The sequence below is a fragment of the Nocardia tengchongensis genome, assembly GCF_054781395.1.
Genome location: NZ_BAAGUM010000005.1, coordinates 113,596 through 228,938, shown reverse-complemented (window position 1 = coordinate 228,938; position 115,343 = coordinate 113,596). Strand labels below are relative to the sequence as shown.

80 protein-coding genes, 1 tRNA gene and 1 pseudogene (2 of these 82 only partly in view) are annotated in these 115,343 nt (G+C 69.5%); 19 read left to right on the top strand and 63 right to left on the bottom strand.

The window, feature by feature from the left end; translation table 11 throughout:
* A protein-coding gene (dtd, locus tag ACYVKL_RS09735) for a D-aminoacyl-tRNA deacylase (RefSeq protein WP_379168498.1) crosses the window boundary here: on the top strand, positions 1-90 show its 3' portion. The gene continues 354 nt to the left of window position 1, outside the view; only the last 90 of its 444 coding nucleotides appear in the window; its start codon lies off the left edge, out of view; its stop codon occupies positions 88-90.
* 6 nt (positions 91-96) lie between these two features.
* On the opposite strand, the gene ACYVKL_RS09730 is transcribed toward dtd, so the two are convergent.
* The 12 genes from ACYVKL_RS09730 to ACYVKL_RS09675 form a co-directional block, all read right to left on the bottom strand.
* Positions 97-915, bottom strand: a complete 819-nt coding sequence (locus ACYVKL_RS09730) for an SDR family NAD(P)-dependent oxidoreductase (protein WP_379168496.1) — start codon at positions 913-915, stop codon at positions 97-99.
* Positions 916-1,130: 215 nt separating this feature from the next.
* On the bottom strand, positions 1,131-1,931 hold the full coding sequence (gene map, locus ACYVKL_RS09725) for a type I methionyl aminopeptidase (protein ID WP_379168495.1): 801 nt from the start codon (positions 1,929-1,931) through the stop codon (positions 1,131-1,133).
* The gene (locus tag ACYVKL_RS09720; RefSeq protein ID WP_379168493.1) at positions 1,932-2,477 is read right to left on the bottom strand and encodes an adenylate kinase; all 546 of its coding nucleotides are present in this window, start codon (positions 2,475-2,477) and stop codon (positions 1,932-1,934) included.
* Positions 2,474-3,793, bottom strand: coding sequence for a preprotein translocase subunit SecY (gene secY / locus ACYVKL_RS09715; RefSeq protein WP_379168491.1), 1,320 nt, complete (start codon positions 3,791-3,793; stop codon positions 2,474-2,476). The genes ACYVKL_RS09720 and secY overlap by 4 nt, the downstream gene beginning before the upstream one ends.
* 154 nt (positions 3,794-3,947) lie before the next feature.
* Positions 3,948-4,391: a 50S ribosomal protein L15 gene (rplO, locus tag ACYVKL_RS09710; protein WP_213558030.1), complete on the bottom strand. Its 444-nt coding sequence runs from the start codon at positions 4,389-4,391 to the stop codon at positions 3,948-3,950.
* A 2-nt stretch (positions 4,392-4,393) separates the two neighbouring features.
* A complete protein-coding gene (rpmD, locus tag ACYVKL_RS09705) occupies positions 4,394-4,573 on the bottom strand; it encodes a 50S ribosomal protein L30 (RefSeq protein ID WP_213558031.1) in 180 nt (59 codons plus the stop codon).
* Between the two features lies 1 nt (position 4,574).
* A complete protein-coding gene (gene rpsE / locus ACYVKL_RS09700) occupies positions 4,575-5,222 on the bottom strand; it encodes a 30S ribosomal protein S5 (RefSeq protein ID WP_213558032.1) in 648 nt (215 codons plus the stop codon).
* 31 nt (positions 5,223-5,253) lie between these two features.
* Positions 5,254-5,661, bottom strand: coding sequence for a 50S ribosomal protein L18 (gene rplR, locus ACYVKL_RS09695; protein ID WP_213558033.1), 408 nt, complete (start codon positions 5,659-5,661; stop codon positions 5,254-5,256).
* 3 nt (positions 5,662-5,664) lie between these two features.
* Positions 5,665-6,204 carry a 50S ribosomal protein L6 gene (rplF, locus tag ACYVKL_RS09690; RefSeq protein WP_213558034.1) on the bottom strand — a complete coding sequence of 180 codons (540 nt, stop codon included), beginning with the start codon at positions 6,202-6,204 and terminating at the stop codon, positions 5,665-5,667.
* Positions 6,205-6,218: 14 nt separating this feature from the next.
* Positions 6,219-6,617, bottom strand: a complete 399-nt coding sequence (gene rpsH, locus ACYVKL_RS09685; protein ID WP_213558035.1) for a 30S ribosomal protein S8 — start codon at positions 6,615-6,617, stop codon at positions 6,219-6,221.
* 239 nt (positions 6,618-6,856) lie between these two features.
* Positions 6,857-7,636, bottom strand: a complete 780-nt coding sequence (locus tag ACYVKL_RS09680; protein ID WP_460771654.1) for an LppU/SCO3897 family protein — start codon at positions 7,634-7,636, stop codon at positions 6,857-6,859.
* 90 nt (positions 7,637-7,726) lie between these two features.
* Positions 7,727-8,479 carry a helix-turn-helix transcriptional regulator gene (locus ACYVKL_RS09675; RefSeq protein ID WP_379168485.1) on the bottom strand — a complete coding sequence of 251 codons (753 nt, stop codon included), beginning with the start codon at positions 8,477-8,479 and terminating at the stop codon, positions 7,727-7,729.
* A gap of 403 nt (positions 8,480-8,882) precedes the next feature.
* On the opposite strand from ACYVKL_RS09675, the gene ACYVKL_RS09670 reads away from it, so the two are divergent.
* Positions 8,883-9,389, top strand: a complete 507-nt coding sequence (locus ACYVKL_RS09670) for a hypothetical protein (protein ID WP_379168483.1) — start codon at positions 8,883-8,885, stop codon at positions 9,387-9,389.
* 269 nt (positions 9,390-9,658) lie between these two features.
* Here ACYVKL_RS09670 and ACYVKL_RS09665 read toward each other — a convergent pair whose 3' ends face one another.
* Complete coding sequence (locus ACYVKL_RS09665; RefSeq protein WP_379168481.1) at positions 9,659-11,065, bottom strand: alpha/beta fold hydrolase; 1,407 nt, start codon at positions 11,063-11,065, stop codon at positions 9,659-9,661.
* Positions 11,066-11,681: 616 nt separating this feature from the next.
* On the opposite strand from ACYVKL_RS09665, the gene ACYVKL_RS09660 reads away from it, so the two are divergent.
* Positions 11,682-12,290, top strand: coding sequence for a DUF8020 domain-containing protein (locus tag ACYVKL_RS09660; RefSeq protein ID WP_379168480.1), 609 nt, complete (start codon positions 11,682-11,684; stop codon positions 12,288-12,290).
* Positions 12,291-12,460: 170 nt separating this feature from the next.
* Here the strand turns inward: ACYVKL_RS09660 and ACYVKL_RS09655 are convergent, their stop codons facing one another.
* From ACYVKL_RS09655 to rplN, 4 genes are read right to left on the bottom strand one after another with little or no spacing between them, the layout of a single operon-like run.
* Complete coding sequence (locus ACYVKL_RS09655; protein ID WP_029923637.1) at positions 12,461-12,646, bottom strand: type Z 30S ribosomal protein S14; 186 nt, start codon at positions 12,644-12,646, stop codon at positions 12,461-12,463.
* A 3-nt stretch (positions 12,647-12,649) separates the two neighbouring features.
* Positions 12,650-13,216, bottom strand: a complete 567-nt coding sequence (gene rplE, locus ACYVKL_RS09650) for a 50S ribosomal protein L5 (protein ID WP_040855261.1) — start codon at positions 13,214-13,216, stop codon at positions 12,650-12,652.
* Between the two features lies 1 nt (position 13,217).
* Positions 13,218-13,532 (bottom strand): 50S ribosomal protein L24, encoded by a 315-nt coding sequence (rplX, locus tag ACYVKL_RS09645; protein WP_213558043.1) that lies wholly within the window; start codon positions 13,530-13,532, stop codon positions 13,218-13,220.
* A gap of 2 nt (positions 13,533-13,534) precedes the next feature.
* Complete coding sequence (gene rplN / locus ACYVKL_RS09640) at positions 13,535-13,903, bottom strand: 50S ribosomal protein L14 (RefSeq protein ID WP_213558044.1); 369 nt, start codon at positions 13,901-13,903, stop codon at positions 13,535-13,537.
* 338 nt (positions 13,904-14,241) lie between these two features.
* On the opposite strand from rplN, the gene ACYVKL_RS09635 reads away from it, so the two are divergent.
* Together ACYVKL_RS09635 and ACYVKL_RS09630 are read left to right on the top strand one after the other, a co-directional pair.
* Entirely contained in the window at positions 14,242-16,290 is a 2,049-nt protein-coding gene (locus ACYVKL_RS09635) for a M13 family metallopeptidase (protein WP_379168477.1), read from the top strand.
* Positions 16,291-16,411: 121 nt separating this feature from the next.
* Positions 16,412-18,424, top strand: a complete 2,013-nt coding sequence (locus ACYVKL_RS09630; protein ID WP_460771648.1) for a M13 family metallopeptidase — start codon at positions 16,412-16,414, stop codon at positions 18,422-18,424.
* A 28-nt stretch (positions 18,425-18,452) separates the two neighbouring features.
* On the opposite strand, the gene ACYVKL_RS09625 is transcribed toward ACYVKL_RS09630, so the two are convergent.
* The 3 genes from ACYVKL_RS09625 to ACYVKL_RS09615 are packed head-to-tail and all read right to left on the bottom strand — an operon-like array spanning position 18,453 to position 21,143.
* The gene (locus ACYVKL_RS09625; protein WP_379168473.1) at positions 18,453-18,788 is read right to left on the bottom strand and encodes an MmcQ/YjbR family DNA-binding protein; all 336 of its coding nucleotides are present in this window, start codon (positions 18,786-18,788) and stop codon (positions 18,453-18,455) included.
* 34 nt (positions 18,789-18,822) lie between these two features.
* A complete protein-coding gene (locus ACYVKL_RS09620; RefSeq protein WP_379168471.1) occupies positions 18,823-20,175 on the bottom strand; it encodes a SagB family peptide dehydrogenase in 1,353 nt (450 codons plus the stop codon).
* Positions 20,172-21,143, bottom strand: a complete 972-nt coding sequence (locus ACYVKL_RS09615; RefSeq protein WP_379168468.1) for an ABC transporter substrate-binding protein — start codon at positions 21,141-21,143, stop codon at positions 20,172-20,174. Before ACYVKL_RS09615 ends, ACYVKL_RS09620 begins: the two co-directional genes overlap by 4 nt.
* A gap of 188 nt (positions 21,144-21,331) precedes the next feature.
* Here ACYVKL_RS09615 and ACYVKL_RS09610 point away from each other — a divergent pair, with 188 nt between their 5' ends.
* Complete coding sequence (locus ACYVKL_RS09610) at positions 21,332-22,426, top strand: AMP-binding protein (RefSeq protein WP_379168466.1); 1,095 nt, start codon at positions 21,332-21,334, stop codon at positions 22,424-22,426.
* Between the two features lie 63 nt (positions 22,427-22,489).
* On the opposite strand, the gene ACYVKL_RS09605 is transcribed toward ACYVKL_RS09610, so the two are convergent.
* From ACYVKL_RS09605 to ACYVKL_RS09585, 5 genes are read right to left on the bottom strand one after another with little or no spacing between them, the layout of a single operon-like run.
* Positions 22,490-27,055 carry an amino acid adenylation domain-containing protein gene (locus ACYVKL_RS09605; protein WP_379168464.1) on the bottom strand — a complete coding sequence of 1,522 codons (4,566 nt, stop codon included), beginning with the start codon at positions 27,053-27,055 and terminating at the stop codon, positions 22,490-22,492.
* Positions 27,052-32,118, bottom strand: a complete 5,067-nt coding sequence (locus ACYVKL_RS09600; RefSeq protein ID WP_379168462.1) for an amino acid adenylation domain-containing protein — start codon at positions 32,116-32,118, stop codon at positions 27,052-27,054. Before ACYVKL_RS09600 ends, ACYVKL_RS09605 begins: the two co-directional genes overlap by 4 nt.
* 19 nt (positions 32,119-32,137) lie before the next feature.
* Positions 32,138-35,314, bottom strand: coding sequence for a nocobactin polyketide synthase NbtC (gene nbtC, locus ACYVKL_RS09595; RefSeq protein WP_379168461.1), 3,177 nt, complete (start codon positions 35,312-35,314; stop codon positions 32,138-32,140).
* The gene (locus ACYVKL_RS09590) at positions 35,307-36,623 is read right to left on the bottom strand and encodes a beta-ketoacyl [acyl carrier protein] synthase domain-containing protein (RefSeq protein ID WP_379168458.1); all 1,317 of its coding nucleotides are present in this window, start codon (positions 36,621-36,623) and stop codon (positions 35,307-35,309) included. Before ACYVKL_RS09590 ends, nbtC begins: the two co-directional genes overlap by 8 nt.
* Positions 36,620-37,375: a thioesterase II family protein gene (locus ACYVKL_RS09585; RefSeq protein WP_379168457.1), complete on the bottom strand. Its 756-nt coding sequence runs from the start codon at positions 37,373-37,375 to the stop codon at positions 36,620-36,622. Before ACYVKL_RS09585 ends, ACYVKL_RS09590 begins: the two co-directional genes overlap by 4 nt.
* Before the next feature lie 156 nt (positions 37,376-37,531).
* On the opposite strand from ACYVKL_RS09585, the gene ACYVKL_RS09580 reads away from it, so the two are divergent.
* Complete coding sequence (locus ACYVKL_RS09580; protein WP_379168454.1) at positions 37,532-38,188, top strand: GNAT family N-acetyltransferase; 657 nt, start codon at positions 37,532-37,534, stop codon at positions 38,186-38,188.
* Here the strand turns inward: ACYVKL_RS09580 and ACYVKL_RS09575 are convergent.
* The 4 genes from ACYVKL_RS09575 to ACYVKL_RS09560 all read right to left on the bottom strand — a co-directional run bounded on the left by ACYVKL_RS09575 (position 38,143) and on the right by ACYVKL_RS09560 (position 44,181).
* On the bottom strand, positions 38,143-39,438 hold the full coding sequence (locus tag ACYVKL_RS09575; RefSeq protein WP_379168452.1) for a SidA/IucD/PvdA family monooxygenase: 1,296 nt from the start codon (positions 39,436-39,438) through the stop codon (positions 38,143-38,145). The two genes, ACYVKL_RS09580 and ACYVKL_RS09575, sit on opposite strands and share 46 nt — an antisense overlap.
* A 195-nt stretch (positions 39,439-39,633) precedes the next feature.
* A complete protein-coding gene (locus ACYVKL_RS09570) occupies positions 39,634-41,370 on the bottom strand; it encodes an ABC transporter ATP-binding protein (protein ID WP_379168450.1) in 1,737 nt (578 codons plus the stop codon).
* Positions 41,367-43,250 (bottom strand): ABC transporter ATP-binding protein, encoded by a 1,884-nt coding sequence (locus ACYVKL_RS09565; protein ID WP_379168448.1) that lies wholly within the window; start codon positions 43,248-43,250, stop codon positions 41,367-41,369. The genes ACYVKL_RS09570 and ACYVKL_RS09565 overlap by 4 nt, the downstream gene beginning before the upstream one ends.
* Before the next feature lie 94 nt (positions 43,251-43,344).
* Entirely contained in the window at positions 43,345-44,181 is an 837-nt protein-coding gene (locus ACYVKL_RS09560) for a DUF4190 domain-containing protein (protein ID WP_379168445.1), read from the bottom strand.
* Positions 44,182-44,304: 123 nt separating this feature from the next.
* Between ACYVKL_RS09560 and ACYVKL_RS09555 the strand changes: the two genes are divergently transcribed.
* Positions 44,305-45,273: a pseudouridine synthase gene (locus ACYVKL_RS09555; protein WP_379168443.1), complete on the top strand. Its 969-nt coding sequence runs from the start codon at positions 44,305-44,307 to the stop codon at positions 45,271-45,273.
* Positions 45,274-45,319: 46 nt separating this feature from the next.
* A complete protein-coding gene (locus tag ACYVKL_RS09550; RefSeq protein ID WP_379168440.1) occupies positions 45,320-46,105 on the top strand; it encodes a CPBP family intramembrane glutamic endopeptidase in 786 nt (261 codons plus the stop codon).
* A gap of 277 nt (positions 46,106-46,382) precedes the next feature.
* On the opposite strand, the gene ACYVKL_RS09545 is transcribed toward ACYVKL_RS09550, so the two are convergent.
* The 3 genes from ACYVKL_RS09545 to ACYVKL_RS09535 form a co-directional block, all read right to left on the bottom strand.
* Positions 46,383-48,542 (bottom strand): MMPL family transporter, encoded by a 2,160-nt coding sequence (locus ACYVKL_RS09545; protein WP_379168438.1) that lies wholly within the window; start codon positions 48,540-48,542, stop codon positions 46,383-46,385.
* A gap of 37 nt (positions 48,543-48,579) precedes the next feature.
* On the bottom strand, positions 48,580-49,092 hold the full coding sequence (locus tag ACYVKL_RS09540; RefSeq protein ID WP_213558062.1) for an EXLDI protein: 513 nt from the start codon (positions 49,090-49,092) through the stop codon (positions 48,580-48,582).
* Between the two features lie 256 nt (positions 49,093-49,348).
* Positions 49,349-50,311: a LysR family transcriptional regulator gene (locus ACYVKL_RS09535; protein WP_379168435.1), complete on the bottom strand. Its 963-nt coding sequence runs from the start codon at positions 50,309-50,311 to the stop codon at positions 49,349-49,351.
* Positions 50,312-50,371: 60 nt separating this feature from the next.
* On the opposite strand from ACYVKL_RS09535, the gene ACYVKL_RS09530 reads away from it, so the two are divergent.
* Positions 50,372-50,794, top strand: a complete 423-nt coding sequence (locus ACYVKL_RS09530; RefSeq protein ID WP_379168433.1) for a DUF5997 family protein — start codon at positions 50,372-50,374, stop codon at positions 50,792-50,794.
* Positions 50,795-50,798: 4 nt separating this feature from the next.
* Here the strand turns inward: ACYVKL_RS09530 and ACYVKL_RS09525 are convergent, their stop codons facing one another.
* The 14 genes from ACYVKL_RS09525 to ACYVKL_RS09460 all read right to left on the bottom strand — a co-directional run bounded on the left by ACYVKL_RS09525 (position 50,799) and on the right by ACYVKL_RS09460 (position 61,367).
* Positions 50,799-54,167: an FAD/NAD(P)-binding protein gene (locus ACYVKL_RS09525; protein WP_379168431.1), complete on the bottom strand. Its 3,369-nt coding sequence runs from the start codon at positions 54,165-54,167 to the stop codon at positions 50,799-50,801.
* Positions 54,168-54,305: 138 nt separating this feature from the next.
* Positions 54,306-54,899, bottom strand: a complete 594-nt coding sequence (locus ACYVKL_RS09520) for a hypothetical protein (protein WP_357197973.1) — start codon at positions 54,897-54,899, stop codon at positions 54,306-54,308.
* A gap of 275 nt (positions 54,900-55,174) precedes the next feature.
* A complete protein-coding gene (gene rpsQ, locus ACYVKL_RS09515) occupies positions 55,175-55,471 on the bottom strand; it encodes a 30S ribosomal protein S17 (RefSeq protein ID WP_213558067.1) in 297 nt (98 codons plus the stop codon).
* Entirely contained in the window at positions 55,468-55,707 is a 240-nt protein-coding gene (gene rpmC / locus ACYVKL_RS09510) for a 50S ribosomal protein L29 (protein ID WP_040804215.1), read from the bottom strand. The genes rpsQ and rpmC overlap by 4 nt, the downstream gene beginning before the upstream one ends.
* Entirely contained in the window at positions 55,707-56,123 is a 417-nt protein-coding gene (gene rplP, locus ACYVKL_RS09505; protein WP_213558068.1) for a 50S ribosomal protein L16, read from the bottom strand. Before rplP ends, rpmC begins: the two co-directional genes overlap by 1 nt.
* Positions 56,124-56,126: 3 nt before the next feature.
* Entirely contained in the window at positions 56,127-56,933 is an 807-nt protein-coding gene (gene rpsC / locus ACYVKL_RS09500) for a 30S ribosomal protein S3 (protein ID WP_033091021.1), read from the bottom strand.
* Positions 56,934-57,335, bottom strand: a complete 402-nt coding sequence (gene rplV, locus ACYVKL_RS09495) for a 50S ribosomal protein L22 (RefSeq protein ID WP_213558069.1) — start codon at positions 57,333-57,335, stop codon at positions 56,934-56,936.
* Positions 57,332-57,613 (bottom strand): 30S ribosomal protein S19, encoded by a 282-nt coding sequence (gene rpsS, locus ACYVKL_RS09490; RefSeq protein WP_040804204.1) that lies wholly within the window; start codon positions 57,611-57,613, stop codon positions 57,332-57,334. Before rpsS ends, rplV begins: the two co-directional genes overlap by 4 nt.
* A gap of 14 nt (positions 57,614-57,627) precedes the next feature.
* Positions 57,628-58,458 (bottom strand): 50S ribosomal protein L2, encoded by an 831-nt coding sequence (gene rplB, locus ACYVKL_RS09485; protein WP_379168428.1) that lies wholly within the window; start codon positions 58,456-58,458, stop codon positions 57,628-57,630.
* A 32-nt stretch (positions 58,459-58,490) separates the two neighbouring features.
* Positions 58,491-58,796 carry a 50S ribosomal protein L23 gene (rplW, locus tag ACYVKL_RS09480; protein ID WP_067712168.1) on the bottom strand — a complete coding sequence of 102 codons (306 nt, stop codon included), beginning with the start codon at positions 58,794-58,796 and terminating at the stop codon, positions 58,491-58,493.
* Positions 58,793-59,464 (bottom strand): 50S ribosomal protein L4, encoded by a 672-nt coding sequence (gene rplD, locus ACYVKL_RS09475; RefSeq protein ID WP_357197977.1) that lies wholly within the window; start codon positions 59,462-59,464, stop codon positions 58,793-58,795. The genes rplW and rplD overlap by 4 nt, the downstream gene beginning before the upstream one ends.
* Entirely contained in the window at positions 59,461-60,126 is a 666-nt protein-coding gene (rplC, locus tag ACYVKL_RS09470; protein WP_213558072.1) for a 50S ribosomal protein L3, read from the bottom strand. Before rplC ends, rplD begins: the two co-directional genes overlap by 4 nt.
* 14 nt (positions 60,127-60,140) lie before the next feature.
* Entirely contained in the window at positions 60,141-60,446 is a 306-nt protein-coding gene (gene rpsJ, locus ACYVKL_RS09465) for a 30S ribosomal protein S10 (protein ID WP_040804197.1), read from the bottom strand.
* A gap of 495 nt (positions 60,447-60,941) precedes the next feature.
* Positions 60,942-61,367, bottom strand: coding sequence for a hypothetical protein (locus tag ACYVKL_RS09460; RefSeq protein ID WP_379168425.1), 426 nt, complete (start codon positions 61,365-61,367; stop codon positions 60,942-60,944).
* 188 nt (positions 61,368-61,555) lie between these two features.
* On the opposite strand from ACYVKL_RS09460, the gene ACYVKL_RS09455 reads away from it, so the two are divergent.
* The 3 genes from ACYVKL_RS09455 (at position 61,556) to ACYVKL_RS09445 (ending at position 63,608) form a co-directional block, all read left to right on the top strand.
* Positions 61,556-62,032 carry a hotdog fold domain-containing protein gene (locus ACYVKL_RS09455; RefSeq protein ID WP_379168423.1) on the top strand — a complete coding sequence of 159 codons (477 nt, stop codon included), beginning with the start codon at positions 61,556-61,558 and terminating at the stop codon, positions 62,030-62,032.
* Between the two features lie 73 nt (positions 62,033-62,105).
* On the top strand, positions 62,106-62,276 hold the full coding sequence (locus ACYVKL_RS09450) for a hypothetical protein (protein WP_379168420.1): 171 nt from the start codon (positions 62,106-62,108) through the stop codon (positions 62,274-62,276).
* A gap of 99 nt (positions 62,277-62,375) precedes the next feature.
* Positions 62,376-63,608, top strand: coding sequence for a lycopene cyclase family protein (locus ACYVKL_RS09445; protein ID WP_379168418.1), 1,233 nt, complete (start codon positions 62,376-62,378; stop codon positions 63,606-63,608).
* A gap of 3 nt (positions 63,609-63,611) precedes the next feature.
* Here the strand turns inward: ACYVKL_RS09445 and ACYVKL_RS09440 are convergent, their stop codons facing one another.
* From ACYVKL_RS09440 to ACYVKL_RS09425, 4 genes are all read right to left on the bottom strand, one after another.
* Positions 63,612-64,640, bottom strand: coding sequence for an SDR family oxidoreductase (locus ACYVKL_RS09440; protein WP_379168416.1), 1,029 nt, complete (start codon positions 64,638-64,640; stop codon positions 63,612-63,614).
* 94 nt (positions 64,641-64,734) lie between these two features.
* Positions 64,735-65,658, bottom strand: a complete 924-nt coding sequence (locus ACYVKL_RS09435; protein WP_379168413.1) for an ABC transporter permease — start codon at positions 65,656-65,658, stop codon at positions 64,735-64,737.
* A complete protein-coding gene (locus ACYVKL_RS09430; RefSeq protein ID WP_213558078.1) occupies positions 65,655-66,464 on the bottom strand; it encodes an ABC transporter permease in 810 nt (269 codons plus the stop codon). The genes ACYVKL_RS09435 and ACYVKL_RS09430 overlap by 4 nt, the downstream gene beginning before the upstream one ends.
* Positions 66,461-67,468 carry an ATP-binding cassette domain-containing protein gene (locus tag ACYVKL_RS09425; RefSeq protein WP_379168411.1) on the bottom strand — a complete coding sequence of 336 codons (1,008 nt, stop codon included), beginning with the start codon at positions 67,466-67,468 and terminating at the stop codon, positions 66,461-66,463. The genes ACYVKL_RS09430 and ACYVKL_RS09425 overlap by 4 nt, the downstream gene beginning before the upstream one ends.
* Before the next feature lie 333 nt (positions 67,469-67,801).
* Here ACYVKL_RS09425 and ACYVKL_RS09420 point away from each other — a divergent pair, with 333 nt between their 5' ends.
* The gene (locus tag ACYVKL_RS09420) at positions 67,802-69,283 is read left to right on the top strand and encodes an aldehyde dehydrogenase family protein (protein WP_379168408.1); all 1,482 of its coding nucleotides are present in this window, start codon (positions 67,802-67,804) and stop codon (positions 69,281-69,283) included.
* A 24-nt stretch (positions 69,284-69,307) separates the two neighbouring features.
* Here the strand turns inward: ACYVKL_RS09420 and ACYVKL_RS09415 are convergent, their stop codons facing one another.
* The gene (locus ACYVKL_RS09415) at positions 69,308-70,549 is read right to left on the bottom strand and encodes a TetR/AcrR family transcriptional regulator (RefSeq protein ID WP_379168406.1); all 1,242 of its coding nucleotides are present in this window, start codon (positions 70,547-70,549) and stop codon (positions 69,308-69,310) included.
* 130 nt (positions 70,550-70,679) lie between these two features.
* Here ACYVKL_RS09415 and ACYVKL_RS09410 point away from each other — a divergent pair, with 130 nt between their 5' ends.
* Entirely contained in the window at positions 70,680-71,468 is a 789-nt protein-coding gene (locus tag ACYVKL_RS09410) for an enoyl-CoA hydratase-related protein (protein WP_379168403.1), read from the top strand.
* Between the two features lie 9 nt (positions 71,469-71,477).
* On the opposite strand, the gene ACYVKL_RS09405 is transcribed toward ACYVKL_RS09410, so the two are convergent.
* The 7 genes and pseudogenes from ACYVKL_RS09405 to ACYVKL_RS09375 all read right to left on the bottom strand — a co-directional run bounded on the left by ACYVKL_RS09405 (position 71,478) and on the right by ACYVKL_RS09375 (position 105,415).
* A complete protein-coding gene (locus ACYVKL_RS09405; protein ID WP_379168401.1) occupies positions 71,478-72,731 on the bottom strand; it encodes an Nramp family divalent metal transporter in 1,254 nt (417 codons plus the stop codon).
* A 129-nt stretch (positions 72,732-72,860) separates the two neighbouring features.
* Positions 72,861-73,853 carry an alpha/beta hydrolase gene (locus ACYVKL_RS09400; protein ID WP_379168399.1) on the bottom strand — a complete coding sequence of 331 codons (993 nt, stop codon included), beginning with the start codon at positions 73,851-73,853 and terminating at the stop codon, positions 72,861-72,863.
* A gap of 287 nt (positions 73,854-74,140) precedes the next feature.
* Positions 74,141-88,162: pseudogene (locus ACYVKL_RS09395) on the bottom strand (amino acid adenylation domain-containing protein); the annotation flags it as partial.
* A 198-nt stretch (positions 88,163-88,360) separates the two neighbouring features.
* On the bottom strand, positions 88,361-95,668 hold the full coding sequence (locus ACYVKL_RS09390) for an amino acid adenylation domain-containing protein (protein ID WP_379168397.1): 7,308 nt from the start codon (positions 95,666-95,668) through the stop codon (positions 88,361-88,363).
* A 330-nt stretch (positions 95,669-95,998) separates the two neighbouring features.
* A complete protein-coding gene (locus tag ACYVKL_RS09385; protein ID WP_379168394.1) occupies positions 95,999-103,324 on the bottom strand; it encodes an amino acid adenylation domain-containing protein in 7,326 nt (2,441 codons plus the stop codon).
* A 211-nt stretch (positions 103,325-103,535) separates the two neighbouring features.
* Positions 103,536-104,516 carry a helix-turn-helix transcriptional regulator gene (locus tag ACYVKL_RS09380; protein ID WP_379168392.1) on the bottom strand — a complete coding sequence of 327 codons (981 nt, stop codon included), beginning with the start codon at positions 104,514-104,516 and terminating at the stop codon, positions 103,536-103,538.
* 59 nt (positions 104,517-104,575) lie between these two features.
* Positions 104,576-105,415 carry a M23 family metallopeptidase gene (locus ACYVKL_RS09375; RefSeq protein ID WP_213558089.1) on the bottom strand — a complete coding sequence of 280 codons (840 nt, stop codon included), beginning with the start codon at positions 105,413-105,415 and terminating at the stop codon, positions 104,576-104,578.
* A gap of 198 nt (positions 105,416-105,613) precedes the next feature.
* Between ACYVKL_RS09375 and ACYVKL_RS09370 the strand changes: the two genes are divergently transcribed.
* The gene (locus ACYVKL_RS09370; protein ID WP_379168390.1) at positions 105,614-106,657 is read left to right on the top strand and encodes a nitronate monooxygenase; all 1,044 of its coding nucleotides are present in this window, start codon (positions 105,614-105,616) and stop codon (positions 106,655-106,657) included.
* Positions 106,658-106,714: 57 nt separating this feature from the next.
* Positions 106,715-107,107 (top strand): SCO5389 family protein, encoded by a 393-nt coding sequence (locus tag ACYVKL_RS09365; RefSeq protein WP_213558091.1) that lies wholly within the window; start codon positions 106,715-106,717, stop codon positions 107,105-107,107.
* 67 nt (positions 107,108-107,174) lie between these two features.
* On the opposite strand, the gene ACYVKL_RS09360 is transcribed toward ACYVKL_RS09365, so the two are convergent.
* From ACYVKL_RS09360 to ACYVKL_RS09350, 3 genes are all read right to left on the bottom strand, one after another.
* Complete coding sequence (locus ACYVKL_RS09360) at positions 107,175-109,040, bottom strand: serine/threonine-protein kinase (RefSeq protein WP_379168388.1); 1,866 nt, start codon at positions 109,038-109,040, stop codon at positions 107,175-107,177.
* A gap of 57 nt (positions 109,041-109,097) precedes the next feature.
* Positions 109,098-110,717, bottom strand: coding sequence for an acyl-CoA synthetase (locus tag ACYVKL_RS09355; protein WP_379168386.1), 1,620 nt, complete (start codon positions 110,715-110,717; stop codon positions 109,098-109,100).
* 203 nt (positions 110,718-110,920) lie between these two features.
* A complete protein-coding gene (locus ACYVKL_RS09350) occupies positions 110,921-112,558 on the bottom strand; it encodes a long-chain fatty acid--CoA ligase (protein ID WP_379168384.1) in 1,638 nt (545 codons plus the stop codon).
* 503 nt (positions 112,559-113,061) lie between these two features.
* On the opposite strand from ACYVKL_RS09350, the gene ACYVKL_RS09345 reads away from it, so the two are divergent.
* A complete protein-coding gene (locus ACYVKL_RS09345) occupies positions 113,062-114,531 on the top strand; it encodes a flavin-containing monooxygenase (RefSeq protein WP_379168382.1) in 1,470 nt (489 codons plus the stop codon).
* A gap of 100 nt (positions 114,532-114,631) precedes the next feature.
* Positions 114,632-114,704, top strand: a tRNA-Arg gene (locus ACYVKL_RS09340).
* A gap of 360 nt (positions 114,705-115,064) precedes the next feature.
* Here ACYVKL_RS09340 and ACYVKL_RS09335 read toward each other — a convergent pair.
* Positions 115,065-115,217: a hypothetical protein gene (locus ACYVKL_RS09335; RefSeq protein ID WP_379168380.1), complete on the bottom strand. Its 153-nt coding sequence runs from the start codon at positions 115,215-115,217 to the stop codon at positions 115,065-115,067.
* A 122-nt stretch (positions 115,218-115,339) separates the two neighbouring features.
* Positions 115,340-115,343: the end of a MarR family transcriptional regulator gene (locus ACYVKL_RS09330; protein WP_379168378.1), read on the bottom strand. The gene runs 233 nt beyond the window's last position; only the last 4 of its 237 coding nucleotides appear in the window; its start codon lies beyond the right edge, outside the window; its stop codon occupies positions 115,340-115,342.

Sequence of the window (115,343 nt, the reverse complement as noted above, 5' to 3'; positions counted from 1 at the left end):
GGCGCGACCGTCGCCACCGGGCGGTTCGGCGCGCACATGCGGGTCGAACTCGTCAACGACGGGCCCGTCACCCTGCTACTCGAAAGCTGAACCGGGTCAGCGGACCCAGCGCGAGGTCAAGCCCGCCACGATCGAGCCGTCGAGATCCGAGAGACTGTCGGCAACGAAGGACCGGGCGAAATCCGAGGTCTGCCAACGGAAGACGACCGGGTAAGCGGTGAGCGCCTGCATGACCACCTCGGCGACCTGATCGGCGGTCTGCGCGGTGCTGTACGCCCCGCGGGTCCGATTGATGTATGCCTGCAGCGCGGGCGCGTACGGACCGGCAGCGTCGATGGCAGCCGGAATGTCCACACGGGCGTTGTTGACGAATTCCGTTGTCACCGCGCCGGGTTCGATGACACTGACACCGACGCCGACGGTCGCGGCCACCGGCTCCAGGCTCTGCATGAAACCTTCGACCGCGAATTTCGCCGCACAGTACGCCTCGTTGAAGGGCTGGCCGACCGCGCCGCCAACGCTCGTCACCGTCACCACGCGCCCCTTCGACGCGCGCAGGTGCGGCATGGCGGCCTTGGTCACCTCGACCACGCCGAAGAAGTTGACCTCCATGGATCGGCGGATGTCATCCATCGGCAGGTGCTCCACGGTCCCCAGCACCGAAATGCCGGCGTTGTTGACCACGGCGTCGAGGCGGCCGTAGTCGGCGACCACGCCGGCCAGGCAGTCGGTGATGGAGGCGGAATCCGTGACGTCCAGCTGCCGCACATCGGCCCCGGTCCCCCGGGCCGGACCGGCCTTGCCCGGATTACGCAGGGTCGCGACGGTTTTGTACCCCGCCCGCACCGCCGCCGCGGCGACCGCCAGCCCGATTCCGGTGGACGTTCCGGTGATGAGGACAACCTTGTCGGCCATGACCTCCATCGAACCAGCAGCGGGCGCGGACTCGCGGGAACCACGCCCGGCGGGTCAGCTTCCGCGCGCCGGGGTGACCGAGGCGGCGACCAGGCCGATACCGCCCAGCAGCAGGGTGAAGGCGGCCACCCGGGGTCGCGCCGGCCCGGACGCGCAAACGACCGCACCCGCCCCGGCGAGACCGGAGCGGGTGCGGAAGCTGTTGCGGCGGAGGGTTACTCCGGGCGGAGAGTCAGGATGCGGGGACCGTTCTCGGTGACCGCGACCGTGTGCTCCCAGTGGGCGGAGCGAGTGCCGTCATCGGTGACGACGGTCCAATCGTCGTCCAGCGTATGGGTTTCCGTGGTGCCGAGGGTGAGCATGGGCTCGATCGCCAGCACGGAACCGACACGGAGTTCGGGACCCTTGCCGGGAGCTCCCTCATTGGGCAGGAAGGGATCCATGTGCATCTCGCGGCCGATGGCGTGACCGCCGTACCCGGAGACGATGCCGTACTTGCGGCCGTGCTCCTTCTCGGCGGCGTAGGTGCCCTGCTCGATGGCGTACGAGACATCCGAGAGGCGGTTGCCGGGAAGCATGGCGGCGATGCCGGCCTCCATCGACAACTTGGTCGCCTCGCTGAGCAGACGGTCCGCCTCGATGATGGTGCCGACGCCGAAGGTCCACGCCGAGTCGCCGTGCCAGCCGTCGAGGATGGCGCCGCAGTCGATGGAGACCAGATCGCCCTCGGACAGGATGTCGTCCTTGGACGGGATGCCGTGCACCACGCGGTCGTTCACCGACGAGCAGATCGAACCCGGGAAACCGTGGTAGCCCTTGAACGACGGGATCGCGTTGGCCTCACGGATGACCTGCTCGGCCACCTCGTCCAGCTCCAGGGTCGAGACCCCGGGCTTCGCGGCAGCGCGCACCGCCACCAGGGCGCGGCCGACGATAGCGCCGGCCGCCGCCATGGCGTCAAGTTCACCGGCGGTGCGGAAGGGCACCACCTTCTTGCTCTTACGGCCGAAGACCATTCAGCGACCCAGGGCCTTGAGCGCGTTCGCGTTGACCTCTTCGATCTCGCCGACGCCCTCGACCGACACGACCTGGCCGTCGTAGTGCACCAGCAGCGGCTCGGTCTCCTCGCGGTAGACACGCATGCGGTTGCGGATGACCTCTTCGGTGTCGTCGCCACGGCCGCGGGCCAGCATGCGCTCGACCACCACGTCCTCGTCGACCACGAAGGACAGCACCGCGTCGAGCTCCTTGCCGGCGCCCTTCAGCATCTTCTCCAGCGCCTCGGCCTGATCCACGGTGCGCGGGTAGCCGTCCAGGATGAAGCCGTTGGCGGCGTCCGGCTCGGCGATGCGAGCCTCGACCATGCGGTTGGTCACGTCCGACGGGACCAGATCGCCGGCGCTGATGTAGCGCTGCGCTTCCTGGCCGAGCGCGGTCTGCTCATCGATGTTCGTGCGAAACAGGGCTCCGGTGGAGATGTGCGGAACACCGAGCTTTTCCGACAACAGTTCGGCCTGGGTGCCTTTGCCGGCGCCCGGCGGTCCGAGCAGTACGAGTCTCACTTCAGGAACCCTTCGTAGTTTCGGTTCATCAACTGGCTCTCGATTTGTTTCACGGTATCGAGGCCGACGCTCACAATGATCAGCACCGCGGTACCACCGAACGGCAGGTTGGTCACACCGCCCGAGGCCCCGATCCCGAGGAGCAAGTTCGGCAGAACAGCGACAGCACCGAGGTAGATCGAGCCGGGGAGGGTGATCCGGCTCAGGACGTAGTTCAGGTAATCGGCGGTCGGCTTGCCCGGGCGGTAGCCCGGGATGAAGCCGCCGAACTTCTTCATCTCGTCCGCGCGCTCCTCCGGATTGAAGGTGATCGCGACGTAGAAGTAGGTGAAGAACACGATCAGGGCGAAGTAGATGCCCACGTAGACCGGGTTGCTCGGGTTCACCAGATACTTCTGGATCAGCTCCTGCCACTTGGCCGGATTACCCGTGTTCTTCTGGGTCAACTGCGCCAGCAGGTTCGGCAGGTACAGCAGCGAGGACGCGAAGATGACCGGGATGACACCCGCCTGGTTCACCTTCAACGGAAGATAGGTCGAGGAACCGCCGTACATCTTGCGGCCGACCACGCGCTTGGCGTACTGCACCGGAATCCGGCGCTGGCCCTGCTCGACGAAGATGACGCCGACGATGACCACCAGGGCCGCCGCGCAGACCAGGGCGAAGATGCCCACGCCGCGCGAGTCCCAGATCATCTTGCCCTCGGAGGGGATGCGGGCGGCGATACCCGCGAAGATCAGCAGCGACATGCCGTTGCCGACACCGCGCTCGGTGATCTGCTCGCCGAACCACATGACCAGGGCCGCGCCCGCGGTCATGACCAGCACGATGATGATCATGCCGAAGATGGAGGTGTCGTCGAGAATGTCCTTGGGGCAGCCCCGCAGCAGCTGGCCACGGGAGGCGAGCGCGACCAGACCGGTCGACTGCAGGATCGCCAGGGCAACAGACAGATAGCGGGTGTACTGGGTCATCTTGTTCTGACCCGCTTGACCCTCTTTTCGCAGTTCCTCGAACCGCGGAATCACGACGGTCAACAGCTGGATGATGATGCTGGCCGTGATGTACGGCATGATGCCGATCGCAAACACGGACAGCTGCAACAGCGCGCCGCCGGAGAAGAGGTTGATCAGCTGGTAGATACCGGCGGAATCACCACCGTTGACCAGATTGACGCACTCTTGAACGTTCTTGTAACTGACGCCCGGCGAAGGCAGTGACGCACCTAGCCGGTAGAGCGCGATCAGTCCCAGCGTGAAGAGAATCTTCCGCCGTAAGTCCGGGGTCCGGAAAGCCGACACGAAGGCGGAAAGCACAGATCCTCCTGGCTAACGACATAGGTCAGGCCACGGATTCAGCGAAGAGAACGCCGAGAACCATGACGGTGTTGGCAGACAACAACTTGAACTTTAACAGCGACACCGGGCGAGCTCGCGACTCGCCCGGTGCCATTGCTACTTCAGGTTACCGTCAGGCCAGCTCGGTGGCAGTGCCACCCGCTGCGGCGATCTTCTCCTTGGCGGAGCCGGAGAACTTGTCGGCCGAAACCTGCACGGCCACACCGATTTCGCCCTCGCCGAGCACCTTCACGAGCTCGTTCTTGCGAACGAGGCCGTTGGCGACCAGCTCAGCCTTGCCGATGGTTCCGCCCTGAGGGAACACGCGGGCGATGTCACCGACGTTCACGACCTGGTACTCGGTACGGAACGGGTTGGTGAAGCCCTTGAGCTTGGGCAGACGCATGTGAATCGGCATCTGACCGCCCTCGAAGCGGACGGGGACATTCTTGCGAGCCTTCGTACCCTTGGTACCGCGGCCCGCGGTCTTACCCTTGGAACCCTCACCGCGACCCACACGGGTCTTCTCGGTCTTGGCACCCGGGGCAGGACGCAGGTGGTGCAACTTGATGGTCATGCTTAGACCTCCTCAACCTGAACGAGGTGGCGCACGACGTTGATCAGGCCACGGTTCTGCGGGTTGTCCTCGCGCACCACGGACTTGCGGATCCCGCGCAGCCCGAGGGTGCGCAGCGACTCGCGCTGATTAGCCTTGCCGCCGATGCTGGACTTGATCTGGGTCACTTTCAGCTGTGCCATGTCAGGCTCCCTGTCCCGCGCGCGCACGCAGCATGCCGGCCGGGGCGACGTCCTCGATCGGCAGACCGCGGCGAGCGGCAACCTCTTCGGGACGCTGCAGCATCTTGAGAGCCGCAACGGTGGCGTGCACGACGTTGATGGCGTTGTCGCTACCGAGCGACTTCGCCAGAACATCATGGATGCCCGCGCATTCGAGGACGGCACGGCACGCGCCACCGGCGATCACACCGGTACCGGGCGAAGCCGGACGCAGCATGACGACACCGGCAGCCGCCTCACCCTGAACCGGGTGGGTGACCGTGGAGCCGATCATCGGAACGCGGAAGAAGTTCTTGCGAGCTTCCTCGACACCCTTCTGAATGGCCGCAGGAACTTCCTTGGCCTTGCCGTAGCCGACGCCGACGAGACCGTTGCCGTCACCGACGATCACGAGGGCGGTGAAGCTGAAGCGACGACCACCCTTCACGACCTTGGAGACGCGGTTGATCGCGACGACGCGCTCGAGCTGGTTCTTCTCGGCGGCATTGTCCCGACGATTGTCGTCGCGACGGCCACGGCCGCCACCACGCTGATCGCGGTTGTCTCCAGTGCCACTGTTCTGTCCGGCGGGACCGTTGTTTCCGCCGTCACGCCGCTGACGTCCCGGCATCAGACGTTCCCTTCATTCGCAGTGTTGATCATCAGAACTTCAGCCCACCTTCACGGGCGGCGTCGGCGAGAGCCGCGATACGGCCGTGGTAGTCGTGACCACCACGGTCGAACACGACCGCCTCGACGCCGGCAGCCTTGGCGCGGGCGGCGATGAGCTCGCCGACCTTGGCGCCCTTGGCGGACTTGTCACCCTCGAACGCACGCACATCGGCCTCGATGGTCGACGCGGCGGCAATGGTCTTGCCGGCCGAATCGTCGATCAGCTGGGCGTGCAGGTGGCGCGCGGAGCGGTTGACCACCAGGCGCGGACGCTCGGTGGTGCCGACGACCTTCTTGCGCAGACGGAAGTGACGACGCGTCTTCGACAGGCGGCGCGAGGTCGAGGCGTCCTTGCCGATCGGCTTACGAGCGGCCTTCTGCTTTTCGGTTTGTGCCATGGCTTACTTACCCGTCTTTCCGACCTTGCGGCGAACGACCTCGCCGGCGTAGCGGATGCCCTTGCCCTTGTACGGATCGGGCTTACGCAGGCCGTGGATCACCGCGGCGATCTGGCCGACCTTCTGCTTGTCGATGCCGGACACCGAGAACTTGGTCGGGGACTCCACCGCGAAGGTGATGCCCTCGGGGGCGTCGACCGGAACCGGGTGGCTGTAGCCCAGGGCGAACTCGAGGTTCGAGCCCTTGGCCTGCACGCGGTAACCGACGCCGAAGATTTCCATCTTCTTCTCGTAACCCTTGGTCACGCCCTCGATCATGTTGTTGATCAGGGTGCGGGTCAGGCCGTGCAGCGAGCGGTTCTGACGCTCGTCGTTCGGACGAACGACCTCGAGCTCACCGGACTCCGCCTTGACGACGGTGATCGGCTCGGCGACAACGTGGGACAGGGTGCCCTTGGAACCCTTGACCGACACGTTCTGGCCGTCGATGGTCACCTCGACGCCGGCGGGAACCGGGATCGGCTTCTTACCGATACGCGACATTGTTCCTACCTCCCTTACCAGACGTAGGCGAGGACTTCGCCGCCCACGCCTTGCTGCTTGGCCTGACGGTCGGTGAGAAGACCCGAGGACGTGGAGATGATCGCCACGCCCAGGCCGCCGAGCACCTTGGGCAGGTTGGTGGACTTCGCGTAAACCCGGAGGCCCGGCTTCGACACGCGGCGCACACCCTGGAGGGAGCGCTCACGGCTCGGGCCGTACTTCAGGTCGACGATCAGGTTCTTGCCGACGGGCGCATCTTCGACGCGGAAGTCGGCGATGTAGCCCTCGCGCTTGAGGATCTCGGCGATGTTCACCTTGAGCTTCGAGTGCGGCGCCTTCACCTGATCGTGGTACGCCGAGTTGGCGTTGCGCAGACGGGTCAAGAAGTCTGCGATGGGATCAGTCATGGTCATGTGTTTGACCGGTACCTTCCTGCCGCGGTTCCCATTCAGCACCGTCTGAGATCGGCGGTCGTGGGCCTACGACAATTCGGGGCGGTCCAGCCGGGAAAGCCCGACCGGATGATTCGCTTGTGCTGCGGAGCAACGGCCACACGCGAGGACGCGTGCGGACACAGCTGTGCCCGAGCAACCGGTCTAGTGTAGACACCCCCTGATCAGCGACCAAATCGAGGTCCAGGTCACACCCGGATTCAGTGCGGCGAACCGAGGCAGTAGACCTTCGGCATGATCTCGCCGGCCTGCTGATAGGAGTAGCTGGCGATGGAACCCGCGACGCGGTCGCAGAGGGACTTGTCGAAGACGGAGCTCAGGATCTTGTACTTGGCGTCGGGGGCGGTGCAGCCGGTGATCTCGACGTCGTTGGCGCCGGTCTTCTTCAGGCAGTCGCCGACCTTCGCGTTGTCGATCGTGCGGGTCGCGTCGGAATCCTTTGCGATCAAACAGAATACGATGCCGGTGCCGAACGCGCCGATGCCCTTCTTGGCCTTGAGCAGGTAGCTGTAGGTGGTCTGGGTGCCCGCGACGTTCTTGCACGCCGAATCCGTCATGAACTCGGAACCGTCGGGGCGGGCCAGGACGCGGTAGACGGCGGTCGGGTCGGTGCACGGCGCCTTCTGCACGGCGCCGCCCTTGGTGTCGGTGAGGCAGTCACCCTTCTGAGCAGCGTTCGCCGCGCGCGCCGGGTCGGCGCCCTTGATACCGACACAGATCGAGCCGCTGCCCTTGTCCGTATATACGTACTCGGTACCCGGCACGTCCACGCACCGGTTGTGCGGCTTGTCGCTCCCCGCACGGTCGAGCACGACGAAACCGGCGTCCGACGAAGAGCACGACACCTTGTCGAAGCCTTCGTCGCCGCTCTTCTTCAGGCAGTCGCCCTGCGAGACATTGTTCGCGGAACCATCGATCAGCCCACAGCCGGTTGTGAACAGAGCCAACAACACCGCCGCCACGGCCATCACCCAGCGCATACGGAACCCACCCCCGATTAGAACCGTCATTTCCGACGAATCGTCACGCTAGCGTGCCGGTGCGCCAACGGCCAACCGCCGCGGCGTCTTTCAGCTTTCCTCGCCGCACGGGAAACACATGGCCAGCCAGCCCGAGGCGGCCGGGATCAGGGATTCGCGCCAGACCGTCATCGTGGCGTCCGCCGGTGTCCAGACCCGGCGATCGCTCTCGGGGCGGCGGACGTAGACGTCGCCGGTGGCCCAGAAGCGGCGGAAGTCCGGGTGGCGGGCCGCCAGCTCACGGACGATGCGCGCGGTGACCGCGGTGTCGTCGGTGGCTCCGACACTCGGTGCGGCGACGTAGTAATGACGCAGGATGCCCACCATGTACGCGGCCTCGGTCTGCCAGTCCGGCAGCGTCATTCGCGAACGCGGGTCCCCGAACAGCCAGTGGGCGATGCTCGGCGCCTCGGCGATACCGGGCATCAGTCGGCGATTACGGTCGTTCGCGGCGACCACGCCCCAATCCACCACCCACGCAGCGGGAATCGAGGTGAGCTGGTCGAGCAGCGCCGACATGTCGGCGGCCGAGGCGGCCCCGCCCAGCGCGAAACCGGGGCGACCGCCCAACGCCCGCAAATGCTCCCGCTCGTGCTCGTTGTCGCAGACGGCGTCGGCCAGCGCCGACAACGCGCGATCCCCCACACTGACCTTGTCGCCCTGCTCGAGCTTCTGCACGGTGCCGATACCGAGATGGGCGTGCTGCGCGAACTCGCGCTGGGTCCAGGCGCGACGCAGCCGCAGGCGCTTCACGAACGCCGCCAGCGTGGGCATTTCGACGTCTACCTCGGTGCCGAAGTGCATGTGTGAACCCTTTGCGGCCGTGCGTGATCGAGCTCCCCCACACCGGGGGTAGAGCGCTCGACGCTACCACCAGGTTGGGATAGCTCCTGATCTTGCTCCTGGGATCGGCCGATTGACAGGATTGACCCTCGGTGGCGCCCTGGCCGTCATTGGAGGGGAGGGTCAGGTCGTCCCCGAATCGTGCGGGTCAACGGGGACCTGAACGCCGGAGGCCCCCACCGAGACGAATCTCGATGGGGGCCTTACGGTCGAGTCTCGGGCGGATCGAAAGTAGCCGCACCGATGTCCGATTCGAATCGGCCGGGCAATCGGTCATCGCCGAGCCGGTGTCGGCCGGAATCGCTGCGCTCCCGCCCGGCACTGCTAGGCTCCCCGGTCTGACCATGGGGGGAAGGACCGGCTCATGCCCGGAAAGATGGGGACCACCACCGGACCGCGCAAGCGCTCACTGCGGGTGTCATATCTGCTACCGGCGACGGTGGCGGCCGCGTTGGTATCGAGTGGGTGCGTCGCCGCCCCCTCCGAGCGTGCGGCCCCGAGCACCTCCCTGCCGCCGACCGCCCTCACGACCCTGCGGCCGACGACCACCGCACCGCCCCCGACCACCACGGCCCCGACCACCACCTCCGCGGATACCGAACCGACCGATGTGGCGATCTGCGTGGATCCGGAAACCAACGTCCGGGTCGACGATGACCTGTGCGACACCGACGAGGACACGTATTCACGCTTCTGGCTGCATCATTCCTCGGCGCTGATCTACCCCGCCGTCGGCGCGGTCGTGGGCCTGACCCTGGGCAGCTTCATCCGGCCCACCGCCGGCCGCGTCCTCGACCGCGGCGTCCCCACGTCCGGCGGTCGGGTGTTGCGCGGCGGATTCGGCGGGCATCTCCCCAGCGGCGGCAGCTGAAGCGATCAATTCGACTGGTTCGCCTCGTCCGAGGAAGACGGCAAGACGCGGGTGACCTCGCTGTCGGTGTTCCAGTCCGTTGCGGATCGGGACGGTATGGCGGCCTCGGGGATGGCGGAATTCGCGCCGATCGGGATGGCGCAGCTGCAGGAGGTAGCCGCCGGCCTGTGACCGCCTGCGGCACAACGCCAATCGCACCGGTGGCAGGAGACCGGCCCCCATCGCCGCACTCGGACGCGAATCGTGCTGTATGGCCCGGATATACGTGCTTACTCGAGTGGTGTGGTGGGCGCGCAGGTGCGGTCTTCCGCCGGGAAGGTTCCATCGCCGAAGTAGCGGTTGGTGGTGTCGAGGATGCAGGTGCTCAGCCCCGGGCGCAGCACCATGTGGATCCTGGTGTCGGTCAAGGTGATCAAGCGTGACCCCGACATTTGCTGATGGAGTGCTACGGCATGGGGGTAGGGCGTCCGGTTGTCGCCGGTGGCCTGCAGGATCAGTGCGGGCACGGCGTTGTCGACCACGGTGGGCGGTTCCGGGGGCGGTGACCAGAATGCGCAGGGTTGAATATTGTTGGCCAGTGCGGCGAAGATCGGCTGGCTCGGACGTGCCGCCTGGATCGCGTTCCAATACCAGGCGGGGTCGGCGGGCATCGGTGCGTCCGCACACCAGATCTGCACCATAACCGAATCTTCACCTTGCTTCTCGGCCTCGATCTGCTGGTGCAGCTGTGGGGGCACCTGCGGCGTGCGTCCGTCGGCCGCGTCGGCGACGGCCCGTACCGATGACGCCAGAGCCTCGTTCAATCGCGCGTCCCGCAACATCGTCCACAGCAGGTTCGGCAGGAGATGAGCGTCGAAACCGAAGCCCTCGACCACGATCGGCGACAGCGACGCACGGTCGATCAGGTCCTCGACTCCACGACGTACCGCGGTCGCGGAGTCGCCGAGGTGGTACTGCTGGTCACGAGCGGCGGCCCAGTCGGCCCAGTCGTCGAAGGCCGCTTCCACCGCCGGCCCCCAGTCCTGCTGTAACCCCAGCCAGTAGCGCCGCGGATCGATGACACTGTCGAGCACCATGCGATCGGATCGATCGGGGAACAGCTGGGCGTAGACCGCACCCAGATAGGTCCCGTATGACACGCCGTAATAGCTGATGCGGTCCTCACTCAGTGCGGCACGGATCACGTCCATGTCGCGGGCGGTGTTGCGAGTGCTGAGCTGCCGCATCCAGTCCCGATCGCCCACCAGGCAATCGGCGGCCAGCTGTGCCTGCAGGACTGTTTCGGCGACGAATCCGGGAAACCCGACACCGGCCGAGCGGATCGAGCTGGCGACCGGCCATCCGCACCGCTGGTGCCGCCCGGAACGGGCGACTCCCCGCGGGTCGAATCCGATCAGGTCATAGCGGCTCAGCACATCCGGTTCGAGGACATCACCGACGAGATCGAACGCATCGAGCCCAGGCGTGCCCGGTCCGCCCGAGTTGGTCAGCAGCACACCGCGACGGTGTGCCACGTCGTGGGCCGGGATCCGCGAGACCGCAATGGTGATGCTCGTCCCGTCCGGCCTGCCGTAATCGAGTGGCACGGTGACATCCGTGCAGGCCGCGCCCTCCGCCGTCAGGGCCGCATCCTCGCATGTACGCCAGTCGAGATGCTGCTGATGAAAGCGCGCCAACGGATCTCCCGGTTCAGCGCCCGCAACGCCCGAAGCAGAGGCCACCGTGACCGCGAGTACGGCGACGATCACCGTCGCGACAACACCCCACACATCATTCAGCGAACTTCGGGGGCGACGCTCAGGGGACTTGATCGAGTACGGGTCTCCAACACCCACGAGGACAAGACCTTTCAGCAAGTCGAGATCGAATCGCACCGGGAGCCAACGCCAACCACCCAGCCGTGCAGAAATCAGTCCGGGTCAGCCGCAAATCCAGGCAATTCCGGGAAACCCCAGGAATTCTGCGGCTGCGGCCACGTATTTCGCGGTGGGTTGGCGAACCGAGTTTAGCGTCCGACCACGGGATGTCCGGCCAGGCGAAAAGTCGCGCCGAAAAAGGCACCACTCCCCAGCACATCCGAAACCCGACCCGTAACCACTCTTTTCGGATAAATCGTCACATTTGGTGCGCCACGCGCGGCAACGACCAAATCCGAGCAGTTCAGTATTTCCGGACACCGCCTGCGAGTAAGGTGCTCCACTGCGTGTGGCGTACCACACACCGGCGAATTCGACGCCTAAGGTCTGGTGCGGTCCGCCCCATCAGGGGCAGCTGAGTGGAGGGATTCGAAGAGTGCAGTTCGAGAAGATCACCGCTGTCGTTTTCATGGCCATCTCGGCCGTGGGAATTACTGCGGCAACCGCCCATGCAGAGCCGGCCGTCGCCGAGCAGCCGGCTGCGGCGGACATCATTTCCGGTCTGGATCATGAAATCGGCTACCAGATCACCATTTCGCCAGTCGACAAGGTCATTACGACCACCGTTCAGAATGGCAAGTTCGAGATGACGCGGAATGGCGCGGTGGTGCTCGAGTCCGGCAACGGAGCGGCGAGGACCGAAATGCCGCAACGGTTCGCCGTCGACGGGCGTTCGATTCCGCTCGTGCAGCACATCGGTGCGGACGGCCGCACCTTGACGCTGACACCGACCCCAACGGCGGAAGATACTGCGCAACTGAAGAACATCAGCTCCTACGACCGCCTGAAGGAACAGATCGACAAAAACCTGCCCGGCGTCGTCACCGGTGCCATTGTGGGCGGCCTCCTCGGGGCGTGCGTGTTCCTGTTGTGGGGGCTCAGCATTCCCGTGGGTGCGGTGATCGGTGCAACCATCGGCGGATACGTCACGGGCGGCCCGGAGTTCCTCGACGCCGTAACGGCGTGGGTCACCGCCCAGCCGTGATCACTGGCAGGTGAGTAAGGGGTCAACTGGTCGGGGAGCAGCTACGTTGCGCCGAACCTCCTGCCCCACAAGACAACTGTTCGCGGGACCAATAGCCGAAGGCCCCCACCGGGACGAATCACGGTGGGGGCCTTCGGGTGTGGAGTTGTCAGCTCACGAGGAGCTGCGGCTCACCAGGACGACTTGTGGACGCCCGGGAGCTCGCCGCGGTGGGCCATCTCGCGCAGGCACACGCGGCACAGGCCGAACTTGCGGTAGACAGCGTGCGGACGACCGCAGCGCTGGCAACGGGTGTAGGCGCGCACCGCGAACTTCGGCTTGGCGTTGGCCTTGTTGATCAGAGCCTTCTTAGCCATGGATCAGTTCTCCTTGAACGGGAAGCCGAGGGCCTTCAGCAGGGCGCGGCCTTCTTCGTTGTTGGTCGCGGTGGTCACCACGGTGATGTCCATACCACGGGGACGGTCGATCTTGTCGACGTCGATCTCGTGGAACATGGACTGCTCCGAGAGGCCGAAGGTGTAGTTGCCGTGGCCGTCGAACTGCTTGGGCGAGAGACCGCGGAAGTCGCGGATACGCGGCAGCGCGATCGAGATCAGACGGTCCAGGAACTCCCACATCCGGTCGCCGCGCAGGGTGACCTTCGCGCCGATCGGCATGCCCTCACGCAGCTTGAACTGCGCGATGGACTTGGTGGCCTTGCGGATCTCGGGCTTCTGGCCGGTGATCAGGGTGAGGTCGGCGACCGCACCGTTGATCAGCTTCGCGTCACGGGCGGCGTCGCCGACACCCATGTTCACGACGACCTTCACGACGCCCGGGATCTGCATCACGTTGGCGTAGTTGAACTCGTTGTTCAGAGCCGGCTTGATTTCCTCGCGGTAGCGGGTCTTCAGGCGGGGCTGAACCTTGTTCTCGGTAGAAGTCATCTCAGATGTCCTTCCCGTTGCGACGGGAGATGCGGACCCGCTTGCCGTTCTCATCGGTGCGGTAGCCCACGCGGGTCGGCTTGCCGTCGGAGTCGACGACCATCACGTTGGAGGCCTGGATCGGCGCTTCCTGAGTGACGATGCCGCCCGAGCTGGCGCCACGCTGGTTCGCGGAATCCGCGACGTGCTTCTTGATCCGGTTCACGCCCTCGACCAGGACCTTGCCGGTCGCCGGGAAGGCCTGGATGACCTTACCCTTGGCGCCCTTGTCCTTGCCCGAGACCACGATGACCGTGTCGCCCTTGTGCACCTTCATGGTTACAGCACCTCCGGGGCGAGCGAGACGATCTTCATGAAGCGCTTCTCACGCAGCTCACGGCCGACCGGGCCGAAGATGCGGGTGCCACGCGGATCGTTGTCCGCCTTGATCAGCACCGCAGCGTTCTCGTCGAAACGGATGTACGAGCCATCCGGACGGCGACGCTCCTTGGTGGTGCGAACGACGACGGCCTTGACGACCTCGCCCTTCTTCACGTTGCCACCGGGGATGGCGTCCTTGACAGTGGCGACGATGATGTCGCCGATGCCGGCATAGCGGCGCGACGAGCCACCGAGCACGCGGATGCAGAGGATTTCCTTCGCACCCGTGTTGTCGGCGACGCGCAGCCGCGACTCCTGCTGAATCACTTCAGCTCCTCCTAGACCTGGACGAAATGCACGCCGGATTGCCGACCCGACGGGCATGGTCAGTTGCCCTTCAAACGCACGCCTGCCAGCGGTTTTTCACCAGACTGGAGATCAACCACTGTGGGTTCGCGGCCGAAGCGCGGGGCAGAGCTCCCGCAGGCAACCGGTCAAGTGTAGCGAAGCCCCAGGTCCAGCCCAAATCAGGGTGGCCGGGCGCACACCGGCACGGATCCGGACACACAGCCGCGCGCGGATTCAGGGGATCCACAGGAGGTTCCACTAGCGTCGGCGCGAGCAAGGTTCGAGCAATTCCGATCGTCCCGTAGAGGAGATTCGCGTTGACCTCCGAGCGTCCTGCTCTCGACCGCCGGCACTTCCTGCTCGCGCTGGGTCTGGTGCCCGCCGCGGCCGTGCTGGCCTCCTGCAACAAGAACGACGCCAAGACGGGCAAGCCGACCCAGCTGATCGGACCGGACATGTCCGGCTCGGATCCGGCGATCCGCCCGCAGGACGACCTCTACCGATTCGTCAACGGGAAATGGCTGCGCGAATACCAGCTGCCACCGGACAAGGTGTCCTTCGGAACCTTCGACGAGGTGCAGGAACGGGTGGAACTGCAGCTCAAGGAGATCATCGAGGGCATCCACGACCCCCAGGGCGGATCCGACGCGCAGCGCGTCCGCGACCTCTACGACGCGCGCATCGACAAGGCCGCGATCGAGAAGCTCGGCATCACGCCGCTGCGGGACCTCTTCGACCAGATCGACAAGGCCGCGACCAAGCCCGAGCTGGCGAAGGTCATGGGCGGGCTGCCCGGGGTGGGATTGATCGGACTGGGGGTGGGGCCCGACCCCAAGGACTCCAACGCCTATCTGCCGTCGGTCAGCCAGTCGGGGCTCGGACTCGACGAGCAGTACTACCGCAAGCCCGAGAACGCCGACAAGCTCGCCAAGTACCGGACCTACATGCAGCGCATCGCCGCCGGGGCCGGCTTCCCGGACCCCACCGCCATGGCCGACCGGGTGGTGGACCTGGAGCAGCGGATCGCCGGATTCCATTGGGACAATGTGAAACTGCGCGACACCGATGCCACCTACAACCTGAAGACCTGGGCCGAACTGACCGCGCTGGGTCCGCAATTCGATTGGGATCCCTGGCTTTCCGGCAACACCGATCGCTCCAAGGAGCTGTTCGGCAAGGTCGACGTGGGCGAGCCGTCGTTCGTCACGGGGGCCGCGCAGCTGTGGGCCGACGTCGACATCGCGGCCTGGCGTGAGTATTTGAAGCTGGCGCTGGTGCGCGGCTTCGCCGCCTACCTGCCCGCTGCCATCGCCGACCCCAACTTCGACTTCTTCGGCAAGGAGATGGCGGGGTTGCAGCAGCGGCCGGAGCTGTGGAAGGCGGCGGTGTCCACGGTCAACGAGGTCGTCGGCGAGGCGCTCGGAAAACAGTACGTGGACAAGCACTTCCCGCCCGAGGCCAAGAAGCGGGCGCTCGAGATGGTGGACGATCTGCGGGCGGCCTACCGGGACAACTTCAAGAATTCGACGTGGATGTCGCCGCCCACCCGGGAGGCGGCCATCGCCAAGCTCGAGAAGATCAACGCGAAGATCGGCTACCCCGACAAGTGGGAGGACTACGGCAAGCTCACCATCACCCGCGGCAAGCTCGTCGAATCCCTGCGCGCCTCCCAGACTTTCGAGGCCAACCGGATGTTCGACCGGCTGGGGACGCCGGTGGACAAGTCGGAGTGGGGCATGCCGCCGCAGACGGTGAACGCCTACTACAACCCCAGCGGCAACGAGATCGTCTTCCCGGCCGCGTTCCTGCAGCCGCCGTTCTTCGACCCCGACGCCGCGCCCGCCGTGAACTACGGCGCGGGCGGCGCGGTCATCGGACACGAGATCGGGCACGGATTCGACGACCAGGGCTCGAAATACGACGGCGACGGCAATCTGAAGGACTGGTGGACGCCCGCGGACAAGGCGGCGTTCCAGGCCAAGACCGACCAGCTCATCAAGCAGTACAACGCGCTGGTACCGGAGGGCCTGCCCGCCGACCAGCATGTGAACGGCGAGCTCACGGTCGGCGAGAACCTGGCCGACCTGCGCGGACTGGAGATCTCGCTGGCCGCCTTCCGAATGGCACAGCAGCGCAACGGCACCGCGGCGCCGGACTACAAGCCGATGTTCGAATCCTGGGGCCGGACCTGGCGGACCAAGATGACCGACCAGCAACTCGAGCAGCTACTGGCCACCGATCCGCATTCCCCGGCCGAATTCCGCTGCAACCAGGTGGTGCGGAATCTGGGCGAGTTCTACAGCACCTACGACGTGAAGGAAGGCGACAAGGAATACCTGCCGCCGGATCAGCGCGTCACGCTCTGAACCCGCGCGTCACGCGCTGCGGCGGCGACGCCCCGCGCGAGGCTGCCATCCCCGGTAGCCTCGCGTCGGTATCGCAGCTTCACGAGAGGTAGTGCCTGTGACATCGTCGGGTTCGGCGCGCTTGGATCGCCGTGCATTCCTGATCGCCCTCGGGCTGGTGCCCGCCGCGGCCGCGCTCGCCGCCTGCGGTACTGATTCGACACCGAAAGCCCTGACCGGACCGGATCTCGCGGGAGTCGACGACGCGGTGCGCGTGCAGGACGATCTGTACCGGCACGTCAACGGCAAGTGGCTGAAGGAATACCAGCTGCCGCCGGACAAGCCGGCGTTCGGCGCGATCAGCGAGGCCAATGAGCGCACGCTGAACCAGCTGCGGGAGATCATCGACGGGATCAAGGACCCGAAGCCGGGTTCGGACGCGCAGAAGATCCGGGATCTGTACGACGCGCGCGTCGACTGGGACACCGTCGAGAAGCTCGGGATGACACCGCTGCAGGGGTTGTTCGATCAGATCGACAAGACCGCGACCAAGCCCGACCTCGCGAAGGTGATGGGCGCGTTGCCGATCGGCGGGCTGATCGGGATCGGTGTGAGCATCGATCGCAAGAACTCCAACGTCTACATCCCGGGGATCTCGCAGTCCGGTATCGGGCTGGAGGAGGACTACTACAGCAAGCCGCAGTACGCCGACAAGCTGGCGGCCTACCGGGTGTACCTGGAGTCGATCGCCAAGGGCGCGGGGTTCGCAGATCCGGCCGGGATGGCGCAGCGAATGCTCGACCTGGAGACTCGCATCGCGGCCGTGTTCTGGGACAAGGTCCGGCGGCGCGACGCCGACGCCTCCTACAACCGCATGACCTGGGCGCAATTGACCGAGCTCGGTAAGGGATTCGACTTCGAGCCGTGGCTGGCGGGCTGCACCGATCGACCCAAGGACCTGTTCGCGGAAGTGGTGGTCGCGCAACCGTCCTACATCACCGCGGCGGGGCAGATCTGGGCCGACACCGATATCGCGATCTGGCGGGACTACCTGAAGCTGTCGGTGGTCCGCGCCTACGCCCCCTACTTGCCGATCGCGATCAACGACGCCTACTTCCAATTCGCCGGGCGGGTCATGCGCGGCCAACAAGAGCGCCAGGAACGCTGGAAGTACGGGGTCAACCTGGTCAATTCCTCGCTTCCCGAATCCATGGGAAAGCTGTACGTGGACAAGCACTTCCCGGCCTCGTCCAAGGACGAGGTCAAGCGGATGGTGGACGATCTGCTGGCCGCCTACCGCGAGAATTTCCGCACCTCGAGCTGGATGACGCAGCCCACGCGGGACGCGGCCCTGGCCAAGCTGGACAAGATGCGGGTCAAGATCGGGTACCCCGACAAGTGGGACGACTACTCGAAGCTCACGATCACCCGCGGCCAACTCGTCCAATCCCTGCTCGCCATCAACGCTTTCAACAACAAGAAGGACTGGGATCGGCTCGGTGGGCCGGTCGACAAGTCCGAATGGGGCATGAGCCCGCAGACCGTCAACGCGTACTACTCGCCGCCGAACAATGAGATCGTCTTCCCCGCGGCGTATCTACAGCCGCCGTACTTCGACTCCGACGCGCAGCTCGCCGTGAACTTCGGTGCGGTGGGTGCGACCATCGGCCACGAGATCGGGCACGGCTTCGACGATCAGGGCCGCAAATACGACGGCGACGGCAATCTGCGGGATTGGTGGACACCGGAGGACAAGGCCGCCTTCGAAGCCCGGGCGGCGAAGGTGGTCGCCCAATACGACGGCCTCGTCCCCGAAGGGGTTTCGCCGCAGAACACGGTCAACGGCAAACTCACCCTCGGTGAGAACCTGGCCGACCTGCGTGGGTTCCAGATCGCGTTGGCCGCGTACCGGCTCGCCGAAAAGCGCGCCGGCAACGACAATCCGGACTTCCAGTCCATGTTCTTGTCGTGGGCGCGCGGCTGGCGGTCGAAGCAGACTCCGGAACTCACCGCCGAAGGACTCTCCGACCCGCACTCCCCCGACGAATTCCGCTGCAACGAGGTCGTCCGCAACCTGCCGGAGTTCTACGGCACCTTCGGGGTCAAGCCCGAGGACAAACTCTTCCTCGCCGAGGACAAGCGCGTCACCTTCTGACCCGGCCGACGCGGGTGGGTCCGGCGGCTCAAGCCGGATCCACCAATTCGCGCGGCGCGGCCTGCCGCCAGGAGTCGGCGACGATGGCCTCCAGCTCGTCGAGGTCGTCCAGGGCGGCCAGGCGGACGCGGACCCAGGCGTTGCCCGCTTCGTGCGGAGCGATCCAGAACTTGTCCGGCTCCGCCTGGACCAGTTCGTCACGGTCGGCGATGGGGCACCGCACGGCCATCGAGGTCTCGTGCTCGGGGAGCGTCAGGAACAGTTTGCCCGCCACCCGGAAGGCGGGCATCTGCCATTCGAACTGCTCGGTGGTGCGGGCCAGCGAAAGAGCCGCCGCCCGCACCTGATCCCCGGTCACCGTCATGGGTGCATCCTCCCAGCCGGGTCCGACAATCGGGTCAGCCGGCGGGAGTCCCGATGACGATGCTGCCCACGTTGCATTCCTCCAGTTCGTCGACGCCGGTCGCGGTGGTGAAGGCGGCGGTGTCGGAGAAGCCCTGCGCGACCGCGCCCAGGCCCATGGCGGTGGCGGCCAGGTAGAGGGTCTGCATGAGGACGCCCACGTGTTTGAGGGTGTTGGCGTAGGCGACGGACTCGTAGGACCACATGATCCGGCCCGCCCGGGCCGAGATCAACAGGAGCAGTTGCGGTTCGGCGGCGTCGGCCAGGGTCGCGGTGGTGGTGCGCAGCAGGCGCTGGACCGCGGGGGAATCGGCGTCGGCGACCGGGCGCAGGACATGCTCGAAGGAGTCGTAGTGGTACATGCCGGGGGCCAGGCCCTCGACATTGCGGGCCACCGGGTAGAGCTCCAGTTCGTGCACGCTGCCGCCGGAAGGGTAAGGGCGGGAGGGGAGTTCGTCGCCGTCGGGGGTCGACTCGACGGCGCGGGTGCGCGCGGTGCGGTAGAGCAGCTCCGCCAGTCGGTCGAGGGTGACCGGGTGGGCGTCGTCGAAGGCGCGGCAGGAGCGGCGGTCCTCGAGGACGGCGGTCAGGCTCGGGTCACCCGTACGCAGGGATTCGAGGTCCGGGACCGGGAGGGCGATCGGGGCGCCGGGGTAGGCCGGGCGCTGCGCCGGGAGCTGCGGGAACTCGTCTTTCGCCCATTTCGTCGGGCCGAATCCGTCCCAGGTGACGGTGCGGGAGCCGAGCGTGCTGCGGCGATGGAACCAGAGATCCGGGGCGCTCCAGCTGCGGGTGGTGAAGTCGCCGGATTCGGCGGCGGGGTCGGCGGTGAAGCCGCCCCAGGCCAGATCGGCGGCCAGCTGCGACGAAAGGTGCTCGGGGAGGCCGAGTTCGGCGGCATCCGCCCCGGCGGCCAGCGCCAGCAGGCGCGGATCGTGGATGCGCAGGTCGCACCAGGAGGCGGGGTGTTCGAGCACCAGGCCCTCCGAATCACGGTGGATGACCGTGAATTTCGAGAGGGGACGCGCCGCCGGGCCGCCCGCGGTCCGGGCGGGCGGGGTGGCGAAGGGGCGCAGCGTGTAGAGGTCGCGGTCGCCGTCGCGGACGGTGACCTGCAGCCAGCCCGCATCGGTCAGCCGGTCGAGCAGCGGTGCGACCGAATCGGATTCGGCGCCCAGCTCCGTGACCGTCGCCGGACCGCGGTTGAGCGTTTTCAATGCGGCGCTCTGCGGTGCGGTCAGGCCGGTCAGCTTCTCGTTGTGCGGCGGGTTCAGCAGGACCGCGCCGCCGGGGACGGTGAGGCAGGTGACGCCGGTGCGCAGGGCGTAGCGGTGGTCGGCGCGGGTCATTTGGCGGCGGCGGTCAGCGCCGGTTCGAGCTTGTCGAGCAGGTAGGGCAGGGCCAGCGGGGTGGGCTGGTTGACGGCGCTGATCTCCTGGACGGTGAGGAAGACCGCGGCGTTCTTCTTGACCGCGGGCAGGTCGTTGAATCCCGGCAGGGCGCGGTACTTCTCGTCCAGGCCCGGCGAGTAGCCGGCCAGCAGCAGGTCGGAGTTCAGTTCGTCGAGGCGTTCGGGCGAGAGCGCCAGGCGGCCGCCGGTTCCGCCCTGGTCCACCAGGCGCTGCGGGATGGTCATGCCGAGCTGGGTGAACAGGCGGCTGGAACCGTCCTTGGGGTCGGTGAGGGCCATCAGCTGTGTGGGGCCGGCCAGCCAGGAGCTGATGAAGGTCTTGCCCTTCAGGCCCGGATTGCGTTGCGCGATACCGTCGATGCGGCCGTTGAGGTCGGCGACGAGCTTGTCGGCGGCCGCGGTCTTGTGCAGCACCTGCCCGAGCGCGTGCACCTGGTCGGCCCACGGGGTGACGGCTTCCTTGCTCAGGCCCGGCAGGGTGGGCGCGACCTTGGACAGGTCGGCGTAGGTCTTGGCGTCGGCGATGAAGGAGTCGGCGAGGATCAGGTCCGGGTTCAGCGCGGCCACCTGTTCGGCGAGACTGCCGGTGGTGGACAGCGCCTTGGACTGCGACAGCGCGGCCGGCTCCCACGGCGGCGCGCCCTTGCTGAGCACCGCGATGTTGTCGATGTAGCCGACGGGGGTGACGCCGAGCGCCTGGGTGGTGTCGAGCCACTGGTTGCCGAGGGCGACGATCCGTGTGGGCGTCCCGTTGACCGTGGTCTGACCCTGGGCGTGGGTGATGGTGACCGGCTCGCCGCCGCCGGCGGTGTCGTCCGAGCTGGATCCGCAGGCCGTGAGCCCGAGCGCGAGCAGGCTGGCGACCGCCGCCAGCGCGGCCCGGGCGGTGATCGATCCCGACTTCATCGTGACTCTCCTGTCTGCCGTGCCCGCCCATATCGGCCGAGCGGTAGGTGAGCCTAGCCTAATTTTTTCGGAGTTGGAGACCGTTGTCACCGATTCGATCCCCGAAGGGGTGGCCGATCGTGCCCTTCATCCGTTAGGTTAGGGTTGCATAAGTTTTTACCCGGGGGTTTGGAACGATGGAGCGTGCGGTGCGGGAAACTTTGTCCGCCGTGGAGCGTCACCGCCTCGCGGACGAATGGGCCAATGGCGTCGAACTTTACGACGTGCCGTCGGTCTCGATGCTGATCGAGTGCGGCCGCCGCGTGCCGTCCCTGCGCACCGCCGTCCGCTGCGGCGACCACATCCTCACCTACGCCGAACTGTACGAACGCCTCGACGGCGGCGTCACCGGCACCGCCGGACCCACCCTCGACGATCTGGCCCGCATCCTCTGCGACATCGCCAGTGCCGCCGAATTCGGCGCGGTATTGACCGAACTGGGCCCCGCGGGCACCGGCCTGAAGCCGGTCGCGGTGGCCGCGGCCGCCGACGACCGCCGCGCCGTGGCCGCCGACCAGCGTGCGTGCACCATCGACCGCGCCTACGGTTCGCCCGACTCCCGGCTGCTGGCCACCCACTGGGACACCACCGACGCCGCGGTGGAACTACTGGCCGCCCTCGCCGACGGCGCGACCCTGGTGCTGGCCACCGCCCCGCAGCGGATCGACGCGGGCGCCCTGGCCGAACTCATCGCGCTCAGCGCCGCGACGCACGTGGTCGCCGAGGCGGACACCCTCGCGCGACTGGCCTTCCTGCCCTCCCCCGCGCTGCCCAGTGTGCGCCGCTGGGACGTGTTCGGAAACGACTGCCCGGCAGCGCTGTCCGCACTGCTGCACGAACTGGCGCCGGGATCCTGCACCGGATTCGCCTTCACCACAGCGGAATACGCGGGCGTGGCAGCCCGGGGACCGCTGGACGGTTCCGGCCGGGTGCGGCCGATTCCGGGTGCACGACTGCTGGTGCTGGACGACAGGCTGCGACTGGTGCCGCCGGGACATTCGGGGCGGGTGTACCTGGGCGGTTCGGCGCTGGCGCTCGAATTGGACGGCGCCGCCGAGGGATTCGTCGACGATCCGTTCGTGCCGGGTGGACGCCTGGTGTGCACCGATATCCACGGCGGCTGGACCACCGACGGCTGGCTGTTGCTCGACCTGATCGAATCCGACGCTCCCGCAGCGCCTTCGACCATCGAGCCGATGCACGCGCCGAAACCGGTCCACCGCGGCGAATCCGCCGCTGCCTGAAAGCTTCGAAAAAGAAATCGGCCGCCGACCCTTCGAGGTCGGCGGCCGATGTCGTAATGGCCCTCAGCCCATCGCGCCCGCGAGCGCGGCCAGGCTGCGCTGCCACAGTTCGGTGAGGCGGGTGGCTTCCGCCTCGGTGAACAGGGTGTCGCTCCAGCGCCAATTCGTGGTCAGCTGCGGGCCTTCCGGGGTGGCGCCGATGCCCGCGATCACGTCGAGGGCGTAACGCAGCGGCAGGTCGGGCTCGGGGTCCAGCGGCAGGGCCTCGTTGAGCGGGCCGGTGAGCAGGGACCACGAGTCGGCGGCCTGACCGCTGAGGTCCACGCGGCCCAGGTAATTGAACTCGACCTGGGGGTGTCGCGCGGTTGCGAGCTCCGGTACCCGGGTGGTGTAGCGCAGCAGGCCGAAGTCCACGCCGCCGTTCGGGACGGCGGCAAGGTGCTCGGTCACCGCGTCCAGCAGGGCGCGGGCCGCGGCCGGATCCTGTTCGGCGCGTTCGATGTCCACCGTCAAACCCGCGCCGAGGCGGACCGGGAAGACGGTGGTGAACCAGCCCAGGGTGTTGCTGGTGTCGGTGCCGAGCAGGTCGTCGGCGCGGCCGTGCCCCTCGAGTGCGATGAGCGCGCCGTGCGCGGGGTCCTGGGCGCGTTCGCGCCGCCAGCTCGCCAGGGTGACGGTCAGGGCGGTGAGCAGGAATTCGCGGACGCCCTCGTCGCGGGTGAGGGACGCCAGCACGCGCTCGGTCACCGGGACCGGGGTAACGGCGGTGGCGACCCGCAGCGAGGACCAGGTGTCGGTGTCCGGGAACGGGATGCGGCGGCCGATGGCCGGATCCGGGGCGGTCAGCTGGTCACGCCAATAGTCGCGCTGGGCCAGGATTTCCGTGGTCTCGGCGCGCTCCCCCATCCGGCGGGCGAACTCGCGGTAGGAGGTGGATTCCGGGAGCGCGCCGCCCTCGCCGAGAGCGGCGATCAGCAGGTGCCAGGACACCACGTCGACGGCCAGGTGGTGGATGGTGAGCAGCAGGACGTCGCCGTGCTCGGTACCGGAGAACCAAGCTGCCCGCACCATATCGCCGGTGCGCGGGTCGATTTCGTCCATGAGGACCCGGGCCACGCTGTGCACGGCCTTGGCGGTGTCGGCGGGATCGGAGATGTGGGTGAGGATGTCGCTCGCCCGCACCGTTCCCGGCGGCGCGGTGACCAGGCGCGGGCCGTCCTCGGTGTCGGACAGATGGGACCGCAGGGTGTCGTAGCCGTCGAGGACGCCCTGGAGCGAGGCCTCGATGGCCGGACGGTCGATGCCGGTGGGCAGGCGCAGCAGGGCGGTCTGGGTGAAGCGGCGGTAGTTCCCGTACTCGTACATCCACGACACCACCGGAAGCGGCTGCACCGCACCGTAATCCGCGGTCCGCTCGGTGACCGCGGCGTCGGCCGCGTCGAGGGTGGCGGCCAGTTCCCGGATGGTGGGCGTGGCCAGCACCATGCGCGGGGTGAGGGTCAGGCCGCGGCGGCGGGCCTTGTTGACCAGGGAGATGGCGACGATGCTGTCCACGCCGAGGGCGAAGAAGTCGTCGTCGACGCCGGGGGTGCGGCCGTCGAAGAGTTCGGCCAGCAGTTCGGCGAGTTCCTTCTCGGTGGCGGTGCTCGGTGCGGTGTCGGAGCCGGTGTGCGCCAGGGCGGCCTCGGCCAGCCTGGTCAATTCGGGGCCGTCGAGTTTGCCGTTGGCGTTGACCGGAAGCTGCGGCAGGGCGAGCACCCGGGCGGGAATCATGTAGGCGGGCAGGCAGTCCGAGAGCTGGGCGCGGGTGCGCACCGGGTCGAGCGCGCGATCGGCCTCGGCGACCACGAATCCCACCAGGCTCGCCCCACCGGCGCGGCGCACCACCGTGACGGCCGCGGTGTCCACGCCGGGCAGTCGCCGCAGCGCGGTCTCGATCTCGCCGACCTCGATGCGGTAGCCGCGTACCTTGACCTGGGCGTCGGCCCGGCCGAGGTAGCCGAGGCCGCCGTGCGGCAGGCGGCGGACCAGGTCGCCGGTGCGGTACATGCGGCGGCCCGAACAGAAGGGGTCGGCCACGAACCGGTCCGAAGTCGTTGCGGCCCGGCCGATGTAGCCGCGCGCCAGCTGCGGTCCCGACAGATACAGCTCGCCGACGACGCCGCCGGGCACCGGGCGCAGCATGGAATCGAGGACGTAGACCGAGGTTCCGGCGTTCGGGGTGCCGATGGTCGGGGTGTCGAAGTCGGCGATGGGAGCGACCACGGCCTCGACGGTGGTCTCGGTGGGTCCGTAGCAGTTGTAGACGGCGGTGCCGCGGCGTCCGCCGGCCGCACCGCCCTCGCTCGGAGCGAGTTCCCGCAGTCTGGCCCACAGCGCGGCGTCGATGGCCTCGCCGCCGAGCGCGAGCACGGGCAGTTCACGGTCGACCAGGCCGGCGGCATTGAGCTGCGCGAACATCGACGGCGTGGTGTCGATCATGTCGATGTCGGCCGCGATCATGCCCGCGCACAGCCGGTGCGCGTCACGCATTTCCTCGGCGTCGAACAGGTGGATGGTCTGCCCGGCGAGCAGCCCGACCATGGGCTGCCAGGAGGCGTCGAAGCTGAGCGACCAGGCGTGGGCGATGCGCAGCGGGCGGCCCAGACGCGCCATGGCGGGACGGTAGACGCGCTCGCGGTGGTCGGCGAAGTAGGCCAGCAGCGCGGCATCGGTGCCGGCGACGCCCTTGGGTTCGCCGGTCGAGCCCGAGGTGAAGATGAGGTACGCCAGCTGGTCGGGATGCCGTGTCACCCGCGGGCATTCGGCGCCGTCCGTCGGGGCGCCGACGGTGGTCACCGCGTCGTCCAGGTTCAGCACCGGCACCGGGCGGCCGTCGATCAGCACCGCGTCACCCGCAGCGCGCCCGGATTCGCCGGAATCCAGCAGGGCGCGGGTGCCGGGGTCGCTCAGCACCAGGGTCGGACGGGCCTGCCGCAGGATCGACTCGATCCGCGCACCGGGCAGCGTGATGTCCACCGGCACATAGGCTCCGCCCGCGGCGAAGACGGCCAGCAGCGCCGCGATCGATCGGACGGTTCGCGGTAGCAGCAGCGCCACCACGGTCTCGGGGCCCACGCCGCTCGCGGCGAACTCACCGGCCAGCGCCGCGGCCAGGTTCCGCAGCTCGCGATAGGTGTAGGTGGCACCCGAGCTGTCCTGCAACGCAATGGCTTCCGGTGTCGCGTGGGCCTGGCGCTCGAACATCCGCCACACCGAGTCGGTGTCGTCGGCCGCGGCGGCGGGAACGACCGTGGAGTAGGCCGCACGCTCGGCATCGGTGACCACGCTGAGCGCATCCGGTGTGGCCGAACCGATTCCGGGCAGCTGCCGCAGTACGGCCAGCAGTCGCTCGCCGAGGCCGTCGGCGGGCAGGTACGGCAGGGCGGCGGGCATGGCCTCGAGCTGGACCAGCAGTTCGTCGCCGCTCATGTGGGCGACCACGGTGAGCGGGTAGTGCGCGAGGCTCTCCATCTCGATCGGCCGGAACCGGGCCCCGTCGGGGGCGGTGACGGTGCGGATGGCGTCGTCGATCGGCGCGTTCTCGAAGACGAACAGGGTGTCGAAGAGGGTGCCGTGGCCGGCGGCGCGCTGCACCGACGACAGACTCACATGTCCGATGTCCCGCATGGCGGCGCACTCGCGTTGCAGGCGCGCGCACTGCTCGACCACGGGCAGGTCGCGGTCGAGCCGGTGGGTGACCGGCACGGTGTTGATGAACAGCCCGACCATGCCCTCCACGCCCGGAAGCTGTTCGGGGCGACCGGAGATGGTGGTGCCGTACACGACGTCGCGGCGGTCGGTGAGGCGGCCGAGCAGGACGGTCCAGGCGAACTGCACCGCGGTGTTGAGGGTCAGGCCGTTGGCCGCCGCCCAGGCGCGCACGGCCTCGGTGTCCGCGGCGGACAGCAGCAGCCGGGTCTTCTCCGGCACGGCGTCGGCGGCGATCGGCGCGCCGCCCGCCAGCAGCAGCGGCCCGGTCAGACCGGACAGGTAGTCGGTCCAGCGGCCGGTGACGGCCGCGGTGTCCTGCGCGCCGAGCCAGGCGATGTAGTCGCGGTAGGGACGCGGTTTCGGCAGGGCCGCAACGGATCCACCCGCCTGGTAGACGGCCAGCAGTTCGGTGAAGAACACCGCCACCGCCCAGCCGTCCATCAGGATGTGGTGCGCGGTCAGGATCATGCGGCGGGTGCCGGACTCGGGCACGCTCAGCAGCAGTACCCGCAGCGCGGGGCCACGACCCAGGTCGAACGGCGTGTGCCGTTCGGTCTCGGCGATGGCGTCGAATTCCTCGGGCCGCGCGTCCCTTTCGGTCCACGGCAGTTCGGCGTACGAGGGCACGATCTGCACCGGCCGCGGCACGTTCTCGTCCCAGAACGCGGCGCGCAGGTTGGGATGCCGGTCCAGCATGGCCTGCGCGCTGCGGCGCAGCAGCGCGGCGTCGAGCGGGCCGTCGATGTCCACCACGAATTGCATGGTGTACAGATCGATTCCGTCGCCGCTGAGCCGCGACAGCGAGAACAGGCCCTCCTGGAGCGGGCTCAGCGCGAGCACGTCCTCGATCCGCGGGGCGGTGTCGGCGGCGGTCATCGCGCGGACCACGAGGCGGTGAGGGCGGCCAGGGCGTCGGCGTCGAGGCCGGAGGCGCTCATGGGTGCGGATTCCTCCTGTGGAATCGACTCCGCGTGCGGGGCAGCGGGTTCGGCGGCATCGACCGCGGCGGCGAGTTCGGCGATGGTGAGGTGCTCGAACACCAGTTGCGGGGTGAGCGGCAGGCCGAGCGCGGTGGCGCGGGCCGACCATTGGATGGAGATGACGCTGTCGCCGCCGAGGGCGAAGAAGTTGTCGTCGGCCTCGACGTCGTCGATCTCGAGCAGTTCCTCGATCAGTTCGATGAGCACGCGTTCGGTGGCGCCGTGGTCGCCGGTGTCGACCGCGAGCGCCCGCGCGGCGGGTGCGGGCGGGGCGAGCAGCCGGTCGAGGTCGGCGACCGGCAGCACCTCGAGCTCGGCCACGGCGCGGTCGGGCGCGGCGGCGTACGCCTCCAGGGTGGTGACCAGCGCGGTCGCGATCTGCCGCACGGTGTCCGGCTCGTACAGGTCGGCGTTGGCGACCACGCGCACCGCCAGTCCGCCGTCGCCGGTCACGTTCACCGAGATGTTGAGGTCCAGGAACGAGACGTCGAAGTCCACGGGCAGCACGGTGGCGGTGGTGTCGCCCGCCACCGGCGTGGTGGCCGGGGCCCAGTCCGCGCCGCGGAAGTGCAGCATGCTCTGGAACAGCGGATTACGCGACCGCGAACGGGCCGGGTTGAGCGCCTCCACCAGGCGTTCGATCGGAAGTTCCTGGTGCGCATGGGCATCCAGCACCACCTCGCGGCCGCGCCGCACGGTGTCGCGCAGCGTGGGGGCGCCCGACAGGTCGTTGCGCAGCACCGCCATATTGGCGAACAGGCCGACCAGCGGCGCGGTGGCCGGGTCGACGCGGGCGGCCACGGGGGTACCGAGGGTGATGTCCGCGCCGCCGCCCAGCTTGTGCAGCAGGGTCGCGACGGCGGCCTGGTAGACCATGAATTCGGTGGCGCCACAGGATTCCGCGAGGGCCGCGAGCCCGGTGCGCAGGGCGGCCGGGGCCGCGAAGGTGGCGACCTCGCCGCGCTTGCCGAGCACCGCCGGGCGGGCGCGGTCCGGTGCGACGTCGATCTGATCGGGCAGGCCGGTGAGCGCCGCGCGCCAGTAGTCGAGCTGGGCGCGGCCGTATTCACCGGCCGCGCCATCGGCGCCCGCACCGAAGATGTCGTGCTGCCACAGCACGTAATCCGGGTACTGCACGGCGAGCGGCGTCCACTCCGGCGCGCGTCCGTCCGCGACGCGGGAGCGGTAGGCGGCGATCAAGTCCTCGAGCAGGATGCCCAGCGAGGCGTGGTCGGCCACGATGTGGTGCACCAGCAGCGACAGCACCTGCGTGCCCGGGTCCAGCACCAGCAGCCGGGCCCGCAGCAACGGCTCGGATTCGACGGTGAAGGCGTAGCGGCCGATCTCGGCGAGTTCGTCCGCCAGCAGCTCGGCGTCGACGCCGATGACCTCGAGCGCGACCTCCTCGGCGGCCCGCACCACCTGGTACGGAACACCGTCCTGCTCACCGAAACCGGTGCGCAGCGCCTCGTGCCGGGCCACCACGTCGGTGAGCGCAGCGCGCAGCGCGGCGACGTCGAGGCCGCCGTCGAAGCGGACCGCGAAGGGCAGGTTGCCGACCGCGCTCGGACCCTCCATGCGGTACTGGAACCACATGGCCAGCTGCGAGTACGACAGCGGCAGCCGGTCCGGGCGCTGCCGCTCGGTGACCGGCGGGCGGCCGGAAACCGGTGCGGGGACGGCGGTATCGACGGTGTCGGTCGCCTCGTCGTCGTCCATGGCGTCGAGGTCGATGCCGAACTCGTCGCGGAAGCGCGTCACCAAACCCGCCGCCAGTCCGGCCGGGGTCGGGGTGTCGAACACGATCCGCACATCCAGTTCGACGCCGAACTCGGCGCGGATCTGCGCGACCAGCCGCGCCGCCAGCAGCGAGTGGCCGCCGAGTTCGAAGAACGAATCGTCCGCGCCGACCACCGGCACCGCGAACAGGTGCGAGTAGATCCCGCACAGGCGGCGTTCGGTGGCGGTGGCGGGCGCGCGGTGCACGCGCTCGACGGCGGGGGCCGGGGCGGGCAGGGCGCGCTTGTCCAGCTTGCCGTTGACGGTCAGCGGGATCTCGTCGATCACCGCGAAAGCGCTGGGCACCATGTACTCCGGGAGCGCGGCGGCGGCCTGGGCGCGCACCTGCTCCACGTCCACGACCTGGCCGGCGGCGGGCACCAGGTAGGCGGCCAGCTGCGCGCCCACGGCCGGGTCCTCGGTCACGACGACCACGCAGTGCCCGACGCTCGGGTGCGCGGCGAGCGCGGATTCGACCTCGCCCAGTTCGATCCGGAAGCCGCGCACCTTCACCTGCTCGTCGGCGCGGCCGACGAAGTCGATCTCGCCGAACTCGTTGCGGCGGGCCAGATCTCCGGTGCGGTACAGGCGCACGCCGGGGGTGAACGGGTCGGCGACGAAGCGGGCCGCGGTGAGCGCGGGCCGGCCCAGGTAGCCGCGCGCCAATTGCGCGCCGCCCAGGTAGATCTCGCCGACCACGCCCGCGGGCACCAGCTGCAGGGCGTCGTCGAGCAGGTAGGCGTGCACGTTCTGGTTCGGGACGCCGATGGGCACGATCCCGGTGCCCTGCGGGCCCTCGACCGGCTGATGGGTGGCGCACACGACGGCCTCGGTGGGCCCGTAGTGATTGCGCAGTTCGGCGTCGAAGACGGTGGCGAACTTGTCGGCCACCTCGCCCGGCAGCGCCTCGCCGCCCACCGGGACATGGCGCAGCGCGCGCCATTCGCTCACCTCGGGCAGCAGCAGGAAGGTACTGAGCATGGACGGCACCATGTGCAGCACGGTGACGCCGCGGCGGGTGATCAGGTCGGCGACGTAGCGGATGTCGCGGAACGCCTCGGGCTTGGGGACGATCAGCCGCGCACCCAGCGCCAGGGTGACGAAGATGTCCAGCAGGGAGGCGTCGAAGCTCACCGAGGACGACTGCAGCAGGCGGTCTTCGGAGGTCATACCCCATTCGGCGGTGAAGCTCACCACGTGCTCGGCGATCGCGGCGTGCGAGACCGGCACGCCCTTGGGCTTGCCGGTCGAACCCGAGGTGTAGATGACGTAGGCCAGGTTGTCCGGGAGCAGCGGGCGGACCCGGTCGGCGTCGACGGGGTCGGTCTCGGGCAGCCCGGCGGCGGCCTCCTCGGCGGCGTCGAGTTCGACGCGGCCGAGCACCAGCCGCGGGCGGGCGTCGGCGACCAGGTAGTCGATGCGGTCGTCCGGGTAGGCGGGATCGACGGGCAGGTAGGCCGCGCCCGCCTTGAGCACGCCGTAGACGGCCACGATGAACTCGACCGAATTGCTCATGCGCAGCGCGACGATGTCCTCGCCGCCCAGGCCCTCGCGAATCAGCCAATGCGCCAGCCGGTTCGCGCGGCGGTTCAGTTCGGCGTAAGTGAGTTCGACGTCGTCGGAGACCAGCGCGAGGGTCTCGGGCCCGGCGGCGACGGCGGCTTCGAACAGGCCGACCATGGTGGCCGGATCCGAGGGAACCTCCACACCGCGCGACTGCGCCAGGATGACGGCGCGGTCGTCGCCGCCCAGCATGTCGAGATCGGCCAGGCGGGCGGCGGGCGCGCTCAAGGCGCGATCCAGCAGTCGCACGAAGTGTTCCAGCATGCGCCGCACCAGCTCCGGGGACAGCACGTCCACCTGGTACTCGGCCTCGAGCACCGCGCCGTGCGCGCTCTCGGTGACGACCGCCAGGGCCAGCGGGACCTGCGCGGTCGGGGCGCCGAGTTCGTCCAGCTGGGTGGAGGCGACCTCGCGCAGCGCGAAGCCGTCGGCGCTCTTGCGGACGCTGAAGCCCAGGCGCACCAGCTGATCCATGCCGTCGCGCCCGGCGACCCGCTCCGGGTTGACCTCGCGCACGACCCGGTCGATGCCCACGGCCTGATGCGCGAACCCGTCCAGGCAGGTGCGCTTGGTGGATTCGACCAGACCGGCGAACGTCTCGGTGCGGGAGAAGGTTTCGCGCAGCAGCAGGGTGTTGCCGAAGTAGCCGATGAGCTGCTCGGCGGCGGCCGAGCGGCGGTTGGTGACCGGGATGGATACCAGGAAGTCCTCGGCGGCGGTGTAGCGCTGGATCAGTGCGGCGTAGCCGGCGAGCAGCACCATGAAGGGGCTGGCCGCGCGCTCGCGGGCGAAGGCGTCCACGCGGTCGAGCAGATCGGCGGGCAGGGCCACCGTGCAGCGGTCGGCGCGCTTGGAGGGTGCGGCCACGGCCGCGCCGGGTAGCTCCAGGGGCTCGGGCAAGGGGCGCAGGGTGTTTCGCCAGTACGCGATGTCCGCCTCGTCGTCTGCGGGCGCGTCGAGGACCTCGAGGTCGACGAACTGCGCGGCCGGGGCGGTCTGCGCGGAACCGTTGTAGGCGGCGTTGAGGTCGGTGAAGAACACACCCCAGGCGTCGTCGTCCCAGCAGCCGTGATGCGCCGACAGCAACAGCACCCACTCCGCGGTTCCGGTGCGCGCCAGCGTGATCCGCAGCGGCAGTTCGTTCGCCAGATCGAAGGGGCGGGCGAACTCGCGGCGGGCCAGCACCTCCACCCGCACCTGGCGGGCGGACTCGGCCAGCTCGGTCAGATCGTGCGACTGCCACGGCAGCGTGATCTCGTCGGTGAACACCTGGAAGGGCTCGCCGTTCTCGTCCACACCGAAGGTGGTGCGCAGCACGTCGTGCCGGGCGAACACCGACGCCACCGCCTGCCGCAGCCGCTCCTCGTCCAGCGCGCCGCTCAACCGGTACGCCACGCAGATGTTCAGCGTGGTGTCCTCGGGATCGCGGGTCTGCAGGAACCACATGCGGCGCTGCCCGGCCGACAGCGGCCGCCGCTCCCCCGCCGCGGTGCGGCGCACCGGGGCGGCGGTGTCCACGGCCAGGCCCTGCTCGGCGAGCTTGCGCCGCAACAGTTCCCGGCGGCGGTCGGCGACGGAGGTTCCGGCCACGGTCACGGTGGCATCGGTGTCTGACATGAAATCTGGCCCCTAGCCCTTAGTTGGTGTTCGCTGCTGCCATCAGCAGCACGACATCGTCGAGAGACGCACCGCCGAGAATCGCGGCGACCGGCAGATCCCGGTCCAGCGACGCCTGCACGCGCTTACGGAAGTCCAAGGCCTGCAAGGAATCCAGGCCCAGCGCGACCAGCGGCACCGAACGGTCGATGCTGTCGCCGGTGTCGATGCCCATGACGCGCTCGAGCTCGGCCAGCACCTGGTCCGCCAGCGGGCGATCGGCGACGACGGGCGCGGGTGCGGCCGGAGCGGCGGGCTCCGGCACGACCTCGGCCACGGCGGGCGCCGCCGGTTCGGCGGCGACGATCGCCGGGACCGGTTCCGGCTCCGGCACTTCCGACAGCACCGACGCCTGGCCGAACGCGCCCATGACATCGCGCAGGAACGACCAGTCCGCGGAGATGACGATGGCGTCCGTCGGCTGTCCGGTGAATCCGGCGGCGATGGCGTCGGCGGGATGCATCGGGAACACCCCGGCGCCCTCGACCCGTGCCATGCCCGCCGCGTCCAGCGGTCCCGCGACACTCCACAGGCCCCACTCCAGCGACGAGCAGTCGATGCCCCGTTCCCGCAAACGCCGGGCGAGCACATCCAGCATCCGGTTGGTGACCGCGTACAGAATCTGCCCGCGCCCACCGAGGGTCGCGGCCATGGACGAGCACAGCAGCACCCGACCGGTCGCGCTCAGCGGCACCGCGTCCAGCACGGCCTCCAGGCCCAGCACCTTCGACGCGGCGGCTGTGGCCACCAGGTCGCCGGTGATCTCCTCGATGCCCGCGTCCACATAGTTGACGGCGGCGTGGACGAGCAGGCTCACCGGCCGCTCCCCCAGCCCCGACGCCAGGCGCGCCACCTCCTCGGCGGCATTCACGTCGCAGGCTTCGACCACGATCTCGGTGGCTCCGGCGGTCCGCACCCGCGCCAATTCCGCGGCGGCCGCGCCCGATTCGCCGGACCGGCTCACCAGCGTGATCCGGCTCGCACCCTGCCGGGCGAAGTGCTCGGCGAACAGCAGCCCCAGTTTGCCGGTGCCACCGACGATCAGCACGTGATCGAGATCGGCGGCCGCGCCCGGCTCGGACTCGTCCGCGACCAGTCGCTTGACGAACACCTGGCTGCCGCGCAACGCCACCTCCGGCTCGCCCGCCGTGTGCAACGCCGCGACCAGGCGCTTGGCCTCCGCCGCTCCGGCGTCGGCCGCGAGATCCAGGTGCCGGAACAGCAGTCCGGGATTCTCCACACCGACACAACGGAATCCGGAGGCGACCGCGCCGTGGAACAGGTGCGGCACGGCATCACCGGACACCACGGCCTCGCCACCGGTCGTCACGAGCCAGCACTCGCCGCCCGGCCGCAGACCGGCCAGCGCGGGCAGCCACGCCCGCCCCGCGAAGAATTCGCTCAATTCGGCAATCGCGTCCGCCGAGGTGTTTTCGGGCAACGCGGGCCACAGCACCACGACGCTGTCGTACGCCTCCGCCGACGGCGCGGCGAGCAGTTCGCCGAGCTCACCCGAGTTCGGGTCGGCCGGAGCCGAGTCCGGGCGGATCGTGCCGCCGTCGGACACCAGCGCAGTCGCGGTCGCCCCGTAGCGGTCGGCGGCGGCCAGGAGCGCGGCGAGCTGGTCGGCGCAGCGGCCGGTGGGGTCGACGAAGGCCAGGCGGCGGGGCGGGGTGAGGGAGCGGCGCTCCCACAGGGTCCACCGTTCCACCAGGCGTTGGGGTTTCGGCACGGCCGGGGCCGGGGCGGTCACCTTGTCCGGGGCGTAGCCCGGGTTCGCCCACAGGCGCTTGGGATTCATCACCGTGTGCGGGAAGTCGCGTAGCGGGAGGGCCGGAGCCGAATCCGTCCGCAGGGCGTCCCAGTCGTAGCCGAGGTCGGCAACCGCGACGGCGGCCAGATTGCGGGTGAATTCGCGCAGGCCGGTCGCGGTGCGCAGGGAGGTGCCCAGGACCTTGAAGTCGCGGGGGCCGCGGGCGGGGTCCGGCGGGACCAGGGTGAGGTTCTCCTGCAGGGCGAGCTGCAGGACGGGGTGTTCGACGACCTCGATGAGGGTGTCGATGCCGTCGCGGGCTGCGGCGACCACAGCGCGGTCGAAGCGGACCCGGTTGCGCAGGTTCCAGTACCAGTACTGTTCCTGGATCAGGTCGGCGGTGATGGGAGCGCCCAGAGTCGCGCCGTAGCACGGGATCTCGGTGTCGAGGAAGGTCGGGTTGCTCATCTCGCCGCCGAGGAAGCCCTCGAAGTCCTCGCGCAGTTCGGCCACGATCGAGGTGTGGGCCGGGTAGGCGACGCCGATCTCGCGCGCGAACTGGCCCTGGGCGGTCGCGGCGGCGACCATGTCGGCGATGGTCTCGCGGTCGCCGGAGATGGCCATGATGTGCGGGGCGTTCACCACCGCCAGCTCGGCCCAGCCGGAGTGGCGGGCGAGCAGCGCCTCACAGTCCTCGCGATCCATGGCCAGCACGGCCATGGAGTAGCCGCGCGGTGAGAGCCGCTCGACCAGGTGCGCGCGGTGGGTGACCACCAGGACGGCGTCGCGGACCGACATCACCCGCGAGACCGCGCCCGCGGCCAGTTCGCCCTGGCTGTGGCCGATGGTGGCGGCCGGCTCGACACCAGCGGCCCGCCACATGGCGGCCAGACCGGCCATGTGGAACATCAAGGCGGGCTGCACTTCCCACACCGTGTCCTGGTACCGGCCCTCGGCGCCGAGCAAGTAGTGCAGCGGCTGGTCGTGGCCGAAGCGCTCGGCGTGCACGCCCGCGCATTCGTCGACGGCGGCCCGGTAGGCCGGGGACAGCTCGTAGTACAGCTTGCCCATGCCCGGGCGCTGACTGCCCTGGCCGGGGAAGACGAAACCGATGCGGCGGGCGGTGGCGGGACCGTCCCCGGCCACGACCGCCGCATGCGCGGCCCCGTCGGCGACGGCGCGCAGCGCATCGAGCAGCTCCTCGCGCCCGGTGACCATGGCCAGTGCACGGTGGCGGCGGGCGGTCCGGGTGCGGAACAGCATGTCCGCCAACCGATCCGGGGTGACGGCGGGCCGCTCGGCCAGGTAGGCCAGCAGGCCCGCGGCCTCCGCACGCACGCCGTCGGCGGTGTCGGAGGAGAGCAGGACGGGGATACTGCCATCGGGCAGCCGGTGGCTAGACATCGCTTTCCTCCAGCTCGGGCAGGGCGACCAGGGCGTGCGCATTGGTGCCGGCGACGCCGAACGAGGACACGGCCGCGTAGCGCAGTCCGGCCACGGCGGGCCATGGTTCGAGCTCGGTCGCGAGCCGCAGACTCGTGGCGGCCCAATCGATTTCGGTGGTGGGGTGCTCGGCGTGCAGGGTCGGCGGGATCTGCCCGTGCATCCCGGCCAGCAGCACCTTGATCAGCGCCAGCAGACCCGAGGCCGCCTGCGCATGACCGGCATTGGACTTCACCGAACCCAGGCGCGGTCCGTCGGCGCGCGGCACGCCGTACGTCGCGGCGAGCGCGGCCAATTCCAGCGGATCACCGACGGGGGTGCCGGTGCCGTGGCCCTCGATGAGCCCGACCTGCTCCGCGTCGATGCCGGACACCGCCAGGGTGTCGCGGATCAGTCGTTCCTGCGCGGCCGCGCTGGGCACCGCGATCGGCGCGCCCTTGCCGTTGTGGTTCACACGTGACCCCAGCAGCCGCCCGTACACGCGGTGGCCCAACTCGCGGGCCCGCGATTCCCGTTCCAGCACAACCACTCCCGCGCCCTCGCCCCACAGGGTGCCGGTGGCGTCGGCGGCGTAGGAGCGGCAGTGACCGTCGGAGGCCAGCGCGTTGTTCTTGGAGAACTCGTAGAACGCGCCCGGCGAACCCATGACGCACACGCCGCCCGCGAGCGCCCACTCGCACTCCCCCGCCCGGATGGCGGCGGCGGCCTGATGCACGGCGGTGAGCGCGGACGCGCACGCGGTATCGACGCTGATCGAAGGCCCGGTCAGGCCCAGTCCATGCGAGATGCGCCCGGCCACCGCGCCCAGCGCGGTCCCGGTGACCCGGTATCCGCTGTGCTCGTTGACCGAGGCCACCCGGGGCCCGTACTCCATGACCGAGACGCCCATCCAGCAGCCGGCCGAATCGCCCTCCACCGCAGCGGGATTGATCCCGGCCTGCTCGAGCGCCCGCCAGGCCACCCGCATCCCGGCCCGCTGCTGCGGATCCATCGCGACGGCCTCACGCGGGGTGATGCCGAAGAACAGCGGATCGAACTCGGTGGCGCCGGTGAGGAAGCCGCCCGCGTCGGGGACCGCGCCCCAGCCGTCCTGGCTCCCCAGGCTCAGCAGTTCCGCCAGCGGCCATTCCCGATCACGGGGAAAGGGGGCCAGCAGTTCGCGGCCCGAGGCCAGGGCGGACCAGAAGTCCGCGAGAGTGTCGATGCCGCCGGGCGCTTCCACGCCCATGCCGACGATCACGATGGGATCGCCGGAATCCGATCCGCTCATGCGACGACGCTCTTCTCCGCGATCAGCAGTTCGGCGATGCCGTCGACGTGCTGGTCGAGATAGAAGTGGCCACCCGCGAACATGGTCACCCGGATGCCGGCGCGGCTGTGGCCCTCCCACGCGAACAGGTCACGCGGCGCGACGAATTCGTCCTCGTCGCCGCCGAGCACGTGAATCGGAGTATCGACCGCGATGTCGGCGTCGCAGGAGTACGCGTCGAAGGCGCGGTAGTCGGCCTTCATCACCGGCAGCGCCATGCGCAGGACCTCGCGACTGCCCAGCACCTCCGCGCCGGTGCCGTTGAGCGCCGACATGTGGTCGAGCAGGGCGTCATCGTCGGTGGGGTGGCCCGGCAATGCGGCGATCCGCGCGGGCGCGGCGGCCGAGGAGGCGGCCAGCAACCGCACGGTCAACCCGGCGGCCTCGGCCAGGCGGGCGAATTCGAAGGCGACGATCGCGCCCATGCTGTGGCCGAAGACGGTGAGCGGCGCACCGGATTCGTGCGCGGAGGCCCGGAACGCCTCGAAAGCGCCCGCGGCCAGCTCCTGCAGGGTTTCGGCGGCGGCCTCCCGGGCCCGGTCCTGACGGCCCGGGTACTGGAACACCACGACATCGAATTCGGCGGCCAGCGTCTTGGCGAAGACCCGATAGGCCGAAGCGCCGGCGCCCGCGTGCGGGAAGACCAGCAGCGGTGGCGCGGATTCCGCACTCGGCGCCTGAAATTGCCTGATCCAGCCGAGTTCCCGTGCCATTTTCCGCATCTCTCCTACGCCCTGCCCGACCGCGTGAGCGTCGGTTCCGCTTGTCCCCCTTGCAATGTCCGGGCAACCGTAACACCGCCTAGTTAGTATAGGCTAGCCTTACCAACCAGGGTGATCAAGCTAACCGACGAACGGAGCGCCACAACGATGAACCGGACGACCTACGTCCTCGCGCGCGAACTCACGGACCTTCCCGACCACATCCGCCGCGCGCCCGCACCCGTGGTGCCCGAGTTCGCCGCGCCGTTCACGCTGCGGCTGGTGGACGTCGAGTCGAACGATCCGGAGACCATCACCGAATGGATGCACCGGCCGCACCTGCTCGAGACCTGGGAACAAGCCTGGGACGCCGACCGCCGCCGCCTCGACTGCGCCGCCCAGCTGGCCGGAAGCTTCTCGCGCCCCGGCATTCTCGAATACGACTTCACCGCACTCGAGCGTTCCGACCTGGGCCGCCGCGAGGTCGCCTATGTGGAGTTGTACCGTCCCGCCAAGGACGAGATCGCCCGCCTCTACGACGCCGACGCCCACGACATGGGCTTCCACATCGCCACCGCCGACACCGAACTGCTGGGCCGCGGCGTCATGTCGGGCTGGATGCGGCAGCTCGGGCAGGCGATCCTGGCGGCCGAACCCGAATGCCGCCGGCTGCTGTGCGAACCCGATCACCGCAACACCCCCATGCGGAAGGCGTTGGAGAAGATCGGGTGGCAGCACCTCGGCGACTTCGACATTCGGCCGGACCGTCGGATCTCGCTCTACGCGCTGCCGCGCACCGCGGCGGACCTGCCCGAAATCCGATAGCGCGGGGCGAAATTCACCGCCGGCTGCAGGATCCGGTCCGACAGTTCGCCCAGGCAGCTGAGATTCGGGAAACCCGGACCCTGCGCCATCGCGGCCATATTCGGCAGATACAGCTTCGCGTCCAGCCCGGACACCGCCAGGTCGTAGCCGATGGCCGACTCCACCCGAGACTGCTCCAAGGGACCACCGACCGCCAGCTCGAGCAGATCGGTTGCGGCGGAATCGAACAGATCCAGGAACCACAGCGGCTGCCCGCCGGTCGCGTCCACCACCAGATCGAAGGTGTGCACCTGATCCGGGCGCAGGTCGTTGCGCAGGGTCAAGGCGACCCGGTCGTCCTGATCGGCGAGACTCACCACCCGGCCCTGCAGATGATGAACCCGGTTGTCGCCCAACAGACTTTCCTGCACCCGCACCGAGAACACTCCGCGGTCGGTGCGGCGGATGACATCCCGGCGCTCGGCCATGCCCAGCCCGGCCCACTTGGTCGGGTCGCTGTAGAGCGAGTTCTCGAAATAGCTTTCACCGCGCGTGTACAGCGTGGCCTTCGGCGAGATCACCGAGACGGTCAGCATGTCGTGGCGGACCAGCTCGTCCAGGGCCGAACCGGCCGTCTCACCGCCGCCGATCACCGCGACGCGGGAGGCCGGCGGCAGCCCGTTGCGGCCCGCCAGCTCCCAGAAATCGGAGATGCTGAGCACCTTCGGATGCTCGGCCAGGGCGCGGTCGCTGCGGCCCGGACCGGTGATCATGACGGCGTCGCAATCGATCTCGGCCATCCCGCCGTCGGCGTCGGCGACCGAGACCAGCCAGCCGTCGGCCGCGGCGGCGATGCCGGTCACGGCGCCCCGCACCAGGTCCATCTCGCTGCGCTTGGCCACCCACTGCAGGTACTTGGCCCACACGTGGTGCTGCGGGCTGGGCCGGCCGCGGTCGATCCACTCGGCATAGGTGCCGTGCTCGACCAGGAAGGCGGTCCAGCTGAACGCCCGCATGGCCTCGTCGATTTCGCGGTTGCGGCCGCGGGCCCAGGTGGAGTGGTAGGGGAAGCCGACGTCCTTCTCCGGGCTGGTGCCCAGGCGGTGCCGGCCGTCGGTCCAGCCGCCGGTCGGCAGCCAATTGCCGCCCACCGTCTGCGCTTCGACCACCGTCACCCGTGGCGCGGGCAGGCCCAGGTCACGCAGCACCCGCGACTTGGCCGCTACCGCCAGGGCTTTCGGCCCCGCACCGACCACCAGAAGTGTTTCCACCGGTTCTCCGTCCCAGTTGCTCAACTGTTGCCTGCCTCGCACAACCCGCCAACCACTTTAGGTTTGCATAGCCTTACCTTATCTTGCAGGGCGGCACTTGCGAAGCGCTCGGGACGAAAAGATCGGACAGAACACAGTGCCCCGTACTTCGACCCTGAACGGCCCCGGACTCCAACGGAATCCGGAGCCGTTCGGCTAGGCGGAGACCGGAGCCAGACGCCAGCCAGAGGCGCGGGTGCGCTCGTTCCAGAAGGCCGCGTAGCGACCCTCCAGCGCCAGCAATTCCGCGTGCGTCCCGCGCTCGACGATGCGACCGGCATCCATGAACAGGATCTGATCGGCGTGCGCGATGGTCGCCAGCCGGTGCGCGACCACGAGCACGGTGCGGCCGCGGGTGAGTTCGTGCACACCACGCACCACAGCCGCCTCGTTGTGCGGATCCAGCGCACTGGTGGCCTCGTCCAAAAGCACGATCGGGGCGTCCTTGACCAGGGCGCGGGCGATCGAAACCCGCTGCCGCTCACCACCGGACAAGGCCGAACCACCCTCGCCGACCGCCGTCTGCCAGCCGTCGGGCAGGCGCTCGGCGATCTCGTCCACCCGCGCGATGCGCGCGGCCGCCAGCACCTCCGCATCGGTGGCGTCCGGACGGCCCGCCCGAATGTTCTCCAGCACCGACCGATCGAAGAGATAGACGTTCTGGAAGACCAGCGCCAGGCGATTCAGCAAGGACTCCGCCGGCTGTTCCCGAACATCGTGGCCACCCACCGAGACACGACCGGAATCGGTGTCGTGGAAGCGGGCCGCCAACCGCAGCACCGTGGACTTGCCCGCGCCACTGGGACCGACGATCGCCGTGGTGGTGCCGGGCGCGGCGGTGAACGAGATGTCCTCCAGCACGGTCTTTCCCGGGCCGTAGCCGAAGGTGACACCGTCGAACTCCACCTGCGAGGCACCGGCCTCGACCGATGAATCAGGCTGCGCCAACGCCGGTTCCGCCAGCAGGGCACTCACCCGATCGGCGGCGGCCGCGGCCGTGCGCAAGGCGCCACCCAGCTGGGCGGCCTGGGTCAGCGGCTCGATGAAGCGGGAACTCACCGCGATCAAGGCGATGGCCGCCGCGGCCGAGATCGCGCCGTCGGTGGCTTGGCCCACCACCAGGTACACCAGCACCAGGAAGACCGCCTGCACCACCAGCGTGAACCCGATCAGACCGGGGACGGCCGCGACCAGCAGGCCGTTGGCGGCCGTGCGCTGACGCGCGAGCGCCGCGTCCAACGCCCGGTTGCCCGCGCCGACCGCACCCAGCGAACGCAGCATCGGCTGCGCCTGAGCGAATTCCAGCACCCGGGCATTGGCCTCGGTGGCGGCCTCGTGCATGCGCTCGTCGGCGGCCACATTGGAACGATTCGCCCACAGGTTCACCAGGAACAGCACCGGCGCGGTCACCAGCATGGCCAGCGAGATACGCCAGTCGACGAACACCATGCCCACCGCGACGCCGAGCGGAACCAGCACGCCGGTCAGCATCTTCGCCAGCAGGTAGGCGATCAGGCCCTGCACCTCGCGGACGTTCTCGACCATCACCCGCGACAGCTCGCCCGCGTGCCGATCGTCGAACCAGCCCAGCGGCAAGGCATTCAGGTGATCGCCGAGCCGGGTCTGCAGACCGTGCTGCATCCCCACACCGACCCGCAGGCCGAGCACCGACTGCAGGTAACCGAACACCACGACCCCGGCCACGGCCAGCGCCAGCCACAGCGTCCACCACCAGGCGCGACTCAGGTCATGGTCGAACAGCGCCCGCAGCACGGGCACCAGCAGCACGTAGGCCGCCGCCTGCGACAGCGCCTGGGCCACGATGGCCAGCAGCAATCGCGGTGTCAGCCGCTCGAATTCGGCCGGAACGAGGCCGAGCACCTTGCGGATCATCGAGTCTCCTCCTCGGCGCCGGCGACGCTGTGCAGCGCGGCCGCGTTGATTTCCCAGAGCCGCTGATACAGGCCGCCCGCGGCGTGCAGGCTCGCGTGATCGCCCTGTTCGACCAGGGTTCCGTTGTCCAGCACCAGGATTCGATCCACACCGGTGATGGTGTGCAGCCGGTGCGCGATCACCAGGACGGTGCGGCCGGCCACCAGTTCGGCCAGCGCGTCCTGCACCGCCGCCTCGGATTCGGGGTCGGCGAACGCGGTCGCCTCGTCGAGCACCAGCACCGGAGTGTCGGCCAGCAGGGTGCGGGCGATCGAAAGCCGTTGCGCCTCACCACCGGACAGCACGACATCCACGCCGATCTCGGAGTCGTAGCCACGCGGCAGCGCCAGAATGCGGTCGTGGATGCGAGCCGCGCGGGCCGCGCGCTCCAGGTCCGCGAGCTCGGCATCCGGGCGGGCCAGGCGCAGGTTGTCGGCGATGGTGCCGCGGATCAAGCGGACATCCTGGAAGACGAACCCGACCGTGCGATACAGCTCCGCGCTCGGGATGTCACGAATATCGGTGCCGCCGATGGTGATCCGGCCCGCGTCCACGTCATAGAAGCGGGGCAGCAGCTTGGCCAGCGTCGACTTGCCGGAGCCGCTGGGACCGACCAGGGCGGTCATGGTGCCGGGCGCGAGCTCGAGGTCGACGCCGCGCAGCACCTGGTGGTCGGCGCGGTAGCCGAAGCTCACGCCCTCGAAGCGGATCAGTCCGGCGGGATCCTCCCCCGCCGCGGAATCATCCGCGCCGGAAGCCAATTCCGGGGTCTGCATCAGTCCGTGCAGACGCAGCGCGGCATCACCGGCCGTGCGCAGCGCCTGGGTGCCGTAGCCCAGACCCAGCAGCGAACTGCCCAGCCCGAGCCCGACCAGCAGGAACGGCAGCAGGTCCAGCGGCTCCAGCCAGTCCAGGCCGACGCCCGCCAGCCCGGCCACCACGATCAGCAGCATGACGAAGACCGGGGAGACCACGGTGTCCGAGATCGACTGCACCGTCATGACGGGCAGCTTCAGCCGCCGCAGCCGGTCGGTCTGCTCCTCGACGGCGGTGCGGAACTCGGTGTGCGCCTTGCCCGCTCGCCCGAAGGCCCGGACCACCTGGATGCCGTCCACGAATTCGACGGTCGCGGCGCGGGTGCGCTGTTCGGCGGCGTTGTAGGCGAGCAGGCGTTCGCGGCCGGGCTCGTCGAGCATGGCGCGCATGCACAGCGCGTACACGATCAGGGGCAGCAGCAGGACCAGCGTCAGCCGCCAGTCCACCGTCGCCAGGTAGACGAGGGTGACCAGCGGCGCGGTCACCGAACCGATGAAGTCCAGGCGCGCGTGTGCCACCAGGTAGTGCAGGGCCTCGACATCGTCCTGCAGGTACTTCTTCACGTCGGCGGAGGCGCGGGCGCCGAACCAGCCCAGCGGCACCCGGGTCAGCTTGTCGGCCAGCAGGCGGCGCAGCGTCAGCTGGTAGCACGCGTCCACGGCGTGCGACCAGGTGAGCGCGACCGTCTGCAGGATCGCGCGGGCCACCAGGACCAGCACCGCGATCAGCAGCAGCCGCCACACCCGATCGGCATCGGGGGTGTCGCGCAGCAGTTCCCGGCAGGCCGACACGATCAGCAGGAACGGGACCACCGAGCAGACCGCGGCCACCGCCACGATCAGCCCGGCCGCGGTGAGCGGCCCGGCCACCGGGGCGAGGATCTCCTTGCGCGCGGCGGCTTCGCGCCGCCGCCGCGCCTTCGCCTCGGCCTTCGCGTCCAGGCCGCTCGGCTCGGAGCCCTCGGGTCCACGACTGTCCGCGCCGGAGGCGTCCGCCTCGACCGCGGGCGGTGACTCGACCGTCATCAGTCCGCCTTCCACCTTCGTCACTCCGGCGTTCCCACGAACACCGGCGAGAAGATAGGTTAGGCTAACTTTTGCTGAACGACCATACCGAGGCTCAGCGCGGCACCTTCACGGTCAGCTTCTGACCATCGGCGTTGTGCACCATGCAGGTCGCGCGGCCATTGGACTTGCTCCACTGGACCTCGTTGGCCGGATACAGGATGAACGACTCCAGCTTGTCGACCACCGGACTCGACGCGAGCAGCTTGTCCAACTGCACCTGGCAGGCCTCACTGGCCTTGTCGAAGGACGCGTCACTCGAACCCGGCCACGAACCGGGCAGGTGCACCTGGGTGATCACCTCGCCGTCGTGCGGCGAATCACACGGCAGCACGGTCACCTTGCGGATGTGGTTGTTCTCCTTGACCGTCTGCACGCAGTCGCCGGTCTTCACCTCGTCGATGGAGATCGAAGTCGGCGAATCCGCCAGGGCCGAGGTGCGGGTCGTATTGTCCGACGACGCGGTCGTACTCGAATCGGTCACCGCGGCGATGGCGAACACCACGACGAACAGCAGCACCCACAGGCCCGACGCGATCAGACCGACGATCGCCAACCCCCGGCCGGCCTGATTGCGCTGCTTCGTCTGATTGAGCGCGATGAAGCCGAACGGGACGGCGAGCAGGCAGGCGCCGAGCAGACCGAGGATCAGCGTGGCGATGGCAAAGCCGTTGGTGCCCTGCGCGGGCGGCGGGCCCATCGGATAGGCCGGCGGCATCGGCTGGAAACCGGGCTGGCCATAGTCCGGCTGGCCGTACGCGGGCTGCTGCGCCTGACCGTAATCCTGCTGACCATAGGCGGGCGGAACCTGGCCATACTCCGGCTGACCATAGGCGGGCTGCTGCGGATAGCCGTACTGCCCGGGCTGCGGCTGACCGGGCTGGCCCGGCATACCTTGAGGCTGTTGGTCATTCGGATACACGAGACCCCCGATCATTCCGCCGACCCGGACAATCCGGGCGTCGGCTCACCGTACCCCGCAAACCGGACACACCCGGGGGCTAGGGTTTGACGGGTGAGACGCAGGCAGCAACCGCCGCTACCGAAGCGGCACGGACTCGATCCGGCCCGGTTGCGGCTACCCGAGGACGGGGACTGGGCGACCATCCGCGACCACCTCGTGGAACGCCTGCCCCGGGTCCGGCCCGAACGCATCGACGAACTGCTGCACGAGGGCGGCATCGTGGATCTGGCCGGACCGATCACCGGCGAAACGCCCTACGCGCCCGGCACCGCGGTGTGGTTCCACCGCGATCTGCCCGACGAGACCGAGGTGCCGTTCCCGATCGACATCGTGCACCGCGACGACGACATCCTCATCGTGGACAAGCCGCACTTCCTCTCGACCATCCCCCGCGGCCAGCACATCCTGCAGACCGCGCTGGTGAAACTGCGCCGCGAACTGGACCTGCCGGATCTGGTGCCCGCGCATCGACTCGACCGGGTCACCGCCGGACTGGTCCTGTTCATCGTGAACCCGGCCCGGCGCGGGGCCTATCAGACGATGTTCCACAAGCGACTGGTGCACAAGGAGTACGAGGCCATCGCCCGGGTCGATCCCGACCTGGAACTGCCGCGCACGGTGATCAGCCGCATCGTCAAGGAACGCCAGGTGCTCAAGGCCTACGAGACCGACGGCGAACCCAATGCCGAGACCGTCGTCGATCTGCTCGAACAGCGCGACGGACTGGGCCGCTACCGGCTGCGGCCGCGGACCGGGCGCACCCATCAGATCCGCATCCACATGAACAGCCTCGGCGTCCCGATCCTGGGTGACGACTTCTATCCGGAGCTCACCGACAAACCGGTCGACGATTACACCCGGCCGCTGCAACTGCTGGCCTCGGCGCTGGAGTTCCCCGATCCGGTCACCCGGCAGCAGCGCCGCTTCGAAACCACGCGCACGCTGCAGGCCTGGGACGATCCCGAGGGCTGGGCGAGCGGCCGGGTCGCGGCCGCAGGGTATTCCGCGCAGCGGGATTAACCACATTCGAAGCGGATTCCAAGAATTCGCTCGTACACTGGCCTGGATGTCTCGAAACGATAACGGCGCGGTGGCGGTGCTGGGCGAAAGCCCGGCGGAGCTGCCCGAATCGCCCACGCTGCCCGGCCACAAGCTGCATGCCTACGTGGATGTCGCCGTCGTTGTCGTCGTCTTGATCTGTACGAATCTCATCGCGCACTTCACCAACCAGTGGGCGAGCATCGTCTCGGTGCCGATTGCCGCGGTGGTGCTGGTGGCCCTGGTCCGGCGGCGCGGACTCGGCTGGGCGGAACTGGGACTCTCGCCGCGGCAGTGGCGACGGGGATCGGTGTGGGCGCTGGCGGCGGTGGGCGTGGTGCTCGCGGCCGTCGCCATCGGCGCGGCCCTGCCCATCACCCGGCCGTTCTTCCTGAACGACCGCTATGCCGCGGTGTCGGGCGCGCTCATCGCGTCCATGATCGTCATCCCGCTGCAGACCGCGATTCCCGAGGAACTGGCCTTCCGCGGCGTCCTGCACGGCACCCTGGATCGCGTGGTCGGGGCGCGCGGCGTCTTCGCGGCCGGCTCGATGCTGTTCGGGCTCTGGCACATTGCCTCGTCACTCGGATTGACCAGTGGCAACAAGGGATTGACCGGATTCCTCGGGGGCGGCCCGGCCGGGCAGATCCTCGGTATCGCGCTCGCGGTGCTTGCGACCGCCGGGGCCGGGGTGGTCTTCACCTGGCTGCGCCGGCGCAGTGGCAGCCTGCTCGCGCCGATCGCGTTGCACTGGGCGGTGAACGGCGCGGGCGCGCTGGCCGCGGCCGTGGTCTGGCACGTCACCGTGCACTAGAGCCCCAGAGGGGGCCGACTGACCTGGGAACAGAGGATTATGGTCAGCCGGCCCGGGGTCGGTTCGGCGGGTTGGGCCACGCCGAACCGAATCTGTGGGTACCGCGCCCCGTAGTGCGCGGACTCGCGAACTGTATCCAGTGTCCAGTTCACCCCGCGGCACTTTCGCGAAAAAACTGAAACATGTTTCGTTCAGATGATGTTCCGGCCGTCTCAGCGGACTGGCCCGCCTCTCCGAAGGAGAAGCGGGCCAGCCGATTCGGGTACCTATTCGAACGTCAGCGGCGAACGGCGTCGCTCACCTCTGCGGAGTCCGACAACTCGGCATCCCACTCCACATGCTTCGTGGCATCCCCACCATGGCCCGGCCACCACGCGAAACGGCCGACCAGAGCGGTCACCGCCGGCGTGAAGAACATCGCCATGACGAAGGCCGCGATGGTGATGCCCAGCGAGATGGCGAAACCCATCTGGGAGAGCACCGAATTGCCCGCCAGCATCATGGAGGCGAAGGTGCCCGCCAGGATGACACCGGCCGCGGCCACCGTCGGACCCGTGTGCCGCACGGCCAGCGCCGCCGAGCGATGCGGATCGTTGCCCTCGCGGGCCTCCTCCCGCAATCGGGCGACCATGAGGATGTTGTAGTCGGTGCCCAGCGCCACCACGAACAGGTACATGATCAACGGCAACTGGAAGATCAGACCCTGCTCGCCCCTGATGTGCTGGAAGACCAGCACCGCGGAGCCGAGCGTCGCCGCGAAGCCGAGGAACACCGAGGCCATCAGGTACCAGGGCGCGACCACGCTGCGCAGCAGCAAGGCCAGCACGATCATGATCAGCACCGCGGCCACCGGGAACACCACCGTGTAGTCACGGTTCATGGCGTGCTGGAAGTCGACGAACACCGAGGTCATACCGCCCACCACCGCGGTGGTGCCGGCCGGGGCCGAGGCATGCGCGGTGTCGCGCAACGGCCCCTTCACGGTGTCCAGCGCGGCATCCGATTCGGGCTTGTCGGTGAGCGTCACCTGGAATTCGGCCACCGAGCTGTCCTTCGACAACGTCGGCTGCGACACCTCGCCCACGCCGCCGATACCGGTCAACGCCGTACGGAAGGTGTTCAGCTCGTCCTTGTTCAGCGTCCCCTGGTCGGCGCGCAGGTAGACCTGCGACGGCTGGGTGCTGCCCGCGGGCATGCCCTTGAGCAGTTCCTTGCCGTACACCGTCGATTCGGAGGCGTCCGAGGTCGAGCCGGCACTCAGATCGAAGGTCGGGTTGAAGCCCAGCGCGAAGATGCCCAGCACCAGCAGCACGCCGCCCGACGCCGCGGCGAACAACGCCGGACGCTTGCCCAGCGCATTGCCGACCGCGCCGAAACGCGCACCCTCGGGCTCGGTCCGCCACGCCTTCGACGGCCAGAACACCTTGGTGCCCAACAGCGAGACGATGGCCGGGACCAGGGTCAGACCGGCCAGCAGCGCCACCGCGACCGCGATGGCCAGGGCGATGCCCATGGACCGGAACATCCCCAGGGTGGACAGGGTGAGCGCACCGAAAGCGATGATCACCGCCGCCGCGGCCGAGGTGATGGCCTCGCCGACCCGTTCCACCGAGCTGACCATGGCCGTCTTCGGGTCCTCACCGGCGCGCAGGCGCTCCCGGTAGCGGAACATCAGGAACAGGATGTAGTCGGTGCCGACGCCGAAAAGCACGACGACCAGCAGCGATTGCACCGAGTTGTCGATCTTCAGGTCGAATGCCGAACTGGCCGAGGCGATCACGCCGTTGGCCAACGCCGACACCAACCCGATCACGATGATCGGCAGCAGCGCGATGATCGGACTGCGGAAGATGACCAGCAGCAGCACCAGGATGAGCACCACGGTCGCGATGCCGATGATGGCCAGGCCCTTCTGGCTGGAATCCTGCTGATCCAGCATCTGGGCCGCGGTGCCGGTGACACCGGCCTTCAGGTCGGTGCCGGAGACCTGTTCCTTCAGGGCGTCACGCAGCGCCTTGACCGCGTCGGTCTGGTTCTTGGCCGCCTGGTCGGTCGCCTTGGTCATCGCGACCGCGACCACACCGATGGCCTTGGTCTCCGACGGCGGCAGCGCCTGAACGGCGGTGACGTCCTTGATCTTCTGCTCGGACAGCTTCGTCGCGGCCGCGGAGACGGCCGCCGCGTCCTGATCGGTCAGCGGAGCCCCGTCGGAGCGCTCGAAGACGATCAGCGCGGCCGGGGTGTTGCTGTTGGGGAATGCCTTCTGCTGCAGCTCCATCGCCTGGACGGATTCGTAGTGGGAAGGCAGGAAGTCGGATTGCTCGGTGGTGGCCGTGAGCTTGGGCGCCGTGGCGACGACCGCCACGATCGCGATCAGCCACGCGCCGATCACCAGCCACGGGAAGCGGACGACCAGTCGTCCTAGTCCAGAGAACATGCGGGAGAAGTCCTTTCGGGGTTCGGCCGCGCGCTATTCAGATGTCGAGGACCTGGGCAGCCGGGTTCTCCAGCGCATCGGCGACGATCCGGTAGACCTTCGCCGGAACAAGATCACGCAATTCCCCCGGCGAGTCCACGATGTCGACGGTGAAGTCGCCGTATCCATCCTTACCCAAGTGAAGGAATTCGCGCCACCCCCCAAATCCCTTGAGCCATTCCGTCATCAGCGAGAGGTCCGACTGATCGGAGCCCTTCCGGACGGTCAGGTACTCGTCTTTCCGCTCCTCGGCGGCATTCCGGGTGGCCCGCGCGAAGTCCGTCCAGTCCAGGAAATGCCGGTGGACGACCAGTTTGCCCTTGCGGCTCAGGAAGACCTGGACCGATTCACTCCCCTCCGAGGTGACCTTGCGACCGTCCGCCAGCGGGCGGCCGACGAAGCGCTGGGTGCGGCCACCGCCGGGGCCGACTCGCAGGGTGATCTCACGCATGCCCTCGGGGAGGGGATCCGGGACCAGATCGGTGGCGGGCTTGTCCATTTCGAGGGCCATGAGATGCTCCGAATCATTCGTGGATGCGTATATGGGCATGCGTGTACGACACGAGACCGCGGGTGCGATACCCGGTGCGCCGCAGTCGATCTCAGCGATTCCCGACGGCGGAACACCGTCTTCAGTCACTATAAGTAGACGTATACGTATAGAGCAACCCTGATTTGACCCTGAAGTTTCTCCAGACCGATCCCTGACCCCGGAGACGCGAAAGGGCCCGTCCCCCCGATCGGGAGACGGGCCCGCACAGCAGGATTCAGCGACCGCGCCGCTTGCCCGGCTTCTTCGCGCCGCCCTGCTTCGACTTCGCCGCGGCCGCGGGCTTTTTCGCCGGAGCGGGCTTGCGCTTGGCCGGCGACTGCTGCTTGCCCGGCTTGTTCGCCTGCTGCCCCGACGGCGAACGGGTACTGCGCTGTGAACGGCCGCGCACCACACCCACGAACTCCTCCACCAATTCGGTGGTGCGGTCGGCCGGCCAGGCCAGCGCGACCTCGGTCTCGGGCACATCGGTGACCAGGCGGTAGACCAGGTCCTTGCGGTGGTGCAGGCGGGCGATCGAATGCGGGACGATGGCGGCGCCGCTCACCGCGGCCACCAGCTCCATGGTCATGGCGGCCTCGTCCAGGTCGGCGGCGTCCTGCATGCGCTCGTCGGCCAGATCGACCGTGGCGACCTGCTCGAACAGGGCGATCGGATGATCCTTGGGCACCACGACCACCGGCACCTCGCGATACAGCGGAATCGCGCTCATGCCGTCACTGTCGATGGGCAGGCGGACGAAGCACATGTCGACCGCGTCCGTGCGCAGCGCCGACTCCTGCTCCTTCATCGGGACCGGGATCAGTTCCAGCCGGATGTCGGGGAATCGGTCGGCCCAGATGCGCTCCCACTTGGTGACGGTCACGCCCGGGACGAACCCGACACGCAGGCGATCCACCGCCTCCGCCTCCGTGACCGGCTCCGCCGGGGCGGCCGCGATCAGCGCACGAGCCTCTTCGAGCACCGCCTGCCCGTCCTCGCTCAGCTGGGTCGGCTGCGCGCCGGGCACGAACAGCTTGGTATCGAGCTCTTCCTCCAGCTCGATGACCGTGCCACTCAATCGCTGCCGCGAAATGCCCAGTCCCCGTGCCGCGCGGGCGAAGTGCAATTCCTCGGCTACCGCGACGAACCAGCGCAGGCGCGTGATGTCGATGGACTCCAACCGGCCCTGACCTGTCATGGGGTCCAGGTTATTGCACCGGCCAGCAGGTTCTGCCCACCCGCCCGATACCCTTGACAGGTGAGCCCGGACAAGAACACCCAAACCATGAAGCCGCTCACCGCGGCGAACAAACTCGGCATCTACCTCCCGGCTACCCCGGCCGAGTTCCAGAGCTCACCCATCACCCGCGCCCAGCTCGAAGAGCTGCGGGTGAACCCGCCGCAGTGGCTCACCGACCTGTACGCCAACGGGCCGTTCCCGCGTGACGTGGTGGCCCGCAAACTCGGCATCTCCAACTCCGGTCTGGCTCGCAACGGCGTCAACGACGCGCTCACGACCGACGAGATCACGGCCCTGCTCGCCGACCCGCCCGAATGGCTGGTCCGCGAACGCGACAACCTGGTCGCCGTCCGCAAGGAAGCCGAGCGGGTCAAGGAGAAGGAGGCCGCGCGCCGCGCCGCCACCAACCGTCCGGCCAAGAACCTGTTCGGACCCAAGTAACGCGTCACAGCCTGCGCAGCACCCGGTCGACCAGGTCCGGGGCGGCGCCGAGGTAGTTCTCCGGGCGAAGCAGCTCGGTCAGTTCGAGCCTGCTGAGGTGCCCGACGATGTCCGGCGACTCGGCGAGCACATCGGCCAGCGGGCGGGTGCTCGACCGGGCCTCGAACGACGCGGCCTGCAACGCCTTCTTGGCCTGCGGCTTGCCCAGGATGGGCGCCAACCGGATCGACAGCCGTTCGGCGACGATCTGCCCCTCGGTCAGTGACAGATTCTCGGCCATCCGATCGGCGTCCGCGATCAGACCGGTGGCCAGCTCGACCGCCGTATGCGCGGCGCCGCCCACCAACAGCAGACACTCGCGCAACGGCTGCCATTCGGCGTGCCAGGACCCGGCCGCCCGTTCGTCCTCGGCCAGCAGCGCACCGAACAAGGTCGAGGCCAGCGCCGGAACCTGCAGGGCGGCCGCGCGAATCATGGTGCTCAACACCGGGTTCCGCTTCTGCGGCATGGCCGAGGACTCACCGCGACCCGGAGCGGCCGGCTCGGTCAATTCGGCCGTCTCCTCCCGGGACTGGGAGATCACGTCCACCGCCAGCTTGCCGAGGACGCCTGAGGTCAGGGCCAGCGCCGCGGCCAGATCCGCGATCGGGGTACGGACCGTGTGCCAGGGCGTGGCGCTCACCGTGAGCGAGAGCTCCGCGGCGAACTCACCGGTGAGCCGCTCCACGATCTCGCCCGCCGGCGCGTCCGAGAGTTCCGACTGGGCGCAGCGGGCGCACTCGATGTAGGACGCCAGAGTGCCCGCCGCACCGCCCAATTGAACCGGCAACGTGCCACGCACCCGGTCCAGGCGTTCGCGGGCGTCGAGCAGGCCCTGCATCCAGACCGCCACCTTCGCCCCGAACGTCGTCGGCACCGCGTGCCGGGCCAGGGTGCGGCCCGCGATCGGAGTGGTGCGGTGGCGGCGGGCCAGGTCGGCCAGCGCCGCGAGAATCGTGTCCAGGTCGGCGATCACCACGGCCAGCACGCGGGAGGCGATCACCATGGTCGCGGTGTCCAGGATGTCCTGACTGGTGGAGCCGTAGTGCACGTAGTCGGCGCTCACCGGGTCCACCTCCGCGACCGCGTCGTGCAGGCGTTCCACGAAGCACACCACCGGATTCGCGGCCCCGCGCGAGGCCCGCGCGATCTCGCGGGCGTCGAACTCGTGCTCGCGCACGGCCGTGGCCAGGTGACCGGTGACGGTGTCGGGCACCATGCCCAGGCGGGCCTCGGCGCGGGTCAGCGCCAGCTCCACCTCCAGCATGGCCTCGATCCAGGCGTCGTCGCCCAGCAGGGATTCCACCGGCGTGCCCGCCCCGACCGGGGCCAGCAGACCGCATTCCACCGTCATCTCGGTGTGCCTTTCACTCTCGTCGGGGAGTTCGGAATGCCGTTGCACCCCGAGATGATTCGGTGCGGACCCCGCGTAGCGATGGGCGGTGAGGATCTCGCGGGCGATGGCGTCGCCATCGGCGAGGGTCACCGAATTGACCCGCGGGCGCGGGCCCGCCGCGGTCACCCAGCGCACCGCCTCGGTCGGTACCCCGAAGGCGTAGCGGCGCGGATGGATCCGGCCGCCGGCGTCGACCGGGTGATGCGAGCCCGGGGCCAGCGCCAGACCACCGGTGCGGTAGCGGCCGCCGTCCGGCGAGGCGATCGAATAGCCGCTGACCTCGTCCCGGCGTAACAGGTTGCGCAGCAGTGGATCCGCGGTGCGATGCAGGTCCGGAGCGGGCACCCAGGCGTCGACGAGGGATCGTGCCCGTGCCACCGAGTCACCCACCCGGGGCGAATCGGCCACGTAGCACTCGTGCCGGGTGTCCGCCCGGACCCGCATGCCCGGACCGGCGACCCGCACCACGCCCGCGCGGATCAGGGCCGCCAGTTCCGAGATCCGGTGCGCCGGCGGGCCGATGGACAGGAACGAGTTCAGCGGCGTGTACCAGCGATCCAGGTCGTCGCGGTAGGAGGAACCCGCGATACCGCCGTGATCCACCACCAGGCGCACCTCGTTGCGCAAGTCGCGCAACACATCCAGGGCCGCCTTCATCGGGCCGCGCACATTGCCGAGGCGGGCCTGCTGGACGTCGGCGTCGAGGTAGGCCAGCAGCCAGGAGTGGAAATCGGCGGGATCGGTGAAACAGCGGCCGGCGGTCGGGTCGGCGAGGGCCTGCCAATCCCAGCGGTCGGCGGCCGCGATACCGAAGCGGTTCAGCAGTTCCTCGATGTCACCGGGCGCCGCGGCGAGCAGGTAGCGGTCCCGGAAGGAGGCCAGCCGGGGCGGGCTGACCCGGTCGGCCAGCAGGCGGGTGTAGTAGACCGACTCGACCTCGCGCGCGATGTAGGGCCAGACGTCGCGCCGGAAGGACACGTCGCCGGAATCCCGGGCGCGGCTGCGCAATCGGGCGATCCGGTCGCTGTTCAGCAGCAGCGGTTGGTAGCGGCCGTCGACGCCCTTCTGATGTTCGCCGCGCGCGTGATGCGGGACGCCGCGGCGGCAGCCGCTGATGATGAGCGGCTCCCGGCCCGAGGCCACGTACTCCAGGCCCGCCTCGGTCTCCTTGAACCGGCCGCCCCGGCCCGCCGTCAACAGCGCCAGATAGTCGAAGAAGGTGAGGCCCAGGCCGCGAATGATGACCGGCTCCCGCTCCGGCAGCCGATCGAGGTCGGCGTCGGCCGCATTACCGGGCGGAAAGTAGGTGAGGCCCAGGCGATCCGCGGCGACGGTGAGAGAACCCGGCGCGTCCGGCGGGGCCTCGGCCAGATGGCCCTGTGTCAGCACCACCGCGTGCAGGCCGCGCAGCCGTTCCCCGGTGTTGAGCTCCAGTTCCTGGAAGCCGCCGGGTCCGTCGCGCAGGTCCACCACGGTTGCCACGATTTCGCGGACCCGCACCCAGTCGGCGTAGCGGTCGCGGGTGCGTTCGAAGGCCCAGCGCAGGTAATGGCCGTAGTAGGCGCGCGACGGATAGGTGTCAGGGGAAATGCGCGAGGCCGTCCCGAAGGCGGCGGCGGGCAGGCCCGCGAAATTGCCGATCTTCGTCAGGAAATCGGACCATTCGTAGAGGCTGGGGCCCCGTTCCACCGGGCCGGCCATCTCGACGGTGTCGTCGGTGAAGATCGTGACCTGCTCGGCGACGGTGTTCATGAGCAGGTGCGACGACTGATCGGTCCGCCAGACCGAGCCGGTGCCGACCCGATTCGAGTCGATGACCACCAGCTCGACCCCGGCGGCGATATCTAATTGACGCGCATTGGCGCAAATACGTTCGAAGACATTCAGGCCCCTGGGACCGACGCCGACAATAGCGATCCGTAAAACATTGTCGAGCATGCAAACTCACCGATCGCGCTCGATTAGCCGTACCCGAATCCGGATACGCCGCCGAGGCTAGCAGCGGGTCGAACAAGCCCTCAAGAATGCGCGGTACGGTACGTCTGCTTCGCCGGAAATGTCAGCCGTTCCGGATTGTCAGCAGTAGTAGCAGACGCCATTCGCGGGCAGCTCGGTGAAACAGTTGACGCACACGGCCTTCCGCGCTTCCGGTTCCGGCTTCGCGACCGGCGCCGGACCGGCGGCGGTGACCCGGCGCGGCGCGCCACCGTTGCGCGGAATCAGCGGCGGGATGCCACCGTCGGTGGGGATCTCCGCGCCGTAGGCGGCATAGCACTGCCAGCGGGCGTAGGCCGCGTGCACCTCGAGGTCGGCCGGGACGGGTAGGTGCGCCAGCTCCAGCACGTACTTGTAGCTGTCGCTGACCTTGTGATTCTGCTTGACGCACAGGGCGGTCAGCGGCGGCTCGCCGGCATTGTGGCAGCGGCGCGCGACCTTGCGCAGGATGGCGTCCATCCAGGTACGGGTCGGCGCGTCGGTGCGAATGCCCGACATCTCCTGCACGCGCTCGGCCAGTTCGTTCACAGTGACGAAATGACCGTAGCCTGAAGCACATTCGGCCAGCACTTCGTGGGCGGCCAGAGACCACGCCACCGCCGCATCGCGGAAAGTCACCGCGGTCCGGTCGTCGATCCGCCAAGCCCCGGAAGTTGTTGTCGCAGCATCCCTCATAGCCTGTACACGCTAACGCTTTCGCCCGGCGACACGCCAATTCCGTTTGGACATATGGGGTTTCAGTTTGGTCACACTCGTCCAGATTTGGCATTACCGGCCAGTATCCGGACAAAAAGAAAAGACCCGCTTCCCAAATGGGCAGCGGGCCGGGCACTCTCGCCCCAAAACACACCGGTCCGCTTCCCAACGGGAAGCGGACCGGTGATCAATGACTTGGTTCAAGTCATGGAGCAGGCTGGTCGTTTCGAGCGACCTGCAAGCAGTCGCTACGGCTACTTGGCCTTCTCCAGGACCTCGACCAGACGCCACCGCTTGGTGGCGGACAGCGGACGGGTCTCCATCAGCTGCACGCGGTCGCCGATACCGGCGATCTCGTTCTCGTCGTGAGCCTTCACCTTCGAGGTGGTGCGGATGATCTTGCCGTAAAGCTTGTGCTTCACGCGATCTTCCAGCTCGACCACGATGGTCTTGGTCATCTTGTCGGAGACGACGTAGCCGATGCGCGTCTTGCGCTGGCCCCGCTCCTCCTGGTTGGCCGGCGTCTTGGCCGGGCCCTTTACGTCGCTCATGCGGCGTCTCCCTTGCCTTCAGGACCGGAGGCCAGGCCGAGCTCGCGCTCACGCATGACCGTGTAGATGCGCGCGATCTCGTGGCGGACCACGCGCAGGCGGCGGTTGTTCTGCAACTGACCGGTCGCCATCTGGAAGCGCAGGTTGAACAGCTCTTCCTTGGACTCGCGCAGCTTGGCGACGAGCGCCTCGTTGTCGAGCTCGCGGAGCTCGGCAGTCGGATTAGCGGTAGCCATCAGAACTGCTCCTCCCGGGTCACGATGCGGCACTTCATCGGGAGCTTGTGCATCGCGCGGCGCAGGGCCTCACGAGCGATCTCCTCGGTCGGGTACGACAGCTCGAACATGACGCGTCCGGGCTTGACGTTCGCGATCCACCACTCCGGCGAACCCTTACCGGAACCCATGCGGGTTTCGGCCGGCTTCTTGGTGAGCGGGCGGTCCGGGTAGATGTTGATCCAGACCTTGCCGCCACGCTTGATGTGGCGGGTCATCGCGATACGAGCCGACTCGATCTGACGGTTGGTGACGTAGGCCGGCTCGAGAGCCTGAATGCCGTACTCACCGAACGTCACCGCGGTGCCGCCCTTCGCCATGCCGGAACGGCCGGGGTGGTGCTGCTTACGGTGCTTGACCTTGCGGGGCATCAACATAGGTCAGCCCTCCTGATTCTCTGCCGGTGCCTCCGCGACTGCAGTCGCGGCGCGTCCGGCCTCAGTGCTGGTCGCGGTGGTGCCCTGGGCACCGCTACGACGCGGACGGCTCGGCCGTTCGCGGCGCGGGCGGTCGTCACGGTCACGGCCGGACGGGGCCACAGCGGTGACCTCGCGCTTGCCGCCGACGATGTCGCCCTTGTAGATCCAGACCTTCACGCCGATGCGGCCGAAGGTGGTCTTCGCCTCGTACAGGCCGTAATCGATGTCGGCGCGCAGCGTGTGCAGCGGCACCCGACCCTCACGGTAGAACTCCGAGCGCGACATTTCGGCGCCGCCGAGGCGGCCCGAGCACTGCACACGGATGCCCTTGACGTTCGGCGAACGCATGGCCGACTGGATGGCCTTGCGCATCGCGCGACGGAACGCCACACGGTTCGACAGCTGCTCGGCAACACCCTGAGCAACCAGCTGCGCATCCGACTCGGGGTTCTTGACCTCGAGGATGTTCAGCTGAACCTGCTTCTTGGTGAGCTTCTCCAGCTCGGCGCGAATCCGGTCGGCCTCGGCGCCACGACGGCCGATCACGATGCCCGGACGCGCGGTGTGGATGTCCACACGCACGCGGTCACGGGTGCGCTCGATCTCGACCTTCGAGATGCCGGCCCGCTCCATGCCGGTGGCGAGGAGCTTGCGGATCGCGACGTCTTCCTTCACGTAGTCCGCGTACTGCTTGTCCGCGTACCAACGCGACTTCCAGTCGGTGGTGATACCGAGGCGGAAGCCATGGGGATTGATCTTCTGTCCCATTTACTTTGCCCCTCCCTTCCGGCGGCTACGAGTGGCAGCGCCGGCGGTGGGCACGCTCTCGACCTCGATGGTGATGTGGCTGGTGCGCTTGCGGATCCGGAACGCACGGCCCTGGGCCCGCGGCTGGAAACGCTTCATGGTCGCGCCCTCGTCGACGAAAGCCGTCGAGATGACGAGGGTGGCCGGGTTGAGGCCGAGGTTGTTCTCGGCGTTGGCGGCCGCCGAGGCGACAACCTTCGCAACCGGCTCGCTCGCGGCCTGCGGCGCGAACTTCAGGATGTTCAGCGCGTCCTGCACGCTGCGGCCACGGACCAGGTCCACGACGCGACGCGCCTTCATCGGCGTCACGCGAACGTGCTTGGCGGTCGCGCGCGCGGTCGGGTTCTGAGTTTCAGTGCTCATCGCCGCTTGCTCTTCCGATCTTCCTTGACGTGGCTCTTGAACGTGCGGGTCGGCGCGAATTCACCGAGCTTGTGTCCAACCATGTTCTCCGACACGAACACCGGCACGTGCTTACGGCCGTCGTGCACCGAGAACGTGTGACCGATGAAATCGGGAATGATGGTGGAACGACGCGACCAGGTCTTGATGACCTGCTTCGTGCCCTTCTCGTTCTGGACGTCCACCTTCTTGAGGAGGTGTCCGTCGACGAACGGGCCCTTCTTCAGGCTACGTGGCATCTTTAACCTCCTCCTTAACGCTTCTTGCCGCGGCGGCGGACGATGAGCTTGTCGCTGGGACGGTTGGGCTTACGGGTGCGGCCCTCGGGCTTGCCCCACGGGGAGACCGGGTGGCGACCACCGGAGGTCTTACCCTCACCACCACCGTGCGGGTGGTCGACCGGGTTCATGACCACACCACGGACGGTCGGGCGAACGCCCTTCCACCGCATACGGCCGGCCTTACCCCAGTTGATGTTCGACTGCTCGGCGTTGCCGACCTCGCCGATGGTGGCGCGGCAGCGCACATCGACGCGACGGATCTCACCGGAGGGCATACGCAGGACGGCGTAGGCGCCTTCCTTACCCAGCAGCTGGATGCTCATGCCCGCGGCGCGAGCCAGCTTGGCGCCACCACCCGGACGCAGCTCCACGGCGTGAACCGTGGTACCGGTCGGGATCGAGCGCAGCGGCAGGTTGTTGCCGGGCTTGATGTCGGCGCCGGGGCCCGACTCGATCTTCGTGCCCTGGGCGATGCCCTTGGGCGCGATGATGTAGCGCTTCTCACCGTCAGCGAAGTGCAGCAGCGCGATGTTGGCGGTGCGGTTCGGGTCGTACTCGATGTGAGCGACCTTGGCCGGGATGCCGTCCTTGTCCAGGCGACGGAAGTCGATCAGACGGTAGGCACGCTTGTGGCCACCACCCTTGTGACGGGTGGTGATGCGGCCCTGCGCGTTACGGCCACCGGTCTTGCTCAGCGGACGCAGCAGCGACTTCTCGGGGGTCGAACGGGTGATCTCGGCGAAGTCCGAGACCGAGGAACCGCGGCGACCCGGGGTAGTCGGCTTGTATTTACGAATTGCCATGAGTTCTTCTGCCTTCCTGAAGTCCCCGCCGCTTACGCGACCGGGCCTCCGAAGATCTCGATGGGCTTGCTGTCGGCCGAGATGGTCACGAGCGCGCGCTTGGTGCTCTTACGCGTGCCGTAACCGAAGCGGGTCCGCTTGCGCTTGCCCTGACGGTTGGCGGTGTTGACGCTGGTCACCTTGACGCCGAAAACCTTCTCGACGGCAATCTTGATCTGCGTCTTGTTGGAGTCCGGGTGCACGATGAAGGTGTAGGTGCCCTCTTCGATCAGTCCGTAGGACTTCTCGGAGATCACCGGCGCCAGCAGAATGTCGCGGGGATCGGCGATGGTGGTCACTTGCTCTCCTCCTGTGCAGCTTCGGCGGGGCCGTGCACGAAGGCGTTGAGCGCCTCGACCGAGAACACGATCTCGTCCGACTTCAGGACGTCGTAGGTGTTCAGCTGGTCCGGGGCGATCGGGTGCACGCCCTGCAGGTTCGCCACGCTCTTCCACGCGGTGACATCTTCACGACCGACGACGACCAGGATGTTCTTCCGGGCCGAGAGCTCGGCGAGGAAGGACTTGGCCACCTTGGTCGACGGGGTCTGACCCGACACCAGTTCGGTGATCACGTGGATGCGCTCGTTGCGAGCCCGGTCCGACAGCGCGCCACGCAGTGCGGCGACCTTCATCTTCTTGGGCAGACGCTGGGTGTAGTCACGCGGCTGCGGGCCGTGGACGGTGCCACCGCCGGCGAACTGCGGCGCACGGGTCGAACCCTGGCGCGCACGGCCGGTGCCCTTCTGGCGGTACGGCTTCTTGCCACCACCGCGGACCATGCCGCGGGTCTTGGTGGCGTGCGTGCCCTGGCGAGCCGCGGCCTGCTGGGCCACGACAACCTGGTGCATCAGCGCGATGTTCGCGGTCGCGTCGAAGATCTCCGCGGGGAGCTCGACGGTGCCCTCGGTCTTGCCGCCAGCGGCCTTGACCGTGAGCGTCAGGTTGGTCTTGGTCTCGGTGCTCATGCCCGGGCACCACCCTTCACTGCACTCTTGACGATCACGATGCCGCCGGTGCGGCCCGGGATCGCGCCCTTGATCAGCAGCAGGCCGTTCTCGGCATCCACCTTGTGGACCGAGAGGTTCTGCGTGGTGACGCGGTCGTTACCCATGCGGCCCGACATGCGCATGCCCTTGAAGACACGGCCCGGGGTGGAGCAACCACCGATGGAACCCGGACGACGGTGCACGGCCTGCGCACCGTGCGAGGCACCCTGACCACGGAAACCGTGGCGCTTCATGGTGCCCGCGAAGCCCTTGCCCTTGGAAGTGCCGGTCACATCGACGTAGCTGCCCTCTTCGAAGGCCTCCGCGCTGATCTCCTGGCCGACCTCGAAGGCGGCGGCGTCGGCGACGCGCAGCTCGGCGATGTGGCGGCGAGGGGTGACACCGGCCTTGGCGAACTGGCCGGAGACCGGCTTGTTCACCTTGCGGGGGTCGATGGCGCCGTAGGCGACCTGAACGGCGGAGTAGCCGTCGCGCTCAACGGTGCGGATCTGGGTAACGACGTTCGGGCCCGCCTTGACGACGGTCACGGGAACGACGCGGTTCTTCTCGTCGAAGACCTGGGTCATGCCGAGCTTGGTGCCCAGGATGCCCGCGGCCGGACGGTTCTTGTTGTCAGTCATATTCGAGGTCCCCGTCACTGAATGTTGACGTCGACGCTGGCCGGCAGGTCGATGCGCATCAGGGCGTCAACCGTCTTCGGCGTCGGGTCGAGGATGTCGATAAGCCGCTTGTGCGTACGCATCTCGAAGTGCTCGCGCGAGTCCTTGTACTTGTGCGGCGACCGGATGACGCAGTAGATGTTCTTTTCGGTGGGCAACGGCACCGGGCCAACGACGCGGGCACCGGTACGGGTCACCGTCTCGACGATCTTGCGCGCGGACGCGTCGATCGCCTCATGGTCGTAGGCCTTGAGCCTGATGCGGATCTTCTGTCCCGCCACGCTGAGTGTCCTTTTCTCCGCTTGCGTTGTGGCCCAGGAGCTTTCACTCCCGAACCACCCTCATTTGCACTGCCGAACACACGAAGACGCATCAGCCACCACACGACCGAGGCCCTCGGGCCCGATCCATCGCCGCTGTTCATCTGTCATGGTTCATCCGGTCCACGCGGTCGGGCGTGTCGCTCCGCCGCTCATTCCTCGGCCCCGGACCAAAATCCTTACAAGCCTCGGAACATTGTTCCGGACGCACCCACGCCGCAAATCAGCGGGGTGCAAAATTGGGTCTTGCTCGCCCACCACCAGCGCCGATCCAACGGAAAAGACGCAACCCGGTGTGGGCAACCCGAACAGTATGCCTCGAGCCCCCGCCCCACTTCAAATCGCCCCCTCCCCCACCCCCGAGCCAATGGCCCTGGTCACACCCGGTCGAGCCCCCCGGCTCCGGCCGTGTGCCGGCCGGTGCGGAATTCGACTCTCGCACCGGCCATTTCACACTCAGTTGTCGTGCATGTGGCGCAGGTAGTAGTCCCAGCCGCCGAGATCCTGGATCAGCAGGAAGTTGCCGCCCTGGAACCGGGAGGGGTCGACCACGTACAGGCCGACCTGCCCGTCCGGAACTTCGGCGGCCTCGCCGACGATCTGGGTCAGGTTGCCGTGCGGGCGGCCGTCGATCACCAGATCGGAGTAGTACGGGTCGGGGGCGATCATGTTGTGACCGCCGTTGATCTGGGTGATGGCCGCCGGGATCCAGGTGTTGGACAGTGCCACGGTCTCGTCGTGGGTCAGGTCCACGCCGACGATGATGCCCGCGCCCGGGTTGACGTGCGGCGTGAAGGCAGCGGCCGAGCCGGCGGATGCGGTGACGGCGGCCGCCCCCGCGAGTGCGATGCCGACGGTGGCCATCGCGGTACGAATACGCATGATTTCGGAAACTCCTATTTCCCCGATAGCCGGCCCGAGCGGCCCGGCTCCCTGCTGCGCCCTGGGCGCAGCCCTCTCAGATAACTGGGAACCGGTTGGTTTTGCGCGCCGAGGCAAGCCGCCGACCGATTCGGCGACCGATACGAAGCGAGGGTTTCGCAGAACTTACTTTTGAGTAAGATACGGGTATGGGTAAAGAGACCGCTACGTATCGCGGGTGGAAGAAGCTTCCGGACAACCGCATCGGGCACACCTTGTTCTCGCTCGGCATGGTGGCCCGGGTGCCGTACTTCGGGACCGTGCTGCCCAGCGTGGTGCGGCTGGAGCCGGGCATGTGCGAGGTGACCGCGCCCAAGTGGTTCGGCATCCACAACCACCTGGGGACCTTCCACGCCATCGCGGCCTGCAATCTGGCCGAGGTCGCGATGGGCATGCTGTCGGAGGCGACCGTGCCCGAGACGCACCGGTGGATCCCGAAGGCCATGAACGTGCAGTACCTGGCCAAGGCCAACTCGGGACTGCGGGCCGTCGCGAAACTGGCCGAGACGCCCGACTTCTCGCAGATCACCGAGGGCCAGGAACTGGTGGTGCCGGTATCGATCTACGACCGGTCCGGGCTCGAGGTCGTGCACGCCGACATCACCACCTGGGTGACGCCGAAGTAGTCACACCCGGCTGGAAGTGACTCACCAGCCGACACCGAGCAAGCTCACAGCCACCGTCAATAGCGTTGCGGCCATGACAGATTCACTCTCCGCCGCAGCCCCTTCCCACCCCGCTCCCGGACGCCGCCGCCCCGGCCGGCGCGCCCGCGTCGCGGCCGCCGCGGCGCTGGCCCTGGCGGCGACGCTGGGGCTGGCCGCTTGCGGGTCCAGCGATCACAACGCCTCGGGCGGCGGCGCGCGGTAGGCGGACAGCGGTGCGGTCGCCGCCGGAGCGCGGACCGGCCGGGGTGCGAAGTGGGACTGGGCCTGGCGTGGGGGTGGCCGGGGCTGTTTGAATGCGGGTATGAGTGGCCGGGAGGTCGGCAGGGCCGCCGACGTGTGTGTGGTGGGGCTCGGTCCCACGGGGCGGGCGTTGGCGCATCGGGCCATGGCGGCGGGGATGCGGGTGGTCGCGGTGGATCCGCGGCCGCGCCGCCTGTGGGCGCCGACCTTCTCGTGCTGGGTGGACGAGCTGCCGCAGTGGCTGGGGCACGGCGCGATCGCCAGCCGGATCGAGGCGCCGGCGGTGTGGACCACCACCGAGCACCGCATTCCACGGCCGTACTGCGTGCTGTCCAAACAGGGCCTGTTCGACGCGCTTCCGCTGGACGACGCCACCGTGATCACCGGTCGCGCCCGCACCGTGGAGGCGCATCGGGTGGAGCTGGCCGACGGCACCGAGGTGCGGGCCGCCACCGTCTTCGACACCCGCGGCCAGGCCACCCCGGGCGCGCGGCGCACGGCCAGCGCGCACGGCATCTTCGTGGACGAGGACATCGCCGCCCCGATGGTGACGGCGGGCGAAGGGCTGCTGCTGGACTGGCGTGACGAGAACGGCGCGGGCCCGGACGATCCGCCGTCGTTCCTGTACTCGGTGCCGCTGGGCGACGGCACGGTCATCTTCGAGGAGACCAGCCTGGGCCTGCGCGGCGGGATGCCGCAGCACGAGCTCCGCCGCCGCACCCTGAATCGGCTGGCGGCGCACGGTATTCGACTACGCGGCGACGAGCCGACCGAGGCCGCCCACTATCCGCTCGACGAGATGCCGCCGAAAGCCGGTCGCGGCGCGGTGATTCCGTTCGGCTCGCGCGGCGGCATGATGCATCCGATCACCGGGTACTGCGTGGCGGATTCGCTGGCGCTGGTGGACACCGCCCTGGACGCGGTACAGCGCGGCACCGATCCGATCGAGGCGCTGTGGCCGTGGCAGGCGCGGCTGGTCTATTGGATGCGCATGCGCGGGGTGTACGGCCTGGGCCGGTTGACCACGGCCCAGTCGATCGCCATGTTCGAGGCGTTCTTCACCCGTCCGCCCCGGCAGCAGCGGGCGCTGTTGTCGGCGCACGACGATTACGCGGCCCTGGGCACGGCGCTGTTCATGACGGTCGGCACCACCTGGCCGTTCCGCTGGCGCTACGACCTGATGGGCTGGACCAACCGGAACCGCTGGGTCGGTTGGGATTACGGCCGTCCCCGCAGCCTGGAGGACCTGCTGCTGTCCCCGGACAGCCTGCTCCCCGGGGACAACCCGTCCTGAGTCTCAGACCCAGTTCTCGATCCAGTACTTCCAGACGACCGAGGCGTAGGCGGCCAGCGGCGGCACCTTGATATCGGTGCCGGCCAGGGCCGCGGCGGCCTGGCGCGAGTCGAAGCGGCAGGCGAATTCGGAGTCCTCGATGACGTCCATCGGGATGCCGATCTGGCGCAGCGCCCAGCCCATCCCGGGCACCCGCAGCGTGACGTCGAGGGTCTGCTTGGGCATCACCTCGATCAGGTGCGGCGCCCCCGCCTCGTCGGCGAAGAGGTTGAACGCCTCCGCGACGCTCTGTTCGCGCGGGTCCGCCAGGTGGTAGGTGCTCGGCCCGTCGCCGGGCAGGTGCGCGATGTGGTCCAGGGCGCGGGCCACGAAATCGACCGGCACCATATTGGTTTCGCCGAGCTGGGGTGCGACCACGGGCAGAATGCGCGGCAGCTGCGCGGCCATGCGCAGCAGCCGGAAGAAGTAGTACGGGCCGCCGATGCGGTCGATCTCGCCGGTGCGGGAGTCGCCGATGACGATGGCGGGCCGGTAGACGCGCCACGGCACGGCGGTCTGCTCGCGCACCACCTGCTCGGCGCGCAGCATGGCGCGCTGATACGGCGTGGGCAGCAGTTGCCCGACGTCGGTCATGTCCTCGGTGAACACGCCTTCCCAGGCCCCGGCGACGCGCAGGGTCGAAACGTGGTGCAGCCGTCCCGCTTCCAGCGCGGCCGCGAGCTCGGTCACCCGGCGGGTGCCGCCGCCCGCGCCGACGCTGTCGAAGCCGGCGGCGAGATGGAAGACGTGCTCGATCGAACCGCGGTGCGCGGCAAGCCAGCCCGGGTCGACGCCGAGTCCGGGTGCGCCGAGGTCGCCGCGGACCGGGTGTACCCGGTCGCTCAGTCCCCAGTCGCGTAGGCAGCGGTTGTAGCGCAGCACGGAGTCTTCGCCGGGCCGGACCAGGATGTGGATGTCCGCGCCACGCTTCAGGAGTTCGGGCACCAGAAACCGCCCGAGAAACCCGGTTGCCCCGATAACCAGGTAAGACATGGGGGCAACCTTAACGTGACGCAGGCCACTCGATTTTCCAGGGCTGCACTGGGGAAACCGGTCGGGCGTGTCCGCCCGCCGGTTTCCGGCGTGTCTACGCTCCGGTTTCGGCGGCGCGGCGGTATCCGCGCACCGCCGGGTAGGCGAACACCACGATCATGCCGATCGCCCACGCGGCCGTCTTCCACAGCGGCGTCGCGATGGGACCGTCGTAGGACAGTCCGCGCATGGCGTCGATGGCCGTGCTCATGGGCTGGTTCTCGACGGTCTTCTGCAACCAGACCGGATAGGCGAACACCGGCACGAAGCCGGAGTTGAAGAACATCAGCAGGGTGTTGATGATGCCGACCAGCGACACCAGCATGACGCCCTCGGTGAGCGTGGCCAGTGCCGTCACCAGCACCGCGAACCCGAGCGCGAACAACACCGGAATGGCCAGCATGGCAATCGAAGCCGCGGGCCCGTACCAGAACCGGAAGCCCAAGGCGACGCCCACCGCGAGCACGAACAGCGAGGTGATCACCACGCGGAGGGCCTCGGCCAGCAGTCGCCCGGTGAGTCCGGCGGCGCGGTGGATGGGCATGGTGTAGAACCGCCCGAGCAGTCCGGTGGCCTTCTCGACCTTGAACCCGAGGGCGCTCACCACCGACCCGGACATGGCCGCGACCAGCATGACCATCGGCACGGTGCCGTAGATGCTGGGCATGTCGGTGGCCTTGGTGATGGAGTCACCGAGCACGATCCGGAACATGATCAGCGTGGCGGCCGGGTAGACCAGGGTCTGAATGGTGGTCGCGGGGTCGCGCATCCAGCCGATGAGCATGCGCTTGCACTGGATCACGCTCTGCTGCGCCCAGACCGAGAGCGCGCGCTCCGAGCGGGGTTTCACCACGGGCAGCGGCTGACGCCCCGCCCACGAATCCCGTTCGGCCACCGCATTGTCGGCGGGCGCCGCCGCGGTGTCCTTGCCGGGCATCGAATCCTTGTCGGCCGTATCGGCCGTGGTCGCCGTGCTCATGACCGCCTCACGCTCGCCCAGACCGCCAGCGGCAGGAAGCCGACCAGCATGCACCCCAGCCACACCAGCGGCACCCACAACACATTCCAGGTCACTCCGTGCTGGGCCATGTCGCGCAGTGCGAAGGAGAACTGCGAGATGGGCTGATTGCGCACGAACGGCCGCACCCACACCGGGAATCCGGTTTCGGGCACGAAGCCGCAGGACAGCATGCCGAAGATGAGGGTCGGCAAGGTCAGGGCCTGGCTCAGCGATTCGGGGCTCTTGGTCAGTGACCCGAGCCCGTCCGCGCCGATGGCCAGCACGGTTCCGACGGCGAGGGAGAACGCGCAGAACAGCGCGGCCTGTCCCCAGCCGGCGACGAAGTGGAAGCCGATGAGGTGTCCCCAGACCAGCGCGGCGATGAGCGAGACCACCGATCGCACGAAGCCGGCGGACAGCCGCGACACCAGCGGCACCATCTTGCCGATGGGCATGGTCTGCATGCGGGTGTTGAGTCCGGTCATGGCTTCGAAGGCGGCCAGCTGCGCGTTGGACATCATGGTGAAGGACATGGTCTGCAGCACGATGATCGGCATGACGAACTGCGCGTAGTCGATGCCCTGGAACTTCATCACGTAGCGCAGCGGCAGGTAGAAGCCGAGGGTGAAGACCAGCGGCACGATCACCGCGATGAGCATCTCGCCCTTGGTGAACATCACCCAGACCACGCGTCCGGTCAGGGCTCGCCACTGCGCGAAGCTGTTGGGCCGGGCCGGGGGTACCCCGGCGAACAGATCGGCGGCGTCGGCCGCGGGGGCGGTCATGCGGCGCCTTCCGCGTCGACCGTTTCCTTGGTGCCGGAGTGTCCGGTGAGGGTGAGGAAGACGTCGTCGAGCGAGGGGCGGCGCAGGCCGATATCGGCGAGCGGGACGCCGGCGCCGTCGAGCCGGCGCAGGGCCTCGGCGAGGGTGGCCGCGCCCTCGGGGGCGGGGATCGAGAGCCGGTCGCCGGAGAGTTCGGCGCGGACCGCGGCCGGCACCAGCTCGCCGAGCGCGTCGGCGACCTTGCCGAGCTGGGTCGGATCCAGGGGCACGACCTCGCAGTAGCTGCCGCCGGTCTTCTCCTTGAGGGCGTCGGCGGTGCCTTCGGCGATGACGGTGCCCTTGTCGATGACGATGATGTTGTCGCTGAGCACGTCGGCCTCTTCGAGGTACTGCGTGGTCAGCAGAACGGTGATGCCCTGGGTCTTGAGCGCGGTGACGAGGTCCCAGACGCCCTGCCGGGAGCGGGGGTCCAGGCCGGTGGTGGGTTCGTCGAGGAACACCACTTCGGGCCGGACCACCAGGCCGCAGGCGATGTCGACGCGCCGGCGCATGCCGCCGGAGTAGTGCCGGACCGCGCGGCGGCCGGCGCCGGTGAGGTCGAATTCCTCGAGCAGGGTGTCGGCGCGCTGGCGGGCGGCCTTGCGCGGCAGGCCCATGAGGCGGCCGAAGAGTTCGAGGTTCTCGCGGCCGGAGAGGTTCTCGTCGAGGGCCGCATACTGTCCGGTCATCATGATGGACCGGCGGACCGCGGCGGGGTCGGAGCGGACGTCGTGCCCGGCGATGCGGGCGATGCCGGAGTCCGGGCGCAGCAGGGTGGACAGGATCTTGACCGTGGTGGTCTTGCCCGCACCGTTGGGGCCGAGGATGCCGAGTACCTGTCCGCGGGCGGCGGTGAAGCTGACGCCTTGCAGCGCGTGCACATCGCCGAAGGACTTGCGGACGTCTTCGACGTAAACGGCCGGATCGTCGGGTGCTACGGGTTCCGGTCTGTCCAAGCTGGGCATCAACTCTCCACTATCGGCTGGTCGGGCTGAACATTGTCGCCCCGGGGCGGCGGGTCCCCACATCCCGCGGGGATTGCGTAGTTGCCGTCCGCCGGGATGATCCACACCGCCGGCCGTGATGTTACCGGCGCACCGGGAAGCAGGCCGTTTCTTTGCCGAAGCAGCGAATATCAAACTGTGCCCTTGGTCACAAACCGAGGGGTCGCCGAATAGCCGCTGATCCAGGCGCAGACCGGGCGGTATGCGTCGATTTCGCAACCTTGTCGCATCTGCGCCTCGAACCATAGTCTGGCCTTGGGGGGAGAGACATTCACAGGCCACGAGAGGTTGACCATGGCCGAGTCGGCGCAGCCGGCAGCGGGACGCGCCGGCGCGCGCAGATCCAAGGTACTGACGTCCTACGACCCGAGAACCGGGGAAGTCGTGGGCGAATACGCGGGCATGGGCGCAGGCGAACTCACCCGCACCGTCCGCTCCGCCCGCAGCGCCGAACAATGGTGGGCGGCACTGGGATTCGACGCCCGCAAACGCTGGCTGCTGGATTGGAAACGCAGTCTCGCCCGCGGTACCCGCGACCTGGTGGAACTCATCAGCCGCGAGACCGGCAAGCCGCGCATCGACGCCGCCATCGAGGTGACCCTGGCCGTCGAGCACCTGGATTGGGTTGCGCGCCACGCCGAACGAACGCTCGGCCGCACCACCCGGCTGGGCGCGTCGCTGCGCCGGGAATCGACCGGCACCATCGGCTATCTGCCGCTGGGCGTCGTCGGCGTGCTGGGCCCCTGGCACAATCCCGTTCTCACCCCGATGACTTCGATCGCCAGCGCGATGGCCTCAGGCAACGCGGTGGTGTTCAAACCCAGCGAACTGACCCCCGGCGTCGGCGCCTGGCTGGCCGACACCTGGAACCACCTGGCCCCGAATCAACCTGTGCTACAGGTGGTCACCGGCGACAGCGGCACCGCCGCCGCGCTGTGCCGCGCGGCGGTGGACAAGCTCGCCTACGCCGGCTCCGGGGCGGGTGCGCGCGAGGTGGCCGCGCTGGCCGCGGAGGCGTCCACTCCCCTGGTCATCGAGCCGGGCGGGCGGGGTTCGATGGTGGTCCAGGTCGACGCCAAACTCGATGCCGCCGCCGCGGCCGCGGTGTACGGCGCGATGGCCAATTCCGGTCAGCAGCCCGCCGGGGTGCAGTGCGTGTACGTCGCCGATTCGGTGTACGAACCGTTCCTGGAGCTGGTCGCCGATCAGGCCCGGCGATTGCGGCCGGGCGCGGACCGGCGGGCCTCCTACGGCCCGATGATCGTCGACGCCCAGATCGAGCTGGTGCGCCGGCAGGTGCGCGACGCGGTCACCCGGGGCGCGCGGCTGGTGGTCGGCAGTCTGGAATCGATTCGCGAGCCCTATATCGAGCCGATCGTGCTGACCGAGGTGCCGCAGGTCAGCGCCGCGGTCACCGGTGAGGCCGTGGGGCCGGTGCTGGTGGTGAATCGGGTGGCCGGCATGGACGAGGCCGCCGACCGGGTGAACGCCGCCGAGAAGCCGCGCACCGTCTCGGTTTTCACCCGCGATGTCCGTTCGGTCCCGGAGTTCGCGGCGCGGCTGCGCAGTGAGTTGATCACCGTGAACGCGGCCCCGGTCTACGGCGTCAACGGGCCCGGCCGGATTCGCGATCCGCGCACACTGCGCGAATTCACCCGGCCGCAGACCATCACCGAGAAGCATCCGCCGGACCAGATCACCTCGGGCGCCTTCGAGAAGCATCCGCGCCGGTTGCGGGTGGCCCGGGCGCTGTTCCGGATGCGGCACCGGGTCTGAGGCGAGAGCGCCTGCCGCCGAGGACTATTCGGCGGCGGGCACGCCCAGCAGCACCGCCCGCATGAGCGCGCTGACCCGGGCCAGGTTCTCCGGCCGCCCGTCGAAGCGGATGCGGCGGCCCACATCGATGACCTGCGCGATGGCGGCGTGCACCCGGAACCGGGCCTCGACCTGATCGCCGTCGAGCAGGTTGGCCCATTCGAGCACGTTCTGCCGCTGCACCGAGCGCAGCCGATGCTGTTCGGAGGCGGGCAGATTGGAGAATTCGGAGAAGTAGACGGGCAGGATCTCCGGCATCGCGAAGGTCATGCGGGAGAAGCGGTCCGCGATCCGCACGGCCGCGTCGGCCCGGCTGGTGGCCTCGGCCAGCGCCTCGTTGTTGGCGATGGCGACGCGTTCGCCGGTGCGGTGGAAGGCGGCGGCGAGCAGGTCGGCCTTGCTGGCGAAGTAGCGGTAGACGCTGGAGGCGTTGATGCCGGCCGCCGCGCCGATCTCCTCGATGCTGGCCTCGTGGTAGCCCTGCCGGCCGAAGATGCGGATGGCCTCGGTGAGCAGCTGTTCCCGCTTGGAGATGACGGGCAGTCCGCGAACCAGCGGTTCGCCGGTGGCCGGGGCGGGCGCGGGCGGCAGCTCGCAGCGCAGGATGTCCCAGCACACCTCGGTGAGCAGGTTGATCAGCCGGGTGGTGGACAGCGCGGTGCGGTGCGCGGTGATCGATCCGATGGCGCTGAGCAGGGCGGCGGCCCGCAGCTGGGTGTCGGCGGGGTCGGCGTCGGGGTACAGCGCGGCGATGGCGGCGGCGACGGTGTCGTGCAGTTCGGTGTAGACGACGCGGATGCGGGCGCGGTCCTCGCGTTCCAGGTAGCGGCGTTCCCAGCGGTACAGCCCGCCTTCGCGGCGCACGTCGATGGTGTACTCGGCGATGCCGCGGATCAGCGCGGTGAGTCGTGGTTCCGGTTCCAGGGCGGGATTGTCGGCGGCCTGGGCGGCGGCGAGCAATTGCTGCGCGCCCATTTCGGCGGCGGCGACCAGCAGCGCGTATTTGTTCCGGAAGTGGCGGTAGAGCGCGGGGCCGGAGATGCCGACCTCGGCGGCGATCTCGTCCACGCCGACGGGGTGGTAGCCGCGTTCGGCGAAGGCCCGGGCCGCTACCCGGACGATTTGGGCCTTGCGGTTCTTGGGGCGGCGGCGGGGGCCGGACTCGCCCTCGGGAGTACCGGCCGGTCGCCCGGTAGCGAGGGCGGCCTCGCTGCGATCGGCGACCATACAGTTTCTCCTTCTCGATGACACCGGCTGTTGACAGTGCCGGACGAACGCTCCTAAGTTAACCACAATTCGCAAAGGCGGATACACAGCCTGCGGCAACGCGGCCGCATATATATCTGGGGAGCGCCCGATGACCACGACCACGCCGGGGTACACCGCCATCAGGGACGGGCGCGTCCTGCGCATCACCATCACCAACCCCAAACGCAAGAACGCGCTCAGCTACGACACCATGGCCGGATTGGGCGACACCGTGCTCGCGGCATCCGCCGACCCGGCCGTCCGGGTCATCGTGCTGACCGGAGAAGGCGGCGACTTCTGCACCGGCGCGGACCTGGCCTCCGCCCCCGGTGAGAAGGAACGCGGCATCACCGCCGAGATGACCATGGACGTCGCCAACCGGATGATCAAAGCCATTGTCGACGCGCCGATTCCGGTCATCGCGCGGGTCAAGGGCGCGGCCGCCGGGGTGGGCGTGGCCTTCGCGCTGGCCGCCGATCTCACCTATGCGGCCGAGGATTCCTACCTGCTGCTGGCGTTCATCAATATCGGCCTGATGCCCGACGGCGGGGCGGCGGCCATGGTGGCGGCCGCGGCCGGGCGACCGCTGGCTGCCGAGATGGCGTTGCTGGGTGAGCGGCTCCCGGCGCGAAAGGCGCTCGAGCACAGCCTGATCGCGGGCGTGTACGCCGAAGCGGAACTGGACGCGAAGGTGGAGGCGGTGATCGCCAAGCTGGCGCACGGCCCGCGGCGGGCGCTGGAACTCACCAAGCAGGCCCTCAACGCGGCGGCCCTGACCTCGCTCGATGCCGCACTGGCCGCCGAGAAGACCGGTCAGTGCGAACTGCTGGGCTCGGCCGATTTCGCGGAGGGCGCGACGGCCATGCTGCAGAAGCGCAAGGCCGTCTTCGCCGAATAGCGGCCGGCGTCAGCCCTTTCCGGTGGCCGTCAGGTAGATCAGCACCACGTTCAGGGTGGTGATGATGGCGGCCACCAGCCAGGCCAGTCCGGTGGTGACACGGTGATTGACGTTCTCGCCCATGAGTTCCGGGTCGCTGGTGAAGCGGACCAGCGGGATGAGCGCGAACGGGATCCCGAACGACAGCACCACCTGCGAGATGATCAGCGCCCGGGTGGGATCGATGCCGAGCGCGAGGACCACCAGCGCGGGAATCAGCGTGACCACCCGGCGCACCACCAGCGGAATGCGGCGGTGCAGCAGGCCCTGCATGATCATGGCGCCCGCGTAGGCCCCGACCGAGGTGGACGCCAGTCCGGAGGCCAGCAGCCCGACCGCGAGCAGCAGCCCCGCCACCGGACCGAGCACGTCCTGCACCGCGGCGTGCGCGCCCTCGATGGTGTCGACGCCCTCGCGGCCACGCAGCGTCTTGGCGGCCATCAGCAGCATGGCCAGGTTCACGGTGCCGGCGAGCAGCATGGCCAGGGCCACGTCGTAGCGGGTGATGCGCAGCAGGCGGTTTCGCACCGCACCGACCTCGGGGTGCCCGTGCCGGTCGCGGGCCATGCCGGAGTGCAGGTAGACCACGTGCGGCATGACGGTCGCGCCGATCATGGCGGCGGCCAGCAGCACGCTGCCGGAGCCGTCGAAGCGGGGTATCAGGCCGGCGGCGGTGCCCGATGCCGAGGGCGGTGAGATCACCACGGAGGCAAGGAATCCGATGGCGATGATGCCGAGCAGTCCGGTGATGACCCGTTCGAAGGGCCGCTGTCCGCGGTGGTTCTGGATGAGCAGCAGGATCATCGAGACGAAGCCGGTGACGATGCCGCCGGCCATGAGCGGCAGCCCGAAGAGCAGGTTCAGCGCGATGGCGCCGCCGACGACCTCGGCGAGATCGGTTGCCACGGCCACGGTCTCGGCCTGCGCCCAGTAGCCGATCCGGATCGGGCGGCTCGCCTTGGCCCGCACCACCTCCGGCAGCGAACTGCCGGTCACCAGGCCCAGTTTGGCGGACAGGAACTGCACCAGGCCGGCCATGATGTTGGCCATCACCACGACCCACACCAGCAGGTAGCCGTATTGCGCGCCGGCGCTGATGTTGGAGGCGACGTTGCCGGGATCGACGTAGGCGATGGCGGCGACGAAGGCGGGGCCCAGGAGCACCGACGCCGACCGCGCTCGCTGGAACTTACTGCCGCGCTGATCGGCCACACTGGTACTCACAGGAAGAGTTTAAGGGTTCCCGAACTTTTTGTTTAGCCCCTCCGACCAAGTTGTGACCGCAGCCATAACGGCAACAGCCCGGCACCTTTCGGTGCCGGGCTGTATCGCTTTGTCCGCGTGGACTTTCGGCTAGATGCCGAGGCCCTGGGCCAGCAGCGGCCAGGAGGTGATGAACTCGTCGTTCCAGTAGCCCCACGAGTGGGTACCGGTCGGCCGGAAGTTGTAGGTGGCCGGGATGCCCAGCGAGTTCAGCTTGTTCGCCAGGTTGTGGCTGCAGAAGTTGGTGCCCGCCTCGATGACGCCACCGATGATCATCTGGTTCGCCAGGCCGTAGGCGCCGGGCAGCGCGTACGCGCCGTTGAGGGTGTCGTACTGGCCGGGCAGACCGCTACCGGAGGAGATGTAGAGGTTGATGCCACGCAGCTTGTCGGCGTTGACGACCGGGTCGTGGGCCGCCCAGTCGGGCGAGTTCGCCGGGCCGTACATGTTCTCCAGCTTGCCGCCGCCCCAGGTCTCGACGGTCAGGCGCATGAACTCCTGGCCCTGCGGGTCGGCCATCTGTGCGCAGCCGGAGTAGGCGGCGACGGACTTGTACAGGTCCGGCTTGGCCTCGGCCAGGGTGAGCACCGTGGTGCCGGAGGTGGAGATGCCGGCGATGGCGTTGACGCCGTTGGTGCCGAGCGCGGCGTCGATCAGCGGGGGCAGTTCCTCGCTGAAGAACGTGGTCCACTTATTGCGGCCCAGGGTCGGGTCGTCGTTGTTCCAGTCCTGGTAGTAGGACCACTTGCCGCCGATGGGCTGGATCACGTTGACGTTCTTGTCGGCGAGGAAGCCGTTGACGATATTGGTCTTCTTCACCCAGGAGGCGTCGTCCTGACCGCCGCCCGCTCCGTTGAGCAGGTAGAGGGTCGGGCGCGGGACCGAGGTGTCGGCGGGCCGCTGCACATCGACCGGGTAGGTGGCGCCCATGGCCGCGGAGTAGACGTAGAGCCGGATGTTCCGGTCGTCCTTCATCTCGGCCTTGGTGATCTTGGAGCCGTCCGCCGAGACCGGATCGGCCAACAGCTTCTTGCCGTCGATGATCGGGTCAGCGGAGGCCGCACCCCCACCGACACCGGTCATGAGACCGGTGAGAACCGCTGTGGCAGCTAGGAAGGCCGCGGCTCGTGCCCCGCGCCGCCCGTTCCGGACATGTCGACGAATCAATGTTTCGCACCTTCAGCTCGTGTCGCATCTTGAATGCCGTGCTGGTCGGAGACCACGCGGTCCGGGATTCCGGTTGTCTCGACCCCCGACAGACCATACGGCTTATCCCATCGCCGCAACAGCCGCAATGTTACGGGCGGGTCGCGCGACGGTACCCATCGGCCCGCCGCGCGTCACCCATTCGTTTCCCTGCTGTGTCCCGTTCAGCGCCCGTGCTCGGCGAGTCCCGCCAGCGCCTGCACCCAGCCCTCGACGAGCTGTTTGACCTGGTCGAGGGTCAGCACCGCGCCGACGAAATCGAAGCGGGCCACCAGTCCGTCCTGGCTGGTGTCGACGGTGACGTCGAGGTACAGGTCGGCGGCGACCGGTTCCGGGTAGACCTCGGCGGGCCGCAGGTCGCGGTAGCGGAAGCCGATGCGGCCCAACGGGAGCACCGCGATCTCCGCGACCGTCTCCGGGTTCAGGTACCGCAGCAGCCCGAAACCGACACCCCGCGAAGGCACCTCGCGCGAGAGGTCACGGATCTGCTCGATGATCGAACCCGCATTCGGTCCGCCCGACCGCACCTCGGCGAGGTCGAGACCCTCGAGGCGCAGCGGGAACGGATAGTTGGTGCTGAACGCGCCGACCGTGCGCACCCCGTCGCCACCGGCGGGGATGCGGCCGTCGGCGATCAACCGCACCACCGAACCCAGTGTGTCGCGCAGTGTTTCGGACTCCGGGTCGAGCAGGGTGGCGGCCAGCGCGGTCAGCAGCACGTCGTCGATGCTGGCGCCGTAGCGGCGGGCGACGGCGTCGACGGCCGCCGCGCCGTCACCGGTGATGGCGACCGAGACCCGGCCGCGGCTGCCGGAGTCGGCCTCGCCGAGCACCAGGTCCGGGGACACGCCCTCGGACACATTCGCGAGCGCCTCACGCCACCAGTCCAGTTCGTCGACGGTGACCGGGTCCACGGCCCGCTCGGCGAGCGCGCGAGCGATGCCGTGCGGGTGCGCGTCCGCGCTGGGCGGGGTCGCGTGACCGCCGGACCAGGACGCGGTGAGGTCCTCGATGACGGTGCGCCACGACGCGTCGTCCACGACCAGGCCGTTGGCGACCACCACCAGCACGGCGGTGGGCCGGTCCTGCGGGTCACCGGCCGGGGCCGCGCCCTCGACCAGCACGAACCGCATGTTGTAGCCGCGTTCGGGGTCCAATTCGGCTGCGGCGGCGTGGATCACGGCCTCGATCGGGTCGCCGACCGCCTCCACGTTCGGGTCGATCTGCCACACCACGGCGGCGCCGCGCGGCTGCACCGGCGGAATGTCCAGCGCCACCGTGTCGCCGTCGCGGCGCATGCGCGCCCACAGGCCCGGATGCCGGTCCAGCAGGCCCGCGACCGAACGGCGGACCCGGGTGCCGGAGGTGCCGGCGGCGATGTCGAGGGTGATGGCCCGGACCCAGATACCGGACGGCTCCACCTCGAGCAGGCCGATGGCTCCGGCCGGCAGCGGCGACACGTCGCCCACCGCGCTGAGCGCGGGGCCGCTGGGCCTGGTGACCGGGGTCCCGGCCGGGATAGCCGACTCCCCCGCCGGGGCGGCGGGCGTACCGATGCTCGAATCCGGTTCGACCACAGGCTGATCCGGCGCGTTGGCGTCCTGCGTTGCGGCAGAGTTCATTTCGGCCGCCACCGGCGCATCGTCGCGCGCCGAGGCGGACTCGGTGTCCCCGCCGAGACGGAAGGCCACGTCGGGCTCGGATGCGGCGTCGCGCTCCGGCGCTGCCTGACTCGCGGGCGCCACCGGATCGTGCAGCTTGACCGGCGGCGCGAGGTCCTCGGGCCGGATGATCGGCAGCACCTGGGTGATGGCCCAGTCGTCGCCGCTGTCGAACGGTTCGGCACGGTCCACCGGTTCGGGGCGGGCCACCGGCTCCGAACTGACCAGAGCCGCACCGCTGTCCAGGGACTCACGGCCGGCCACCGGTTCGGCGCGGTGCGCGGCGGCGTCGTCCGCCGGTTCACCTCGGTCGGCCTGCTCGATCAGTTCGGCCAGGCGCGGGCCGATGACGGCGAACGCTTCCGGGGTGCACATGAGCTGGTGGCGGACCGGCACCGCGTGTTCGGCGATGCGTCCGGTGACGTAGGGCCGCCAGTCCTCGGAGCTGTGCGGTTCGCCGTCCTCGCGGCCGAATTCGGCGGCGAACAGGTCCATGCGGGCGTCGAGCACCGAATGCCGGTAGCTCGCACCGAGTTCCACGGTGCGGACCGCGCCGCGGTACATGCGGCGCAGCCGGTCGACGGTGAGCACGGCCAGTTCGGCGGGGATGGCGGCGTGCAGCGCGTGCAGCGCCTCGTCGCTGAGGTCCTGCAGGTCGCCGGCGGGCAGCGCGTCCTCGCCGACGCCGAATTCGGCGAACTGCGCGCGCAGATCGTCACGGAAGCTGTCGAATTCGGCGCCGGGGTAGGCGTCGAGGACGGCCACCAGGTCGACTTGCTGTCCGGCGGCCCGCAGTTCGGTGGCGATGGCGTGCGCGAGCACGCCGCCGAGGGAGTAGCCGAGCACCCGGTACGGGCCCTCGGGCTGGACCTCGCGCATGGCCTCGATGTAGCGCTGAGCGACTTCGCTCAGCGAGGCGGGCCGGTAGTCGTCCTCGGTGAGGGCCGGTGACTGCAGGCCGTAGATGGGCTGGTCGTCGGGCAGGAATCGGGACAGTCCGGCGTAGGGCCAGGCCATGCCGACCATGGGCGGCGCGCAGAACAGCGGGGTGCGGGTGCCGGTGGCCCGGATGGGCAGCAGCACGCCGAGCGCCGAGTCGGCCGCGGCGTCGTAGTCGTGTTCGTCCTCGAGCGCCGCGGTGATGCGGGCGCTGAGCCCGGCGACCGTGGGTTCGGTGAAGAACCAGGAGACCAGCACCTGGGCCCCGGTCAGTTCGCGCAGCTTGGCGACGATGCCGGTGGCCAGCAGCGAGTTGCCGCCGATGGTGAAGAAGTCGTCGTCGACGCCGACCCGTTCGAGCCCGATCGCCTCGGCGAAGGCCGTGGCCACCGTCGCCTCGAGCGGGTTGCTCGGGGCGCGGTATTCGCCTTGCCGCAGTTCGGGTTCCGGCAGGGCCTTGCGGTCCAGCTTGCCGACCGGGGTGAGCGGCAGTTCGTCGAGGACCACGATGGCGGCGGGCACCATGTGCGGGGGCAGGGTGCGGGCCGCGTGCTCGGTGAGCAGATCCGGGTCGGGCGAGTGGCCGGGTGCGGCCAGCACATAGGAGACCAGGACCGTGACGCCCGCGTGGTTCTTGCGGCCGACGGTGACGGCGAAGTCGACGCCGGGGTGGGTGGCGAGCACGGCGTCGATCTCGCCGAGTTCGATGCGGAAGCCGCGCACCTTGACCTGGAAGTCGGAACGGCCGACGTAGTCGAGTTCCCACTTGGTCTGCGGGCTCGCGAGATTGCCGTCGCGCAGGTCGGGTTCGGCGTACCAGCGGACCACGTCGCCGGTGCGGTACATGCGCGCACCGGGTTCGCCCCACGGGTTCGCGACGAACCGTTCGGCGGACAGCGCGGCCCGGTTGCGGTACCCGCGCGCCAGCGCGCCGCCGCTGAGGTACAGCTCACCCGCGACGCCCGGCGGCACCGGGTTCAGGCGCGAGTCCAGGACCAGCGCCGACATGCCGTGCACCGGCGAGCCGATGGTGATCTGGCGGCCCGGCTCCAGCTGCGCGTAGGTGGAGATGATCGTGGTCTCGGTGGGCCCGTACGCGTTGTGGTAGACGCGATCTCCGGTCTTCCACTTGGTCACCAGTTCCGGCGGCGTCACGTCGCCGCCGACCGACACCACTTCCATCTGCGACTGGCCGGCCGGGTCGACGGTGCCGAGCACGGCGGGGGTGACGATCGTGTGAGTGACGTTCTCGCGGCGCATGAGTTCGCCGAGTTCGGGTCCGCCGAGGATCTCCCGGGGCACGATCACCAGGGTCGCACCGGTGGAGAACGCGCAGATCCATTCCAGCACCGAGGGATCGAAGCTGGGTGAGCAGATGTGCAGCATCCGGTGCTCGGGATCGAGGCCGTAGAGGCCGGTCGCGTAGTCGCTGAGGCCGCCGAGACCGGCGTGGGTCACGGTGACGCCCTTGGGCATTCCGGTGGAGCCCGAGGTGTAGATGACGTAGGCCGGGTTGGCCATCCGGATCGGGGCGATGCGGTCGGCGTCGGTCACCGGTTCCGGCGACTGCGCCGCGCACCGGCGGTCGGTGACGGCGTCGTCGAGGCAGAGCCATTCCACCTCGCCGGGCAGCCGCGGTTCGAAGGCCTTGGCGGTGATGCCGATGACGGCCCCGGAGTCGGACACCATGTGCCGCACCCGATCCGGCGGGTAGGACGGGTCGACGGGCACGTGCGCGCCACCGGCCTTGGCGATCGCGAGCACCGCGGCCACCATCTCGAACGAACGCGGGAAGGCCACGGCGACCGCCTGTTCCGGGCCGACGCCGTGCGCGATGAGCACTCGCGCCAGCTGCGTGGAGTAGTCGTCGAGTTCGCCGTAGCTGATCGAGTGGCCGCGGTAGCGGATGGCGACCCGGTCACGGCCCAGCGCCACACCGCGGGTGAGCAGCTCGGGCAGCAGCGCGGTGGCCATGACGTCGTCGCCGTGCACGTGGGTGAGCAGTTCGTACTCGTCGCCGTCGAGCAGCGGGAGATCGCCGATGGCGGAGACCGGCTGGTCCACGATGGCGACCAGCAGGCGCAGGAAGCGCTGCGCGAACACTTCCACCGTGCGCTCGTCGAAAAGGTCACGGGCGTAGGTGAACACGGCGTGCATGCCACCGTCGTCGCCGCTGTCCTTGACGGTCAGCGACAGGTCGAACTGTGAGGTCTGGATGCCGGAGTCCAGGGCCGAGATCCGCAGTCCGGGCAGTTCGAAGTCGCCGTCGGGGGTGTTCTGGAAGGCCAGCATGACCTGGAACAGCGGGTTGCGGGCGGTGGAGCGCTCCGGGTTGAGGACCTCGACCAGCCGCTCGAACGGCAGGTCCGCGTGGGCGAAGGCCTGCAGGTCGTGTTCCTTGGTGGCGGCGAGCAGTTCGTGGAAGCGCAGGTCGCCGTCAACATTCAAGCGCAGCACGAGGGTGTTGACGAACATGCCGATGACGTCGTCGAGGGCGGCCTCGCCGCGGCCCGCGACGGGCGTGCCGATGGCGATGTCGTCGGTGCCCGAGAGCCGCGCCAGGAAGATCGCCAGCGCGGCGTGCACGACCATGAACAGGGTGGCGTTCTGCTCGCGGGCGATGCGCGCCAGGCCCTGCTGGAGTTCGGCGTCGATGTGGAAGGGCACCAGGCCGCCGCGGAAGCTGGACACCGGCGGGCGCGGGTGGTCGGCGGGCAGGTTGAGCTCGTCGGGCAGCCCGGCCAGCGCGGTGCGCCAGTAGGCGGCCTGCTCCGAGATCAGGCTCTGCTCATCGGTTTCCGAGCCGAGCACGGTGCGCTGCCACAGGCTGTAGTCGGCGTACTGGACGGTCAGCGGCGTCCAGGCGGGCGCCGCACCGGCGGTGCGCGCGATGTAGGCGGTCATCAGGTCGCGGGCGAGCGGGCCCATGGACCAGCCGTCCGCGCTGATGTGGTGGGCGACCAGCACGATGACGTGGACGTCGGGTTCGACGCGGAAGAGCCGCACCCGCAACGGGATTTCGCCGGTGACGTCGAATCCGGCGGTCAGCAGGGCGCCGATCAGGCCGGGCAGGTCGGCGGCCGCGGCGGGTTCGGCGGTCAGGTCCGGGGCCGCCTGCTCGGCGGGCAGCACCACCTGGTGGGCGACGCCACCGGTCTGCGGGTACACCGTGCGCAGCGTCTCGTGGCGGGCGACCAGATCCGTGACGGCCTGCCGCAGCGCCTCGACATTCAGCTCGCCGTCCAGGCGCAGGGCCAGCGGAATGTTGTATGCCGTTGCGGCGGTGTCGAACTGGTTGAGGAACCACATCCGCTGCTGGGCCAGGGAGAGCGGCACCAGTTCGGGGCGCGGCCCCGCCACCAGCGGCGGCCGGCGACGGCCGCCCGAGGCCGACACCCGCAGCGCCAGTTCGGCGACCGTGGTGGCCGCGAACAGGTCACGCAGCGTCAGCCCGGCCTCGAGCGCGGTGTTGACGCGGGCCACCACCTGGGTGGCGACCAGCGAATTGCCGCCGAGGGCGAAGAAGTCGTCGTCGAGTCCGATCGGCCGGTCCAGGCCGAGCACCTCGCCGAAGACGGCCGCGATGCTGACCTCTTCCGCCGAGACCGGCGCACGGAACTCGCGCGCCTCGAATTCCGGTGCGGGCAGGGCCCTCCGGTCGAGTTTGCCGTTGGCGTTGACCGGCATCGCGTCGAGCACCACGGTGGCGGCGGGCACCATGTAGGACGGCAGCCGGGCGGCCAGGTGCGCGCGCAGCGCGTCCTGGTCGATGACGCCCGCGGCGGGCACCACGTAGGCGGCCAGCAGGTCGCCGGTGTGCTCGGACGAGTGCAGCACCACCACGGCCTGGTCCACGGATTCGTGCGAGGTGAGGGCGGCCTCGATCTCGCCGAGTTCGATGCGCAGACCGCGCAGCTTCACCTGGAAGTCGCTGCGGCCCAGGTAGACCAGTTCGCCGTCGGCGTTCCACTTCACCAGGTCGCCGGTGCGGTACATGCGTTCGCCGCGGCCGAAGGGGCTGGCCACGAAGCGTTCCGCGGTCAGGTCGGCGCGGCCGACGTAGCCGCGCGCGAGCTGCGCGCCCGCCAGGTACAGCTCGCCCACCAGGCCGGGGGCGACCGGGTGCAGGCGGGCGTCGAGCACGTAGGCGCGGGCGTTCCAGACCGGGCCGCCGATCGGCACGGCCCCGGACACCTGGTCGGCGACCGCGGCGGCGGTGGCGTGCACGGTGAATTCGGTGGGCCCGTACAGGTTGTGCAGGGCCGCCGGGCTGATCGCGCGGAAGGCGTCGACGGCGTCGGAGGTGAAGGCCTCACCGGCCACCAGCAGCGCCCGCAGCGAGCTGAGCCGCTCCGGGTCGGCGCTGCCGGCGAACACGCGCAGCATGGACGGCACGAAGGAGGTGATGGTGACGCCGTGCGCGGCGATGACGTCGGCCAGGTACTGCGGGTCGCGGTGGCCGTCGGGGGTGGCGACGACCATGCGGCCGCCGGTGGTCAAGGGGCCGAACAGTTCCCACACCGAGACGTCGAAGGTGGCGGGGGTCTTGAACAGCACCACGTCGTCGCGGCCCAGCCCGTATTCGCCGGTGATCCAGCGGATCTGGTTCACCGCGGCGGCGTGCGGCACCGCGACGCCCTTGGGACGGCCGGTGGAGCCGGAGGTGAAGATGACGTAGGCGGTGTGCGCGGGACGCAGCGGCGCCCGGCGTTCGCCGTCGGTGATCGGGTATTCCGAGTAGCCCGCCAGGACGGCGGTGTCGACCTCGATCACGCGGCGCTCGCCGGCGTCGAAGCTGTCGCGCGAGGTGGTGAGCACGCACACCGGGTCGGCGGTGTCGAGCACGTGGGCGACGCGCTCGGCGGGCTGGTCGGGATCGAGCGGCACGTAGGCGCCGCCCGCGGCCAGCACCGCGTAGGCGGCGGTGACCAGGTCCAGCGACCGCCGGATGTGCAGGGCCACCAGCGATTCCGGTCCGACGCCCTCGGCGATCAGCCGGCGCGCCAGGCGGTGCACGCGCGCCGCGAACTCGGCGTAGGTGACCCGCTCGCCGCCGCTGGCCACCGCGATGGCCTCGGGGGTGCGCAGCACCTGGGACTCGAACAGCGACGGCAGGGTGGCGCTCGACGGGTACGGCCCGGCCGTGAGGTCGACGGTGGTGGCGTTCCAGTCCGACAGCACCCGCTGGCGTTCGTCCACGGCCAGCAGGTCGAAGTCGCCGACGGCGCGTTCGGGGTGGGTGGCGGCCGAGACCAGGGTGCGGCGCAGGCGCTCGGCCAGCCGGTCCATGGTGTCGGCGTCGAACAGGTCGGTCGCGTAGGTGAAGGCGGCCGAGATGCCCTGGGCCACACCGTCGGCGGAGGTGCGCTCGACCAGGGTCAGGTCCAGGTCGAACTTGGCGACCGGCACGGTCAGGTCGACGTCGGAGACGGTGACGCCGGGCAGCTCGAACACCGCCGGAGTCATGTTCTGCAGCGTCATCGACACCTGGAACAGCGGGTGCCGGGCCTGCGAGCGCGGCGGATCCAGCAGTTCCACAATGCGTTCGAACGGGGCGTCGGCGTGCTCGAAGGCGGCCAGGTCGGTGCGGCGGACCGCGGTCAGCAGTTCGGCGAAACCGGCGTTCGGGTCGACCTCGGTGCGCAGCACCAGGGTGTTGACGAACATGCCGATCAGCTCGTCCAGGGCGGCCTCGCCGCGGCCCGCGATGGGCGCGCCGATGGCGATGTCGCGGGTGCCCGACACTCGCGCCAGCAGCACCGCGAAGGCGGCGTGCAGCACCATGAACAGGGTCGTGTTGTGCTGCTGTGCAACCCGGTTCAGGGCGGCGTGCACGTGCGGGTCGATATCGAAGACGTGCACGGCGCCGCGACCGGAGGCCACGCCCGGCCGGGGGTGGTCGGTGGGCAGTTCCAGCTGGTCGGGCAGTCCGGCCAGGGCGGTGCGCCAGTAGTCGAACTGGCGGGCCAGCGGCGAGGCGGGATCGTGTTCGTCGCCGAGGCTCTCGCGCTGCCACAGCGCGTAGTCCGCGTACTGCACGGGCAGCGGCGACCAGTCGGGCTCCTGCCCCTGCATGCGGCCGAAGTAGGCGGTCATGAGATCGCGGGTGAGCGGGCCGCCGGAGAAACCGTCACCGGCGATGTGGTGGACCACGCACACCAGCACGTGATCGTTGTCGGCCAGGCGCAGCAGGCGCAGCCGCACCGGCGGGGCGAGGGTCACGTCGAACGGCGCGAACGCCGCCTCCGAGACCACCTGCGCCACTTCGGCTTCGGTGACCTGCGCGACCGGCAGCGACGGCATGGCGGCGGGCGCGTCGACGGGCAGGATCACCTGGTGGCCGACGCCCTCGTGCTCGGGGTAGTAGGTGCGCAGCACCTCGTGCCGGGCCACCAGGTCGGCCACGGCGTCGCGCAGCGCGGGCACGTCCAGCGGTCCGGTGACGCGCAGCGCCGTCGGCAGGTTGTAGGTGGCGGCCTCGGTGTCGAGCCGGTTCAGGAACCACATGCGCTGTTGCGCGTAGGACAGCGGGATCAGCTCCGGCCGCGGCATCGGGCGCAGCGGCGCCACCTCGACGGCCGAATCGGCCAGGGCGGCCAGCGAATTCGCGAGCTCGGCGACGGTCGGGTGCTCGAACAGGGCGCGCACCGGCACCCGGGCGCCGATGGCGGTGCCCAGACGGGCCACCACCTGGGTGGCGTTGAGCGAGTTGCCGCCCAGTTCGAAGAAGTCGTCGTCGGCGCCGACACGCTCGGCGCGCAGCACGGTCGCGAAGATCTCGGCCACGGTGCGCTCGGCGTCGGTGGCGGGCTCGCGGTACTCGCGGGCCTGGAGCTCCGGCGCCGGCAGCGCCTTGCGGTCCAGCTTCCCGGAGGCGTTGAGCGGCATGGCCTCGAGCCGCACCACGGCGGAGGGCACCATGTAGGACGGCACGGATTCGCGGGTGTGCGCGAGCAGTTCGGCGTCGGTGACCTGGGCGTCGCCCTCAGGGACGATGTAGGCGACCAGCCGGTCGCCGGTCTCGGCGCGGACCAGCGAGACGGCGGCGCGGTGCACGGCCGGGTGGCCGAGCAGCACGGTCTCGATCTCGCCGAGTTCGATGCGCTGTCCGCGCAGCTTGATCTGGAAGTCGCTGCGGCCCAGGTATTCCAGGGCGTGGCCGGCGCCGGAGGAGACCCAGCGGACCACGTCGCCGGTGCGGTAGAGCCGCTGCCCGTCCTGGTGCGCGACGAAACGCTCGGCGGTCAGCGCGGGCGCGCCGAGGTAGCCGCGCGCCAATTGCACACCGGCCACATAGAGTTCACCGGCCGCGCCGAACGGCACCGGCCGCAGCTGCCGGTCCAGCACCAGCACGCGGGTGTTGGCGACGGGGCCGCCGATCGGCACCGCGACGCCGTGGGCGTGCTCGCCCGGGTGCGCGGTGACCACGGTGGCCTCGGCCGGGCCGTACCAGTTCACCAGCTGCGTATCCGGCAGCGCGGCGGCGAAGGTCGCGGCGCTCTCCGCGGTGAGCGCCTCACCGGCGGCGAACACCCAGCGCAGCGAGGGATGCCGCCGGTCGGCCGCGTCGAGGTAGGCGTCGAGCATGGACGGCACGAAATGCACCGAGGTGACGGCGTATTCGTCGATCGTGCGCGCGATATAGGCCGGGTCGCGGTGCCCGTCCGGTTCGGCCACCACGACGGCCGCACCGGTCTGCAGGGGCCAGAACAGCTCCCAGGTGGAGATGTCGAAGGTGATCGGCGTCTTGTGCAGCACCACGTCGCCGGGGCGATGCGGGTAGGTGCGCTGGGCCCAGCGGAACTGGTTGGCCATCTGCCGGTGCGTGATCATCACGCCCTTGGGGCGGCCGGTGGAGCCGGAGGTGTAGATGACGTAGGCGGCGTTGTCCGCGCGCACCGGCGCGGGGGCCACCTCGACGAACTGGTCCGCGCCCGCGAGCGCGTCCACGAAGAACAGCGGTACGCCCGAGGCGGTTTCGAAGTCGTCGGCGGCGCGGGTCAGCACGCACACCGGCGCGGAACCGGCCAGCACGTATTCGTTGCGCTCGGCCGGATGATCGGGATCCACCGGCACGTACGCGCCGCCGGACCGCAGCACCGCGTAGACGGCCACGACCAGGTCGAGGCTGCGCCGCATGGCCACGGCCACCCGGGATTCCGCGCGCACGCCGCGCAGGGTGAGTTCCTGCGCCAGGCGGCGCGAGCGGGCGTCCAGCTCGGCGTAGGTCAGGGTGGTGCGGTCGTAGATGACGGCCGGGGCGTCCGGGGTCTTCGCCACCTGGGCGTCGAACAGCGTGAGCAGTGTCGAATCGTCCAGCAGCGCGGGCACTTCGGTGGCGTTGACGGCGGCCAGTTCGCGGCGTTCACCGTCGAGCAGGGCGTCGATCTGCGACACCCGGGCGCGCGGGTCGGCGGCGATGCGGGTGAGCAGCGCCGACAGGCGGTCGGCGATGGCCTGGGCGGCCGCGGGTTCGAACAGGTCGCGCAGGTACTTCACGCCGAAGCTGAGACCCTTGCCGCGCGGCTGCACCATGACGGTGAGCGGGTAGTGGGTGCCGTTGACCGCGGACGCGCCGAGAATGCCGGCGCCGTCGATGGGCGCGGCGGCGTCGTCGAGGGACTCCTCGTCCACCGGGAACGACGCGAACACCACGATCGAGTCGAAAAGCCCGTCGACGCCGGCGATCTCCTGGATCTCGCCGAGCCCGACATAGTGGTGGTCGAGCAGGGCGGCCTGCTCGTCCTGCAAGCCGCGCAGCACCTGGGTGAGGGTGTCGCCGGCATTGAGCCGCACCCGCACCGGAATGGCGTTGAGGAACAGGCCGATCATGGTCTCGATGCCCGCCAGCTGCGGCGGCCGGCCGGACACGGTGGCGCCGAAGACCACGTCGTCGCGGTCGGTGCTGCGGCCGATGAGCAGACCCCACGCGGCCTGCACGACGGTGTTGAGGGTGACGCCCGCCTCGTGGGCGACCTTGGTCAGGGTGGCGGTGTCGGCCTCCGACAGCGCGAAGGTGACTTCGCCGATGCCCGAGGTGATCTCGCGGGACGGGTCGACCGCCGCCAGCGGGGTCGGCTCGTCGAATCCGGCCAGCGTCTCGCGCCAGGCGTCGCGGGCCGCCCCGTGATCGCGGGCGGCCAGCCAGGCCAGGTAGTCGCGGTAGGGGCGCACCGCCGGAATCCGCGAGGCGTCGCCGTCGGCGGCGTACAGCAGCAGCATGTCCTGCACGAGCAGCGGCATGGACCAGCCGTCGATGAGGATGTGGTGGCTGGTGACGCACACCCGGTACCGGTCCGCGGCGGTGCGGAACAGGGTGATGCGCAGCAGCGGGTGCGCGCCCATGTCGAAGTGGCCGGCCACGTCGAGGGCCATCAGCCGGTCGGTCTCGGCGAGCGCCTCGGCGGGCTCCCGGTCGCTGAGATCCAGGTACTGCCAGGGCAATTCGACATCGTCGAGAATGATCTGCAGCGGATTGCCGACGCCGTCCTCGGCGAACACGGCCCGCAGGTTCACGTGCCGTTCCAGCATGGCGCGGGCGGCGGCGTGCACGCGCTCGACGTCGATCTCGCCGGCCACGTCGAGGGCGAACTGCACCATGTAGGCGTCGACCGAGGACTCGGCCAGCCGGGCGTGGAACAGCATGCCCGACTGCAGCGGCGTCAGCGGCCACACCTCGGCCAGGTTCGGGTACTGCTCGCGCAGCCGAGCCTCGTCGGCGGCGTCCAGTTCGACCAGCGGTCCGGTGGCGAGTTCCTCGGCGGCGGAGGCGTTCTCGACCGGCACCGCGACCTCGGCCAGCGCGGCCACGGTGCGGGCGGCGAACATCTCGCGCGGCTTGAAGCCCAGGCCCCGGGCGCGGGCCCGCGACACGATCTGGATGGCGGTGATGGAATCCACGCCGAGACTGAAGAAGTCGTCGTCGAGGCCGACCCGATCCAGGTGCAGCACCCCGGCGATGACCTCGGCCACGGCCTGCTGCGCGGGGGTTTCCGGCGCGCGGTATTCGCCGATCGCGAGCTGCGGTTCGGGCAGCGCGCGGCGATCCAGCTTGCCCGCGGGGGTCAGCGGGATCTCGTCGAGCTCGATGATGGTGGCGGGCACCATGTGCGCGGGCAGCGCCCGCTCGGCCAGCTCGTCGAGCTGCGCGGTGTCGATCGAATAGCCCGGGGCGGCATGCACGTACGAGACCAGTGCGGTGGCGCGGCCGTTCACCTCGTGGCCGACGGTGACGGCGAAGTCGACGGACTCGTCGCCCGCCAGCACGGCGTCGATCTCGCCCAGCTCGATCCGCAGGCCGCGGATCTTGACCTGGAAGTCGTTGCGGCCCAGGTATTCCAGCTCACCGGCGGCATTGGCGCGCACCAGGTCGCCGGTGCGGTAGAGACGGGAGCCGTTGTCCTCGAACGGGTTCGCGACGAAGCGGGACGAGGTCAGTTCGGGGCGGGCGTGATACCCGCGGGCCAGCAGCGCGCCGGCGATGTAGAGCTCACCGGGGGCGCCGGCCGGAACCGGCCGCAGCCGCTCGTCCAGCACGTGCGCGGTGGCGCCGCGGATGGCCGCGCCGATGGTGACCGTCCGGTCCGCGACGAGCGGATCGGAGATATTGGTCGCGATGGTGGCCTCGGTCGGGCCGTAGGCGTTGTGGAAGCGACGCCGCACCGCGGGGCTCGACGACCAGCGGCGCACCAGTTCGGGCGACACCGCCTCGCCGCCACCGACGATGGCCTCCATGCCCGCCAGCTGCTCGGGGTCCAGCGAGGCCAGCACCGACGGCGTGATCAGTCCGTGCGTGACGCCCTCGCGCGCGATCAGCGCGCCCAGTTCCGGACCGCCGTACACGTCGGGCACGGTGACCACCAGGGTGGCGGCCGCGCCCAGGGCCATCAGCAGTTCCATGATCGAGGCGTCGAAGGACGGGGTGGCGACGTGCAGCACCCGCGACTCCGGGCCGATCCCGAACCGCTCGCGCATCTCGGCGGTCAGTGCGGCCAGGCCGGTGTGGGTGACCACGACGCCCTTGGGCAGACCGGTGGAACCCGAGGTGTAGATGGCGTAGGCGGGGTGCTCGGCGCGCAGCGGGCGCACCCGGTCGGCGTTGGTGACCGGTTCGGCGGAGTAGGTGCCGGCGGCGGCGAGGAATTCGTCGGTGTCGATGTCGAGCCACGGCACGGCCGCGGGCAGCCCGGACCGGGTGTCGGCGACGGTGAGGCCGAGCACCGCCCCGGAGTCGGTGACCATGTGCAGGACGCGGTCGGCCGGGTAGCTGGGGTCGACGGGGACGAAGCCGGCGCCGGTCTTGGCGACCGCCCAGACCGCCACCACGGACTCGATCGAGCGGCGGATGCCGACCGCGACCAGGTCCTCGGGGCCGATGCCGCGGGCGATGAGCAGCCGGGCCAGCCGGTTCGAGCGTTCGTCGAGTTCGCCGTAGCCGAGCGCGCCCAGGGCGGCGTCGGCGTCGGCGAGGACGATGGCGGTGCCGCCCGGGTTGGCCTCGACCGCGGTAGCCATGAGTTGCGGCAGGGTCGGGGTGTGCGGTCCGCGGCGGGTCCGGGTGGGGCGTACGCGAGCGGTGCGGGTCATGCCACGACCACCGAGAGCTCGTTCTTCCGGTCCCCGACCACCCGAATCATGCAGCTTGTCCTCATCCTGTCCGTGTTGCTCTACCGCCGTGTGCACCGAAGAAGTTCATCGGATCCACACAGGCCTCGTTACTCGGCCACCAAGGAGTATTCAGCCCTGCGAGCGGGACGGCCACTCCGGGAGGTCAGCCGGTGCGCATCACACGCTACCGGCCCCGGGAAGAGCGATAACGGTGTGACCGGACCACTGCGCGGGCACCGGAAGGGCCTCTACCACGACGGCCCGCAGATCCTCCAGATCGGCGGGGTCGACCCGGCCCAGGCTGTCGCGTTCGGCGAACAGATGGGTTACCCACTCGTCGGCGAGCGTTCCCGCCAGATCGGCGCCCGCGGCCAGCACCATCGACGCGCCGACGCCACCGGCGGCGATCACCTCGAGCACCGCGAACGGATGGTCGACGGCGCCCGCCCGGAAGGTCCGGGATTCGAAGGTCAGCTCCGACTCCTGACGGACCCGGTTCACCAGGGCCGCCACCGCGTCGTAGCCGAGCGCGGTCCGGCCGGGCGCGGCGAAGGCGGTGTCGTCGCCGCGCAGCGCGCGGGTGCGGTGCGCGTAGGTGACCGGCCGGGCGGATTCGGCGGCGATCTCGGCGACCACGGCCGCATCGTCGAGGGCCAGCCAGTCGATGCCGGACATGGCCATCGGCGTGCCGGTGGTGAGACCGACCTTCATGTCCAGCCCAGCCGGGGGCAGCCGGTCGAGGGAGGCCAGTGGCACCACCGCGGCGCCCGCCTTGAGCACGGCCCAGGTGGCCACGGCGAGGTCGACGCCGCGATCCAGCCGCAGCCCCACGCCGGTGCCGGGACCGCAGCCGCGGCCGATGAGGACGCGGGCCAGCCGAGAGGAGCGGGCGTCGAGATCGCGGTAGGTGACCGACTCCTCGCCCCAGACCAGGGCCGGACCGTCCGGGTCGTCCTCGACGGTGAGCGAGAGCGACTGCGGCAGCGCGGCGCCGTGCGCGGTGGTGGCGACCACCGGTGCGGGCGCGGGCGCGGCCTGGACGCGGGGCCGTTCGGCGGCGTCGAGCAGGTCGATGTCGCCGACCGGCATGTGCGAGTCGGCGGTGACCGCGGCCAGTACGCGCAGCAGCCGGGCGCCGAGCACCTCGATGGTGGCCTCGTCGAAAAGGTCGGTGGCGTAGGAGAATACGACCGCCAGGTCGCCGGGGGTGCCGTCGGCGGCGGGCGGGTGCGCTTCGACGCCGATCTGCAGATCGAACTTGGCGGCGGTCAGGTCGGCGTCGACCCCGGAGACGGTCAGTCCCGGGAGCGCGAGTTCGGCGACCTCGTTGTTCTGCAGCGCCAGCACCACCTGCAGCAGCGGGCCCGCGCCGGGCGCGACCGCTTCCACCACCCGTTCGAAGGGCAGGTCGGCGTGCGCGAAGGCGGACAGGTCGGTTTCGCGGGCGGCGGCCACCAGGTCATCGAAGGAGGCGGCGGGATCCACGGCGGTGCGCAGGGTGAGGGTATTGACGAACATGCCGACCAGGCCGTCCAGCGCCCGCTCGCCGCGACCCGCCACCGCGGTGCCGACCACGATGTCGGAGTTCCCCGACACGCGGGCCAGCAGCACCGCGAGGGCCGCGTGCATCACCATGAACAGCGAGGCGTTGTGGCGCCGCGCGATGCGATTCAGTTCGGCGTGGATCTCGGCGGGCACCACGTAGTCGACCAGCGCGGCCGCCATGGACGGCGCGGCCGGGCGCGGGCGGTCCAGCGCCAGCGGCTGCCGGGTCGGCAGCTCGGCCAGCTGGTTCCGCCAGTACGCCAATTGCGCTGCGGCGATGGAGTTCTCGTCGGTGTCCGAGCCGATCATGGCGCGCTGCCAGAGCGCGAAGTCGGCGTACTGCACGGGCAGCGGCGCCCAGCCGGGCGTCTCGCCCTGGGCCCGCGACACGTAGGCGGTCATCAGGTCGCGGGCCAGCGGCGCGAAGGACGCGCCGTCGGCGGCGATGTGATGGGCCACCAGGATCAGCAGGTAGTCGTCGGGCGCGTCGCCGACGAGCAGGCTCAGGCGCACCGGAACTTCGTGCGCCACATCGAATCCGGTGGCGACCAGCTCGCGCACGCGCGCACCGATGTCGCGGGCGGGCGTCAGCGCGAGGCCGCCGGGCAGCGCGTCGGCGACCGAGAGCACCTCCTGGAACGGGGCGCCGCCCGGCTCGGATTCCGGGTAGCGGGTGCGCAGGATCTCGTGCCGGGTCAGCACGTCCTCGGCGGCGAGGATCAGCGCCGGGACGTCGAGTGCGCCGGTGAGGCGGATGACCATGGGGATGTTGTAGGCCGCGGACTCCGGGTCCAGCTGGTTGAGCACCCACATGCGCTGCTGCGCCAGCGACAGCGGCACCCGCGCGGGCCGCTCCCCCGCCACCAGCGCCGGTCGGGTGCCCGCCGCCGCGCCCGGCACGATGCGGGCGGCCAGGCCGGAAACCGTTGCGGTCTCGAAGAGTTCGCGCACCGAGACGGCGGCGCCGAGGGCCTCGTTGATCCGGGAGACGGCCCGGGTGGCGATCAGCGAATTGCCGCCCAGTTCGAAGAAGTCGTCGTCCGCGCCGACGCCGTCGACGCCGAGCAGGTCGGCGAAGACGCCCGCCACGATCTCCTCGATCGGGGTCGAGGGGGTGCGGAAACGCCGGGCCTGCACCTGCGGCGCGGGCAGTGCCCGGCGATCGAGTTTGCCGGAGGCGTTGAGCGGGAAGGACTCCATCACCGCGACGGCGGTCGGCACCATGTAGGCCGGAAGCAGCTGTGCGACAGCCGATCTCACCTCGCCGGGATCGACGGTGACGCCGGGTTCCCGGACCACGTAGCCGATCAGCTGATCGCCGAGGTTCGCATCGGATCGCACCACCACGACCGACTGCGCGACACCCGGCTGGGCCAGTAGCGCGGCCTCGATCTCACCGAGCTCGATGCGCAATCCGCGCAGCTTCACCTGGAAGTCGGTGCGGCCCAGGTATTCGACCTCCCCGTCAGCGGTCCACTTCACCAGGTCGCCGGTGCGGTACATGCGTTCGCCGTGACCGAACGGGTCGGCGACGAAGCGGTCGGCGGTGAGATCCGGACGGGCCACATAGCCGATGGCCAGCTGATCACCGGCCAGGTACAGCTCACCGGCGACGCCGGGCGCGACCGGCCGGAGTCGCGAATCCAGCACGTACAGGCGGGTATTGAAGACGGGACGACCGATCGGTACCGAGACCGTGTCGACGTCGGTAACCTCGTGGTAGCTGACGTCGACGGCGGCTTCGGTGGGACCGTACAGGTTGTGCAGCCGGGCGCCGGTCAGCTCGCGTAGTCGCTGCGCGGTGGGGGCGGGTAGCGCCTCGCCGGAGGCGAACACCTGGCGCAGCGTCGTGCCGTCGAAGGTGCCTTCGGCGCCGAGCGTGGACAGGAACATCGACAGCATCGAGGGCACGAAATGCGCTGTGGTGACGCCGTGTTCGGCGATCACCTCGGCCAGGTACACCGGGTCTCGATGCCCGTCCGGTTTGGCGACCACCAGGCGCGCGCCGGTCTGCAAGGGCCAGAAGAACTCCCACACCGACACGTCGAAGGTGGCCGGGGTCTTCTGCAGCACCACGTCGGCATAGCCGATCCGGTACTGCGCCTGCATCCAGACCAGGCGGTTGACGATGGCGTGGTGGCTCACCGCGACGCCCTTCGGCCGTCCGGTCGAGCCGGAGGTGAAGATGACGTAGGCGGGATGCGCGGGCCGCAGCGGCCGCGCCCGTTCGAACTCGGCGATGGGGTCGGCCGAGCGGGTCCGCGCGCGTTGCTCGGCCTCTTCGACCAGGACGGCGGGAATGCCGGTGCCGCCGCCGAAGCCGTCGGCCCGGGTGGTGAGCACCAGGCGCGGGCGGGCGGTGTCGAGAATGTGCGCGGTGCGGTCGAACGGCTGTTCCGGGTCCAGCGGCACGTACGCCGCACCCGCCTCGACGATGGCGTACATGGCCACCACGAGTTCGGTGGAGCGCCGGATGGACAGGGCGACAAGCGTTTCCGGTCCGATGCCGTAGTCGGCGACGAGCTGGCGGGCCAGCCGGCGCGCGCGCTGCGCGAGTTCGCGATAGGTGAGGCGCTCGCCTTCGAAGACCAGGGCCACGGCATCGGGGCTGCTCGCGACCTGCGCCTCGAACAGCGAGACCAGGGTCGGCGCGGTGCCGCGCGGCAGTCCCACGGTGGCGTCCACGTCGAAGTCGGTGGCATTCCAGTCGGTGAGGACGCGCCGCTGTTCGTCGGCGGACAGCAGGGCCAGGTCACCGACCGCGGCGCTCGGGTCCGCCCCGACCTGTTCGAGCACCGAGGCGAACCGGCGCGCGAAGGAGGCGATGGTGGCTTCGTCGAAAAGGTCCAGCGCATAGGAGAATTCGGCCGCCATGCCGGTGCCGTCGCCGCGCTCGTCGACGCGTTCCTGCACAGTGAGCTGCAGATCGAATTTGGCGAACGGCACCTCGAGGTCGGCCCCGGACACGGTGAGGCCGGGCAGCCGCAGATCGGTGGGCGGCAGGTTCTGGAACGACAGCATGACCTGGAACAGCGGATTGCGGGCCTGTGAGCGGGCCGGCGCGAGCAGGTCCACCAGGCGTTCGAAGGGCACGTCGGCGTGGCCGAAGGCGCGCACGTCGGATTCGCGGACCCGGCCCAGCAATTCGGCGAAGCCGAGCGCCGGGTCGACGTCGGTGCGCAGCACCAGGGTGTTGACGAACATGCCGATCAGATCGTCGAGCGCGGCGTCGCCGCGGCCCGCGACCGGGGTGCCGACGGCGATGTCGCGGGTGCCCGACAGCCGGGCCAGCAATACCGCCAGGGCCGCGTGCACGACCATGAAGGTGGTGCCGCCGCCGGCGCGCGCGAGCCGCCGGACGCCCGCGTACACGTCGTCGGCCAGCTCGAATCGGAAGGTGCCGCCGCGGTAGGACGCGACCGGCGGCCGCGGCCGATCCGAGGGCAGCACCAGTTCGTCGGGGAGCTCGGCCAAAGCGTCACGCCAGTACGCGATCTGCGCGGCCTGTGCGGAGTTCTCGTCGTCCTCCGCACCCAGGACCGCGCGCTGCCAGAGCGTGTAGTCGGCGTACTGGACGGGCAGCGGCTGCCACTGCGGCACGGCGCCGGCGCTGCGGGACACGTACGCGGTCACCAGGTCCCGGATCAGCGGGCCCATCGAGAAGCCGTCGGCGGCGATGTGGTGCACCACGCAGACCAGCACGTGTTCGGCGGGTCCGAGGCGCAGCACGCGCAGCCGGATCGGCGGTTGCGCGGTGACGTCGAAGCCGGCGCCGCCGAGTGCCATGACCCGCGCGGTCAGGCTGCTCGCGTCGATGTCGTCGACCGCGAGTTCGGGGACCGCGCGAGCATCGGTGAGCGGCAGCACCTGCTGGTAGCCCTCGCCGTCCACCTCGGGGTAGATGGTGCGCAGCACTTCGTGCCGTTCCACCAGGTCCCGGGCCGCGGCGCGGATGGCGTCGAGGTCCAGGCGGCCGGAGAGCCGCACCGCGAGCGGGACGTTGTCGACCGCGCTCGTGGCGTCGAACCGGTTGAGGAACCACATGCGCTGCTGCGCGTAGGACAGCGGCACCCGATCCGGTCGCGGGCCGGGAACCAGCGCGGGCGCGGCGCTTTCGAGCCCGTCCTCCAGCAGCCGGGCCAGCCCGGACACGCTGGAGGCGTCGAAGAGCACCCGGACCGGCACGCGCCGGTCCAGCGCGGTCCCGATCCGGGCGGCGGCCTGCGCGGCGAGCAGCGAATTGCCGCCGAGTTCGAAGAAGTCGTCGTCGGAGCCGACGCGCAGCGGTTCCGCGCCGGGCGGGGTGAGCAGTCCGGAGTAGACCTCGGCGATGGCGCGTTCGGCGGGGGTGGCCGGGGTCCGGAATTCGCGGACGGCGAACACCGGTTCCGGCAGGCGGGCGCGATCGACCTTGCCGACCGGGGTCAGCGGGATCTCGTCCAGCGGCATGATGGCGGCGGGAACCATGTAGGCGGGCAGTGATTCTCCCGCGAAGGCGGCCAGCGCCGCGACGTCCACGGTCCGGCCGGGGGCCGGCAGTACATAGGTGACCAGCGCGGCCGCTCCGGTCGGCAGGGTGGCGCCGAGGGTGACGGCGAAGTCCACGTCCGGGTGAGCGGTCACCGCGCTGTCGATCTCGCCGAGTTCGATGCGCAGGCCGCGGATCTTGACCTGGAAGTCGGTGCGGCCGTGGTGTTCGAAGTTCCCGTTCTCCAGGCGTTTCACCAGATCGCCGGTGCGGTAGAGGCGTTGGCCGGGCTCGCCGTAGGGGCTCGCGATGAAGCGTTCCGCGGTCTGGGTGGGCCGGTTCAGATAGCCCATGGCCAGGGCTTGACCCGCCAGGTACAGCTCGCCGACCACGCCGGGCGGGACCGGCCGGAGTCCGGCGTCCAGCACGTAGGCGCCGATGCCGGGGAGCAGCGATCCGATGTGGGTGCCGCCGCCGGGCGCGAGCGCGTCGGTGCTGGTGGCGATGGCGGTGACCTCGCTGGGCCCGTATTCGATGAAGAACTCGCGCTCGGCGGTGACCCAGCGGTCCACCAGGGCCGAGGGCACGCGTTCACCGCCGCACATGACCGCCCGAAGTTCCGGTGTCCCCGCCGGATCCAGCGATTCCAGCACGGCCGGGGTGATGCACAGGTGGGTGACTCGTTCGCGGCGCAGCAGGTCTGTCAGTTCGGGACCACCGATGACCTGCGGCGGCACCACCACCAGGGTCGCGCCCGCGGAGAACGCCCACAGCAGTTCGACGATGGAGAAGTCGAAGCTCGGGGTGATCAGATGGGTGAGGCGGGAATCCTCGGTGATCCCACGCTGTTCCCGGCGGCCGGCCAGCACCGCCAGGCCGGCGTGGTCGATGGCCACGCCCTTGGGTTTTCCGGTGGATCCGGAGGTGTAGATGACGTAGGCGAGGTGCTGTTCGGTCAGTGGCCGGGTGCGGTCGGCGTAGGAGATCGGGTGCGCGGGCCGGGCGGCGATGCGTTCGGCGCGGGCCGGGTCGTCGAGTTCGACCCAGTAGGCGTGGGTGCCGAGTCCGCGGCGATGGGCGGCCACGGTGACACCGAATTTCGCGCCGGAGTCGGTGAGCATGTGCTCGATCCGGTCGGCCGGGTACTTCGGGTCCACCGGCAGGTAGGCCGCGCCGGTTTTGACGATGGCCCACATGGCCAGCACCGATTCGACCGAGCGCGCGATGGCCATGGCGACCACGTCGCCGGGGCCGACGCCCAGGGCGATCAGTTCGCGGGCGACCTGGGAGGACTGCTCGTCGAGCTCCCGGTAGGTGAGCTCGACCAGGTCCGCTGGATCGCCGGTGGGGTTGTAGCTGACGGCGACGGCGTCGCCACCGGATTCGACCGCGGCGGTGAGCAATTGCCCCAGGAAAGGGCTGCCGGAGCGGCGGCGTCGGTTACCACGAGCTGTTCTGCGGGCAGTTTCCATCCGAGTTGTTCACCTCACAGATACAGCAATCCACACACGTCGAAGGTCTTCGACAGTCCGGGCCGGCAGCGCCTGCGCAGCCGGGCGAACCGGCACAGCATAGCCGCGCACGGCTGGTCCGACGGCTCGAACTGGAAGGACTATCGACGGTAGCGACACGGCGTTGCATGATGTGATCTGCGCCATAGCCATTCACGATGGCTACCGAAGCGCCGCCGGGAGGTGAATTCCGGTGGCGCCGACACGGTCCCGAGGGGACCGCTCTCCGCGGTGGCTACGCTGCCGCAATCGCGGCAGCATCACCCCCGCTACTCGGGTGACCCGACTTCGCTACTCCGGCAGCACCGCCACGGTCGCGGCCTGCGTCCACGGCTCGGCGGCCGTGGTCGGGGCGTCGAGCAGGACGGCCCGAAGGTCCTCGAGCGGGGTCGGATCCAGTTCGCCGAGGCGATCGGCGGCGGCGAAGACGTGGGTGACCCACTCGTCGGCGAGGGCGTCCGACAGTTCCGCGCCGGGCTCGGCGGGCACCAGCACCACCGATGCGCCGACCGCGCCCGCGGCCACCACCTCGACCATGGCCAGCGCCGAATCCGCGGCGCCGTGGTGGAAGGTGCGCGACTCGAAGGTGAGGTCCAGACCCCGCGCGCGGTCCACCGCGTGTGCCAGGTCGTCGTAGGTGATCGCCCCGTCCGCCGATACCCGGGCCAGGTCGTCGCCGCGCAGTGCGCGAATCCGGTTGGCGTAGGTGACCGGTCGCGCCGATTCGGCCGCGACCACGGCCGCGGTCTCGGGTTCGTCGAGCACCAGCCAGTCGATGCCGCGTACGCCTTCCGGTGCGGCGCCGACGGTGATGCCGACCTTCACGTCGTGCCCGGGCGTCTCGGCGGCGGCGAACGGGACCAGCATGGTGCCGGCCTTGAGCACCGCCCACACCGCGACCACCTGGTCCACGCCGCGGTCCAGGCGCAGCACCACGCCGGTGCCGGGGCCGCTGCCGCGGGCGATCAGCACTCGCGCCAGTCGTGAGGAGCGGGCGTCGAGTTCCTGGTAGGTGAGCGCGTCGTCGCCCCACACCAGCGCCGGGCCGTCCGGGTCGTCCTCGGCGGCGGTGGTGAGCAGCTGGGACAGGGCGGCGCCGCGGATGCCGATACCGGCCGGCTCCGGGGCGGGCCGCGAGAGTTCCTGCACCGCAACCGATTCGGTGGCGTCGAGCAGTTCGATGTCGCCGACCGCCAGCTGCGAGTCGGCGGCGACCGCGGTGAGCACCCGTTCGAGGGCGCGACCGAAGGACGCCATCGAGAATTCCTCGAACAGCTCGGTGTCGTAGTTCAGGATCACGGCCAGTTCACCGGCCGCGCCGTCCACACCGGGCCGCGGTTCCACGCTGATCTGCAGGTCGAATTTGGCCGTGGCCAGGTCGGTTTCGACCGCGGCGACGGTGAGGGCCGGCAGTTCCAGCACCGGCGTCTCGGTGTTCTGCAGCGAAAGCACCACCTGCAGTAGCGGATTCGCGGTGGTGCGGGCGGCGAGTTCGGAGACCCGCTCGAACGGGATGTCGGCGTGCGCGAAGGCCGACAGGTCTGTCTCACGAGCGCGTTCGACCAGTTCGTCGAACGGTGCGGCCGGGTCGACCGCGGTGCGCAGGGTGAGGGTGTTGACGAACATGCCGACCAGATCGTCGAGCGCGCGTTCGCCGCGGCCCGCGACCGCGGTGCCGAGCACGATGTCGGTGCTGCCCGACAGCCGCGACAGCCAGGCCGCCACCGCCGCGTGCACCACCATGAACAGCGACGCGTTGTGCCTGCGCGCCAGGCGATTCAGGCCCGTGTGCACCTGCGGCGACAGCGTGAAGTCGAGCAGCGCGCCGCGCATGGACGCCACCGCGGGGCGCGGCCGGTCCAGCGGCAGCATCGGGCGATCCGGCAGTCCGGCCAGCTGGTCGCGCCAGTACCCGATCTGTGCCGCGGCCGCCGACTCGGCGTCGCCCTCGACGCCCAGCGCCGCGCGCTGCCACACCGCGTAGTCGGCGTACTGCACCGCGAGCGGCTGCCACGCCGGGGCCTCGCCCGCGGCGTGCGCCAGGTAGGCGGTCATCAGGTCGCGGGCCAGCGGGGCCATGGACGCGCCGTCGGCGGCGATGTGGTGGGCCACCAGGACCAGCAGGTAATCGTCCGGGTCGTCGCCGGTGATCAGGCGGACCCGGACCGGAACCTGCTGGGCCACATCGAATCCGGTGCCAACCAGGGCGCCGATCCGGCCGCCGATGTCAGCGGCCCGCTCCACCTCGAGACCGTGCGGCAGCACGTCGGCGACCGAGCGGATCTCCTGGTGGGCGGGTGCGCCCGGAGCCGTCTCCGGGTAGCGGGTGCGCAGCACCTCGTGGCGGGTCAGCACGTCCTCGACGGCGTGCCGCAGCGCGGGCACGTCGAGGGATCCGGTGAGCCGGATGACCATGGGGATGTTGTAGACCGGGGAATCCGGGTCGAGCTGGTTGAGCACCCACATGCGCTGCTGCGCCAGCGACAGCGGGACGCGGGCGGGCCGCTCCCCCGCCACCAGCGGCGGCCGCGCGCCGGTGCCGGCGCCCGGCACGATGCGGGCGGCGAGTCCGGAAACCGTTGCGGTCTCGAAGATCTCGCGCACGGCCACGGTGGTGTCGAGTGCGGCGTTGATCCGTGCGACGGCGCGGGTGGCGATCAGCGAGTTGCCGCCGAGTTCGAAGAAGTCGTCGTCGGCGCCCACCCGGTCGGTGCCGAGCAGCTCGCCGAACACGCCGGCCACGATCTCCTCGATCGGGGTCGAGGGCGCGCGGAAGCTCTTGGCCTCGAACACCGGGGCCGGGAGCGCCTTGCGGTCCAGCTTGCCCGAGGCATTGAGCGGGAACTCCGCGAGCACCACGATGGCGCTGGGCACCATGTAGGCCGGAAGTGACCGGGCCAGGCCGGCTTTCAGCTCCTCGGGGGTGGCATCCGCGCTGACCGCGTAGCCGACCAGCTGGTCACCGGTGTGCGCGTCGGCGCGCACCACGACCACCGACTGCGTGACACCCGGCTGCGCCAGCAGCGCGGCCTCGATCTCGCCCAGTTCGATGCGCAGACCGCGCAGCTTCACCTGGAAGTCGGTGCGGCCCAGGTATTCCAGTTCACCGTCGGCGTTCCACTTCACGAGATCGCCGGTGCGGTAGAGGCGTTCGCCGGAACCGAAGGGATCGGCGACGAAGCGGTCCGCGGTCAGGTCCGGGCGCTCGACGTAGCCGCGCGCCAGCTGCACACCGGCCAGGTACAGGTCGCCCGCGACGCCGACCGGGACCGGGTTGAGGCGGGAATCCAGCACGTAGACACGGGTATTGAAGACCGGACGACCGATCGGCATCGACACCGTGTCGGCGTCGACGGCCTCGTGGTAGGTGACGTCGACCGCGGCCTCGGTGGGTCCGTACAGGTTGTGCAGGCGGGCGCCGGTCAGCTCGCGCAGCTGCCGCGCGGTGGGCGCGGGCAGCGCCTCACCGGAGGCGAACACCTGACGCAGACCGCGACCCGCGTGCGCCAGTTCGCTGTCGTTGTCCAGGGTGGCCACGAACGCCGACAGCATGGACGGCACGAAATGCGCGGTGGTGATGCGCTGTTCGGCGATGATCTGCGCCAGGTACACCGGATCCCGGTGGCCGTCCGGCTTGGCGACCACCAGACGCGCACCGGTCTGCAAGGGCCAGAAGAACTCCCACACCGACACGTCGAAGGTGGCCGGAGTCTTCTGCAGCACCGCGTCGTCGGCGGTGAGCGCGTACTCGTGCTGCATCCACACCAGGCGGTTCACGATCGCGCCGTGCTCGACGGCCACACCCTTGGGGCGACCGGTCGAGCCGGAGGTGAAGATGACGTAGGCGGCGTGGCCGGGTCGCAGCGGCCGGATGCGCTCGGCGTCGGTGATCGGGCCGCCGCTGTGCGCCCGCGCCGTCGCCTCGGCCCGTTCGACGGCAAGGGTCACCATATTCCGTGTGCCGGGCTCGAATTCGTCGGCCGCGGCAGTGAGCAGCAGTCGCGGCCGGGCGGTGTCGAGGATGTGGCCGATACGGTCGGCGGGCTGGTCGGGGTCCAGCGGCACGTATGCCGCACCGGTCTGCAGCACCGCGTACATGGCCACGACCAGTTCGGTGGAGCGCCGCAGGGCAAGGGCCACCAGCGTTTCCGGTCCGGCGCCCTCGGCGATGAGCAGCCGCGCGAGCCGGTTGGATCGCTTGGCCAGCTGCCGGTAGGTGAGCGTCTCGTCCGCGAAGACCAGTGCGACGGCGTCGGGAGTGGCCGCGACCTGGGCGGCGAAGCGCGAAACCAGGGTCGCCGCAGCGCCTTCGGGCAGTGTCGCGGCCACGTCGAAGGCGGTGGCGTTCCAGTCGTTCAGCACCCGCTGCCGCTCGCCGGCGGAGAAGAGCGCGAGGTCGCCGACCGGCGCGGCCGGGTCGGCGGTCACCGCGGCCAGCACCCGCTGGAAGCGGGCGGCCAGCTCGGCGACGGTGGCGGCGTCGAAAAGGTCCATGGCGTAGGAGAATTCGGCGGCCATGCCGGTCGCGTCGCCCTGCTCGTCGTGCGATTCCTGCAGGGTGAGCTGCAGATCGAACTTGGCGAACGGGATCTCCAGGTCCGCACCGGCCACCGTGAGACCGGGCAGTTCCAGGCGGGTGGGGGCCATGTTCTGGAAGGTCAGCATGACCTGGAACAGCGGGTTGCGGGCCTGCGAGCGGGCCGGGTCGAGCAGTTCCACCAGGCGCTCGAAGGGCACGTCGGCGTGGCCGAAGGCACGCACGTCCTGCTCGCGCACCGTGGCCACCAGGTCGGTGAAGGACGCGGCGGGGTCGATGTCGCTGCGCAGCACCAGGGTGTTGACGAACATGCCGATCAGGTCGTCGAGTTCGGCTTCGCCGCGCCCGGCGACCGGGGTGCCGATGGCGATGTCGCGGGTGCCGGACAGCCGGGCCAGCAGGACGGCCAGCGCGGTGTGCACCACCATGAACAGGGTGGTGTTGTGCGTCTCGGCGAATCGCCGGGCGGCCGTGTAGATCTCGTCGTCGAGGCGGAAGGCGTGGTTGCCGCCGCGGTAGGAGGCGACGGCCGGGCGCGGGCGGTCCCACGGCAGCACCAGTTCGTCGGGCAGGTCCGCGAGGGTGTCGCGCCAGTAGGCGATCTGGCGGGCCAGCGGCGAGTCCGGATCGTCCTCGCTGCCCAGCGCCGCGCGCTGCCACACCGCGTAATCGGCGTACTGCACCGGCAGCGGGGCCCACTGCGGCGCGGCGCCGTTCATCCGCTGTGCGTAGGCGGTGACCAGGTCGCGGGCCAGCACGCCGATCGAGACACCGTCGGCGGCAATGTGATAGATCGCGGCGACCAGCACGTGCTCGTCGGGCGCGAGCCGCAGCAGGCGCAGGCGCAGCGGCGGCGCGGCGGTGACGTCGAAGCCCGCGCCGACCACCTCGGCCACGGCGGTCGCGATGTCGGCGGCGGCGATGTCGGTGACCGGCAGTTCGGGCAGCGCGCGCGGATCCGCGGCGGGCAGCACCAGCTGGAAGCCTTCGCCGTCCACCTCGGGGTAGATGGTGCGCAGCACTTCGTGGCGGGCGACCAGGTCCGCGGCGGCGGCGCGCATGGCGTCCACGTCGAGCGTGCCGGTGAGCCGGACGGCCAGCGGCATATTGTCGACCGCGCTGCCGGGGTCGAAGCGGTTGAGGAACCACATGCGCTGCTGTGCGAAGGACAGCGGCACCCGGTCCGGGCGGGGCAGCGAGCCCAGCGCGGGACCGGTGGCGGCGGGGGCGGCCACACCGTCGAGGTGCGCGGCGAGTCCGGCGACGGTCGCGCCGTCGAACAGTACGTGCACCGGAACGCGCACGCCCAGTGCGGCGCCGATGCGCGCGGCGGCCTGGGCGGCCAGCAGCGAGTTGCCGCCGAGTTCGAAGAAGTCGTCGTCCGCACCGACCCGAGCGTCCGGGTTGTCCGGAATCAGCAAGGCGGCGAACACTTCCGCGATGATTTCCTCGGCGCGGGTCGTCGGGGCGCGGAACGCCCGGGCCGCGAACACGGGCTCCGGCAGCGCATTCCGGTCCAGCTTGCCGACCGGGGTCAGCGGGATCTCGTCCAGCACCACCAGCGCGGTGGGCACCATGTAGGCGGGCAGCGACGCGCCGACATGCTCGGCCAACGCCGCGGTGTCGAGGGTCGCGCCCGGGCGGGGCAGCACATAGGAGACCAGCGCGGTCGCGCCCGACGGCAGCGTCTTGCCCAGGGTCGCAGCGAAATCCACGTCCGGGTGCGCGCTCAGCGCATTGTCGATCTCGCCGAGTTCGATGCGCAGGCCGCGGATCTTGACCTGGAAGTCGGATCGGCCGAGGTATTCGATGACACCCGGCTGCTCGGAGTCGGCGGAGTTGCGGCGCACCAGGTCGCCGGTGCGGTACAGCCGCGCTCCCGGCGTCTCGGCGGCCTCGCCGAACGGGCTGGCCACGAAGCGTTCCGAGGTCAGGCCGGGTCGGCCCTTATATCCCTGTGCCAGTGCGGGACCCGACAGGTACAGCTCGCCGATCACGCCGTCCGGCACCGGGCGCAGCCGCGAATCCAGCACGTACGCACCGACACCCGCGATGGCGGTGCCGATGGTGATGGGCTCGCCGGGCAACAGCGGGGCGCTGGAGGTGGCGAGGATGGTGGCCTCGGTGGGGCCGTAGCCGTTGTAGAAGGAGCGCTCACCGGTGGCCCAGCGCGACACCAGTTCCGGACCGAATTTGTCGCCGGCGACCACCACGGTGGTCAGTTCGGTCAGCCCGGACGGATCCACCGACTCCAGCGCGCCCGGCGTGATCAGCACGTGGGTGACGGCCTCGCGGCCCAGCAGTTCGGCCAGTTCCACGCCACCGAAGACACCGGCGGGCGCGATGACGAGGGTCGCGCCGGCGGTGAAGGTGAGCAGCAGTTCCAGCACCGAGACGTCGAAGCTCGGCGAACAGACGTGCAGCACTCGGGCGTCCGCGGTGACGCCGTAGTGCTCACGTTCGGCGGCCACCAGCCCGGCCAGGCCGGTGTGGGTGACCACCACGCCCTTGGGCTTGCCGGTGGAACCGGAGGTGTAGATGACGTAGGCCGGGTGCTGTTCGGTGAGCGTGCCGGACCGGTCGGCGTAGGAAATGGGGTGGTCGGGGTGCGTGGCGACGCGCTGCGCCTGCGCCGGATCGTCGAGTTCGATCCAGGTGGCGGCGGTGCCGAGCGCGGCGCGGTACTCCCGGGTGGTGAGGCCCAGGACCGCGCCGGAGTCGGTGAGCAGGTGTTCGATGCGGTCGGCCGGATAGGCGGGGTCGACGGGCACGTAGGCGGCGCCGGTCTTGGCGATGGCCCAGACCGACAGCACGGACTCGATGGAGCGGGTGATGCCGATGGCGACCATGTCGCCCGGGCCGATGCCGCGGGCGATCAGCTCGCGCGCCAGCTGCGAGGACCGGGCGTCGAGGTCGCGGTAACTGATTTCGCGCTGGTCGGCGGGATCGCCGGTCGGGTTGAACCGGATGGCGACGGCGTCACCCGCGGATTCGACCGCCGCGGTGAGCAACTGTCCGAAAAGTGGGCTGCCGGACCGACGCCGACGAGTACCGCGAGCTGTACGACGGACAGTATCCATACGTGTGCATTCACCTCTCGGGTTGGTCTTTTCCGCAGCCGAAGACACTCGGCGGACCCACGAAAACTGACGTCTGTTCCCGGGACGTCAAAAGGTCAAGCGGATGCGGTCAATCATATCGATGCTCGCGAAGTGCCCCGAGCAGCCATGCATGATGAATATCGCTGACCAGCGACAAGTGTTGCTATGAGGTGACTTGCGCCACAGACCGCTACAGCCAGCCGCGGCGTGTCGCCTGCACACCGGCCTGGAATCGGGTGCTCGCGCCGAGTCGTTCGAGCAGACTCGCGGTGCGGCGCACCACCGTTCGGCGCGACAGGCCCAGCCGGCGCGCGATGGTGTCGTCGGTGGCGCCCATGCTCATCAGGGTGAGGATGGCTTTGTCGCGATCGTCGAGCGCCTCGGCCGGATTCACCGAGATCGGCGTGGCGGTCAGCCACAACGCGTCGAACGTCTTGACCAGCAGGTCCAGGGTGGGTGAGGGACCGACCCGCACGCCCATGGGGTCGCCGCGGCGTTCGTCGGTGTGCAGTACCAGCACGGCGCGGCGGTCGTCGGCGACGATCAGTTTCATCGGCGGGTCGGCGAGCGTACGGGCCTGCGCGCCAACCGCATTGGTGGCCAGCACGTGGCGCAGCCGCTCCGGGTCCTGGTAGATGGTCTCCTGGTACAGGGTCCGGTAGTCGATGCCGGCGGCGATGCGCGAGGTCTTGAGCTCGAACATCCGCTCCTCGGTCTCCACATCGGAGAGGAACGGGCCGCGTTCCACCACTTTCACGTTGGTGTGCGCGGTGTGCTGCAGGTCCTCGAAGTCGGCCAGCAGCTGGCGGCGCTCGTAGACGGCGACCACGGCGCCGTCGGCGTCGGTGGTCCGGCGCACCGAGCGGAAGGTCTCACCCAGGCGGGCGGCGGCCGACTGCATGCGCAGCATGTCCTGATTGCGGCGGCGAGTCTCGGCCTCCGACAAGGCTTCCGGCGCGTGTGCGTCGAAACGCACCACACCCTTGCCGTCGGTGAGCCGCACCACGGCCTCGAGCTGGCACAGCGCTTCCAGCGCCGACTCGGCCACCCGCGGCGGCACGGTCAGTCGCTCGGCGACCTCGAGCGCGGTCGAACGCGGGTGTTGCACGAGCAGCGCGTAGGAGCGGCCGTGCACGGAGGCAGGGTCGAAGAGTTCGTCCAGTGTCGTCACCGCACCCACCGGCACGCGCCGGTCCGGGAATCGCCCGGTCGCCGGGGACGGTGAACGATCTACTGGTCCGGTCCCCACTGCTGCTGCATGAGAACGCCCTTGCTGGCTAGCCATGGCAGCGGATCCATCTTGTTGTCGGCGGCGTCCCAGATCTCGAGGTGCAGATGGGGACCGGTGGAGTTGCCGCGGTTGCCCACGGAGGCGATGACATCGCCGGTGTTCACGCGCTGGCCGACATTGACGTACATGTCGTTGACGTGGCCGTAGACCGCGGTGGTGCCGTCGTCCTGCTTGACGCGCACCCAGAGGCCGAAGCCCGAGGCCGGGCCGGCGTCGATGACCGTGCCGCCCATCACCGAGTGGATGGGGGTGCCGATCGGGTCGGCGAAGTCGATGCCGTAATGCATTGCGCCCCAGCGCATGCCGAAGCCGGAGGAGAGCTGGCCGTCGACCGGCTTCACCACGCCCGGGGCGGGGGCCAGCTGCTGCTGGAGGTTCTTGAGGGTCTGCTCGGCCTGCGCGAGCGGCGCGGAGATCTCCGGCGGCAGGTTCTGCAGGCCGAAGGGGGCCGGGTTCGGCGCAGGGGCCGCGACCGGGACCTCGGGGGCGGCCTCGGCGATGGGGGCCGCGATCTCCTTGGCCTGCTTCAGCTCGGTGGAGTCGGCCATGGGGACGACGTCCTCGCCGATGGCGGCGGTCTTCTCGTCGTGCGTGGGGAGCAGCGGGGCGGCGTGCGCGAGGGCGGGGACCAGCTGGGTCGCGGTGCCGATCAGGGCGCCCGCGGCGACGGCCACACCCGCGGCGTTCTTCACGCGGTCGCCGGTGGAGGACTCGGCCCGGTGCCGCCTGCGCGAGGTGGTGCCAGTGCGGACAGCACCGGAATCACCAAGCAAATCCATGACAGTTACGGAGTTCGCGGTCGTTCGGTGATGCGGCACTGCAAGTCCTAGCGCTCGGAGGGTCCGGTAACGATTCGGCATCGCTGTGATGGAAACAGTACTCGCTCGTGACCATTTCGCAACCTTTTGTGCGATAACGCCAGCTCGAGTCCTCGAACCCTTGATCACAAACCGTAACCGAAAGCGCACACTGGTGAGATGGTTCTCGACGAGTTGCGTACGCCGATCGTCCTTGCGCCCATGGCCGGTGGGCCGTCCACCCCGGAACTGGCCGCCGCCGTGACCGATGCGGGTGGTCTCGGGTTCGTTGCCGCGGGGTATCTGTCCGCGAGTGACCTGGCCGCGCGGATCGCGGCCACCCGCGCGCAGACCACGGGCGCGTTCGGGGTCAATCTCTTCTATCCGTCCGAACCGAGTCCGACCGATCGGTTCGATACATATGTGCGGGAACTGGCCGCGGACTTCCCCGTCGGCGACGCGCGCTACGACAGCGACGACTGGGACGCCAAGGTCGAACTGCTGGTCGCCGACCCCGTTGCCGTCGTGTCCACCACCTTCGGCTGCCCGTCGAGCGCGGAGATCGCGCGGCTGCACGCGGCCGGGACCGAGGTGTGGGTGACGGTCACGTCGGTCGCCGAGGCCCGGCACGCCGTGGCCGCCGGCGCGGACGCGCTGATCGCGCAGGGCGCGGAGGCCGGCGGGCACCGCGGGGTCTTCGTCGACGATCCCGCCGACGATGCCACCGACCCGCTGGGGCTGCTGGCCCTGCTGCAACTCCTGCGCGCCGCCGTGGACGCACCGATCGTGGCGGCGGGCGGCATCGCGACCGGCGCCGGGGTCGCGGCGGCACTGGCCGCGGGCGCGGCGGCGGCGCAGCTCGGCACCGCGTTCCTGCGCTGCCCCGAGGCCGGGACCGCGCCACTGATCCGCCAAGCCATCACCGCCGACACCCCGACCATGCTGACCCGAGCCTTCACCGGCCGCCGGGCGCGCGGGCTGCGGAACCGATTCATGCTGGAGCACCCCGACGCTCCGGTCGCCTATCCCGAGATCCATTACGCCACCGGGCCTTTGCGGGCCGCCGCGCGCGCCGAGGGCAATGCCGACGCGGTGAACCTCTGGGCAGGTCAAGCGCACGCACTGGCACCGGAGCTACCGGCCGGCGAGCTGGTGCGGACCTTGACCGCGGACGCGAAAAAGGCTCTGGAACGGGCACTTTCGTCGCGAATCCAGACTTATTGACAACGGATTCCATCTACAATCGGCTGACACCTTCCGCCATCCCATGAGGAGAGCGATATGTCACTCGACGTACCCACCGCACTACTCGAGCGCGCCGAACGCGGTGAAGTCAGCGACGCAGAGTTCGTCGAATGCGTCCGCAACTCGCTGCCCTACGCCTATGAGGTGGTCAGCCGGGTAGCGGCCGATCTGCGTTCCGGCACGGCGGAATACGCCGACAACACCATTCCGCCGCCGGACGAGACCGCCCGCGGTCAGCTGCTGCGCGCCATGGCCTCCGATGCCATCCGCGGCGGCCTGGAACGCCACTTCGGCATCAAGCTCGCCTTCCAGAACTGCCACCGGGTCGCGGCTTTCCCGCTCGCCTCGGTCGGCGGCGACACCTACTCCACCTTCATCTCCACCCGCGCCCAGCTGCTCAACCAGAGCCCGGAACTGCGCAACTGCTGAGTGCCCCAACCCGATTCGGCGCGGCCGCGACCCGGCCGCGCCGAATCGCGTGCACCGGGCCGGTGCGCTACCGCCGGCGTGCGCGGAACCTGCGGACTTCCAGCACCGTGACCCAGATGAACGCCAGCAGCGGCCCGACGAAGATCACGTAGGCGATCACCGTCGTGCCCACATCCCCGAACCCCTCGGCGAAGGTCACCGCCAGCACGCCGGCGCTCATGATCGCGAAGAACAGCAAGCACAGCCCCAGCACCGCCCACCACACGGGCTGCCACGGCCGAATCCCGCGCCGCTGCACCGGTTTCGCGGCCATTGCGGCGTATCCCGGCGCGTACTGCGACACGAAACCCATACCGCCCGGCTGATTCGGCAGGCCCGCGGACCGGCCGCCCGGTGGCGGCGTCGCGCCCGCGGCCACTCTGCCGGGCGGCGGCATCGCGCCCGCCGCCATCCCGCCTGACGGAACCGCGCCCGCCCCCATCCCGCCGGGCAGCGGAGTGGAACCCGGCGTCATTCCGCTCGGCGCCGGAATCGCTCCCGCACCGGGGCCGGTCGGCGAAGACGTCGCACCGGAACCGATTCGGCTCGGTGGAGGCGTTGCGCCCGAGCTCATTCCGCCGGGCCGCGATGCCGCGCCCTGGCCGATGCCCGTCGCCGGCGGCGTCGTTCCGGAACCCATTCCGGTCGGCAGCGGCATGGCGCCCACACCAACCGGGCCCGCCGGCGTCGCACCGGTGCCGATACGGCTCGGCGGAGGTGTCGCTCCCGAGGGGGTTGCTGTCGGAGAAGGCGTTTCGCCCATGCCCATTCGGCTCGGTGGCGTCGCACCGGCGCCCATGCGGCTCGGGGAAGGCGCCGCGCTCGACGGAGCTCCGGTCGGCGAAGCTGTCGCGCCCGTGCTTTTTCGGCTGGGCGGAGGGGTTGCGCCAGAGGGGGTTCCACGCTGGGGCGAAGGCGTGTGCGCGACTGCCGGGCGGGCGTGCGCCGCAGGGCCGGGCGGCGGGGTATAGGGCGGAAACTGCGGGCCGGACGTCGAACCGTGGCTCGGGAAGCGGTCTCCGTCATCCCATTTCGTGGTGGGGTCGGAGCGGCGGGGCGGGCCCGGGCGCACGGCGGGCGCGGCTTCCAGGGCGGCGCGGGCGGCGGCGGCCAGGGCGCCCGCGCTGGGGTGGCGCCGGTCCGGGTCCTTGGCCATGCCGCGAATGATGACGGCGTCGAGGGCGGCGGGGATCAGGGAGTTGCGGTCGCTGGCCCGGGGTGGTTCGGACGTCACGTGCGCGGCCATCTGCTGGACCGGGTCGGCGTGGGCGAAAGGTTTCGCGCCGGTGAGGGTTTCGTACAGCAGGCAGGCCAGCGAGTAGACGTCCGAGCGTAGGTCCTCGGTGCCGGAGTAGCGTTCGGGCGCCATGTAGGCCCAGGTGCCCACGGCCACACCGGTGCCGGTGATGGTGGCCTGGCCGACACCGCGGGCGATGCCGAAGTCGATGAGGTAGGCGAATCCGCTGGGCAGGGTGATGACGTTGGAGGGCTTCACGTCCCGGTGCACCAGGCCGGCCTGGTGCGCGATGTCGAGGGCCGCGGCGACCTGGGAGACCAGGTCGACGGCCCGCGCGGGCGGCAGCGAACCTTCCTCGCGCAGTGTCTTTTCCAGGTCGGAGCCGTCGATCAGCTCCATGTCGATGTAGAGGCGGCCGTCGAGTTCGCCGAAGGCGTGGATGGGCACCACGTGCGGTCCGCGCAGCCGGGCGGCCAGCCTGGCCTCGCGTTCGAATCGCCGCCGGTAGTCCTCGTCCTCGGCGAGTTCGGCCGGCAGCAGTTTCAGGGCTACTTCCCGCTCGAGGCGGGTGTCCTCGGCGAGCCAGACTTGACCCATACCGCCCCGCCCGAGCAGCTCGACGAGCCGATAGTGGCCGAGATTGCCTGCCCCCGGCACCTGTTCCTCCCCTTGCTCGACCGCGTACTGCGATGCTCAGCATACGGCCCGGGCGGCTCAGACCTCCTGGAGTTTGCGCTTGAGCACCTTGCCGGTGGGGTTGCGGGGCAGTTCGGTCAGGAAGACCACCTCGCGCGGCACCTTGTAGCGCGCCAGGTTGTCCTTCACGAATTCCTTGACCTGCGCCTCGGTGCAGGATTGCCCGTCGTGGACGACGACGAAAGCCTTGAGGCGCGCGCCGAACTGCTCGTCGGTGACGCCGATGACGGCCGCTTCCCGGACCGCCGGATGCGTGTACAGCAGTTCCTCGACCTCGGCGGGGAAGACGTTCTCGCCGCCGGAGACGATCATGTCGTCGTCGCGTCCGTCGATGAAAAGCCGTCCGGCGCTGTCGAAGTGGCCGACGTCGCCGGAGGACATCAGGCCGCGAACGAATTCCTTGGTGCCGCCGCCGGTGTAGCCCTCGAACTGGATGCTGTTGCCGACGAAGATGCGGCCGGTCGCGCCGTTGGGCACCGCGCGTCCCTGGTCGTCGAGGATCTCGACTCGCGCCCCGAGGACCGGTTTGCCCACGCAGCCTGGCTCTTCGGCGAGATCGGCGGGGGTGGCGATGGTGGCGTAGGCGACCTCGGTCGACCCGTACAGGTTGTAGACGACCGGCCCGAAGGCGGCCGTCACCTCGGTGCACAGTTGCGCGCCCAGCTGGGACCCGGCCACGAACACGATGCGCAGCGCGGACAGGTCACGCCCGGCCAGCGCCTGCCCGCCCAGGTCCATCATGCGGGCCAGCATCACCGGCACCGCGATGACGGTGGTGGCCCGATGCCGGGCCATGGAGTCGATAGCGGCCTGCGGGTCGAAGCGGCGGCGGATCACCAGGGTGGAGCCGAAGCCGAGGGTCAGTACGGCGCAGGCGAATCCGAGGGTGTGGAACATGGGGGCGCAGCATTCGGTCACCTCGTTCACCCGGAACGGGACCTTCGACAGCAGACCGCCCAGCGACAGCAGCGATTTCGGTTCCGCGCGCGGTGCGCCCTTGGGGGTGCCGGTGGTGCCGCTGGTCAGCAGGATGATCTTGGGCTCGGCGCCGGGCGCGGGCGGCGCGTCGGGTGAGCTGGTGGCGATGAGGAATTCGAGGCTGTCCTCGCGCGGCTGCTCGGTCCAGGCCCGGTAGCTGCCGCGTTTGGGACGCACCTCGCCGAGCAGGTCGGCGTACTCGTCGTCGTAGACGAGCAGGTCGGTGCCTTCCCGGGACGCGACGTCGCGGATCTGCGGCGCCGCGAAATCGGTGTTGAGCAGGATGATCCGGGCCCCGCACTTAGCGGCGGCGAAGATGGCGTCGAGCAGGCCGCGATGATTGCGGGCCAGCACGGCCACGCCTTCACGGGGTTTCAGCCCGCGTTCGCGCCACGCGTTGGCCAGCCGATTCGAGCGGTCCTCGAGCTCGGCGAAGGTCAACTCCCCCAACTCGTCGATGACCGCGGTGCGGCCGCCGAATCGCGCGGCCGACAACCGGAGCCCGGCCGCCAAGGTCCCGTACCGCAGCATCGCGGTGGCCGCCGCCACCAGCGCCACCGGCGATTCCACCCGTGCGAGCCCCGCCCCCACGGCCAGCCGCGCGGATTCCGCCTCCAGATAGGCCCGCTCCCCCACCGCCTTGATCAGCCCGAATGTCATGAGCGACCACCCATATTCGATTCCACCCCGGACCTCCTCGTCCGCCCCTGCAGATTGCGGGCATCTGCCCTCAAACTAACCGTACGGACCCGCGACCGCGACCGGAACCGCTCCGCGCAGCCAGATGGCCGGATCGGGCGGCCCACCTAAAACTCGTGTGCGCCCGCACATTTCGGCGAGCGCACACGAGTGGAGCCAGTAGATCAGGCCAGCGTGACGACGGTCAGGGAGCCGTCGGCGTGCTGGGCGCGCAGGCGCTTCTTGTCGAATTTGCCGACGCTGGTCTTAGGGACCTCGGCGATGAAGGCCCAGTGTTCGGGCAGCTGCCACTTGGCGAACTTGGGGGCGATGAAGTCGCGCAGCTCTTCGGGTTTGGCCGCGGAGCCGTCGGCCAGCACGATGGCGACCAGGGGGCGCTCGTCCCACTTCTCGTCCGGGATGCCGATGACGGCGGCCTCGGCGACGGCGGGGTGGCCCATGACCGCGTTCTCCAGGTCGACCGAGGAGATCCATTCGCCGCCGGACTTGATGACGTCCTTGGAGCGGTCGACCAGGGTGAGGTAGCCGTTGGGGCTGATCTTGCCGACGTCACCGGTGCGCAGCCAGCCGTCGTGGAACTTGTCGGGGTCGACCTCGCCGCCCGAAGGCGAGTAGTAGGCGCCGGTGATCCACGGGCCGCGAACCTCCAACTCGCCCAGCGATTCCCCGTCGTTGGGCAGCACCGAACCGTCGTCGGCGACCAGGCGGGCCTGCACGCCGGCCGGGAAGCGGCCCTGGGTGTAGCGGTAGCTCCAGGCCTCGTCGCCCTCGGCGCCGGCGGGCGGGTGCGCGACCGAACCCAGCGGGGAGGTCTCGGTCATGCCCCAGGCGTGCAGCAGCTTGACGCCGTGCCGCTCCTGGAAGGCCTGCATCATCGACGGCGGCACCGCCGCGCCGCCCACCACGCAGGTGCGCAGGTGCGAGATGTCCTGCGGCTGCGCCTGCAGTCCGGCCAGCACGCCGCCCCAAATGGTCGGGACGGCGGCGGCGAAGGTCGGCTTGGCGACGGCCATCATCTCCAGCAGCGGGGCGGGCTGCAGGAAGCGGTCGGGCATCAGCACATTCGCGCCCGACATCATGGCGGCGTACGGGATGCCCCAGGCATTGGCGTGGAACAGCGGCACGATGGCGAGCACGGTGTCGGCGGCGTCGAAGCCCATGCCGTTGGGCGAGATCACCTGCATGGCGTGCAGCCAGTTGGAGCGGTGCGAGTAGACGACGCCCTTGGGGTCGCCGGTGGTGCCGGAGGTGTAGCACATGCCGGCCGCGGAACGCTCGTCGATGACCGGGAAGTCGTAGCTGTCGGACTGGGCGTCGAGCAGCTCGCGGTAGGAGTGCACGGTGACGCCCTCGGGTGCCTGGAGTGCGGCCGCGTCGCCATTGGCGACGATCACGTGGCGGACCGTCTTCAGGTTGGGCAGGTACTGGGCGAACATCGGCAGTAGCGAGCCGTCGACGATCACGACCTGGTCCTCGGCGTGGTTGGCCACGAATACCAGCTGTTCGGGGAACAGGCGGATGTTCAGGGCGTGCAGCACCGCGCCCATCGCGGGCACCGCGATGTAGGCGACCATGTGCTCGTTGTTGTTCCACATGAAGGTGCCGACTCGGTCGCCGACTCCGATGCCCAGGTCACGCAGGGCATTGGCGAGCCGGGCCGCGTCCTGGCCGACCTCACGATAGGTCTGGGTGCGCAATCCGTCACCGGTCCAGGTGGAGACATGACTGTCGCCCTGGAAGGTGGAGGCGTAGCGCAGCAGTGTCGCGAGTGACAGCTGCTCGTCCTGCATGGTGCTCAACATTTCCCAACCGCTCCTTGCACGTACCTACGAGTCACGTGAACTGAGTCACTTCCGGGAGCCTAGCCGAATTCGGACATGCGTGAACGGGCCCCGCGAGAAGACTCGGGCTGCGGACGACGAACCCCACCCTCGTCGTCCGCAGCCCGTTACCGACCGTCCGCCGCCCAACACGACGACCAGCCGGTTCCGCGGTCCTGATCAGCGACTTCGACTCGCTGACGACGCCCCCTGCGGCGGCGCAGAATAGCCAATCACTAACCAGGACAAGCAAATTGGAGCAAGAACTTCCGTGAATATAGGGAGTGCGACACCGGGCTGTCCAGTCGGCGACAGCGTCGCAGGTCAGACGGCGCTCACTGACCCGGACAGTGGGCGGTGAGCTGAGTCGCTGGGCAACGATCGGCATCCCGGAGCCGACCGGCTAACCGATGTGGCCGAAAATACCGATTCACTGACCGGCGATGTCTGCATGACCAGCGGGAATGCGCCCTACCGTTGCTGATATGCAGCGAGAGCCGTCCATTCTGATCATCGGTGCCGGATTCGCCGGACTCGGCATGGCACTGGAATTGCAGCGCCACGGCCTGACCAACTTCACGATTCTGGAGAAGGCCGCCGACCTGGGCGGGGTGTGGCGGGAGAACACCTACCCGGGCGCGGCCTGCGATGTGCCGTCGCCGCTGTACTCGTGGTCGTTCGAGCCCAAGTCCGATTGGCCGCGCCGGTTCTCGCAGCAGCGCGACATCCACGAGTACATGCGGACGGTCGCCGAGAAGCACGAGCTGCCGTCGAAGATCGAATTCGGGGCCGAGGTGGTGGATGCCGAATTCGACGAGGCGGGCAGCCTGTGGCGGGTGCGCACCGCCGACGGCGTCACCCGGGTGGCCGACGTGCTGATCCCCGCGGTCGGCCAGCTGTCCCGTCCCGCCATGCCGAATCTGCCCGGCATCGACTCCTTCACCGGTGCGGCCTTCCACTCCGCCGAATGGGATCATTCGGTGGATCTCACCGGCAAACGGGTCGCCTGCATCGGCACGGGAGCCAGTGCCATCCAATACATTCCGGCGATTCAGCCGAAGGTCGAGCACCTGACCCTGTTCCAGCGGTCGGCCGCCTGGGTGCTGCCCAAGTTCGACGTCGAGTACACGCCGGTGCATCACGCTCTGTTCGAGCACGTGCCCGGTGCTCGGCTGGCGGAACGCTTCGCCATCTGGGCGTTCTTCGAGGTGATGGCGTTGGCGCTCACCGATATCCCCGCCATCAAGACCCCGGTGATCGCGATCGCCGACCGGCACCGTGACAAGCAGGTGCCCGATGCGGCGTTGCGCGCCAAGCTGACTCCGGATTACGCGGCCGGCTGCAAGCGCGGACTGTTCTCCAACGAGTATTTCCCCGCCTTGTCGCAGCCCAATGTGAGCGTGGAGACCACGGCCATCGAAGCCGTGACCCCCAATGGGATTCGCACCGCCGATGGCGTTGAGCATCCGGTCGATGTCATCGTCTACGGCACGGGTTTCAAGGGCACCGAGTTCCTGGCCCCCATGAATATCTATGGCCTGCAGGGCCGCAAACTGGCCGACGAGTGGTCCCCCGAGGGCGCGCGCGCCTTCCTGGGCATGTCGGTCCCCGGCTTCCCGAACCTGTTCCTCATGTACGGCCCGAACACCAACGTCGGTTCCGGCTCGATCATCTACATGCTCGAGTCCCAGTCCCGCTACATCCGCCAGGTCGTCGAGTACCTGTCCCGCCGCCCCGGCCTGGCCCTGGCCGCCACCCCCGAGGCCGACGAGTCCTGGGACGCCTGGCTGCAGCGCCGCCTGAAGGACACCCCCTGGAACTTCTGCTCCAGCTGGTACCGCAACGCCTCGGGCCGCATCACCAACAACTGGCCCGGCGCCACCCTCCTCTACCGCTGGAAGACAACCAAATTCACCCCCGCCGCCTACCAGGAATCCCACCCCACCGGCCGCTGACCCACCCCACCCCCGCTCACACCCACCTTCCCGAGCGGATGCGCCCCTCCGCCACCCCACCAGGTAGACTCCCCACGACCCGGCCACCGCCGGGCCGTCAGCCCTCGTAGCTCAGGGGATAGAGCACCGCTCTCCTAAAGCGGGTGTCGCAGGTTCGAATCCTGCCGAGGGCACACCATCAGCTCCGGACACGGCCGACGTCCACGGCCGGGCGCATACCCTGAACACGCGAACACCCCGCCGGCTAGGTCCCGGCGGGGTTTTCGTCTGTCTGGGAGTGATCAATCAGGTTGCGATGCGATGCGATATTGGCCTTCGGGCGGGCCTTGCGTCTGTCACCGGCCGCGCTCGTATCGTGTCGGCAGCGGCGGCCCATCGCTCCCGTTCGATCCGTGCTCTGATCGCACCCACGCTGGTCTCCGGAGGAATTCGCTGCGGCCAGAGCGCGGCCCTGAGCAGTGCCGCGCCAGGGACCACGAACGCCAGCATCCATCCCCAGAACATGGCAGTCTCATGGTGGGCCAGGTAATTCATCATCGCTCCAGTTCCTCCTGTTCGAAATCTGCTGGACTCCAGCTCTTTCCACGGACGCCCGGTGGCACTGCGTCGATGACGGTCACGCCCAGCGCTTCGAGGGCCGAGACGTCGGCCTCCAGCTCGCGCAGCTGCGCCATGTACTCATCCATCGGCACAGGCCACCCGTCCGCCCCAACCACCGACCACGACCCATCCGAGCCCTGGAGGTAGCGACCTCCGGACTCGATACCGGGCGGCGCGGATTGTCTTGCGGGCCAAGACCTTCGGCGGCTCAT

Bases quoted from the DNA above. Each gene is read 5' to 3' on its own strand.
- ACYVKL_RS09385 (WP_379168394.1), bottom strand. From the start codon at position 103,324: ATGGATACTGTCCGTCGTACAGCTCGCGGTACTCGTCGGCGTCGGTCC.
- rplX (WP_213558043.1), bottom strand. From the start codon at position 13,532: ATGAAGGTGCACAAGGGCGACACGGTCATCGTGGTCTCGGGCAAGGAC.
- ACYVKL_RS09450 (WP_379168420.1), top strand. From the start codon at position 62,106: ATGACAGATTCACTCTCCGCCGCAGCCCCTTCCCACCCCGCTCCCGGA.
- rplV (WP_213558069.1), bottom strand. From the start codon at position 57,335: ATGAGCACTGAAACTCAGAACCCGACCGCGCGCGCGACCGCCAAGCAC.
- ACYVKL_RS09615 (WP_379168468.1), bottom strand. From the start codon at position 21,143: ATGAAGTCGGGATCGATCACCGCCCGGGCCGCGCTGGCGGCGGTCGCC.
- ACYVKL_RS09550 (WP_379168440.1), top strand. From the start codon at position 45,320: ATGTCTCGAAACGATAACGGCGCGGTGGCGGTGCTGGGCGAAAGCCCG.
- rplB (WP_379168428.1), bottom strand. From the start codon at position 58,458: ATGGCAATTCGTAAATACAAGCCGACTACCCCGGGTCGCCGCGGTTCC.
- rplD (WP_357197977.1), bottom strand. From the start codon at position 59,464: ATGAGCACCGAGACCAAGACCAACCTGACGCTCACGGTCAAGGCCGCT.
- ACYVKL_RS09585 (WP_379168457.1), bottom strand. From the start codon at position 37,375: ATGGCACGGGAACTCGGCTGGATCAGGCAATTTCAGGCGCCGAGTGCG.
- ACYVKL_RS09430 (WP_213558078.1), bottom strand. From the start codon at position 66,464: ATGACCGCCCCCGCGGCCGACGCCGCCGATCTGTTCGCCGGGGTACCC.
- ACYVKL_RS09345 (WP_379168382.1), top strand. From the start codon at position 113,062: ATGCAGCGAGAGCCGTCCATTCTGATCATCGGTGCCGGATTCGCCGGA.
- rplP (WP_213558068.1), bottom strand. From the start codon at position 56,123: ATGTTGATGCCCCGCAAGGTCAAGCACCGTAAGCAGCACCACCCCGGC.
- ACYVKL_RS09525 (WP_379168431.1), bottom strand. From the start codon at position 54,167: ATGCTCGACAATGTTTTACGGATCGCTATTGTCGGCGTCGGTCCCAGG.
- ACYVKL_RS09580 (WP_379168454.1), top strand. From the start codon at position 37,532: ATGAACCGGACGACCTACGTCCTCGCGCGCGAACTCACGGACCTTCCC.
- rpmD (WP_213558031.1), bottom strand. From the start codon at position 4,573: ATGGCACAGCTGAAAGTGACCCAGATCAAGTCCAGCATCGGCGGCAAG.
- ACYVKL_RS09570 (WP_379168450.1), bottom strand. From the start codon at position 41,370: ATGATCCGCAAGGTGCTCGGCCTCGTTCCGGCCGAATTCGAGCGGCTG.
- ACYVKL_RS09460 (WP_379168425.1), bottom strand. From the start codon at position 61,367: ATGCGTATTCGTACCGCGATGGCCACCGTCGGCATCGCACTCGCGGGG.
- ACYVKL_RS09560 (WP_379168445.1), bottom strand. From the start codon at position 44,181: ATGCCGGGCCAGCCCGGTCAGCCGCAGCCCGGGCAGTACGGCTATCCG.
- ACYVKL_RS09390 (WP_379168397.1), bottom strand. From the start codon at position 95,668: ATGGAAACTGCCCGCAGAACAGCTCGTGGTAACCGACGCCGCCGCTCC.
- ACYVKL_RS09355 (WP_379168386.1), bottom strand. From the start codon at position 110,717: ATGACATTCGGGCTGATCAAGGCGGTGGGGGAGCGGGCCTATCTGGAG.
- ACYVKL_RS09425 (WP_379168411.1), bottom strand. From the start codon at position 67,468: ATGCCCAGCTTGGACAGACCGGAACCCGTAGCACCCGACGATCCGGCC.
- ACYVKL_RS09375 (WP_213558089.1), bottom strand. From the start codon at position 105,415: ATGGATTTGCTTGGTGATTCCGGTGCTGTCCGCACTGGCACCACCTCG.
- ACYVKL_RS09675 (WP_379168485.1), bottom strand. From the start codon at position 8,479: ATGCACTTCGGCACCGAGGTAGACGTCGAAATGCCCACGCTGGCGGCG.
- ACYVKL_RS09400 (WP_379168399.1), bottom strand. From the start codon at position 73,853: ATGACCGGTGTCGGTGGGGGTGCGGCCTCCGCTGACCCGATCATCGAC.
- ACYVKL_RS09535 (WP_379168435.1), bottom strand. From the start codon at position 50,311: ATGACAGGTCAGGGCCGGTTGGAGTCCATCGACATCACGCGCCTGCGC.
- ACYVKL_RS09350 (WP_379168384.1), bottom strand. From the start codon at position 112,558: ATGTTGAGCACCATGCAGGACGAGCAGCTGTCACTCGCGACACTGCTG.
- ACYVKL_RS09670 (WP_379168483.1), top strand. From the start codon at position 8,883: ATGCCCGGAAAGATGGGGACCACCACCGGACCGCGCAAGCGCTCACTG.
- ACYVKL_RS09445 (WP_379168418.1), top strand. From the start codon at position 62,376: ATGAGTGGCCGGGAGGTCGGCAGGGCCGCCGACGTGTGTGTGGTGGGG.
- map (WP_379168495.1), bottom strand. From the start codon at position 1,931: ATGGTCTTCGGCCGTAAGAGCAAGAAGGTGGTGCCCTTCCGCACCGCC.
- rplC (WP_213558072.1), bottom strand. From the start codon at position 60,126: ATGACTGACAACAAGAACCGTCCGGCCGCGGGCATCCTGGGCACCAAG.
- ACYVKL_RS09590 (WP_379168458.1), bottom strand. From the start codon at position 36,623: ATGAGCGGATCGGATTCCGGCGATCCCATCGTGATCGTCGGCATGGGC.
- ACYVKL_RS09365 (WP_213558091.1), top strand. From the start codon at position 106,715: ATGTCACTCGACGTACCCACCGCACTACTCGAGCGCGCCGAACGCGGT.
- rplO (WP_213558030.1), bottom strand. From the start codon at position 4,391: ATGACCATCAAGTTGCACCACCTGCGTCCTGCCCCGGGTGCCAAGACC.
- ACYVKL_RS09680 (WP_460771654.1), bottom strand. From the start codon at position 7,636: ATGCGCTGGGTGATGGCCGTGGCGGCGGTGTTGTTGGCTCTGTTCACA.
- ACYVKL_RS09335 (WP_379168380.1), bottom strand. From the start codon at position 115,217: ATGGATGAGTACATGGCGCAGCTGCGCGAGCTGGAGGCCGACGTCTCG.
- ACYVKL_RS09370 (WP_379168390.1), top strand. From the start codon at position 105,614: ATGGTTCTCGACGAGTTGCGTACGCCGATCGTCCTTGCGCCCATGGCC.
- ACYVKL_RS09730 (WP_379168496.1), bottom strand. From the start codon at position 915: ATGGCCGACAAGGTTGTCCTCATCACCGGAACGTCCACCGGAATCGGG.
- rplE (WP_040855261.1), bottom strand. From the start codon at position 13,216: ATGACTTCTACCGAGAACAAGGTTCAGCCCCGCCTGAAGACCCGCTAC.
- ACYVKL_RS09540 (WP_213558062.1), bottom strand. From the start codon at position 49,092: ATGGCCCTCGAAATGGACAAGCCCGCCACCGATCTGGTCCCGGATCCC.
- rpsH (WP_213558035.1), bottom strand. From the start codon at position 6,617: ATGACCATGACTGATCCCATCGCAGACTTCTTGACCCGTCTGCGCAAC.
- nbtC (WP_379168461.1), bottom strand. From the start codon at position 35,314: ATGTCTAGCCACCGGCTGCCCGATGGCAGTATCCCCGTCCTGCTCTCC.
- rplR (WP_213558033.1), bottom strand. From the start codon at position 5,661: ATGGCACAAACCGAAAAGCAGAAGGCCGCTCGTAAGCCGATCGGCAAG.
- rpmC (WP_040804215.1), bottom strand. From the start codon at position 55,707: ATGGCTACCGCTAATCCGACTGCCGAGCTCCGCGAGCTCGACAACGAG.
- ACYVKL_RS09455 (WP_379168423.1), top strand. From the start codon at position 61,556: ATGGGTAAAGAGACCGCTACGTATCGCGGGTGGAAGAAGCTTCCGGAC.
- rplF (WP_213558034.1), bottom strand. From the start codon at position 6,204: ATGTCGCGTATCGGTAAGAAGCCGATCCCGGTTCCCGCCGGCGTCGAG.
- ACYVKL_RS09410 (WP_379168403.1), top strand. From the start codon at position 70,680: ATGACCACGACCACGCCGGGGTACACCGCCATCAGGGACGGGCGCGTC.
- ACYVKL_RS09545 (WP_379168438.1), bottom strand. From the start codon at position 48,542: ATGTTCTCTGGACTAGGACGACTGGTCGTCCGCTTCCCGTGGCTGGTG.
- ACYVKL_RS09600 (WP_379168462.1), bottom strand. From the start codon at position 32,118: ATGTCAGACACCGATGCCACCGTGACCGTGGCCGGAACCTCCGTCGCC.
- rpsS (WP_040804204.1), bottom strand. From the start codon at position 57,613: ATGCCACGTAGCCTGAAGAAGGGCCCGTTCGTCGACGGACACCTCCTC.
- ACYVKL_RS09565 (WP_379168448.1), bottom strand. From the start codon at position 43,250: ATGACGGTCGAGTCACCGCCCGCGGTCGAGGCGGACGCCTCCGGCGCG.
- ACYVKL_RS09520 (WP_357197973.1), bottom strand. From the start codon at position 54,899: ATGAGGGATGCTGCGACAACAACTTCCGGGGCTTGGCGGATCGACGAC.
- rpsE (WP_213558032.1), bottom strand. From the start codon at position 5,222: ATGCCGGGACGTCAGCGGCGTGACGGCGGAAACAACGGTCCCGCCGGA.
- ACYVKL_RS09420 (WP_379168408.1), top strand. From the start codon at position 67,802: ATGGCCGAGTCGGCGCAGCCGGCAGCGGGACGCGCCGGCGCGCGCAGA.
- ACYVKL_RS09440 (WP_379168416.1), bottom strand. From the start codon at position 64,640: ATGTCTTACCTGGTTATCGGGGCAACCGGGTTTCTCGGGCGGTTTCTG.
- ACYVKL_RS09605 (WP_379168464.1), bottom strand. From the start codon at position 27,055: ATGACCGCCGCCGACACCGCCCCGCGGATCGAGGACGTGCTCGCGCTG.
- ACYVKL_RS09415 (WP_379168406.1), bottom strand. From the start codon at position 70,549: ATGGTCGCCGATCGCAGCGAGGCCGCCCTCGCTACCGGGCGACCGGCC.
- rpsQ (WP_213558067.1), bottom strand. From the start codon at position 55,471: ATGAGCGACGTAAAGGGCCCGGCCAAGACGCCGGCCAACCAGGAGGAG.
- rpsC (WP_033091021.1), bottom strand. From the start codon at position 56,933: ATGGGACAGAAGATCAATCCCCATGGCTTCCGCCTCGGTATCACCACC.
- ACYVKL_RS09620 (WP_379168471.1), bottom strand. From the start codon at position 20,175: ATGACCCGCGCCGACCACCGCTACGCCCTGCGCACCGGCGTCACCTGC.
- ACYVKL_RS09435 (WP_379168413.1), bottom strand. From the start codon at position 65,658: ATGAGCACGGCGACCACGGCCGATACGGCCGACAAGGATTCGATGCCC.
- ACYVKL_RS09655 (WP_029923637.1), bottom strand. From the start codon at position 12,646: ATGGCTAAGAAGGCTCTGATCAACAAGGCCAACGCCAAGCCGAAGTTC.
- ACYVKL_RS09625 (WP_379168473.1), bottom strand. From the start codon at position 18,788: ATGACGGTGACCGGGGATCAGGTGCGGGCGGCGGCTCTTTCGCTGGCC.